The organism is Streptomyces sp. NBC_00667 (assembly GCF_036226825.1).
Lineage (GTDB): Bacteria > Actinomycetota > Actinomycetes > Streptomycetales > Streptomycetaceae > Streptomyces.
The window spans coordinates 284,307-399,649 of sequence record NZ_CP109023.1 but is presented as its reverse complement, the minus strand read 5'-3'; the positions used below and the strand labels follow the sequence as shown (position 1 = coordinate 399,649).

Here is a 115,343-nt window from a genome sequence, read left to right as displayed (position 1 = left end):
GTCCCAGCAGGGATTCGAGGACCTACGACCCGCACACGGCTTCGCCTTCGCCCGCATCTCTGCAGGCGGCGCCACCACGGCCGACCTGGCCGAGCACCTGGGGGTGACCAAGCAGGCCGCCGCCCAGCTGGTCGAGGAGCTGGTCCGAAAGGGGTACGTAGAGCGGCATCCACACCCGCACGATGCCCGCGCCCGCCTCCTGGGACTGACTGAGACCGGCTGGGCCGCTACGCGCGCCGCCGACCAGGCAGCCCGGACTGCCGTCGCACCGTGGCGAGAAGTACTGGGCCAGGCGCGCTTCAGCGAACTCGTCGCCGACCTGGCACTCCTTGCACCGCCGGGACCGATCCGCCCTGCCTGGTGAGCCGATGGCCCAGCGCCCTGAAGACCGCCGGCCGTGGACGAACCGTCCCCAAGGGCACCCGGCCAAGGGAAGACGACACGCGAGTTGCCGTGCCGAGCCCTCCGCGGACCGGTGAACCTCCCCGGTCAGAGCACTAGCGACCTCATGACGGCAGCCTGACCACCCCATGGCACCCAAGATCACACCTCACACCCAGGGGGAGACCAGGCGCAACCCACCCGAATCCCGCTGACGACCAACCAGCGCCACCAGAGCATCCATTCACACGATGGGCGCCAAGCCGAGGTCTTGATCAACGTAGAGAGGCGCGTCCTTGGAGCCTCCTCGCTCCGTCCTTGCGGTCTGGGACGCCGGGACGGACCCGGGACACCGGGAGGCGGGCGGACCGGGAAACGGGGAGACTGAAGGAGAGCGTGACGCCTGACCGTTGCGGCCCGGCCGGTCCACGGCGAACGGTCCGCGTGTCCGCGCAGTGGCCAGACCATCGACCTACGCCCGCGCGCGCCCCGAGGGGTGGCACGGCCCTGTCCAGGAGTCCCCATCGTGACTTTGACCCCACAGCGATCCGAGCGCCCTCGGCGCACAGCCCGACGGGCCGCGCTCCTGCTCGCCTCCGCGGCGCTGCCGGCGGCCCTCATGGTGCCCGCGGCGGCCGCCGCAGCGGCGCCCGTCACCAAGACCTTCACCGCCGGCGCCAACCAGCGGTTCGTCGTCCCGGCCGGCGTCACCCAACTGACCGTCACCGCCACCGGCGAGCCGGGACAGTCCGCAGTCGAAGGCGGAGCAGGCGGGACCGGCGCCACCGTCACCGCCACCCTCACCGTGATGCCGGGCACCACCTACTACGTCAACGTCGACACGGGCGGCGGAGCCGTCACCGGTCAGCGCCCCGGCGGCAGCGGCGGCGGTGCCAGTGACATCCGCACCTGCAACTCGGCGCGCGCAAGCTGTGCCCTGACCGGCGTTCCCCACACCGACCCCCGCCTCATCGTCGCCGCCGGCGGCGGGGGCGGCGGACGCGGTTCCAGCATCGCCGGCCCCGTCCGCGAGGCCACCGGCGGAGACGCCGGCGACACCGGGAAGCCCGGCGGCGAGCGACCTGACAGCGGCGGCGGGGGTGGCGGCGGAACCCAGACCCACGGCGGCAAAGGCGGAGCCGCCTGCCCCGAGGACTTCAAGGCCGGCACCGACGGCACGCCCGGCACCGGCGGCACAGGCGGCGGCGGATTCGGCGGAGGCGGTGGCGGCGGCGGCTGGCACGGCGGCGGCGGAGGCGGAGGCTGCTCCCTGGTCACCCCCGGCGCCGCCGGGCCCGGCGGCGGCGGAGGCGGGTCAAACCTCGTCCCGGCCGGCGGCACTTCCGGCCCCGCCACCGGATCACCGCACGTGACCATCACCCACGGTTCCTGAACCGTCGTCCCTGGAGTGCAAAGCAAGACATGCTGAAGGCTGCCCACCCAGTGGGTGAGGAACTAAGAGGCGAGTTCAGGGACCAGCTGCGAGGACCGACCATTGCTCTCTCGCGGGCCCTGCCGCGCGGCGTACGGAGGGGCTGGTGGTCGGAGGGGACTCCTGCCCCGATCACCCCCCGGTACCACCCCGAGCACCCCGACTGGCAGAGGGCCGAGGCGTACGTGATGACTCCCGAGAACGTGGCCGTCTTCCGGCAGGCCTTCGAGCAGCTCGGCAGCTGACCAACAGGACCCGCCACCACCCGGAGAACGGAAACCCTGTGTCGCACCCGCAGTTACTCACCCCCGAACAGCACCTCGTCTCCGCGAAGCGGGGTCTCGGCCTGCCGGTCATCGTCGCCATCTGCGGGTCCACCCGCTTCATGACGCAGATGGCCGAGGCGGACCTCCAGGAGACCGTCGCCGGCCGGATCGTTGTCCGCCCGGGCTGCAACTTGAAGGAGCCGCACGCGCCGTGGGCCGACCCGGCGGACGCGGAGGATATGAAGTACCGCCTCGACAAGCTGCACCGCGCGAAGATCCGCAATCGCCGACGAGGTGCTGATCGTCGGTGACTACATCGGGGACTCCACCCGCTCGGAGATCGACTACGCCCGGGCCCTGGGCAAGCCGATCCGGTACACCCATCCCGAGATCGACCCGCACGGCTCCGCCCTGCCGGAGAGCCATTGCGAGATGCGGTTCCCCGGATCCCTCGTCACCATCACCGTCTCGTCGGTGCAGCCGGTGCCCGGGCTGCACCTCTACGAGACGCCCACGGGCTTTCGGGAGGGGGCCGACGGAGCCCAACCCCTGGCGGCTCGGTCACGTCTCCGGCCGTGGCCTGGCGGCCTTACCGTCCCGGGAGGACGCCCTGCGCGGTGCCCGCGAGATCGGCGACATGACCGACTGGACCCGTACCCCCGAGGAGATCCGCGCCGACTCGTCTTTCGACAAGGAGGAGTACGTCGACCGCATCACCTCGCGGACGAACGGCCTGCTCTTCCCCAGCCACCGGAAGGGAGCGGAGCTGTGCCCCTCTTCCACGACCCCGTCGCCACCGCCGATGACCTGCGGCGCCGCTTCGTCGAGCACCAGCCCGCCGTCGCGGCCGCGCTCGCCGTGCGGCTGCGGGACCTGCCCGCCGACTGGTCGCTGCGCGAGCTCGGCGTCGCCCGTCCCGCGGCCTCGAACTCCCCCACTCCCAGACCGAGCACCGGGTGGAGATCGGAGCCGGCCCATGAACAGGCCGGTGGCGGACGCAGCGACCTGCTACCCATAGGCCAGTACACGATCTCCAGATCGGTCCGTGACCTCGCAGCCTTCGTCGACCGGCTGGACAAGGGCAAGGTCGACATCCTCGGATTCTCCTCAGGCGGTGCCGTGCTCACCCGAGCCCTGGCCGACCCGGGCGTTGCCGGCCGCCTGCACCGGGCGATCATCGCCGAGCCCGAACTCCACCGCGCGGATCATCACCCACGAGCCGTACATGCTGTCCGACCTCGTCCCCGGCCAGGACGTCACCATCACATGGGACCTCCAGGCCGCCGCCTACGACGTGCCGACGGGCCACCGCCTGGCATTGGTGGTGAACAGCAGGCACCAGCTCTACTCCCACGCGACCGTCGAGGGCAGCACGACCCTCATCGGATCGCCGCCCGGGGGCGAGTCCTGCCTGCACCTACCCCTGGGCTGAACCAGCCGCGACAGCCGGCCCGCTAGCCGGACGCCCTCGGGGCGGTGGGCTGCGGGCACGGGGCCGGTGAGCCGGGCGGCGGGGGTGCACGGCGGAGCCGGGTGATGTCGTCCCTCAGCCGACGACCCGGTGGTCGCGTCGCCACCACGGCCCGCCCGGTCCCGGATGGTAGCGTGCCGGACGTTGCGCCTCGGGGGCCGAGGTGTCTCGCCTTGCTTGCGGAGCGCGGCCGGGAGGAGCAAGCAGGGAGTCGGGGTGTCCCGCTCCCCGGCAGCACACTGTCATCCTGGGTGAGGCGCGATGATCGTATCGGTGGTGTCGGTGCCGGAGGGCGTCGTCACTCGCACAACGTTGTCCGAGGCCCGGGAACAGCTCGCAGGCCCCGATCTCCTGATCGTGGACATCGACCCAGGCGAAGACCCCCCGTCCGACGAGCAGCCGCTGTCCCGCCTGTTGGGACTGCCCCACAAGCGGTGGGAGTGGTTCGGCGGGCGGGACGAACCCGTGCGGGCCGAGTACTACGAGGGCACCGTCGGCTGCGTCGTGCCGGTGACCGACGGCGCGGACATCACCCACATGCACGTCCTCGCCGACGAGCAGCACCTCATCCTGGCCCATCACGGTCGAGTGGCCCTTATCGAGGCTTTCTTCGAGCAGTTGCCGCAGGACAGGCCCTCGGACGGGACGACGACGGTGTTCCTCCTCCTGCACGGTGTGGTGGAGGGCTTTCGCCGGACCGCCTCGCGAACGCTGCTGGAGGTGGAGGAACTCGAGGAGGAGATGTTCGAGCAACGGCGGCCGCAGCACGTACATCGCTTGGCCGAGCTGCGTCGGCGCTCGGCGCAGCTGCACCGGGCCTTCCTGCCCTATGCCGCCGTCGCCGAGGAGTTCCTGACGCACCGCAGGATGGCGCACCCCGAGCTCCCGGAGGAGCGGGCGGCGCTCAACCGTGCGCACGAGCGCACCGTGCGGTTCACGATGGTGGAGATCGAGTCCCTGCGGGACGAGACCCGGCGCGCCGCCGATACGTACGCCTCCCTCGTCGCTGACCAGCAGAACCTCGTCATCAACAAGCTCGCCATCGCCTCGGTGATCTTCCTGCCGCTGTCGTTCCTGACCGGCTTCTTCGGCATGAACTTCACCTACCTGACGAACGCCATGGCGAGCGAGCAGTCCTTCTTGGCGCTGGGCCTCGGGATGCAGGTGTTCGCCCTGGCCGTGGCGATCTACGCCGTGCTGTACCGCACGCACTGGCGCCAGCTTCGCGACGGCGGTACCCGCGGGGACGAGGACGACGAGCTGCCGGACCGGTCCCGACGACGCCGGACGTGGAAGAGGTCCGGACGATCGAACGGGGGATGAACCCGTCCCCGACCGCCGACGGCCCCCCTCGTCCGAAGTCCGGTGAGCCGGATGACGGCGTCAGGTCCGATGTGCAGAAGGGTGTCGAGGGGAGGGCTTCCAGGGGTTCTGCACCGTGGCCCCGGCGCGCGCGTCACCCTCGACTCCGATCCCGGGGATGAGGGAGACCGTCGGCCGGCTGTCCTCGTCGAGGGTGTCGTGCAAGGGCTGCTGCTGACGGCGATCACGCGGGGGGAGTCTGCTGGGCGCGTCGACGTGATTTCCCGAGGGTCTGTGCCGGTGGCCCCGATCACCAGTCGTCTCGGCCGGCATGGTCGGGAGCAAGTCATGGGCCCTATCGCCGATGGCAGGACCTTCGGCCGACACCTGTCCCGGCAACCGTGCTTCCCAGTGCCGTCGAGGCGGGTGCTTCACCAGCCGCGGGGCGAGCCGTACTGGGATGCCACGCACAGCCCAGCTGACCGGCGGTCAAAGTTCGCTGAGAATCCGGTCACGGAATCAGTGAGAGGGGACAGCACCAGACAGCACCCCAGAAGACTCCCCCCATTTTTCGCATACTCGAAGAAAAGCGACCCTCGGAATCGGCCTCTGGGCGGCCGTTCCGCCGAGTGCCCAAGGGATCTGACCCGGGATCACACGAGAGGCCGCCAGAGAGCCGTACGGGCTTTTCTCGATCTCAACCGACCCGATATGCCCGTTCCTCGGACCCTAGATGATGTTGAGACTGAGCGGCTGAGTTTGCCCCTTAGTGCTCGAGTCGGCCCCGCTGGGCGTTGCTGTTGGCACGCGGAGTAGCGGTTGGGGCGCTGACCTGCTGTCCGGCTGGCCGGGGCACCCGCTGACGTAGCACGCCCCCGGATCCGGTAGCTTGAACGCGTTCAAGTCACCAGGTCCGGGGGTTGGTCATGCAGGCCGCTGCGCGAGCGAGTATTCATCCATGGCAGTTCGGCCTCGTGCTGTGCGCCGTGGTCACCCCCCTACCGGTGCTGACCGTGTGGTCCGCAGGTTCCGGCATCCCCGTGCTCGCCTTCGCGACCGCCGCGGTGGTCTCCGTGCCGTTGTTCCTGTACGCCCGGCCGTCCGGCTTCGTCTACGTCGCGGGCACCGTCGCGGCGCCGCTGGTGCTGTGGTCGTTCATCGGCGCCATGGCCGGGATGTTCCTGTTCTTCCCCTCGGCGCTGCAGCTCATGCTGGCCACCGGGGCGGACCCGCGCGAGCGCCCGACGGCCGCCAGGGTGATGGCTGGTGCCGGACTCCTGCTGTCGGCGGCGGTCGTGGTGCAGTCGTTGAGGCGCTGAGCGCTCCCAGGGGTGTCCGGCAGCACGTGCTGCAGCTAGGCGGTCGGGCCCCTGGTAGAAGGGGATGGGTATGTCGTGCGCCTCAGTGCTTCCGTGGAGCGGGCCGGCAGCTCGTCAAGGTGGGATAGTCACTTGGCGGATGTGAGCAAGGGGCAACGCCATGGGACGGACGGTCTTCGCTGACGAACCGCCCGGCGGCAATGCCCGCCCGCTGCAAGGCCGCCGTCTACAGGCCAAGGGCCAGCAGGATCGTGACCGTCGGGGGGACGTCGCAACCCACCCTCAGCGCGGTCCTCGGATGCTGTCGATGATGCGGGTCCAGTTGTCGCTGCCGTGTCCGTTCTCGATCGCGCGCCGGTAGTGGGCCTGCACGGCCAGGGGGAGCGCGAGGTCGAGGCCGAGTGACGTGCTCGTCTCGACGATGTGGTCGGACGTCGCGCCCATCATGGTGACCGTGCTGAGGTCGCCGGGATGTTTTCCGGCATCCAGTGCGGTGCCGGGGGTCTCTTCACCAGCCCTCAGGATGTCGCCGATCGAGTCAGCGGAGGCGAGCAACTCCGGCAGCGCTTCCCTGGCCGTCATTCCTGCGGTACCCAGCATCGCGGTGGCGTGCATCAGTCCGGACAAGGTGGTGAGGAACACGGCGAGTTGGGCTTGATACATCATCTGGGCGAGGCCCGGGTCTTCGCCCAGATGCTTTGGTGTTCCCAGCAGTGTCAGCGCCGCCAGGTGGCTCTCCAGCACTTGGCCGCGGCCGCTGTAGTAGACATGGGCTGCCTCCGTGCCGACCATCGGCGCGGGGACCATGACACCTCCGGTGAGGAAGGCGGCGTGGTGACCCGCCGCCCAGGTCGCCGCCTGGCGTGAGCGGTCAGGAGTATCGGAGCTCAGGTTGACCAGCGTCCGGCCGGCGAGCGATGCGGTGGCGCTGTCGAGGATGTCGTACATCGCCTGGTAGTCGGTGAGGCTGAGGATCACGAGGTCGCTCGCTTCGACCGCTTCGCCGGGTGTCGCCGCGAGCGTTGCTCCGTCGGCGACGACGCCGTCGGCCCGGCTGGCGGTGCGGTTCCAGACGGTGACCGGGTGGCCGGCGGTGAGGAGGGTGCGGGTCATCGCCTGGCCCATCGGGCCGAGCCCGATCACGGTGACGGCGCTGTGTTGCCTGGTGGTGTGGTGCTGTCGTTCGTTCACCCCTCCATGCTCGGAGAGTGACGCCACTCTCGGAAGTACCTACTATTTTCTGCGGTACTTACCTTTTCGTAAGGGGGATCAGTGATGGCCAAGGCGCCGAGACGCGGGCCTTACATCTGCGGCATCGACGCTGCGCTCGACGTGGTGAGCGGCAAGTGGAAGGGACTGATCCTCTGGGAACTCGATGCCCATCGCGTACGCCGCTTCGCCGAGCTCCGTCGCGGTCTGCCGGGAGTGAGCGAGAAGATGCTGACGCAGCACCTGCGTGAGATGGAGGAGGACGGTCTCGTGCACCGAGAGGTTTACGCCGAGGTACCGCCACGGGTTGAGTACTCCCTGACCGAGCAAGGGCGCACACTCAATCATGCGCTTGGGACGCTCGGCGCCTGGGGGGCTGAGCGGATGCGTCGCGAAGGCTTCGAGGCGGTCGACGTAGCCGAGACCTCACACGGGTAAGCATCCCGGTCACCAACCCTGTGCGTGCGCGCCACTGCTGAGGGCTGAATGCTGCGGGGCACCGCAACACCTGCGTTCCGGCGGTCGTGCCTGGCGGGGGCTGGCCCGCGCAGGCGATGACGGCCGCGTGGGACGCCCCGCGCCGCAGGGGCCCGTCCGGATGCGTCCGCGGAGGGCGGCGCGGTCGATGCCGAACCGTGCCATGAGACCTGCCGCGGGATCCGGCTGCTCACAGTCGAGCAGGGCCAGCAGGGGGCGTTCTGGTGTGATGCGCCGACTGCCGGCTTCCGCGTCTCGGCCAGGGCTCGAGGGAGGACGGCACGGGCGCCAGAGGTGGAGGGGGTGCGTTTAGGTGCGGGAGCAAGGGCGAGCGGACGTGGAGGGTCGCCGTCGGATGCCCCGGCCCCCATGCCATGCCCTACGCGGAGGTGATTGCGGACGACGCATCGGATGAGGGGGACGTGTTCACCGAGGTCCTGTTGGAAGACGGCCTCGTCGTCGTTGCGGCCCGGGGAGTTCGTGTACTGGCCGGACTGGCAGCACGACGGCTATCGCTACGACCCCCGCCGCGTCGGTGTCCCCGGGCGCCCCCCGACCCCGGGCCACGGCACCTACCCCAACGGCGACTACTCCCTCCACCTCACCCATGACCTGCGCCCGGCTTCGGGCATCCCTGGGAGCAGACCCTGACCGTCTGGGGAGCCTCGCTGCTCGCAGCCGTCGAGGCGGAGCTGACCGAGCTGCTCGGGGAACCGGTCGGGCGCCGCGTCACACCCTGAACGCCGGCTCGAAAAACAGCCGCCGCCTGGATCATCCGAGACTGCAGGCGATACGTTCCATCAGACGGGGGTGAGCCTGCGTGGGTGGCGCGGGCCGGCACCCCGCTTCCCGGATCTGGTCGGGGTGCCGGCCTCTCGGACTGGCGTTTCACGGGCGCCAGTCAGCCTCCACGTCATGGGAGTCGGTCTTGGTGAGCTGGGTCAGTGCGGTGCCGTCTGCCCGTACCAGGTAGAGGTGTTCGGGGTCGGTGTCGTCGGTACCGCCCCTGGTGAAGACCAGTCTGCTGCCGTCGGGGGACCAGGAGGGGCTCTTGTCGTTGAAAAGCGCCCCGGTGATGCTGTGGAGTCCGGTGCCGTCCGGGCGGACGAGGTAGAGGTGGGCGAAGCCGGAGGAGTCCACGCGGCTGAAGGCGATCCGGTTGCCGTGCGACCAGTCGGGCGTCCAGTCGTGGGAGCCGGGCCCGGTGACTGCCGTCTGGGCCAGGGTGGACAGCCGGATCTTCATCACTCTGCTGTGTCCGCCCGCGTCTGCGCGGTTGAACGCGAGGTACTTGCCGTCCGGGGACCACGTCGGGTGGAGGTCGTCAGCGGCGGTGTGCGTGAGTCGGGTGGCGGGTGTGCCGTCGATGTCGGCCACATAGATCTCGCGCTGGGTGCCGACAGGCTTGGCGTAGGCGATCCGCTTGCCGTCCGGGGACCATGCCGGGTCGGAGGCGCCCTTGGTGCCGGGGACGGCCTTGAGGCCGCTGCCCGTGGTGTTCATCGTCCAGATGCCGTCGATGGCGCCACCGGATCCGTAGCGGACGAAGGCCACCCGCTTGCCGTCCGGAGACCAACTGGGCATCACGTCACTGACGGTGGAGGTGTGGGTGATTTTGACGGTCGTGCCGCCACTGGGGGAGATCGCGTAGAGGTCTTCCGTGGGCGCTGCCGCGGTGTAGCGGGCGAAGATGATCGAATGGTCACCCGCCGCCCCCGCCTCCCCCGCCGCCCCCGCCTCGCCTGCGGCGCCGAGGGTCACGGGCACGGCCATGGCCATCGCCGCAGCGGTCACCACCGCCCAGCGGCGGCGCGTCGTGCCGTTTACGCCGGTCCCGCCGATTCTCCCGGCCCTTCCGCCGGTTCTTCCGCCGGCTTTTCCGCTGCTGTTGCGGTGTCGCTGACGTGTCAAGGTGTCCACCCCGTCCCTCCCCGCGGCCCTGCTGCCGGCCGCTCCCGCCCGTAAACGTCCCACCGATGGGGCCAGGGGGGAAGCAACGGCACCTGGCGGTAGGAGCCGTGTGACACGTTCCGTACATCGCTGTCACATGCCGAGCGCGTTGCGGGCGCCCGCACTTGCTTCTTCCGCTGGGACTGCACCGGAACCGCGTGCGCCGTGCCGGCGTCTCTGGCGCCGCAAGTGGAGAGCACCGTCGGCACCGACCACCTGGGGAGTACCCGCGATGTCCTGGAGAACCTGGAGAGCACTGATCGCAAGTCTTGCCGTACTCATCGGCCTGACCGCCGCCGGAGCGTCGCCCGCCTTCGCCGGCCTGGACGGGCCGGTGGCGGCCACCCTGGACCAGCACTGCGGTACGGACACCGTCCGGAGCGGCACCACGACCACCACCGTACCCGTGGACCGGGTCACCCTATTCCTGGAACCCTTCGGGCACGATCCGGCCAACTCCAAGATCACCGCCGTCTACACCATTCCCGGCACCAGCAAATACGGCACCCTCTTCGGTCAGTTCGACCCGGTCAGGGGGAACGTCACCTTCAACTACACCGTGGACAACCCGCCCGCTGACTCGATGCTGAACCTCAGCTACGAGGTTGTCTGGACGGACGGCACCTACTACAACAACACACTGCCGCAACCCCTGCTCCACTGCACGCTTGCCGATACGAGCGCGGCCGTGGACTGGGGCAGCTACTCCTCCACCACCGTCTTCCAGCAGTGCACCACCATCGTCCGCACCATCGGCGGACGGCCGGCCTGGGTGCGCGCGGAGGACGTGACCGTGCACCTCTCGCACGACCCCTTTTACGCCCCCCGCTTCGCGGGCCAGCGGGTCTGGACCGACTACTGGATCCCCGGCCACAAGGGCTATACCTCGGGAGCGTCCGGCACCGCTGACTCCACCGGTGATATCTGGCTGACGTTCCGGCTGATCGCCCCGCCCACCGGCGCCGAACTCGACATCCTGTCGAGCGTCAGCGACGGCCCCAGCCACACCGACCCGGCGCACAAGTGGGTCACGATCAACTGCTGACCGGACGGAGTAGCCGGGAAGTTGTCCGGCGAGGCAGGCCGCCGATCTCGCCGGCTCCACACGGCGAGTGTCCCGTCTCGCTGAACCTTGACCGTTCTCACTGCACCTTGACTGAGTCCGCCGTTGGCCAGCGGACCTGGATCGGAGGGCGGCCGTGACGAAGGATGTGCCCCATGCACGAGACCTTCCGCTTCCGCTACCTCCACGCCGGTATGGGCCTGGCCGCCGACCTGCACGTCGACGCGTACGAGACGGTCGGGCCCCCGCCTCCGCCCACCCTCCTCATTCACCGCTCGCTGTACTTGCGCCTACCCGCAGACCAAACCCCGTACTGGCTGGAGGCGGCATGGCTTGCCTTCGGGGCCTCCTTGCACGCCGAGCAGCTGGTTGACGGCCGGACCCTCGTCCTCGATGTCGATGCGTTCACCTATCCCGGTGCAGACTTCCGCGCGGAGGTCGCTGCCCTCGCTCTCGACGGCTGGATCCACCGTCGCTTCGGGCTCGCCCCCTGCGGTGCCTCGGTGGCGTACAACAGGCTCTCCCACCGCTTCGCCTTCACCTGGCCGAGCCAGCTCACCCCCTTCGCCGATGAGTTCCCGGCATAGGCTCGCTTGAGTCGCCCGCAGCTGCCTGCCCATGGGTGGGATCTCGGCGGCCGGACTTCCTGACCTGTTGCGGAGCCGGTCAAAGTTCACAAGTACCCGATTTACCTCGGGGACTGGCCTCCACTTGACGGCTTAACTGCATTGAGGTGTCTTTCCCACGCAGTAGCCGTATGGAAGACCCCATGCGGCCCGCCGCGACGTATGCCTCGCGGGGCCACGGCTGAGACGGGTGCGCGGCCCCACGCGAGGTCGTCCGTCCGGCAGAACCTCTTCCAGCGCGTCGTCCCAGGTGCCCGGTTGGTGAACGCCTGAATGCCTTCAAGTGGTGCGCGTATCCCGGAAGGCGGTGGGCCTGGTGAGTCACCGGTGGACCACCAGGCCCACCTTCGTCGGTTCCTCCCCGCAGGAGGCAGTCGTTCTGGACGGTCGCTGCCGGGTCACCGTGACGGCTGCGCGCTGGGACATCGCATGGGCGGGGTCGGCACTTTGGTTGCTACCCGAGCGTCGCTCGCACGGCGCGGGATCACCGTGGGGTACCGGACCGGGGCCCAAACCACGGTGACGGTCCGGCAGCCCGGGAGCGCGGCGCCGTACGGCGCCGGCGGGCTCCTTGCGGATGCGGCGGAGGTGGCGGGTGGGGGCCGTGCCCGTACCGCGCGGTCAGTGGCCGGGCCAGGGAGTGGCGGGCCGGGGACGGGGCGACCGTCGCCGGCCCACCGTGGCGGGTGACTACTCGGTGGGGAGGTGGTCCAGGATCCACCGGCCGAGGCGCTCGGTCATGACGGTGTGTCCTTCGTTGCCGTCGGCGCACAGGAAGTCGTCGAGCTCGCTGTTGGTGGGGTCGATCTTGCTGTAGAGGGCGTCCCGGTTGTCGATGTCGCCGGCAGCCACGGCACTGATGGTGGGGACGAACGTGGAGGTGGGGTGGGCCAGCTGTGCCGGCTCGCCGTCGAGCAGCATGGCCAGCATGGCGGCAATGGCGAAGTTGCCGGGCAGGAGCTCGGCTTCGGGGAAGAGGCCGCCGGGGGCGCCGTCGATGTCCGGCAGGCCGTCGGTGCGGACGAGGACCGGCTCGCTGCCGGCCTTCTGCAGGCGGGCGACGGTCTGGGCCCCGGTGGCCTGGGTGTTGAGCGTGGTGCCGCCCAGTACCGGTCCGCTGCTGCTCATCGCAGGGGTGCCGGCGGGGATGCCGTTGCCGGCTCCGGTACCCGAGCCGTTGGCGACGCCGAACCGGCGCACCCCGGCCGGCCAGTAGCCGACTTCTTCCAGCGCGGTGATGAAGTCGGTGCGCGCCTGGTCCTGGCCCGCGGTGGCGCTGGGGGTGGCGATGTGCCAGCGCAGCAGCTGGCGCGCGGCCGGGCTGTTGACCAGGGTGGAGAAGTGGCGCATCAGCTCGTTGGCGCTGCCCCAGTGTTCCTTGACGAAGTGCGCGAAGCCTTGGACGGCGATGGGCAGCCACGCGCCCTGGTGGGGGGTGTCGTAGGAGATGTAGGTGGAGGTCTGGTGCTCGTTGCCCATCTTGGCCAGGGCGTAGCGGGTGACCAGTCCCCCCATGCTGAAGCCGCCGACCGTCAGGCTGGCGGAGCCTTCCCGGTTCGCGATCGTCTTCTTGATGCAGTCGATCGCGGTGTCGGCGTTGTCGATGACGGACGCCGACCGCTCGTCGAAGCCGAGGAGGACGAGGTCGTAGCCCTGCTCCCGCAGCTTGGTCACGAAGGGGAAACGGCCGTTCTCCAGGCCGTTCCACAGCACGTCCGGGTCGCTCGGGCCCATGGCGAAGCCGTCGGCGAGGATCACCGGCCGTCGAACCTTCGTCTGGCCGGGCCGGCTGTAGTAGACCCAGGCGGTCCCTCCGGCCAGCGACCAGCGGTCGTCCCACGAGGCAGCCTTCGGCAGGACCGCGCGCTCCGGAGAGAGGCGGTCCAGGATGTTGACAACAGGCGTGGACATAAGTCGATGACTCCCTGTGCGCAGTGATGTGTCAGCCAGCGAGAAGCCGGCACGAGACGCCCCGTCTTCCGCTGAGCGGCAGATACAGAGTGCGCATGCACAGTAACCCTGCGTGAGAGGACGTCGGAGTGAAAGAACGTTTTACATGGACATTCTGTCGCGAAGGTGACCCGCCGATCAGGTGAGCGCCCACAGATCGCCCCTTGAACGGGAAGGCGCACGTCGCGTGAAAACGGCGGAGCGCCCGGGCTCCGGTGCCTCGATAAGGGTGGCGTGGTTTGGCGTCCGTCTCAGTGCTCCCGCAATCCGCCAGTACCAAGACCAGGCCCACAGCCGCACCGATCGCTTGTAACCCCGTCCGAACCGGACACCCGTGCCTCCCGACCTGCCAGTGATCACGTCACCGTAAACACACGCAGCACGTCCCGGGCCCCCTGGATGCTCCGCCCGACACCTGCCGGCGCAGCACCACCTCCCCCTCTCCTATGTAAGTCCGGCTACTCACCAGCGGAAAAGGGCGGTCTGACCAGGCATAATGCATGGCTCTCGGAAATGCGGCTTCCCCCTAGGCTTCCCCCCAGGCGTACCCCTCCAGGGTTCCCCCTAGGTTTCCCCCCAGGCTTCCCCCTTTACGGTTCCCCCCAGTTGACCGAGACGGACCAGTCGCCGCGAAACTGGTCGCATGATCGAGCGCCGCCCGCTGGGCACCGGCCCCCGCCCCGCCACACCCGCTGCCGAACCCCACGGAGCGCGCCGGGCCCGACTCGCCGCCGAAGGCACCGACGCCGACCCGGCCGCCCAGGCCGCTACCGACGACCGCCAAGCCGTCCCCGGCCGGCGAACCCTCGGGCCCCGGCCCCACCCCAGACCGCGACTGACACCCGCGCGCCGTGCGCGGCGCACACCACGCCCCCGTCACCGGCAGCAGCCGGCACTCACCGAAAAACTCACCAACGGCTCCCGGTCAGTCACCAGAAAAGTCACCGGACACTCACCACCGCACTTACCAACGGAGTTGTTGGCTTGGAGGGCAAGCCGTGGACTGTGCCTCCGCTTGGTCGAGCAAACGGGCTTCCTTCAGCTACATGACCTGTCACAACGTTGGGTCGCCCCCCTCCGGGCCAGGGCGGAATCCTGCCGGCTTGAGACTGGGCCGCCTTGCCGCCCATGCAGTGACCGATGACCGAGAAGGTGTTCCACGTGGCTGCAGTGGTATCCGAACGCCGAGCTCAAGGTCTTCGATGACGTCGGCCACTTCGCCCCGGACGAGAGCCCGGAGGCCCTGGCGACCGTGGTCGAAGGCTTCCTCGGCCGCCACTGAAGTTGAATTGCGTGATGTCGGCCTGATCTTGGACAGCTGATCCCGATAAGGCCGACATCACGCGTTCAACTTCAGTAGCCGGCGCCGTCCGACGCGGGGCCGGGCCGGCTCCCCGGTGCGTTGACACTGAGGCCGACAGCGAGCCGCATCAGATGGGCGTTGTCACGTACCGGGGCGCCGTCGGCATCCACCAGCACATCCTCCAACCCCACGCGGGTCTCCAAACTCGCTGACAAGGCCTTCTCCAGCACGGGCCACGTACTGTCCCCCTCGCCATGCAGCAGCGCGGGAACGCTCAGGGCGGCTTCCTGCAGCACTGACAGGATCCGGTCGGCCTCATGTAGCGCCGTCTGTCGTGGCATGCCGATGACCTCCACCAGAATGCGGACACACGAGCCCGCCCAAGGACCGTCGAGGAGGAGGTGTGCGTCGGCCACCGACCAAACACCAGCCTCGATACCGATGCCCATGTCACTGAGCACGCAGGCCATCGCGTCGAAGCCCGGCTCGCTCACGTTGAGGGATACGAAATCCGGCGGATTTCCCACTTCCTGCCACCGCGCGACCTGCTCCAGCCGCCGAGTCACATCTCCGCCTGTGATCCACAATCCAGTCGAAACTCCCACGGGCAACCGGCATGCCGCGCGCACCGCGCCGACGGCTTCCGTGACATCGCTGCCTTCGAGGCTTTCGCGTCCTGCTCTGTTCCTGGGGTGCATGTGGATGCTGCTTGCACCTTCGGCCGACACCGCGGCCGCTTGCGCGGCCAGCTGCTGTGGGGTGAGAGGAACGCCGTCGTGCTCGCGACGGGTACGAGGGCCGTTGAGACATGCCTGGATCACCCTCTCGATCCTGTCACAGCCATCGGCTCAACAACACGGCCGGTCCGCTCCGGCGGCCACCGCCTCCTTGGCCCTTGGTCACCGACGGAGCAGGCCGGGTACTGCCGGTCCCCTGACCCCGCCCGGCCGTACGTGCGGCACACCGTGCGTACGGCCGGGGGCGCTCCCGGGCGGCCGGACCCGGCTCGCGGGGCCGGTACGGGTGCACGGGCTCGCGGGGCAGGTCACCTCCCGCGGAGCGGCCGGTGGTGATCATCTTCGAATGCGCGGATGACCAAAGGGCATGAGCGCGGTGTGATGACGAAGCTCAAGGTGATGGTGTTCGCAGTGCCGGGCGTCCTGGCGGGCGCCGCGGCCGTCGCGGCGGTGGCGCTCTCCGCCTGGTGGTGGGCGCTCGCCGTGCCGATGGCCGTTCTGGTGGCCCTGGCGGTACGGGACGTATGCCAGCGGCGGCACTCCGTCCTGCGCAACTATCCGGTCCTCGGCCATTTCCGGTTCGCGCTGGAGACGCTGCGGCCGGAGCTCCAGCAGTATTTCATCGAGCGCAATTTCGACGGTCGCCCCTTCGACCGCGACACCCGCAGCATCGTCTACGAGCGTGCCAAGGGCACCGACGCCGAGGAACCGTTCGGCACGGAGCGTGACCTGTACCAGCCGGGTAGCGAGTACCTCGTCCCCTCCATGGCCCCGCGGCCGGTCCAGGAGGACCCCCCGCGCGTCAGGATCGGCGGACCCCACTGCACCCGCCCCTACGAGATGGCCCTGCTGAACGTCTCGGCCATGAGCTTCGGCTCCCTGTCGGCCCAGGCCGTCACGGCGCTCAACACCGGTGCTCGGCAGGGCGGCTTCGCCCACGACACGGGCGAGGGCGGTCTGTCCGAGTACCACCTGGGGCCGGGCGGTGACCTGGTCTGGGAGATAGGCACCGGCTACTTCGGCTGCCGCACCGACGACGGCCACTTCGACGAGCGACAGTTCGCCGAGAAGGCCGCCAAGGAACAGGTGAAATGCGTTTCGCTGAAGCTGAGCCAGGGCGCCAAGCCCGGCATCGGCGGCGTGCTCCCGGGCGCGAAGGTCAACTCCGAGATCGCTTCGGTGCGCGGGGTGCCCGAGGGGGTCACCGTCGTCTCACCGCCCTACCACACCGCGTTCTCCACTCCTCGGGGACTGGTTCTGTTCCTCGCGCGTCTGCGTGAGCTGGCGGACGGCAAGCCGGTCGGCTTCAAACTGTGCGTGGGCTCGCGACGCGAGTTCCTCGCGGTGTGCAAGGCCATGCTGAGCGAGGACATCACTCCGGACTTCATCATCGTCGACGGCGCCGAAGGGGGCACCGGCGCCGCGCCCCTGGAATTCGCCGACAGCGTCGGACTTCCCCTCACCGACGGTCTGATCACCGTCCACAACGCCCTGGTCGGCACCGGCCTGCGCGACCGGATCAAGATCGGCGCCAGCGGCAAGGTCGCCACGGGGGGCGACCTGGTCAAGCGGCTGGCGCAGGGCGCGGACTACGCCAACGCCGCCCGGCCGATGATGTTCGCACTGGGCTGCATCCAGGCCCAGCGGTGCCACACCAACACCTGCCCCGTCGGCGTCGCCACCCAGGACCCGCACCGCGCGGCGGCCCTCGACGTGCCCGACAAGTCGCAGCGCGTCCGGCGCTACCAGGAAGCCACCGTCAAGAGCGCCCTGCAGATCATGGCGGCGATGGGGGTCGACCACCCGGGTCAACTGCATCCCGGCCTGCTGATGCACCGCGTCGATCCGCACACGGTGCGCTCCGGTGCGCAACTGTACGAGTGGCTCACGCCGGGGCAGCTCCTGGAGGACGCGCCGAGCTCCTGGGCCGAGGACTGGGCCGCCGCCGACCCCACCCGTTTCACCCGCTGACCCGCTGTCCCCCGACTTCCCATCCGGCCCGCCGGCAGCGCCGTTCGAGCACCGGCCCGCCCACGACCCCACAGGACTGCCTCATGACACGCACCGTTGCCCGCGCGATCGTCGACGCGTTGAAGGACCTGGACGTCCGCCAGGTCTTCGGCGTCGTCGGCGACGCCCTCAACCCGCTCACCGATGCCATCCGCACCACAGACGGCGTGGACTGGGTCGGCTGCCGCCACGAAGAGGCGGCAGCCTTCGCAGCCGGCGCTCAAGCCCAGCTGTCGGGCCGACTCGGGGTGTGCATGGGCACCGTGGGCCCCGGCTCGGTCCACCTCCTCAACGGGCTGTACGACGCCGCCAAGAGCCACGCTCCCGTCCTGGCCATCTGCGGGCAGGTCCCGCTCGCGGAGATGGGCACCGACTACTTCCAGGAAGTCGACAACGAGCAGCTCTTCCGTGACGTCGCCGTCTACCGGGCGACGGTCACCTCTCCACAGCAGATGCCCCGGATGCTGGAATCCGCCGTCCGTGCGGCGATCAGCCAGGGCGGCGTGGCCGTCCTGACCGTCCCGGGCGACCTCGGCGACCAAGAGATCGAGGACGACCGCCCTGTGCGCTTCGCCCTGGACCGCCCGGTGACCCGGCCCGACGATCCGGCCCTCGCCGAAGCCGCCGAGCTCGTCAACGCCGGGTCCAGGACCACGCTGCTGGTCGGCCGCGGCGCGCGGGAGGCTCGGGAGGAGGTGTTCCGCCTGGCCGAGCTGCTCAAGGCGCCCATGGTGCTCACCCTGAAGGCCAAGGAGGGGTTCGAGCACGAGAACCCGTACCAGGTGGGCCAGACCGGTCTCATCGGCAACCCCGCCGCCTCCCACGCGCTCGACCAGTGCGACACCCTGGTCATGTTGGGCACCGACTTCCCGTACCGCGACTGGTATCCCACCGACTGCAAGGTCGTCCAGATCGACACCCGGGGTGAACACCTGGGCCGGCGGGTCCCGGTGGACGCGGGGCTGGCCGGAGACGTCGGCGCCACCCTGCGCGCCCTCCTCCCGCGACTCGACGCGGCGTCCGACCGGTCCCACCTCGACGACTCCCGCTCCCGCTTCGACTCCTGGACCGAGGACCAGCACAAGCTCGCCGACCCCCGCCACGACCACCGCTGGACGGGCAAGCTGCGCGCCCTGGTGGACAACCGGGACCACGACATCCGCCCCGAGGCCCTGGCCGCGTGCGTGGACCGGCACGCCGCCGACGACGCGATCTTCACCTCCGACACGGGGATGGCCACCGTCTGGCTCTCCCGGTTCGTCACCATGCGCGGGACGCGGCGGCTGCTCGGTTCGTACAACCTCGGCTCGATGGCCAACGCGATGCCGCAGGCTCTCGGCGCCCAGCTGTGGGCGCCCGATCGCCAGGTGGTCGCGTTCTGCGGCGACGGCGGCCTGAGCATGCTCCTCGGTGACCTGATGACCATCAAGACGTACCGGTTGCCGGTCAAGCTCGTGGTCTTCGACAACCGGCGCCTGGGCATGGTCAAACTCGAACAGGAGCAGGCCGGTCTGCCCGAGTTCGGCACAGAACTCGACAACCCGGATTTCGCGGCGGTCGCCACCGCCCTCGGCCTGACCGGCATCCGCGTCACCGACCCGACGGCATTGGACGACGCGGTACGCCAGGCGTTCGACACCCCCGGCCCCGTCCTCCTCGACGTGCTGACCAATCCCCGGGAGATCGCCGTACCGGGCAAGCCCACCGTAAGCCAGGGCTGGGGTTTCGCCATCGCCAAGGTCAAGGAGACCCTCACGAGCGACGGCGGCTGACGACCGTACGACGCGCCTCCGCACGCGCCTCGGTACGCGGCACCTGCGCTTCCGGTCGGTTCGCCTCGGGCCCCTCCTGAGGGTGAACGGGGGCAGAGCGGCCGGGGCCGGACGCGGGGCGGTTGCGGACTGTCCGGCGGACACATCGGGAGCCTGTGCGCGAAGACTCAACACAGGACCGGCGGGAAGCTTGCGACGGCCAGCGTACCGAGGGGCTGGCCGTCGTCTTCTGCACTGGCGCGCGGCCGCTTCCGGAGCTGACTGACCCATCGGAAGGAGGCGATCCCTGCAGCCGTGATCGGACGCCGAAGTCGCGGGAACTCGCCGCGGCGCTGTGAAGCCGTACGCGCTGGGCCCGCCCACCCGCAAGCACCAGAGCCCCCCACCCCCGGCCTTGCGGCTTCGCCTTCAGGCCGAGAGGCCGCTGACGCGGGGTCAGCCGACTGGGTCAGAGGTGGCTGGTCTCGTCGTAGATCCTGAAATGCCACCACCGGCCCCTGCGCCACGCCTGCCGGTGGGCGTACGCGTCCGGGAGCGTCCTGCGCCACAGTTCTTCGTCGAGTCCGGTGAGCAGGAGCGTCAGTTCTCGGCGCGCCACCGGTGGCAGGCACACCACCACGGCTTCCAGGAGATCCCGGGCGACTGCCACGTCCTCTTGCAGCTCGCATCCCTCACAGGTACACCGCGATCTGCGCAGATACAGGTACCTACCCGAGGCGGAGAGAAACCTTCGACAAGAACGCAGGCCGGCCTCGGTGGCTCCGGGCCACAACCCGTTCTCGCCCCAGCGCCGGGTCTCCACTCGATGGATCGCAGACGTGGTCCGCGGGGAGAGAACATCGATGCGCGCCGGCCAGGGAATGGGCTGACGGGGAGCATCCGTCCACCAGGGACTCACCCAGCCGAACTGACACGGCGGTCTCCACTGCTGCATACGCAGCACACTCGGCCGTCTACGCGGCACGAGCCTTTCGGATTGTCAGCATGTCCTGATCATCACACGTGGAACAGTCGCCGTCGATCGGCTGACGGGTACGCACGATCCGGTGGCGCAGCAGTCGTTGCACGAGGCGTTGGATGAGAGGGCGCCCCGCACCTTCTCCCGTTCCTGAGGCGCCATGACCGACTACGTACAGGCCGTCATCGACGTGCTCGGCCACCCGCAGGCCGACGGCGCCACCCCCGCCGCCTGGCAGCGTCTGGAAGGCGAGCTCGGACGGTCGCTGCCTGGCGGCGAGGCGGAAGGGACAGCGGGCGGCGAACCGCGTGACCCTGGAATTGGCGCGAACGGGTGACGGGGTCGCCGTAGTCGGTTGGCGGTGCCGCAGGTAGGACACCGTGGAGGTGACCTGTAGTACCCACACCTTCGAAGGGCAGTTTCATGGACGTCATGACGGCCAGGGAGCACGTCTTCCGCACGCTCGACGCGGACGGCGACGGCGTCATCTCCCGCCAGGAGTACCTCGCCCGTCCGGACCGGGCTGCGGCCGAACTGGGCCGCAGCAGCAACGACCCGCTCGTCGCGTCCGCCCGCGCTCTGCACGAGCGCGTCTTCGCCTCCATGGACGCGAACGGCGACGGGCAGGTCACCTTCGACGAGTACGCGGCGTGGGCGGGTGCCAAGACCTTCGACGACGTCTGCCGAGAGGCACTCGGATCGCTCTTCGACCTCGCCGACGCAGACGGTGACGGCGCCCTGGAGCGGACCGAGTTCTCGCGGCTGCGCGAGGTCCTCGGCAACAACGCCGACAGCGCGGCCATGGCGTTCGACGCCCTGGACACCGACGGCGACGGGCGCATCGACCGGGACGAGTACCTCACCGCCATCCGCGCCTACGTCAGCAGCGGCACGTCCCCCATGTACGACGCCCTGGTCACAGTCGGCTGACGCCCACAGCTGCCCGGGCCTCGGGGGCGGTTGCGGAGGTGCGCCGGCGGGACGAGCCGGCTCGGCGACGGTGGGCGATGTCAGGCCCGTAGAAGGACGGGTTCGGGGTAGGCGGGGCGCATGTTCAGGCATCGGCGTTTTCGTACGGCAGTGGTACTCGTGGTCAGTTGGGTGGCTTTGACGGGAGTCGAACGTTGGGGTGAGCACACGCCGTGGCGGGTGGCTCTGCTCAGCGGGTTGGTGTGGGGGGCCGTGATCACTGGTGCCTGGTGGTTCGCCGAATGGACGCAGATTGGTCACCCACGGTCGACGCGGTCCGGAGGCGGCACGGGTACCGGGAGTCGCGCGCCCGAAGGCAGGGCGGATGACGACCGGGCATCTGCGGGCCGGTACCTGGAAACCTGACGGGGGCACTTGGGGGCGGCTGCCCGGCCGGTACGGGCACGCCGTCCGTGCTTCGGGTGCGGTGGTGCGGGCCGCGGCCCGGTGAGGGGCGGCCCGCAAGCCGGTTACTTGATCTTGTAGGAGCAGCCCTTCTGGTTCGTGACGCCGTCGCTCTCGGCTACCTTCTGGCCGTCGACCTTGATCACACAGGGGGCCTGCTGGAGCTTCCCGTCCGGGCCGGTGATCGTGCCGGGGACGACGTTGACCAGGTAGCCCACCTTCCGCTCCACGGCGCTGACTTCGACGGTGCCCGTCTTGGACCACGGCAGGGTCTGCTGCTCGAAACCGCTGTCGACGCCGCTGTACATGACCAGGGTCGAGCCCGTGCCCCCGACCTCCAGGGTCACCTCGTGCTTCGCGCCGCCGGCCTTGGCCGGCGGCGCGGACGGCTGGGCGGTCGGGGACGCGGCGGGCTTGCCCTCGTTGGCGGGGGCCTTCGGGGTCTTGGGTGCCTCAGAGGTGTCGCTGCCGCAGCCGGAAAGCAGCAGTACCGCCGCCGCGCACGCCGTCATCCCGGCCATCGTCCGTCGCATGTTCCGTGTACCTCATCCTTCGCCTTGCGTGCGTGCTCGTTCGCCGGTCGTCGTTCGTCGTTCGTCGTTCGTCCGGTCACGGGTGATCCCATCACACACCTGTCCGATGGACCTCGTCGGAGTACGCGCGTTGCTGCGTAACGGCGCCGTGGCGCCGCGCTGGTGCGGCCGGTGCCACTGCCTCTGGCGGGCGGCTGCGTGGTCTGCGAAAGTGCCCGGTCAGGACCGGTACGTGGCGGAGCGCGGACCGCGCTTATGGTCTTGATCTCGCCGAACAGTCCCCAAGGCCTCGTCCGGACGCCGTCCGCTCGTGCCGGTAGTCCGCCGTTGGAGAAAGCAGCACTCGATGACAGCGCTCCCTTCGTGCTCCGCCCGCGTGGTCGTCCTCGGTGGTGGTCTGGCCGGCACCCTCGCTGCCGCGGCCCTCGCGCCCCACGTGGGCGAAGTGCTCGTCCTGGAGCACGACCCGGTGCTTCCCGAGGCACCCGCGCCGCGGCCCAGACTCCCCCAGGCCGCCCACGCGCACATACTGTGGGCCGGCGGGGCCGACGCCATGGAGGAGCTGCTTCCGGGGGTGACGGACGAGTGGCTCGCCGCCGGCGCCCACCGGATCCCGATCCCCAAGGGCATGGTGTCCTTCTCGCCGGCGGGCTGGTACCGCCGCTCGTGGCCCGATACCCACTACCTGATCGGGGCCAGCCGGAACCTCATCGACTGGGCCGTACGCAGGCGCGTCCTGCGGTTGCCGAACGTCCGGGTGCGGACCGGCGTCAAGGTCTGCGGTCTGCAAGGGGACGCGGCCCGGGTGGTGGGCGTGGTGGTCCGTGACGCGCGGGACGAGCGGCAGGTCGTCGCGGCGGACCTCGTCGTCGACGCGACGGGCCGCGGTTCGAGGAGCACCCGATGGCTGCGGGAGATAGGCGGACCCGAGGTGCGGGAGACCGTCGTCGATGCGGGAGTCCGCTACGCGAGCCGCAAGTACCGGGCGCCCGAGGGGGCCGAGACCGGCTGGCCGGTGATCCACATCCCCGCCGATCCCCGCGAGGACCGGCCCGGGCTCTTCGCCACGATCATCTCCATCGAGGACGGCCAGTGGCACGTCAGTCTCTCGGGTACCCGCGGGGCCGAGCCCTCGGCGGGTGAGGACCTGTTCGAGGAGTTCGCCCGTCGCGTCCGTCATCCGCTGGTGGCCGAACTCCTCGCGCGCGCCGAACCGGTGAGCGAGGTCTCCGTGTTCACCCGTACCGCGAACAGGAGGCGCCATTTCGAGCAGGCGGCTCTGCCCGAGGGTTTCCTCGTCATGGGGGACGCGGCCACCAGCCTCAATCCCGTCTACGGTCACGGCATGTCCGCGGCGGCCCGCGGTGCGGTCGCGCTGCGGGACACGACGCGGCGCACGTCGGTGCTCTCGCCGGGATTCGCGTCGAAGGCCCAGCGCGCGATCGCCCGGCCGGCGGCGGCGGCCTGGATGCTGGCGGTCGCTCAGGACCGGTTCTACCCCGGCGCGGTGGGCAGGAAGCCGTCGCTGGTGGACCGTCTGGGAGCCCGCTACATCCACCGCCTCAGCCAGACGGCCGTCGGCAACGCCCTGGTCGTCAGGAGACTCACCGACGTCATGACGATGCGCAGACCGGCCCACATCCTGGGGCTCCCCGACGTCCTCCTGGCCGCCGCGCGCGGCTCTCGCATGCCCCCGCTCGACGGGCCGGAGCTGACGCGGAGGGAGCAGGACGTCCTGGACCGGCCGCCCCTGCGGTCGGCCGGGGCGGCCGCCGCCGATCCCGGTACGTAGGCCGTCCCTTCCGGCCGGCCGCGCGCCGACCAGCCGGCGCCCGCCCGCCCGCCCGCCCGCGCGCCCGCGCGCTCGTCCGTGAAACGATCGTTTCGTTGCCTCGACCACCGTTTCCGTGGTCTAGTGATCGGCAGGTCAGGAGCCCACCCTGACCATGTCCTTGTCCTCCCTCCGTGTCCTGATTGGAGGGTCAATGAGCGACGGGTACCAGGACCTCGCCACGACCATCGACACCCTTGTGCACAGAACGGGACTTGACCGGGGGAGCCTGTTCGACCTCAAGAGACTGTCCTTCCACACCTCGCTGCCGGAGGCCGACATCCGCAGGCTCCTGGACGGCGGGGAGCTGGAGGCCGCGGAGGTCGACCACCAGGAGGTGGCGCGCCGGATCCAGTTCCTGATGGACACGCGGCTGTGCCGGGAAGAAGGACCCGGGGGCGCCGTCCGGGAGCGCCCGTACACGGCGCCGGAGATCGCCGCCGGGATCGGCATGACGCCGCAGTGGCTCAACACCCTGCTCAGCCAGCGCAAGCAGAGTTCGCCGAACCTCAAGCACGCCGGGCGGATCGCGCGGTTCTTCAACGTGCCGGTCAACTTCTTCACCGACGAACCGGCGGAGGCGCTGAACCGGGTGCTGCAGAGCGAGGTCCTCCCCCAGCTGAGCGCCCTCATCGGGAACCCGCGCGCGGCCGTCAGGAACCGCTACGCCCTGGAGATCCAGCACCGGCTGGGTGACGTGGTCCTGGAGCCGCCCGTGGAGCGGGCGTTGATGCTCTTCGTCGACGGGATCGCGCGGGAGGAGAGCCCCGCCGGGCGGGCTTCCCACAGAAGAGCGGACTCCGGGAACCACTCCTGCGCAGACGACGCGGGGCGAGTCTCTGCGGGCGCGAAGCACTCCTAGGTCAAAACCGTATAAATGGGGACGTACCACATGGGCAAGAGGAAGATGATCAGGCTGCGGAACGAGATTCTCGCGAACCTCGGCCGCCCGATCCCGTCGGATCCCGACGAACTCTTCGAGGCACTCAGGCAATTCCTGGAGCGACGGTTCAACGAGGACCGCGGGGACGGAGCGTACCGGCCGGTGCAGCTCCTCTTCCGTGAGTTCCCCGAGGACACCGCCAGCGGGCTGACGCTGACCTTCGACGACCGGATGGTCATCGTCGTCGAGCGCCACACGACCACCCTTCACCAGCTGGTGATCTTCGCGCACGAGATGTGGCACGCCCTGATGGGCAAGTGCCTGACCCACGGCGCACAGCCCGACGCGGTGTCCGCGGCCGCCCGCTCCCTGGGGGGCGAACTGGAGCACGCCGACATCCTCGCCCTCGCCGCGCGCACCCATTTCCACACCAAGGAGGAGAACGACGCCGAGGCGTTCGGGCTGCTCCTGGGCAGCAGCTGCCGGGAGATCCTCGAACCGGGCGCCGCCTCCCTTCCGAACACAGGTCTGGCCGGGCGCATCCAGTCCAGCATGGGCCGGGGCTTTTGAGCATGGAGGGGTCGGACTACTACATACCCGCGTTCGCGCTGGCCGTCGCGCTCGTGGTGAAGCTTCCCTCGCTGTGGCACAGCAGACGTTCGCCGATGTCCCAGGCGATCTTCGTCATCATCGCCGCCTCAGCCGGGGGGTTCGCCTTCGCGGCTCCGCCGAGCGTCGAACGCGTCAACCGGCTGACGGGCGTCTCGAACGTCTCGGCCCTGATCGTCTACTGCTTCCTGTCGTGCCTGTCCTGCGCTTCGATGGTGCTGCTCCTGCACTGGCGCGGGGGGCCCGAGGCGAGCGTCCGCCGGCAGACCAGGATGTGGATCGCCGCCACCGCCTGCGTGATCTCGACCTTCTGCGTCCTGTTCGCGCTCAGCGACGTACCCGCGGAGCGGCCTCGCGACCTCGACACCTACTACGCGACCACCCCCTTCATCGGCCAGATGATCGTGTTGTACCTGACCGCTCACGCGGCCACCGCCACGGTCGTGATGACGAAGTGCTGGCGCTGGTCGGCCGAACTCCGGGCGGCGAAGGCAAGCTGGACCCGGTGGGGCCTGCTCACCCTGGTGACGGCCTTCGGCCTCGGCCTGTCCTTCGCCCTGCTCAAGTTCACGGCCGTGGGGGCCCGCTGGGCCGGTACCGACGCGTTGGACGTGCTCAGCACCGACATCGCCCCTCCGCTCGCCGGTTTGGGCGCCTTCATGACCACCGTCGGATTCCTGATCCCGGTCGTCGGGCCGCGACTGGAATCGATGTGGGACGCGTGGCGCGCCTACCGCCTCATGGAGCCGCTGTGGAGCGCTCTGGAACCCTGGGTCGGCGACGGCGCTCCCATGCGGATCGCCAGGACCTCGTCCCTGGAGATGAGGGCCACCCTCAGGGCCACGGAGATCGCGGACCGCCTGCTTAACCTGGCGCCCCACCTCGACGCCAGGCATCGTGCGGCTGCCGAGCGCTATGCGACGGCGCGGGGCCTCGAAGTGGAGGCTGCCCTGATCGTGGCAGAGGCCGCCACGATCAGGGCAGCTCTCGCGTGCACTCCGGCTGCCGGGGCGCCCGCCCCTGCACGGGTCGCCGGTACGCCCGCCCCTGCACGGGTCGCCGGGGCGCCCGCCCGTGCGCTTGCGCCCGCCTCTGCGCCTGCGCGCGCACCGGAGCCCCAGCGCCCCCCGGCGGACGACAACGGGAACGCCCCTGGGCCTGGCCCGCTCCCCATACGGATCTCCGGAACGAACGGGCTCGCGGAGCTCAGCCGCCACTTCTCCAGGATCCACCCGACGGACCTCCTGGTCGACGCCGCCCACTCGGAGAGCAACTGATCATGCACACTCCTCCCCCCGGTGCTCAGGTCAGGGAGATCCACACCCCCGCGCCACGCGTCCCCGCTTTCCGTCACTGCGTGCGCGGTGGCCGCCGGTGAGCGCGGGCACCGCGTTCCTCGGCTCGGCCGGCGTGCTCGTGGTCGTCACGATCATCAAGCTCTGGGCCTTGCGGAAGAACCCCAAGGACCCGATCCTCCGCGCCGTGTGCGGGACGCTGTTCATCGGGGCGCTCCTGTTCGTCACCGCGGCCCCGCCGCACCTGGCGAAGATCAACAGTTGGTTCGGCACACCCAACATCGCAGCGCCGATCGTGTACTGCATCCTCACGGCGTTCGACGCCATCAACATCGTCCTGCTGATCCACTGGCGGGGGAACGAGGACGAGGCGCGCACCCGGCGGCAGACCCGGCTGTGCCTGACCGCCTACCTGGCGGTGATGGCGGCGATCGTGCTCCTCTTCGCCCTGGGCGACGCACCCGTGGAGCGGCTGCGCGACCTGGACACGTACTACGCCAACACGCCCTTCATCCGCGAGATGATCGTGCTCTACCTCGCCGCGCACACGGTCGCGGCAGTCACCATGACGGTGCTGTGCTGGCGGTGGTCACGCCAAGTACCCGGCAGCCTGCGTCTCGGGCTGCTCACCATCGCCGCCGGTTCTTCCTCCGCGTTCCTCTACGACCTGCTGAAGTACACGGCCATCATGGCGCGGTGGGCGGGCGGCAACCTCGACTGGCTGAGCACCCATGCCGCGTTCTCCCTGGCCGGCGTCTCCGCCCTGCTGGTCGCCGCCGGATTCCTCATTCCTCCGATCGGACAGGGGGCCAGTTCCCGTTGGGGGACGTTCCAGCAGTTCCAGCGGCTCAAGCCGCTCTGGCTGGAGATCCGGACGGAGATCCCCCGCACGTGCCCGAAGCCGATGAGCTGGTGGCGGTCGCTGGACCTGCGCCTGATGCAGCGGGAGCGGGACATCCACGACGCCGTGCTGCGGCTCGGCCCCTACTTCGACGCGTCGACCGGCAAGAAGGTCTACGAGGAGGCCCTGGCCGAACACGCCGAACGCCGCAGGGCGCGCGGCGAGGCCGACGCCTCGGTGATCGCCGGAGCCGTCATCGCCAAGGCGACCGCGCGGCCGGCGGTCGACCCGGAGGACAGGTGGATGCTCACCTCCACCGAGGACCCCGAAGACCTCGTCAGGATGTCCGACGCACTGGCCCGCTCCCCGCGGGTCCAGGCGATCCGGCGCTGGGCCGCGCGCGTGGGGTGCCGTACGTGAAGCCCGCAGCGTCGCGAGCAGAAACCTTTCCTCCGTCGGCTTCCGGGAGGCCGGACCCAGTGGGGCCGTAGGGCCTCTGACGAACCGTTTCCCCGCTCACGTCTCCGCTGCTCACGTCTGCACTGTTCTCGTCTGCGCTGCTCACCGCACCACCGATGACATCGCCCCCGCACAGGCGACAGGACCACCGAAACCGACCGCGAGTCGTCAGGGACGAGATCCAGGAGGAACTCCCATGCACCTCTTCACACCTCTTGAACTGCCCAACGGATCCTGGCTGCCGAACCGGGTGGCGAAGGCCGCCATGGAAGAGAGCCTGGCGCACCAGCCCGGACAGCTGCCGGGGCGGAAGATCGAGGAGCTCTACCGCCGCTGGGCCCGCGGCGGGAGCGGCCTCATCATCACGGGCAACGTCATGGTCGACAGACGCGCCCTGACCTCACCGAGAACCATCGTGCTCGACGCCGGGACACCCCTCGAACCGTTCCGCCGCTGGGCCGCGGCCGCCGGATCGGCCGGCGGGCACGTCTGGATGCAGATCAACCACCCCGGGCGCCAGGTCCGCTCCGACCTGCCCGGCGTCGCCTGGGCGCCCTCCGACATAGGCGTCAGCCTGGGCAAGCACACCTCCGCCTTCGCCCGCCCCACGGCGATGGACGAGAGCGACATCGCGGCCACCGTCGCACGCTTCGCCACCACCGCCCGTCTCGCCGAGGAGGCCGGCTTCCACGGCGTCCAGATACACGCCGCCCACGGCTACCTCCTGAGCCAGTTCCTGTCCCCGCTGGCCAACCGGCGCAGCGACCGTTGGGGCGGCAGTCTGGAGAACCGGGCCAGACTCCTCATGGAGACCGTGAAGGCCGTCCGCGCCCAGGTGTCCGAGCACTTCGCCGTCGGCGTCAAGATCAACACGGCCGACTTCCAGCGCGGTGGCTTCGACACGGACGAAGTGGCGCGGGTCCTGGGGTTCATGGACGGCCTCGGCGTGGACCTCGTGGAACTCTCCGGCGGCACCGTCGAGAGCGCGGCGACCATGGGCCGTACCGCCGACGAGACCCTGCTCGACAGGGAGGCGTACTTCCTCTCGCTTGCCGAACGGCTCGTCGAAGCAGCCTCCGTTCCGCTGATGCTGACGGGAGGGATCTGCCGCCGTACGACTGCCGAGCGGGTCCTGGAGCGGGGGTTCGCCGTGGCCGGCGTGGCCACTGCCCTGGCCCTGTGCCCCGACCTGCCGGCCCGGTGGCAGGCGGGCGAGGACGCGCACGTCCCGCCGCCCCGGCTCGGCTGGAAGGACCAGGACCTCGCCAGCGCTGCGGTCCTGGCCATCGTGCGGGCCCACATGAGCCGCGTCGTGAGGGGCGGCGTGCCCCTGCCGAGGCTCCCCTCGTCGTTCGTCCTCGCCCTGGACACGCTGCGCAACCGGGGCAGTGTGCGGGCCTACGGAGCGTGGCTGGCCGCGAATCCGGCACCGGACGCGACACCGGCGGTGCAGGGCTGAGGGGTTGCGGGGTTGAAGGGCTGAGGGGGACGTGGGGTTCCGGGCTACTCAGGCGGAGGTGAGTACATGCGCTCTGCTCTGCTGCCGGGCGGCCGGGGACCCTTGCGCCATGCGCCCGAATCCGCTGAACCCCGCTCCCTTTCTGATGCTGTTCCTCGTCGCGGCCGCGTCGTGGGCCGCCTGGCTGGGCTGGGACCAGCACCGTGACGTGCATCCCGACGGTTCGGTCGCGGGTCCGTACGAGGCATGGCAGGTGGTCGGGCTGGTGCTGACCCTCCTGGTACCGGTGTACTGGGCTGCTTCCCGGCGACACGTCGTGGGCGCGGTGTTCGGCACCACGGCCGGTGTGACCACCGCCGCCTTCTACGACTGGTCGGACGACTCCAGCGGACTCTTCGTCATCGGCGTGGGCCTGGTCATGACCGCGTGCCTCCTGGCCACCTCCGCGCTCTCCGCCGTGGTCGTCGTCCGCAGGGGCGAGGGAGGCTTCCGCGGCGACCGGCCCGGGTCTCCCCGCCCATGACGTGCTCGGCCCGCGGCTGTTCACCAGCCCACCCTCGCGTGCGTCCGAGCCCCTCGGTGACGGCAAGATCGATTGTCAGTGGTGGGTGAGAAGGTAGGAGCATCCAGTCGGGAACGGGAATCGGGGGAGCCGTCATGTCCGGAAGTCAGAATTACATCAATCACGTTGCTCTTGTGTTGGATGCCAGTTCGTCCATGTCGCACCTGAGCCGCAAGGTCATCGATGTCGCGGACCAGCAGATCGCGTATCTGGCTCGCCGGTCGAAGGAACTGGACCAGGAAACCCGTGTCACGGTGTACGTCTTCGCGGACAAGGTGGAGTGCGTCATCTACGACAAGGACGTGCTGCGCATGCCGTCCCTCAAGCAGTTGTACCGTGTCGGCGGAATGACCGCTCTGCTGGCGGCCACACTGAAGTCGCAGCGGGAGCTGGCGCAGACGGCGCAGATCTACGGCGACCACAGCTTCCTGACGTTCGTCCTGACCGACGGCCAGGAGAACGCCAGTCATCGCTGCCCGCAGGCCCCTTCCCGGGATCCGCGTGAGCTCACGCGGGCGGTGGCGGAGTTGGTCGAGACGCAGCAGGACAACTGGACCCTGGCCGTCCTCGTGCCGGACCAGATGGGCAAGCGCGAGGCCATGCAGTGCGGTTTCCCCAAGAACAACATCGCCATTTGGGACGCCACCAGCACACAGGGCCTGGAAGAAGCCGGACAGGTGATCCAGCAGGCGACCGAGAAGTTCATGGTCGGCCGCACCCGGGGAATCCGCGGATCTCGGGCGGTATTCTCCACGGGCGCGGAAACCGTCAACAAGGACACCATCAAGGCAGCCGGTCTCACCCCGGTGGACCCGGCCGGATACCAGCTCGTTCCGGTGGCCCGCGAAGCGGTGATACGGGAATGGATCGTGGAAAGCGGCCACACTTACCGGACCGGTTGTGCTTTCTATCAGCTCAGCAAGTCGGAGAAAGTACAGGCACGAAAGCAGATCGCGGTGCTGGAGAAGAAGACGGACCGGGTGTACACGGGCCCCCAGGCCCGTGCCCTGCTCGGCCTGCCGGACGCGGAAGTGCGGGTCAAGCCCGACCACAACGACGACTTCACCATCTTCGTGCAGAGCACCAGCGTGAACCGGAAGCTGGTGCCGAACACGCGGCTGCTGCTGATGAGCTGACGCCGTGCGAAACCCACCGGCGCAAGTGGCGGGGTGACGGCCGGCCGTCCCTGTCCAGACCGGCCTGGTCGTCACTTCATCCGCCGATATCGACACTCTCAGAGCGAGCGTGCCGCCCCGAACGACGTTCGGGGCGGCACGCTCGCTTGCTTGTTCGTCGACCCCTGCGCCGAGCTGCCCCCGCGGCCTCCGGCCACGTCCGGCTGCACCAGAAGACCGGGGCGCGCTCGGACGCGACCTCCTGCCGGTGCGCTCGTTCCGGCGTCAGTGGACGGAACGGTCCGGGGCCGGTTCCGTCCAGCCGTGAGGCCTTCCACCCGGCTTGAGCTGCGACGAAGCTAGTGATCGCCGACGGGGAACACCCACCACGCCGGCATCCGCCGCGTCCGGCGGTACGACCGCTGCGCCTGCAGGGCAGCTGTCACTTCCGGTCGTTGAGATCAACCCGCCGATCAACCGGCCGCCGTCGTGCCCGCACCGTACCGAAGGACCCACCCTGTCATGTCCACGCCTAATCTCCGCCGTATCCTGCTGATCGCCGCGGTTCCCGTACTCGCCGGCGCTGCCCTGGCCACCGCCCAGTTCACCAGTGCGTTCGCCGCCGACGACCAGCAGGCGGCCTCCCCGCGTACCACCGCACCGGCTGTGGCCGCCCCGGCCGCCGGTACACCGACCGCCGGTACGCCGGCCGCAGGCACGCCGACCGCGTCTGCGACGGCTGCCGGGGCAGCGGCCGCCACCCCCGCCGCCCCCATGACGCCGCCCCCCGCAGCTGCGAAGCCCAAGGCGGCCCCGCCGGCGTCGGGCAAGGCGCCCGCGCCGCTCACCGTCCAGGAACTGCCCAACCAGGCCAAGGCAGCGTGGAAGCCGATCGGCGCACCGAAGAACCGCACGGTCGCCCCCAGCAGCAGCCTCAACGAATGCGCCGCCGTCCAGGGAGCGACCGGCTGGCAGCAGCAGGGCTGGGCGAGCACCGCGAAGACCCCCGCCATCCAGGACACCTTCACCTTCGCCACCCCGGCGGCCGCCGAGCATGCCCGCCAGGCGCTCGATTCCCAGCTCGACGGCTGCCAGGCCACCCTGCGGGATGCACAGACCAAGCAGGGTCTCGCCCCTGACGCCACGTCCGCCCGTACCGCGACCCGTCCGGCGGCCGGCGCCTGGCTGTACCAGTGGACCGCAGTGCCCGGCATGTCGGCGCCCGGCACCCAGGCCCACCACGTCTACCTGGCCCAGGACGGCGCGGTACTCACCGTCCTCCAGTACAGCGACCTCGCCTCGGCCGGACAGGGCAACTCCGCCACGCCCGCCTCCGACGCCGCCCTCCTGACCACGCTCGCCGGAAGCCTCGCCCTCACTCGCTGAGCCCCGACGCCCCCGTCCAGCGCCTCGACTTCCACGCCTCACCCTCGCAAGGAGAAATCACCATGCCCCGTTCCAAGCGCGCTCTCGCCTCCCTCGCGTCCCTGACCGTGCTCGCCGCCGCCGGCGCCGCCGTGACGCTCGCCGCTCCGGCCCAGGCCGCATCCTCCGTGGGTGGCACGATCACCCGGGGCGAGGTCATAGCCCGCGCCCAGAGCTGGGTCGATCAGGGTGTGCCGTACAACCAGGGCGCCTACCACTCGGACTCCAACGGCTCGTACCGGGAGGACTGCTCCGGGTACGTGTCCATGGCCTGGCACCTGAGCTCCAGTCTGACCACGTGGACCCTGCCCGACGTGTCCACCAAGATCAGCTTTTCGCAGCTCAAGCCGGGTGACGCGATGGACTACACCGACGCGCACACCTTCCTCTTCGCCGGCTGGACCAACCAGTCCACGGGTGCCTTCACCTACTACGCCGAGAGCAACCCGAACAACCCGACGCACGGCCCGACCTCGGCGAACATCAACAGCTCGTCGTTGGAGGGCTGGCCGACCAGCTACTACGACGCGCTGCGCTACGACAACATCGTCGACGACGCGGCTCCGGCGCCGGTCATGGCGCGCACCGTGGGCGGCGATTTCAACGGTGACGGCAAGCAGGACATCGCAGGCATCGACGCGGGCAGCAACATGAAGCTGTACACGGGTGACGGCGCGGGCACGGTCTCCGGCGGCAGCGACATGCTCGGCAGCAACGGCCTGTGGAAGGGCTTCAAGGCGATCGCGGCCGGTGACTTCAACGGCGACGGCAAGCAGGACATCGCCGGCATCGACGCCAACGACAACCTCAAGCTGTACACCGGCGACGGTGCCGGTCACCTCGGTGGCGGAAGCAACATGCTCGGCAGCACGGGCCTGTGGAAGGGCTTCAAGGCCATCACCGCCGCCGACTTCAACGGCGACGGCAAGCAGGACATCGCCGGCATCGACGCCAACGACAACCTCAAGCTCTACACCGGCGACGGCGCAGGCGCGGTCGGCGGCGGAAGCAACATGCTCGGCAGCACCGGCCTGTGGAAGGGCTTCAAGGCCATCACCGCCGCCGACTTCAACTCGGACGGCAAGCAGGACATCGCAGGCATCGACGCCAACGACAACCTCAAGCTCTACACCGGCGACGGCGCAGGCGCGGTCGGCGGCGGAAGCAACATGCTCGGCAGCACCGGCCTCTGGAAGGGCTTCCGGTCCCTGCTGGCCGCTGACTTCAACGCGGACGGCAAGCAGGACATCGCCGGCATCGACGCCAACAACAACATGAAGCTGTACGTCGGCAACGGCGCGGGCACCGTCAGCGGCGGCACCAACATGCTCGGCAGCAACGGCCTCTGGTCCGGCTTCTAAGAGCCGGTACCTCTCCCCGCAAGTGGTGCCCGGACCTCATCGAGGTCCGGGCACCGGCCCGGCCATGCCCTCCCCCTGCCCCGTCCTCGAACTGCCCCCGTCCCGAGTCCTTCCGTTTCAGAAACGAGCACATACGATGATCCGCAAGCGCATCCTGTCGGCCACCCTCGTCGGTCTGGTCTCCGCCTCCGCAGTCTGCCTGAACGTCACCACCGCCGGCGCCGCGTCGGTGAGCACCTGGGACAAGGTGGCGAACTGCGAGAGCAGCGGTAACTGGAGCATCAACACCGGGAACGGCTACTACGGCGGCTTGCAGTTCTCCGCTTCGACCTGGAGCGCGTTCGGCGGCGGGGCCTACGCTTCTCGGGCCGACCTGGCCACCAAGCAGCAGCAGATCCTCATAGGCGAGAAGGTCCTCGCGGCCCAGGGCCAGGGGGCCTGGCCCAGCTGCGGTCCGCAGGCGGGTCTGGGCAGCGACCACGCCGTCCCCTACCCGACCGACCCGACGCCCGCTCCGGCGCCGGCCATGGCGCGGGTGGTGGCCGGTGCCTTCAACGGCCCCACGATGGAGATCGCCGGCATCGACGCCAACAACAACATGAAGCTGTACATGACCGACGGACCGGCCATCGTGGGCGACAACGGCAGCGACATGCTGGGCAGCAATGGCCTGTGGAAGGGCTTCAAGGCGATCGCGGCCGGTGACTTCAACGGCGACGGCAAGCGGGACATCGCCGGCATCGATGCCTATGACAACCTCAAGCTGTACACGGGTGACGGTGCCGGTCACCTTGGTGGCGGCAGCGACATGCTCGGCAGCACGGGCCTGTGGAAGGGCTTCAAGGCCATCACCGCCGGTGACTTCAACTCGGACGGCAAGCAGGACATCGCGGGCATCGACGCCAACGACAACCTCAAGCTCTACACGGGCGACGGCGCCGGTCACCTCGGCGGCGGAAGCAACATGCTCGGCAGCACCGGCCTGTGGAAGGGCTTCAAGGCCATCACCGCCGGCGACTTCAACTCGGACGGCAAGCAGGACATCGCAGGCATCGACGCCAACGACAACCTCAAGCTCTACACCGGCGACGGCACGGGCGCCGTCGGCGGCGGCACCGACATGCTCGGCAGCACCGGCCTCTGGAAGGGCTTCCGGTCCCTGGTGGCGGGCAACTTCGGCCTGCACGGCAAGGTGGACATCGCCGGCATCGACGCCAACAACAACATGATGGTTTACGCCGGCGACGGTGCCGGCCATGTCAGCGGCGGCATCAACATGATGCAGACCAATGGCGCGTGGGCCGGTTTCTAGAGCCCGGCCGCGTCCCTCCTCCCGTCCCCTCCCCTCCCCTCAGCAAGGTGTCCGTCATGCGGAAGAAGCCCAGCGGCCGCGCACTGGCCCGAGGCACACTCGCGCTGTCCCTCGCCATCTCCGCCGCCCTCGCCTCCGGCGGGTTCGCCACAGCGGCGGCGATGCGGCCCTCGGACGGCTCAGCCGCGCAAGCCGACCTGGTCGGGAGCGGAGTCCAGCTCGCCAAAGCTCCCCGCGAGCACCAGCTCTTCCCTCGCGACCCGGCCACGAACAACGCCGTCGTCACCATCGCCGGCAGTGTCGTACAGGCCGGTGCCACCTCGATGCGGCTGGACATCGCCCGGGACGGGCAGGCCCTGTCGAGCAGCAGTGTCCCGGTGCAGGGGGCAGGATCGGGGTTCACCTTCGCGCCCCGGATCCAGGCGGGGCTGAACAGCTACTCCTTCCGTCTCTACTCCGTCTCCGGTTCCTCCGCCACGCTCCAGGGGACGTGGAGCGACATCGTGGCGGGCGACGTGTTCATCGTGAGCGGGCAATCGAATGCCGCCGCCCGCCAGCACTTCCCGTCGAATCCCGGCAACCCGTCCGACACGTCCAACTCCAGCGGCGCGGACCGGTCGCCCTGGGTGCGCACGTTCGGATCGTCCACGGCCGATCCCACGACCGCCGGCCAGGACGACACCTGGCAGGTCGCGGACGGCGACTCGTACCAGGTGTCGGGAGCGGTCGGTCAGTACGCGCTCCGCCTGGGCCGCCAGGAGGTGAACACGTACGGCATCCCCGTCGCCCTCTTGCAGGGCGGTCACGAAGGCCGACCCGTCACCTTCTTCCAGCGCAACGACGCGAGCCCCGCAGACCCCGGGACGAACTACGGACGCCTGCTCGGGCGGGCCCAGCGGGCGGGGGTACAGGGTCAGGTCCGCGGCATCTTCTGGTACCAGGGGGAGTCCGACAACAACGACGTCGCGAGCCAGACCTCGGGTTTCGCCTCCCTCCTGGACGACTGGAGGACCGACTACCCGGGCGTGGAGCACGTCTACGCCCACCAGATCCGCAACGGCTGTCTCGACGCCGCCGGCGCACCGCAGAACTCGTACGAGGAGCGCGAGGCGCAGCGGCGGTACGCCTCCCTCCCGGGCGTCACCGTCCTGTCCACCACCGGCATCGACGGGCAGGGTCCCGACAACTGCCACTACTACTACGCCGGCGGGTACCGCGATCTCGCCGACCGCGACTTCCTCTCCATGGCCCGCGACTACTACGGCGGCAGCGCCGCGGCGAGCACCGCTCCCGACCCGCAGCGGGCGTGGTTCTCCAAGGCCGACCACACCGAGATCACCATCGCCCTGCGCACTGCCGGTGACGCGCTGGTCGCCGGGTGCGGCCCCGTGAGCGACTTCGTCGTCAACGGAAGCCCGGTGTCGGTGGCGTCGATGTCCGTCAGGCCCGGGTTCATCCACCTGCGTCTGACGGGCCCGGCTACCGGGGCCACGGGCGTCGGCTACGTCGGCCACGACGGAGCCGGCCCCTGGATCACGAACAGCAACGGCATCGGCCTGTTGGCCTTCTACAACCTGCCGCTCTCCGCGGATCAGGCCGGGACCTTCCCGACGCCGCTCGCCAACTGCCCGCCTCCCGCTCCGGCGCCGGTCATGGCGCGGACCGTGGGCGGCGATTTCAACGGTGACGGCAAGCAGGACATCGCAGGCATCGACGCGAACAGCAACATGAAGCTGTACACGGGTGACGGCGCGGGCACGGTCTCCGGCGGCAGCGACATGCTCGGCAGCACCGGGCTGTGGAGGGGCTTCAAGGCGATCACCGCCGGTGACTTCAACGGCGACGGCAAGCAGGACATCGCCGGGATCGACGCCAACGACAACCTCAAGCTCTACACCGGCGACGGCGCCGGTCACCTCGGTGGCGGAAGCAACATGCTCGGCAGCACCGGCCTCTGGAAGAACTTCAAGGCCATCACCGCCGCCGACTTCAACGGCGACGGCAAGCAGGACATCGCCGGCATCGACGCGGGCAGCAACATGAAGCTCTACACGGGTGACGGCTCGGGCGCGGTGGGCGGCGGCAGCGACATGCTCGGCAGCACCGGCCTCTGGAGGGGCTTCAAGGCCATCACGTCGGGCGACTTCAACGGCGATGGCAAGAGCGACATCGCGGGAATCGACGCCAACGACAACCTCAAGCTGTACACCGGCGACGGCGCGGGCACCGTCGGCGGCGGCAGCGACATGCTCGGCAGCACCGGCCTGTGGAAGGGCTTCCGGTCCCTGCTGGCCGCCGACTTCAACGGCGACGGCAAGCGGGACATCGCCGGCATCGACGCCAACAACAACATGAAGCTGTACACCGGTGACGGGGCCGGTCGGGTCGGTGGGGGGAGCGACATGGTCGGGGGCGGCAGGGGGGTTTGGGGCGGGTTCTGATCGGGGTGGGCCGGGGATGTAAGGCGACGGCGGGGCATCTGGACTCTTGTGAGTATAAGATGTCGTATGGTCTGCCGCCGCCGGCGTGGGTGGGGCGTGGGCTGTCACACCGACGGAAGGGGAAGCTGTGCGCACGACCACTCTCGGACGTACCGGTATCACGGTCAGCCGGATCGCTCTGGGCACGATGATGCTCGGGGCTTGGGGGAACCGGGATCACGAGGACGGCGAACGGCTGGTCCGTACCGCCCTGGATGCCGGGGTCAACCTCGTCGACACCGCGGACATGTACTCGGCCGGCGAGTCGGAGCGCATCGTCGGCAAGGCCCTCAAGGGGCGGCGGGACGAGGTCGTTCTCGCGACCAAGGTGCACTTCCCGATGGGCGGGGGCGGGAACCGGCAGGGCAACTCGCGGCGCTGGATCCGGCAGGCCGTCGAGGGGAGCCTGCGGCGCCTGGACACGGACCGCATCGACTTGTACCAGGTCCACCGGCCGGATCCCTCGACGGACATCGACGAGACGCTCTCGGTCCTGTCCGACCTGGTGAGGGAGGGGAAGGTGCTGGCCATCGGGAGCTCGGACTTCCCGGCGGAGCAGATGGTGGAGGCCCGCTGGACGGCCGAGCGGCGCGGGCACGTGCCGTTCCACACCGAGCAGCCGCCGTACTCCGTCTTCATGCGGGGCGTGGAGCGTTCGGTGCTGCCGACGGCGCAGAAGTACGGCGTCGGCGTCCTCACGTGGAGTCCGCTGGCCAGCGGCTGGCTCACCGGCAAGTACCGTCGCGGTGGGCCGCTGGAGCTCAACGACTTCCGGCGTGATCTCATCCCGCACAAGTTCGACCAGAGCCTGCCCGGCAATGCCCGTAAGTACGAGGTGGTCGAGGATCTGCTGCGCCTCGCCTCGGACGCGGGACTGTCCCTCACGCACCTCGCGCTGGCCTTCGTCCTGAGCCATCCGGCCGTCGACAGCGCCCTCATCGGCCCGCGCACCACGGACCAGCTGGCGGATCTGCTGGCCGCCGCCGATGTGGAACTGGACGACGCGGTGCTGGACCGGATCGACGAGCTGGTCCCTCCGGGCACCGACCTCAATCCCGCGGACGCGGACTACACACCGCCGCAGCTGGCGGACGCGTCGCTGCGCAGGCGCTGACGTGTACGCCGAGAGTGCGCCGGCGACGCCGTACGGGGCGCGGGCCGCGGTGCTGGAGGGCTGCGTCGTGTGCGGGGTGTGCGGTGAGCCCTGCCTCTACGCGCCGGCCGGGTCCGGCGCCTACCGGTGCGGCTCGGGGTGTCAGCCCGCCGCCCCGGCCGCCGAGCTGGAGCAGCGGGTCGGGCGGGCGGTGATGGAGCGCCTGTACAGCCCCGGTGGGCTCGTGCGCATGGCCGCCGCGCAGGAACTGCTGCACGGGCTGGGGATCGAGCTGGCGTACCCGGTGCCGGTGTCGGCGCGGCACGCCGTGCACCAGTGGTCGTACGACTTCGACCAGGACACGCGCCGCTCGACGGTGAGTGACGCGCTGCTGGCCGTGGTTATGGGTCCCCCGCCGCAGGGGGACGGGGGTGAGGACGTACGGCTCTTCTTCGCCTGGCGCCACCCCCGCACCGCCCCGCACGGCCCCGGAGCCATCTGATGTCAGATCATGTGCAGGGGTCGTGCGGTGGTAAGAGATATGCGGGTAACCTTCACGTCATGGCGTCATCGGCGATGGAAGAGCGCATCGGGGAGCACATCAAGCGGGTGGAGCAGGAGCTCACGTCCGCCAAGCATGCTGCCCTGAGGCCGTTCAAGCTCAGTGTTCCGCAGTACAACGTGCTGCTGGCCCTGCAGCAGCAGCCGGGGCTGTCCGGCGCGGCGCTCGCGCGCCGCGGCATGGTCACACCGCAGACGATGTCGTCGGTGCTGGCCACCTTGGAGGGCCGGGGCCTGGTGGAGCGCCGCCCGCACCCGATCCACCAGCACATCCTGGAGGGCCGCCTCACCCGCACCGGGGGAGCCCTGATCCGGCGCGCCGACGAGGCCGTACGGGAGGTCGAAGCCGTCCTGAGCGCCTGCTTCGAGGCGGACGCGGCCAAGGAGTTCCTGGCGCGGCTGGAGACGTGCTCGAAGGCGCTGGCGGGCTACAAGCCGGCCGAGGGGAAGTAGCCGCCTCGACGCGAAGCCCCGGCGGGGCGGGCTCCGGGCCCGCCCCGCCGGGGCTTCGCGTCAGCATCTTGGGGAGCTGCCAGTCTTCGGGAGCTGCCGGCCTTCTTGAGCTACCAGGCGACGGGGCCCTCGTCGTCGAAGAAGCCGCCGGTGGGGCCGTTCTCGTCGAGGGTGGCCAGGCGGACGACGATGCGGGCTCCTTCCTCGACGGTGCGGGTGCCCTGGTGGCCGTTGAGGTCGGTGGCGACGTACCCCGGTGTGGCGGAATTGATCTTGAGGGGGGTGCCGGCGAACTCACGCGCGTAGTGCAGGGTGAGTGAGTTGAGCGCCGCCTTGGAGGAGTTGTAGGCGAGCAGCTGCCGGTGCGGTGACGACAGGTCCGCGGCCTTGGCCAGCGAGCCGAGGCGGCTGGAGAGGTTGACCACGCGGCCCGCGGGCGACCTGCGCAGCAGCGGCAGCATGGCGTGGGTGGTGGCGATGACGCCGAAGACGTTCGTCGCGTAGACGTCGCGGGCGAGGCTTGCCGTGGTGGCGCTGGGATCGACGTCGTCCTCGACGATCCCGGCGTTGTTGACCAGGACGTCCAGCCGTCCGAAGTCCTCCTCGACGGCGGTGGCGGCCGCCCGGACGGTGGCTTCGTCGGTGACGTCGAGGTGCACGGGGCGCGCGTCGATGCCGCCGCTGCGCAGTTCGTCGGCCGTTGCCCGGCCGCGGGCCGCGTCACGGGCGCCGACCAGCACGGTCATGCCCATCTGCCCCAGCTGGCGTGCGGTTTCCCGGCCCAGGCCCTTGTTGGCACCGGTGATCAGGGCGTACCGGCGGTCCGGCTTCGTCATGGGGGTCCTTCCTGTTCCTGTTCCTGTTCCTGTGGCATGGCGCAGGGGCGGGCGCGCCGTGTGGCGCGCCCGCCCGCTGTGTGGTCCGGTCAGTAGATGCCGAACACCCGGCAGGGGCCGGCGAAGCCCTTGCGGTGCTTGATGAGGCCGACGAGCACGGTGGCCCCGAAGTCGGGCACGGTGTCGAGGTGGGCGATGTTCTCGACGCCGTAGCGCATGTCGCCGAGGACGATGCGGTGTGCGCCGGGGTCTTCGATCTGCAGGTTCTTCGAGGCGTCGAGGCTCGGCGTGTCGGTGCCGGCGGCGACGATCGACCGCTCGCGCACGAGGAGTTCGGCCGCGTCGAAACCCAGACCCGGGAAGTGCGGAACGCCGTCGGCGTCCCGGTTGATGTAGGCCCCCGGTGTGTGGATGCGGTCGCACCAGCCCGAGTCCATGACGACGAGGGCGCCGTCGGGGATCCGGCCGTAGCGGCTCTCGTACGCCAGGATGTCGTCGGCGGTCAGGGTGGCATCGTGGTCCTTGGCGACGCGTTCGCCGATGCGGATGACGCACAGCGGTGCGATCAAGCGGTCGACGGGGATCTCGTCGGTGTAGATGGGCCCGTCCACGAGGTGCGCGGGTCCGTCCACGTGGGTGCCGGTGTGCTCGTCGATCTCGAGCTTGTTGGCGTTGAACCCTTCGTCCGCGATGTGGGCGAAGTGGTCGATGTTCGGCTTGAGGACGATCGGTTCCAGTACGGGAAAGTCGTTGCCGAAGGTGTGCGTGAGGTCGCTGACCCGGCTGCCGCGGATCAGCGGGGCCGGTGCGCGCCGGGGGCTCGGGGTGCCTTGGGCCGTGGCGGTCGTGCCGGCCTCCGCGTCCGCGGCCACGGGGCCGCCGCACTGGTGGCCCTCCTGTCCGTGGACGAGTTTCATGACGTCGGGACTGCACATGGAGTCCTCCTTCGTGGTCGGCGGGGCCGGTCGTGTCCGGCCGGGGGGCTCAGGCGCTGGTCGGGTCGATGACGCGGGTGCCGCGGATGAGCCAGGTGGGGCCCTCGGCGATGTGGCCGATCCGCTCGAAGAAGCGGGCGAAGTGGGGGCCGGCCATGTGCTTGTCGAAGGAGGCCGCGTCGTCGTAGACCTCGTCGAGGTAGAAGCGGTTGGGGTCGTTCTCGTCGACGACGAGTTCGAAGCGCTGGGTGAACGGTTCGTCCACGGCCGAGTCGCGGGCGTCGGCGTGGCTGGCCGCGATGAACTCCTCGTGGTGCTCGGGCTGGACGTCGAAGGCGACGGCGACGTGGTACACGGGATCTCCTGGTGGTGGGTTTCGGGGCACGCCTGTGGCCGCCTCGCCGCAGGGGCGGCGAGGCGAGGCGCCGGGGGGTGGGGTGGGGTGAGGGTGGGGGGTGGCCGCCGGGGAGCGGTCAGTCGACGAGCGCGGGGTCCGGGGCGGGGACGGCGGCGGCCGGCTGCCGCGCGGTCCGGCGCGCCCGCACGAAGCGGTTGCGGCTGGAGCACAGGCCGAACACGAGCTCGGGGAGGGTGAAGACGGCGAGCAGGGTCAGCGAGACGGTCCAGTTGTCGGTCGCGCCGTGCAGGAGGCCGAGCAGCAGCGGGCCCGCGATGCCGCCGACCAGGTAGCCGATGGTCTGCACCATGCCGGACAGCTGTGCGGCGGTCTGCGGGTTCTCGGCCCGCAGACCGATGAAGGTCAGGGCCATCGCGTGCCCGGCGCCCAGCGTCAGGCCGAGGATGGCGACCCACAGGACGGCAACGCCCGGGAGGAACAGCAGGCCGAGCAGGCTCACGGCGCCGGCGACCGCGATGACGGTCACGATGGGGGCGGTTCCGTTGCGCCCGACCAGCACCGGGGCGACCAGGGCGCCGGGCACGCTGATGAGCATGGCCAGGGAGAGCATGGCGCCGGCCGAGGAGTTGCTGTAGCCGAAGTCGACCAGGACGGTGGGGAGCCAGCCCAGGGCGGTGAAGTAGGCCAGGGCGCGCAGGGCGAGGTAGCCGGTGACCTGCCAGGCCATGGCGTCGCCGAGCAGCGATCCCTTGTCGCCGCCGGCGGCGGCCGCGGCGGGCGCGGGCCGGGAGGACCGCTTGGACAGGGGCAGCCAGACGAGCAGGCCGACGGCCGCGGGCAGGGCCCACAGGGCCAGGGAGTTGCTCCAGCCCCCGACGCTGTCGCGCAGGGGTACGGCGATGCCCGCGGACAGCGCGGCGCCGGCGCTGAGCGCGGCGGTGGCGATGCCGGTGTAGAGCCGGACCCGGTTCGGGAAGGCGCTCTTGATGACCGCCGGCATGAGGACGTTGCCGATGGCGAGACCGGCTCCCGCGAGGGCGGTGCCCAGGAACATGGCCCAGGCTGCGGTTTCGAGCCGGATCAGGATGCCGGCGATGAGGAGCACGAAGCCCAGCACCAGCGCGACGGGGGTGCCCAGCCGGCGGGAGAGGGCGGGCGAGACGGCGGCGAAGACGCCCAGGCACACCACGGGAAGGGTGGTGAGCAGGCTGACTGCCGAATCGGACAGGTTCAAGGACTGCTGGATGTCGCCCAGGACGGGGGATACGGCGCCGAGCGCGGGCCGTAAGTTCAGTGCCAGTAAGAACAGGCCCACGGTGATCGCCATGGTGCTGGGGCGGCCGCTTGAACTGTGGTCGGACACAGTTCTCCTCCTGCGTGAGAGTTGCGTGATTGCGCATGGTCGGATGACTTCAGCAGAGCATAAGACATCTTATGGCTATTCGCCACCGCTTAGCTGCTCGACAGTTGATAGCCGTGGTGATGGCGACGGTCCCGCGGGTACGGCAGGGCTTCGCCCAGCAGCCGCTCGGCGAGGGAGTGTTCGACGGCCTGGCGCAGACGCTCGCGCCTGCGCCGGGCGACGTACTGCTCGATCAGCCTCAGGAGCTCGGGGTCGTGCGCGACGGAAGCCGCCGCGGTGGAGTACGCGCTCACCGCTCAGACCACCGCCGTCAGTTCCTGCTCCCGGGGCCGCGCGAAGGCGGTGGGCGCCCACCGGGCCAGCACGGCGCCCACCGTCATCCCACCGCCGAAGCCCGCCATCAGTACGGTCTCCCCGTCGGCGAACTCGCCCCGCCGGTGCGCCACGTCGAGCGTGATGGGCACGGAAGCGGAGCCGGTGTTGCCGTACTCCTCCAGCGCGAGGTGCATGGTCGCCCGGGGCAGGCCCAGCTCCGGCCACACCTCGCCGAGCATGACGCCGTTGGCCTGGTGCGGTACGAAGTGCCGCACCAGCTCACGCTCCACACCGGCCCGCTCCAGCAGTTCGTGCAGCGCCGACGGCAGGTTGTCCTGCACGAACGAGCGCACCCCGCGGCCGTCCATGCGGAAGTAGTGGGCCCCCTCCCGCAGTGTGCGGTCGTTCGCCGGCATGCGGCTGCCGCCAGCCGGAACGCTGATCAGGCGGTACTGGTCGCCGCGGCTGAGCAGACTGGTCTCGGTGATGCCCCTCGCCTCGGGCACCGCGCCGAGCAGTACCGCGCCCGCGCCGTCCCCGAAGAGGATCGCGGTCTTGCAGTCCGAGTAGTCCAGGATCCGCGAGTAGATGTCCGCGCCGATGACCAGGGCGTAGCGGCCGTCCTGCGCGGCGCGCAGCAGCCGCTCCGCCACCGTCGTGGCGTAGACGAAACCGCTGCACACGGCGTTGATGTCGAAGGCGGCCGCGTTCACCGCACCGATGAGGTGCTGCACGATGCTCGCGGTGGCGGGCTGCGGGTGGTCGGGCGTGGAGGTCGCGAGCACGATGTACGCGACGTCCTGCGGCCGCACCCCCGCCTGCTCCAGCGCCGCGAGGGCGGCGCGGGCCGCGAGGTCGGAGGTGGCGTCGCGGTCGTCGGCGCGGCGCCTTTCGCGGATGCCGGTCTTGCGGACGATCCACTCGTCGCTCACCCCCGCTCCGCGCGCTATCTCCTCGTTGCCGACGACGGTGTCGGGCAGGTACGAGCCGGTGGACACGATTCCGATGCGGGTCATTGGGTCCCTCCCCCTGTTGCGGACGGACCGCCGGGTGCGGCCCGCTGGTGGCGCCGGGCCCGGCCGAGGGGCCCGGCCGTTGTCATCGCCGCGCCGGTCCGGGCAGCAGACGGCCCCATCCCGGCGCGGCCGCGTGCGCCGCGAGCTGCGGGTCGTCGCCGACGGCGACGGGGTGGCCGACCGCCGCCAGCATCGGCAGGTCGCTTTCGTGGTCGCCGTAGGCCCAGCTGCCCGCCAGGTCCAGCCCGGCGAGCGGCGCGGTGAGGCGGACGGCGCGCCCCTTGGTCTCGCCGATCATCGGGGCCAGCACCTCTCCGGTGAGCTCGCCGCGACGGATCACGGGCCGGGTGGCGAGGACGGCCGAAGCGCCGACGTCCGCCGCGATCGGGTCGAGCGGGGCGAAGAAGGACCCGGATACGAGGACCAGGTCCCGTCCGGCCTTGCGGTGGACGGCGAGGGCTTCTTCGACCTCGGGTACGTACAGGCCCTCGGCGAGTTCCTGCCATTCATGGGCGAACCACCGCTGCCCCTCGTCCGCCAGCCGTCTGGCGCTCTCGCCGCGCAGCAGGCGGTAGTAGCGGCGGTTGACGTCGGCGCGCGCGGCGCCCCGCAGCGCGGCCTGCCGCAGTTCACCCGTCAGCCGTTCGAAGGTGGCCGGCGGCTCGCCGCGCCCGCGCAGGTAGAACTCGAGGAAGCGGAACATGCTCTTGACGCGGATCAGCGTCTCGTCCACGTCGGAGAACGCCGCGGTCCGTGTGGTGCTGGTCATCGTGGCCCCTTCGTCGGCGTAGCGCGGGTCATGCCGGGATGCGCGTGAGCGTGAAGGCGAAGGTGCACAGCACCTCGCCCTTCTGCGTCGCCTCGACCGCGACCCGCAGGTCCTCGGGGCGCCGCTCGTCCTCGTCCTCGTCGACGGCGGCCAGGACGCCGCCGAGGGTGTAGTCGACGGGTGCCTCGGCGGGGCGGTGGCCGGAGGTGCCCACGGCGGCGCTCAGCACCGTGTCGTCCTCCAGCTCGCCGAAGCGGGTGAAGCGCACGTCGAGCGCGGTGAGCAGGGCCTTGGAGGCGGAGAGCCCGCAGACTTCGAGCGCGGCGAGCAGGGCGAGCTGCCGGGCCCCTTCGGCGATCACCATGCCGGGCAGGTGGTCCTGCGGGTGGTCGAAGAGGCTGGCGTGCCGGGCCGGGATGCGCAGCAGCGCCTGCGCGCTCTCGCCGATGACGACGCCGTCCAGCAGGACGACGTTGTCGGGGTTGGACCGGCCCACCAGGTGCGGGGCGATGGGTGCGCCGGGGGTGACGGCGGGGTACGAGGCGGAGGACGGCAGGGCCATTCCGTCGCGGTTGTTCAGGCGCAGCGTGAGGTAGCCGTTCGGATCCTTGAACCGCAGTCCGACGGAAGCGCTGCCGAACACGGCGCCGCCGACGGACAGGCTGATCTCGTAGTCCAGTCCGGTGACCCGGCCCTCGCGTTCCATGCGCTTGCCGATGCGCACGTGCATGGCGAGGCGGAACGGAGAGGTGCCTACGAACACCAGCTCGGGGCGTTCCAGGCGCAGGCTCAGGTGGGTGAGGATGAACTTGTTGTCGGCCGGGACCCCGAAGAAGCGGTGGGCGCCGGCGAGGGTGGCCTGGCGGCACGCTTCGAGTATCAGCAGGGGGTCGTGGTGCCCCGGGCGGAGCAGGTGGTCGCCGTAGTAGGCGTGCGAGCGGGGCAGCTGTGCGGCCGCCGCGTATCTCGTGTCGCCGATGGGCTGGAGGTCCGTCAGGAACACCTCTCCCAGGGCGTCCCGGTGGACGAGGAGGCGGTCGACGGTGCGGGCGTAGTCGAGTTCCGGGAGCGCCTCGGTGGCGACCTCGGTGGCAGTGGTCATGGTGGCCTGGCTTTCTGTTCGCGGTGAGGGTTCCTGCTCACTGTCGGTGCACGGACCGACGCGGGCGCGGGGCACAGCGGGTGGAGGGACGACACGACGGGTCGTCCCTCCACGGCTGCGCAGTTGTCGCCCGCGCAGCGCGCCAGGTGGTGGTGATCAGGCCGGGTAGACGTCGCCCGGCAGCTTGCGGTCGGCGCCGACGGTGCCGATGTGCCAGTACGGGTAGGGCGCGGCGGTCTCGCTGACCTTGTCGAGGCGGGCGAGTTCGTCCTCGCTCAGCGTCCACTCCATCGCCTGGAGGTTGTCGGCGAGCTGGTGCGGCTTGGTCGCGCCGATGACGGCCGAGGTGATGCCGGGCTTGGCCAGGACCCAGTTGATGGCGACCTGCGCGACGGTGGCGCCGCGCTCCTCGGCGACCTGCGCCATGGTGTCGACGATGTCGTAGGCCTGGTTCTCGTCGGTCAGCGGCGCCGACTCGGCGGGGGTGCGCTGGGACAGGCGGCTGCCCTCGGGGCGGCCCTCGCCGCGGCGGTACTTGCCCGTCAGGAACCCGCCGGCCAGCGGCGACCAGGCGGTGATGCCCACGTTCTGGTCGACGGCGAGCGGCACGATCTCCCGTTCCAGGTCTCGGGCGGCGATGTTGTAGTAGCCCTGGTAGCAGACGAAGCGGCTGAGGTTGCGGCGGTCGGAGACCGCCAGGGCCTTCATGAGCTGCCAGCCGGCGAAGTTGGAGACGCCGATGTAGCGGACCTTGCCCGAGCGGATCAGGTCGTCGAGCACGCGCAGCGTCTCGTCGAGCGAGGTGCGCGGGTCGAAGCCGTGGATGTGGTACAGGTCGATGTAGTCGGTGTTCAGGCGCCTGAGGCTGTCCTCGACGGCCGCGTAGAGGTGGTGGCGCGTCGCACCGATGTCGTTGGGGTCGTCCGTGATGCGCCAGCGGCCCTTGGTGCCGATGATGACGCGGTCGCGGACCTTGGCGAGCGTGCGGCCGAAGAACTCCTCGCCCATGCCGTTCTTGTAGACGTCGGCGGTGTCGAAGAAGTTGATGCCGGCGTCGAGGGCCTGGCTCATCATCTGCTCGACGTTCCCGTCCTGGACGGTTCCGAATTCCGACCAGTTGCGGTCGGCGGCGCCCAGGAACGAGGCCCCGCCGCCGAAGGTCATGGCGCCGAAGCACAGCTCCGAGACGGACAGTCCGGTGTCGCCCAGGTAGCGGTATCGCATCTTCATCCTGCTTTCGGTCGATGGGTGTTCGGGTGCGGAGGGGGTGCCGGGGGGGGGGGAGGAGGGAGCGCCTGGGCTGACGGGGGGCTTGCCAGGCGCTCCCGGTACGTGGGGGCGCGTCTCGGGTGGCGTCGGGGGGCTGCTCGCCTTCGATGGCCCGTTCCTCTCGCCAGGCCCCGAGCGGGGATGTAAGGTTTCGAAGAAACATAAGAGATTTGATGGTTGTCGTCAATGAGAGGCGGGACGGATATGCCGGGCACCTTGGAACAGGCGCGGACGGACGGGGCGCCCGAGCCCTACGACGTGCTCGTCGTGGGGGCGGGGCCGAGCGGGATGACGGCGGCCTGCGAACTGCTGCGCAGGGGCGTACGGGTGCGCGTCATCGACCGCGCGCCGGAGCCCTCGCCCTTCCCGAAGGCGCTGCTGGTGTGGCCGCGCAGCATCGACCTCTTCGAGGACCTCGGCGTCCTCGGCGAGCTGCGCGGGGCCGGGATCCAGATCAACGCGTTCAGCTACTTCTCCGAACGCCGGCGCCTGGCCGGGTTCGATTTCCCGCAGCACCTCAGCCCCGTGTGCCTGCCGCAGAACGAGACCGAGCGCATCCTGCGCGAGCGGCTGGCGAGCCTGGGCGGCAAGGTGGAGCGGGGGGTGCGGCTGCTCACCCTGGAGGGCGTCGACTTCTCCGGCCGCATCGAGGGGGCCGCCGAGGTGACCGCCGTGCTCGAACACGGCGACGGACGCATCGAGCGCACCCGGGCCCCCTTCGTCGTGGGCACCGACGGTGCGGGCAGCGCGGTACGGGCCCAGCTCGGCGGCGGGTTCACCGGCAGCACGTACGAGAGCGCCTTCGCCCTCGTCGACGCGCGCATCGAGGGTTTCCTGCCGCCGGACCAGGCCCTGTACTACCAGTCGTCGGCAGGCGCGCTGGTGATCGTGGCCCTGCCGGGCGGTGTCTTCCGGTTCTTCTCCAGCCTGCCCGCGGGCGAGAAGGTCAGCGTCGAGCGCATGCAGAAGATCGTGGACGAACGCGGACCGCGGGGCGTGCGGCTGACCGAGCCGGTGTGGGTCAGCGAATTCCGCATCCACGCCCGCCACGCCAGCGAGTTCCAGCTGGGACGGGTCTTCATCGCGGGGGACGCGGCGCACGTCCACAGCCCCGCGGGCGGGCAGGGCCTCAACACGGGCATCCAGGACGCCCACAACCTGGCGTGGAAGCTCGCGGCGGTGCTCCACGGCCAGGCGCCCTGCGACCTGCTGCGCACCTACGGGCCCGAACGGGCCGCCGTGGCCCGCCGGGTGGTGCGGGACACCGACATCCAGACCCGCGGGTGGATGGTGCAGAAGCCCGCCGCGGTCGCCGCCCGGGACATCGCCTTCCGCCTGGCCGAGCGCAGCGGGCTGTTCGGGCTCTACGCGCCGGTCATGGCGGGGCGCCGGCTGGCCTACCCCGCCACGCGCGCCACCCAGGTGCCCTCGGGGCGCGGGCCGTGCCGGCTGCGCTCGAAGCTGCCCGGCGGCCTGGTCGTCGGCGCGGTCTTCCCCCGGGAGCTGGCCCTGCCGCACCGGATCGCGGGACCGGGCGAACTTCCGGCCGGGTGGTCCCTGGTGGTGACCTGCGCGGGCGACGCGGCGGCCTGGCGCACCCAGACCCGCGCGCTCGCCGCGGGATGGCCCCAGGTGCGCACCGTCGACCTGTCGGCGGGTTCCGCCCGCACCTCGACGGGCTGCGGGCAGCAGGGCTACTACCTCGTGAGGCCCGACGGGCACATAGCCGCCCACGGCCACAGCGGCGACCTGGACCGTCTGCACACCGAACTGACCTGGTGGCTCGGCCCGGCGGCGGCCGCCGCCCGCTGACACCGGAACGCGAAAACGCCATGGGGGGTGCGGCCGGACGGCCGCACCCCCCATGGCGTGTGATCAGACCGCGGTCGGCTGCGCGACGGCCGCCGGGCCGAGCGACAGCTCGCCGGTGGTCATCAGGTCCAGCAGCTGGGCGAGGCCCCGGTCCTCCGGAGTCGCCGTGCGGAAGACGAAATGACGCAGGCCGGCCTGCTCGGGGCCGCCGAAGAACCGGAAGAAGCCGATGTCCACGGGCCGCGCGGCGAAGCTCTCGTAGAGGTAGACCGTCCCCCCGTCGGCCGTCAGACCGGCCCCGGCGGCCGCCGGCCCCGCCTCCGCCGCCTCGTAGACGATGTCGAAGGCGCCGGTGACCTCGGCCGGGTCCGCCGTCGCCCACGCGGCTCCGAGTTCCGCTGCCTCGGCGGCCTGCCCGGCGTCGGCCACCAGCGCCGTGACGTCGGCTCCCAGCGCCGCCAGCAGTTCCACCAGGAGCCGTCCGATGCCGGCCCCGGCGCCGGTCACCATGACGGCCCGGCCGCGGACGGTGCCCGCGCTGCGTACGAGGCGCAGTGCCGTCAGGACCGCCACGCGCAGCGCCGCCGCCTGCTCGAAGCTCACGTGGTCGGGCAGGACGGTGGCGTACTCGGTGGGCAGCGCCATGCAGGACGACCACTCGGTGCTCGTGGCCACGGCCACGACCCGGTCGCCCGGCTTGGGGCTGAATCCCTCGGGGGCCGCGCGCATCACGACTCCCGCGACGTCCCAGCCGCGCAGCCATCCCTCGGGCAGCGGCTCGGCTTTGATCATCTCGTCGATCTCGGGGGCCACCGCGCGCACCGCGACGAGGATTTCGTCGTCCGCCTGGGCCGTGACCGTGTCCTGCATGGAGGTGAGCTGATCGGGCATGACAATTCCTCTCATCGGTGTGACGGTTTCCTTGCCGGCGTTCTCCGGCACGTCAGCGCTCCTCGGTGACGAGGACGGACGTGCCGGTGAGCTCTTGGACGGCGACCACATCGAACGCGTCCGGCTGTTCGAGGGCGCACGCCGCGAGGGCGAGGTGGCCCTCCAGGACCCGGAACCGGATCCAGGCGTGGCTGTGGTGGTCGTCGGGTACGCCGGGGGCGAGGCGGATGCGCAGCTGGATCCGCTGTTCGGGGGTGAGCACGACCTGGGCGGCGGTGACCTCGTCGTGGGCGGTGGCCAGGTCGACGAGTTCGCGGGCGGACAGGGTGCGTCCGTGGAAACGGAAGAACGGCGGGCGGGTGCCGAGGACCCGCAGGGCCGGTCCCGGCCGGCCGCACGCGCAGTACGCGAACTCACCGCGCTCCTGGGTGTCGTAGCGGATGAGCGCCGGGATGCGAGAGGGGGCAAGGGTGGTGACCAGCAACCGCCCGTCCACCGCTTCCACGTGCTGGTGCGGCAGCGGGTGGTAGATGCCGGCCAGGCAGTGCGGGCCGCGCTGCCCGATCACCCAGGCCGCGGGGGTCCCGTACAGGCGCCACACGGCGGTGTAGGGGAAGTGCGCGGCGAGCAGGCCCTCGTCGGTGGTGTCGTGGGCGGCGCCTCCCAGCATCAGGGTGCGCAGCCAGGGCAGCGGCCGGCCCGCGGCGCTGGCCCGCAGCAGCCGGGTGACGGCGTGCGGGGGCGCCGCGATGGCGGTGACGTGGTTGCGGGCCAGGAAGCGCAGCCAGTCGTCGTCGGTGCCCTCGGGCAAGGGCCCCAGCGGCAGGACGGTGGCGCCGGACGCGGTGGCGAACCGGTTGAAGAAGTAGTGGTCGGGCTGCATCCGTCCTGCGGGGTGCAGGTTCGCGACGACGTCGGTGGTGCGCAGCGGGTTCCAGGCGCTGCGGATCTCGGAGGTGAACATCTGCTCCGGCAGCAGGGTCAGGTCCGGGGCGTCGAGCGTGCCGCCGTGCGCCCACAGCAGTCCCCCGCCCGCGTTGAGGGCGAGGGCCTCGGCGGTCGCCGTGGCAAGTTCGTCCGGGGTGAGTACGGGGAGGTCGGCGAGGGCGAAGGTGCGCCGCGCGAGCTCCCGTTCGTACTTCGCCGCGAGCGACGGGAGGCGGGCCGCCTGGTGGAGCACGCTCTCCAGCACGGAGACCGGCGCACCGCCTCCCGGCCCCCGTGGCCCGGCGGCGCCCTCGCCGACGCGCTCCGGCGCACTCGGCGAAGGCGCTGGTCGGGATACGTACGAAACCATCCGAGGTCCCCCTCCTCGATCCTGTGTGGCCGGCGGGTGCAGGGTGGCGCGCACCCCTGACAAGGGGTTGCCCTGCGGTCCATGTTACGACCGGCGTTCCTTCTTGGTCTGGAGTACGAGTTTTTACCATAGACCAGTTTTCGCGTGTTGCCCATGGGGGTTTCCGTTCGACGGCCGCACCGTGACGAGCCGCCACCTGGGGGACCGCACCATTCAAGCCAAAGGTGAGCTGGAAGCTCATCATTGTCCTGCGGTCCACATTTGAACTACGATCCCGCTGCGGAGCTGCCGGGGGGCAGCGCCCTGACGCGCCCTCAGCGCGTCACCGCTGACAGGGGGTTCTCATGAGTGGACGCAACGGGGCAACGGCGATCGCGGTGGTCGGCATGGGGTGCAGATTCCCCCAGGCCCGCGGCGTCGAGGAGTTCTGGGACAACCTCATCGCGAACAAGGACTGCATCACCGACGTCCCGGCCGAACGCTTCGACATCACGCCCTACGTCGCCGACCGGTCCGGCACCCCGGGCCGTACCGTCAGCCGTCACGGGGGCTTCCTGGACGACCCCTTCCTCTTCGACGCCGGCTTCTTCGGGATCTCGCCGGCGGAGGCCGCCAGCGTCGACCCGCAGCACCGCCTGCTGCTTCCGGTGGTCCGCGAAGCGCTCGAGGACGCCGGCATCCGGCCGTCGGCGCTCGCCGGCTCCGCCACCGGCGTGTACATAGGACAGGCCACCGCCGACTACGGCCGCCACAGCACCGCCGACGGCAACAGCCTGCGCGAGGCGGCCGGCAGCTACTTCCGGGCCATGGCCTCGGGGCGCCTGTCCTACGACCTGGATCTGCGCGGGCCCAGCATGATGGTCGACACGGCCTGCTCGTCGTCGCTGGTCGCCGTACACATGGCCCGTCAGAGCCTGCTGAGCGGCGAGACGGACCTGGCCATCGCGGGTGGCGCCAACATCATCCTCTCCCCGCTGGACGCGATCGCCTTCTCCCAGGCGGCCATGCTCTCGCCCGACGGCCGATGCAAGTTCGGGGACACGAGCGCGGACGGGTTCGTCCGCAGCGAGGGCATCGGTGTCGTCGTCCTCAGCCGGCTCGAGGACGCCGAGCGGGCCGGCTACCCCGTACTCGCCCTGCTGCCGGGCAGTGCCGTGACCAACGACGGACGCAGCAGCGGATCACTGATCAAGCCGGCGGTCGCGGGCCAGGACGACATGGTCCGAAGGGCGTGGCGGGACGCGGGGATCGAGCCGTCGGACCTCGACTACGTGGAGGCCCACGGCACCGGCACGCCCGTGGGTGACGCCGTGGAACTGCAGGTCCTGGCCGCGGCCGCGCGCGAACGCGGGCCGGCGCGGGGGCCGCTGAGGTGCGGTTCGGTGAAGTCGAACATCGGGCACGCCGAAGCGGCGGCCGGCATCGCCGGTCTCATCAAGGCCGTCCTCGTCGCCCGGCACGGCGTCATCCCCGCCTCCTTGCACCTGCGCGACCCCCAGCCCCTGCTCACGGACGGGGCGAACCGGCTGCGCCTGGTGACCGGGAACGAGCGCCTGGAGACGGACGGCCGCGCCGCCGTCGTCGGCGTCAGCTCCTTCGGCCTGTCCGGCACCAACGCACACGTCGTCGTCGCCGAGGCCGAGCGCTCCCCGCTGCTGCCCGCCCACGGTCCCACGGAACTGCCCGAAGGCAGGCCCGCCCACCTGCTCGTGCTCAGCGCGCGCTCCGAGCAGGCCCTGCGCCGGCTCGCCGCCCACTGGGCCGACCACCTCTCCCCCGGCGGGGCCGGCCGCGCGCTGCCGCTGTGGGACCTGTGCGCCACCGCGGCGCTGCACCGCGACGCCCATCCCTTCCGGCTGTGGGCGACCGGGGCCGACCACGCGGAACTGGCCGCCGCACTGCGGGACGTGGCCGCCGGCCGGGCCACGGAGCGGGCCGGAACCGGTGACGCCGACTTCGGTACGGACAAGCGCACGGTCTTCGTCTTCCCCGGGCAGGGTTCCCAGTGGCCGGGGATGGGCCTGTCGCTCATGGCCACCACTCCCGCCTTCGCCCGCGCGTTCCAGGAGTGCGACGAGGCCGTGCGCGGCGAGACGGGCCGGTCGGTACGCGAGGTCCTCGCCTCGGCGTCCCGGGACTTCCCCGACGAGGTCGGCGCGGTGCAGCCCGTGCTGTGGGCCATGGAAGTGGCCCTGGCCGCCGTCTGGCGCGACATGGGCGTCGACCCCGACGTGTGCATCGGGCACAGCATGGGCGAGAGCGCGGCCGCCGCCGTCACCGGCGCACTCACCCTCGCCGACGCCGCGGCCGTCATCTGCCGCCGCAGCGCGCTGATGCAGGGCACCGCGGGGCAGGGCGCGATGCTGTCCGTCGACCTCTCGCCCGAGCAGGCGGCGGACGTCGCCGCCCAGGAGGGCGGCGTCTGCGTCGCCGCCGAGAACTCCCCCACCTCGACCGTGCTCGCCGGGGACGCCGCCGCACTGGAGCGCATCGGGCGGCGGCTGGAGCGCGAGGGGGTCTTCCACCGTCCGGTACGGGTGAACGTCGCCTCCCACTCCCCCGTCATGGACCAGCTGCGCGACGAACTGCTCGTGCGACTGGCCGGCATCGCTCCCCGCGAGGGCCGGGTGCCCCTGCACTCCACCGTCCGCGACTGCTTACTGACGGGGGCGGAGCTCGACGCCGCGTACTGGATGGACAACATGAGACGTCCGGTCCGCTTCCTCGACGGCATCCGGCGACTGGTCAAGGAGGCCGCCGCCGTCTTCGTCGAGATGAGCCCGCACCCCTTGCTGCTCACGTCGATCGAGGACATCGCCATGGAGTCCGGCGGGGTGTCGGCCGTCGTCGCCTCCACGACGCGGCGCACCGCCGACGAGGCGCTGGCGCTGACCCGCTCGCTCGGCGCGTTCTTCGCCGCGGGAGGCCGGGTGGACTGGGAGCGCTGGTTCAGGGGACCGGCCCGGCAGGTGAAGCTTCCCGCCTACCCCTGGGACACGGAGGTGCTGCGCCGGACGCCGGCCGCCGGGCCCCTCCGGCCCGCGGACCGCGTCACCCGGATCAGCGCGGACCTGACCGGCGCGGTGGTCACCCTGCGCGGTCTCGCCCCCGTACCCCCGGTGCTGCACCTGGCCGCGCTGCACGAGGCGGTCGCCGCCACCGCGCCCGCCGGGACGGTCGTCCTGGAGGACGTCAGGGTCGGGGACCTGGTGGACGTGCCGCAGGACGGCGCCCTGACCCTGGAGGTGACGACGGGGACCGGAGCCGGTCCGCTGCGGGCGGAGGTCCGTACGGTGGGCGACGCGCCGCGGACCGGGCTGAGCGCGCGGGTGCGCCTGGACGGGGTGCCGGGCGGCCAGGGCCCGGGGGTGGACCCGGGTCCCGGCGTGGAGGGGCACCTCGCCGCCGCTCTGGGGCGCTGCGCGACGCACGTGACGCCGGACCGGTTCTTCGCCGCGCTCGCCCGCCGTGGTTACGTCCCCGGTCCCGGGCTGCGCACCGTGCGGCACCTGTGGCGCAGGGACGGTGAGGTGGTCGCCCAGCTGGGGCGGCCCGCGGCGTCCCCGCACGCGGCCTGGGAAGGGTGCCTGATGCTGCTGCTGGCCGCGGTCCCCGTGTCGCTGCCGGCCGACAGCACCTACGCCACCGCCTCGTTCGAGCAGGTGCGGTTCCACCACCCGCTCGGTGACGAGGTCTGGGTCCACGCGCGGTTCGCGCCGCGGCAGTCGGGCCGGGAGGCCCGGGCGGAGGTGGTGGTGAGGGACCTGGAGGGTACGGTCCTGGCCGAGTTCCGCGGCATCCGGCTGCACCGGCTCGGGGGCGGCTCCAGCCGCGCCAGAACACCGCTGGAGCGGGTGCAGCGCTCGGCGCAGCGGATCGGCGACACCGTGCGCATGCCGATGTCGGCGCTGACCCGCGTCGTGGACCGTCTTCCGGCCGGGTGCCAGCACGCCGTTCTGGTGCGTCAGCCGGCGCAGGCGGCCACGGCCGTCGGGCCGTTCGAGGCGAAGGCCGCCGCGCCGGCGCCCCGGCCGGCCGGGGTGGCGCGCGGGCCGGCCGGCGGGGGGCAGGACGCCGGCGAGGCGTTCCTGAACGCGGCGGCCCATGTCCTGGGCATGCCCCGGGACCGCCTCGACCTGCGGCGCACCCTCCAGGCGTACGGCATCGACTCGGTGACCGCGGCGCAACTGCGCGGCCGCGTACGGCGCGAGACGGGCCGGGACATCGCGCTGCTGCGGCTGCTCGGTGAGGACAGTCTGCGGAGCCTGGCGAGCGAGGTGGTCGCGGCGCGATCCGTGCGCGACTGAACCGGGGAAACCGGCCGGTGGGAGCGGTGCGGACCAGGCGCCCCCGCTCCCGCGGCCGGTTTTCCGTCACGGCATAAACATGCACTATTGTTCATTCATGGATCGTGGTACAAGTGGAGGGAACTGCCCGTGCAGGGTCCTGTCCAGCCCTCGGGCGACTGAACCCGTTCCCCCGTTCACACCACGGGCGGCGGCAGCCGGGACGGGCCACCCCCGCACACCGCGCGCGACAGGAGTACACATGGGAGACACACCGGCCACCACCGCGACGCAACCGCAGGGCCGCCGTGAACGCAACAAACTGCGTGTCAAGAACCGCATCTACGAAGCCGCGCTGGTCCTCTTCACCCAGCAGGGGTACGACCAGACCACGGTCGACGAGATCACCGAACGGGCCGATGTCGCGCGCGGCACCTTCTTCAACCACTTCCAGCGCAAGGAAGACCTCATCGCCGAATGGGGGCAGGAACGGCGCGAGTTGCTGCGCGAGGGCCTGGAAGCGGGCGGGCTCACCAACCCCGAGGACAAGGCCACCCGGCACGTCCTGTCCCGGTGCATGAGCATCCTGGCCGACATCAGCGTGCGCAACCCGGCGCAGACCAAGGCGATGCTGACGGCCTGGGTGCGCGCCGGGTTCCCGCTCCACGAGCACCCGTACGCCGCCCACATGTTCAGCGAGTTCATCAGGGCGGGGCGCGAACGGGGCGACGTGCCCCAGGACGTCGACGTGGAGCTCGCCGGCCACCTGCTGCGCGACATCTACCTCGGCACGCTCTACCAGTGGACGCGGGGCCCCGAGGAGGACACGGACCTGGAGGCCGCCTTGCAGGCCGCCTGTACCGCGGTCCTCGACGGTCTCGTGCCCCGCTGCGCCAGCGTGCGGTGACCCCTCCCGTCCGGCGCGCGGGAGCGTGACCAAGGCCCCGGTCTCCTCGAGGAGGCCGGGGCCCGGTCGTGCGGGACCCTGCGGTCAGCGGATCGTGCGGGCCCCTCCGGTCAGCGGACGAGGGCGAAGACCGGGGCCGCGGTGGCGGCGCCGAGGAGGGTGCCGACGAGGACCTGGGCCGGGGTGTGGTCGCGCAGGGCGACGCGGGACCAGCCGACGAGGGCGACCAGGGGGTAGGCGGCCAGCGCCCAGGGGCCGTAGGCGAGGGCGAGCATCGCGAGGGCGCCGGAGGAGACCGCGGTGTGCACGGAGACCTTCCAGACGGTGGTGATGGCCAAGATGGCGACCAGGGTGACCAGCATCGCGGCGATCAGGGCGATCATCTCGCCGGGCGCGTCCAGGGTGGCCATGAGGGCGATGCAGGCGGCGACGGACGCCATGATGCCGGGGATGACCAGGAGGCGGTCCTGGCGGCGGCGGACGTGCCGGTCGCCCCAGTGGCCGCGCCGTTCGCCCCACTTGATGAAGAGGATCGGGACGACGCCGCAGAACAGGGCGGCGAGCAGGCCCCATCCGACGCCGGTGAGGCGGTCGGCGTGCCAGCCCGTCAGGAGGGTGACGGCGATGATCCAGTTCTTGGGTTCGAGGCCGTCGGTGATCAGGCGGGCGGCGCGGGATTCGGCGGCCGGCTCCTGCGTCGGGGCGGGTGCGGTGCGGGTCATCGGGGCTCCGGGGCGGGCGCGGTGGGGAAGGCTGTCGCGGCGGGTGAGTGGTAGGCGGCACTGATCAGCAGGAGGCGGTGGACTTCGGCGGGGAAGTCGACGTCCTCCAGTGCGGAGCCGTGGCCCCGGGCGGGGTCGGCGACCGGGGCGGTGCCGCGCAGCTTCGCGGCGCGGGCGGCGCGCAGCCACAGTGCCTCGGCCATGGCTTCGCGTTCCTCGCCGTGCAGTCCGGCCTCCTCGGCGGCGCGGTCGGCGCGGTCCCGGACGGTGGCGGAGACGTACGGCATCAGGCTGAGGCTGGCGTCGCGTATCTCGATGACGGTGCGGTGCAAGTGGACGCGGATGCCGTGCCGGTGGGGGGTGGGGAGGGTGATGTCGGGGACGGCTTCGGTCAGCGAGCTCCACAGGGGGCGCAGTCGCCGGCCGGCCCGCCAGTCCGCGGCCGTGCGGGCGAGGACGCCCGCCGCGGGAAGGGAGTTCCCGATGATGATCAGTCCGATGGCGAGGTATTCGACGAGGTCGGCGGTGTGCTGGATCGTTTCCTCGTCGGCGAGGGGGCCGTCGCTGAACAGCCGCGCCAGCAGGGCCGCGATGCGGATGGCGGCGTAGACGACGCCGACCGCGGTGCCGGTGCCGAGGAGCCGCAGGCCGTTGCGCAGGGAGCGGGCGCCGGCGTGGCGGGCGTAGGAGAGGAAGAGCCAGGTGGACAGGCCCATGGCCAGGCCCAGGTAGGCGGTGAAGGTGAGCAGGTAGGCGGTGGCCGCGGGGGTTCCGGCGTAGGCCTCGTAGAAGTTCTCGACGCGGGTGGGCTGGTCGACCTGGGCGAAGAGGACGCCCATGAGGAGCATGACGGCCAGTGCGAGGACCAGGTGCGGCAGGCGGGTGCGCTGGACGAGCTGGGGGCGGGCCATGGAGAAGACGAAGTCGAGGATGGCGCCGCAGGCGACGATGCCGACCGCGTGTTTGGCGGGTACGGAGATGTTGTTGATGCCGGTCCAGGTGTCGAGGAAGCTGCTGACGGGCGGCATCGCGAGGGTGGTGGCCAGGGCCAGGCCGGTGAAGGCCAGCCACAGTGAGCGCTGGCGCGGGACGCGGATCGCGGAGGGCAGGCGCCACAACGCCACCGCCCACAGCATGACCATGATGGTGATCTTGAGGATGCTCATCGGTTCCGGTGGGTGCGGCGGGCGGGGTGGGCGAAGGCGTCGTGGAGGCGGTGGATGACGTCGGCGGCGCCGTCGGACGTGGAGCGGTCCTCGTCGCGGCTGATGCGTTCCAGGACGAGGGTGGCCAGGGTCTCGGCGTCCTTCTCCTGGTCGGAGTCGAACTTGGTGCGGCCCAGGAGGCTCAGGATGCGGCTGCCGGACAGTTCGAGTTCGTCGTCGCCGGGCCGGGGGGCGGCCGCGGTGGCCCTGAGCCGTTCGGCTTCGGCCCGCATGAGGCGGGCCACCATGGTGTGCTCGTCCAGACCTTCGACGGCGGGGGCGGTCATGTCCAGGAGGCGTTCGAAGTGGGCGGCCGCGGCGGCGAGTTCGTTGGCGGTGGCGTCCTGGGGGACGTCGAACTGCGGGGCGACGTGGCCGAGCAGCATGTGGGAGATCTCGTGCAGGATGATCTGAACGCGCAGCAGGTCCGAGGCGCTCTGGTCGTAGAAGACCAGGTCGGCGGTGTCGAGACCGATCCAGATGCCGCAGGGCAGGTCCGGCTGGGGCGGCCCTTCGAGGGGCAGGAGGAGGAGGGGGCGGCCGCGCTGTGAGGCGATGTGGGCGCAGAAGGCCGAGAGGTCGAAGGGCTGCGGTATGTGCAGTCGCTCCGCTATGCCGACACAGGGATCGGCCGGTCGCCTGCGCCATCTCATATCGCGTTCCATTCCGGCCCGGGTGGTGTGGTCGTCCGGGCTGACTTCGTGCGGCGTGCGCCACGGGAGTGGCATCCGGTCACAGCGGTCGTATGCATGGTCGAACTCCGCGTTGCCCACGGTACGGCCGGCGCTACGGGTGGGAGGGGTGGTCGGGACTCGTGGCCGGGCCGGCGGCGGTGCCGACCGCGGCGCCCGGGACGGAGCCGGCGCCCGGGCCGACCGCCGGGCCCGGGACGGGGGTCCGGTCGACGCGGGGCAGGCCCTCGGCCTGGCGGGCACCGTCGACGATGGACGTGATGCCGCGCAGGGCCGCGGCCGACAGCCCTCTCAGCCGGAACGCGACGGCCTTGACCTGTTTGTCCTCCAGGGCGTCGGCGAGTTCGCGGCCGGCTTCGGCCCGGTCGGCGCCTTCGCGCAGCTCCTTGATGCGGGCGTCGGTGCGGGCGGCGACCTCGTCGTCGAGGAAGTACTTGGCGCCCACGCCGAAGAACTTGCCGAGCGCGCGCAGGGTGTCGACGCTCGGGTTGGTGACCTTGCCCTTGTGGAGGCTGTGGATGGTGCCGTGGGAGACGGTCGGGTCGTCGGGGCCGGCCTGCTCCCGGATGGAATCGGCGATCTCCTGGTAGGTGTACGGGCCGCGGTCCCTGGGGTGCAGGGTGCGGATCAGGTGATCGAGCCGGTGGGCGATGGGGCCCCGGCCCTGCTCGCCCGCGCTGTTGTACTCACCCATCGCGGCACTCCTCGGTCCTCACCGATTCAGCGGTCACTGTTGCGGTGTCGTGTGGCATCTCTACTCGACTGGATGTCGGCTGGGGCCGGCCCGCCCGCCAACAATCTAACCGACTTGACAGGGGCGGTCGGCCGACGCGTATGTTTCAAGGCGGCCGTCATCTAGTCAACTGGAGACGGGCCGTCGCGAACGGTCATCTACTTGACTGGAAAACGCGCCGTCGGGCGGGCGGTCGCAATGGGGCACGGGGGTGTCCGTTGCGACCTGCTCCCGTCCGGGCGGTGCCGCGGCCCCACTCATCGCACGGGCGGGACGAGCGGATTCGGGCGGCGTGGGGTGAGGTGGCGCGTGAGGGCCGCTGATGCCAGGAGGGCGATCAGGGCGCAGACCGCGGGCCAGCCGAAGGCGGTGTAGGCGCGGACGCCGACCCAGGAGCCGGCGGTGCCGCCCAGGTAGGCGCAGGTTATGTAGGCGGTGTTGAGCCTGCTGCGGGCGTCGGGACGCAGGGCGTACACCCGGGAGACGTTGGCCAGCGTGCCGGACTGCATGGCGACGTCCAGCAGCAGGGTGCCCGCGGTGAGGGCGGTCAGGCCGGCCGGGCCGCCGAGGGAGCCCCCCGCGAGGACGGCGGCCGCGGCGAGGACCCCCAGCAGGGAGACCAGGTTGACGCGGCCGGGTCCGTGACGGTCCACCAGGCGCCCGGCGTACGGCGTGCACAGCATGGTGCCCGCCCCGACCAGGGCGAGCAGGCCGACGGCCTCTGCCCCGTAGCCGTAGACCGGGCCGGTCAGCAGCAGCGCCAGGCAGGTCCAGGCGGCGGAGAACCCGCCGAAGACGGTGGCCTGGTAGAAGCAGGAGCGGCGCAGTTGCGGCTCGGCCCGCAGCAGGCGCGGCGCTTCGGCCAGGAGCGCGACGTAGGAACCCCGGGTGGCGGACGCGGCGGGGGTGGTGGACGGCACCGCGTACGCCATGACGGCCGCGAGCACCAGGGCCGCTGCGGCGGCCGCCAGGTAGGGGGCCCGCCAGCCCAGCCACTCGCCGAGGGTGCCGCTGAACGTGCGGGCCAGCAGCATGCCGCCGGTCGAGCCGCTGAGCAGGGTTCCGAGCACCGCCCCCCGGTGGTCGGGCGCGACCAGGCCGGCCGCCAGGGGGCTGATGATCTGCGCGGCGACGGTGGTGAGCCCGACCAGGGCGCTCGCGGCGGCCAGCGGCGGCAGGCCGGGCGCGCAGCCGGCGGCCAGCAGGGCGAGTCCGCTGAGGGAGAGCAGGGCGACCAGGAGCGTGCGGTGGCGGATCCGGTCGCCGAGCGGCACCAGGAGCACCATCCCGGCGGTGTAGCCGAGTTGGGTGGCGGTGACCACCAGGGCGGCCCGGTCGGCCGGGATGTGCAGGGAGGTGGCGATCAGCGGGCCGATGGCCTGCGGGAAGTAGAGGTTGCCCACGGCCACGGCGCAGGTGAGGGCAAGCAGGAGGACCAGTCGGCGGCTCGGGCCGGCGGCGGCCGGCCCCGTCGGCGGAGCGATGGCGGGGGAGGTCATGGGGGAAGTCCACGATACGGGCGGCGGCCCGCCAACCGATGTAGCGTAGGGCTTAATGATCAGCTTCGAGCTCGGCGTCGAGGACCTCGCCGACACCCGGTTCGCCGTGTCACCGCTCAGTGAGACGGTGCTCAGCCTGCGGCTGCTGCAGGATCCGGGTCTGTCCGCCGTCCACCTGCCGTGGCGAAGGCCGGTACTCGGTGCGCTCGGCGGGCTGGACACGGGGCTGTTGATGTCCCTGGTGGCGGTGCAGCTCACTCTGCCCGACTTCCTGACGCCGCGTCCGACGGCCTTCGACCCGTCCTTCGAGGACGAACTCGCCCGTGCGCGCCGTACGCCGCCCGCGCTGGTCCGTCGCGATCTGCTGGCCGCGCACGCGCCGGGCCGGGTGCCGCAGCCGCTGGGCGCCGCACAGGACGGCGACGACGCGGCCGTGGCCGCCCTGCGCGACCGGATCTGCGCCCTCCTGCGGCGGTACTGGGAGATCGCCGTCGAGCCGCTGTGGCCGCAGATGCGGCTCGTGCTGGAGGCGGACATGACCTACCGCGCCCGGCGGCTGGCGATGGGCGGGGCGCGGCAGTTGTTCGCCGACATGCACCCGAGCCTGCGCTGGCACGAGGGTGTCCTGCACATCGACAAGATGCTCGGCAGGCACCGGGTCAAGGCGTCCGGGCGGGGGCTGCTCCTGGTGCCCTCGGTCTTCGCGCACAAGCCGGCGCCTCCGGTCAGTGCGCTGGAGGCGCCGTCGCTGATCTATCCGAGCCGCGGGGTGGCGACGCTGTGGGGGCCGGTGCCGGACGTGGGCGGGCCGGCTCTCGTAGCGCTGCTCGGCGCCCCGAGGGCGCGGCTGCTCGGTCTGCTGGCGGAGCCGCTGGCCACGGTGGAGCTGGCCCGCCGGCTGCGGGTCACCCCGAGCGCCGTGTCCCAGCACCTGCGGGTGCTGCACGCGGCGAGGCTGGTCACCCGGGCGCGGCAGGGCCGGCAGGTGCTGTACCGGCGCAGCCCGCTGGGGGACGCCCTCGCCGCGGGGTGAGCCGCGCGCCCCTCTCAGACGAGGGCGACGGTGAAGAGGGTGAAGGCGAGGACGATGACGGCGACGCGGACGTAGTGGAAGCGGTCCCAGCGGTTGACCTGCTGCTTCCAGTCGGCGGGTACGCCCTCGCGCGCCCACGTGGCGACACGGGAGTTGATCGGTACGAGCAGCAGGACCGACATCACCACGCTCACGACGAGGAGCGCGGCACCGGTGACGACGAGGACGGCGCCGGCGCCGCCCCAGGACACGGCGGCCCACACGGCGCCGAGGACGAGCGAGCCGATGTACCAGAAGGGCATGACGCGGCCGAGGACGCGGGCGCCGTCGCTGCGGGCGGCGAGGCCGCCGTTGTCGGGGAGCCGGTCGAGGATCGGGTTGACGAACACCGCCACCGCGAACTCCACGCCCACCATCAGTCCCACCACGACGACCGTGACGACGGCCAGTACGTCCTGCACGACTACGTCCCGCATGACCCCTCCAGGGTGACAGCCCATCATTTCTAGCGCTGCTAGCTTTCAATGCAATGCTAGGCATGCCGCCGCTCGCTTGTCTAGCAGCGCTAGGATGAGGGCATGTCGACACAGGGACGCAAGGAACGGGAGCGGGCCGACCGCCACCGGCTGATCGTCGCCACGGCGCGCGAACTCGCCGAGGCCCAGGGCTGGGACGCCGTCACCACGCGCCGGCTCGCGGAGCGGATCGAGTACAGCCAGCCGGTGCTCTACAGCCACTTCCGCGGCAAGCGGGAGATCGTGGGGGCGGTCGCACTGGAGGGAGCCGCCGAGCTGGCGGGCGCCCTGCGCGCGGCGGTACCGCCCGGGGCGGACGGCCGGGAGGCGGTGGCCGCGCTGGCGCGCGCCTACACCGACTTCGCGGCGCGCAACCCCGCCGTGTACGACGCGGTCTTCAGCCTGGACAACGGCCTGCCCTACGCCGACGAGGCCACGCCCGCCCCGCTGCGCGCGGCCTTCGGGGCCCTGCTGGAGCCGCTCGCCGCACATGTGCGCCCCGACGAGGAACCGGGGCTGTACGTCGAGACGTTCTGGGCGGCGCTGCACGGGCTGGTCACCCTCACCCGGGCCGGCCGCCTGCCCGCCGACCGGGTCGCCGACCGGCTCACGCTGCTGGTCGACCGCTTCGTGCCGCGGTAGGGCACACGCGTTACGCGACGGGCGGGGCCCCGGCGGTGTCCGGGCAGTGATGACGGACGATCAGCTCGGCCGTCGCGAGCGCCATCCGGGCCGGACCGCGCACCCCGAGGACCTCGCCGTTGGCGAGCAGGCCGCCGATGACGAGCATGAGGGCGTCCGCCATGCCGTCGGGGTCCACCGCACCCGCCAGCGCCCCCTTGTCGCGCAACCAGTCCCGCAACGCCTGGAGGTGCAACTTCGCCTCGCGGCGGCCCGGGTGCTCGGGGTCGCGGAACTCGCTGGAGGTGTTGTAGAAGATGCAGCCGTGGAAGTCCGGCTCCCGGACACTGGCGTGGAGGAACTCCATCAGTGCGAGGACCTGGCGGACCGGGTCGCCGCAGTGGGGCGCCGTGACCCGTTCGGCCTGCTCCCACCACTGGGCGTCGCTCTCGCGCAGCCAGGCCGCGACCAGTTCGTCCTTGCCGGCGAACTCGCGGTAGAGAAGGCTCTTGCCGACTCCGGTCGCGTCGCTCACCTGCTGCATGCCGACGGCCCTGACCCCCAGCTCGCCGAAGAGTCGGGCCGAGGTCTCCAGGATGCGTCGCCTCGTGCCTGGTGCCGGCGTGCGCGCCATGTCCGGGCTCCTTTTCCCTCTCGTCGGCGGTCATCCAGCATACGGTTGACAGGGGATTCCGCACCCGACGAAAATGGACCGATCAGTCCGGGACCGATCGGTCCATTATTTCGTGGGGAGCACCCGATGTCGGACGAGCGGACGCGCGAGGTCATCGAGCAGTTCAACCGGGCTTTCCGGCAGCACGACCCCGGCCTCCTCGAGGACGTCCTCGCGCCGGACTGCCTCCTGGAGAACTCGGGACCGGCCCCCGAGGGGACGAGGCACGTCGGATACGACGAGTGCCTGCGGTTCTGGAGCTCGATCGCCGCCGACGAAGGAACCACCTTCGACGTGGAGGAGCTCTGGACGGCCGGCGAACGGGCCGTGTGCCGGTGGCGGCTGCAATACGGGCCGGGCGAGGCCGACTTCGTCCGCGGCGTCAACGTGACCCGGCTGGAGAACGGTCTGATCGCCGAGAGCTTCGGGTACGTCAAGGGCTGACCGGCCCCCCCTGGCCGCACCGGGCCCCGGCGTCAGCGCGGCGGCCAGGGGCGGATGCGGAACGGGGGGACCTCGTGGGAGACGAAGGCGGTCATGGCCGAGGGGGCGGTGGGGTGGGTGGGGTGCAGGGAGGTGTGGCCGTGCCAGGGGTGGGGGCCGTGGCCGGTGATGCCGCGCAGGGTGACCGCGCCGTCCGGGGCGAAGTCCAGGTCGACCTCCTTCGCACCCCGGGCCAGGCCCCGGCCGGTGGCCTTGACCGCCGCTTCGAGCAGGGTCCAGGCGTGGAAGAAGGCGCGGGGCGTGGCCGTGGCGGGGGCCGCCGGGTAGACGAAGGACAGGACCTCCATGCTGGTGCCGGCCGGGCGGACGAGCTCCACGTCCACCCCGACCGGTCCGGTCTCGGTCGCGCCCAGCAGCAGCATGCCGTCGGAGCGGGACCAGCTGATGTGGGTGCCGGGCTGGTCGGGCAGGTAGGGCTTGCCCGCCGGGTCGTAGTGGATGCGCAGGTCGCGCGGGTCGAGTCCCAGGCGGTCGGCCAGCAGCCTGCGGACCGTCAGCCGGGCGCGGAAGAAGCGATGGGCGGCCCGGGCGTGGACGAACTCGGCTCCGCGCCGCAGCTCCTCTTCGGTCAGGGCGGCTTGTTCGTGGAAAGTGGGGACGACCTGGTCGAGGTCGACCAGCCATGCGTCCATCCTCCACATCCTTTCCGTCAGCGGGTGCTGTGCGTCAGAAGGTGAACGTCCGGGTCTCGCTCTGCGAGGGATCGCCCGGGCGCAGGTGCAGTTCGCCCGCGTGCGGGAAGAGGACCACCGCCGCGACGGTGCGTTCGGCGCGGATGTCCCCGCGGTCGGGGACGCAGACCGGCGGGCGCGCGAGGAGGGCGAAGTGGTCCTGCGCCGGGGCGGCCGGGGCGATGCGGGCCAGGCCCTCGGTGGCCGCGCGCAGGCGGCGCACCGAGGAGTTGCGGGCGAAGACGTTGAGTTCGTCCGCCGGGGCGAAGTCGGGGTGCAGGAAGTGGTTGGTGTGCACCGGGTCGCTCCCCTGCCCCACCCGCAGTTCCCCGTCCAGGTGCTCCACGTACACCGCGCGCTCGCGGTCGCACAGCATCAGCGAGCGCGAGCTGGCCAGCGGCAGGTCCGCGAGGAGTTCGAGGGCTTCCGCGACGCTCCCCGCGTGGTCCAGGAGGTGGCGGATCGCCAGGTACGGCGGCACCCCCGGGCCCCACGCGCCGCCGAGCACCAGGTTCAGCCCGACGGCGAGGCCCGCGCGGTTGAGCCCGAGGTAGCCGAGCAGTCCCGCGAAGCTGAGGACCAGTGAGCGCGGGGTCCGCAGGACGGTGATGTGGGTGTCGAGGTTGCCGCTGAGGTCCACCGTCTGGGCCAGGACGGGGGCGGGCCCGGTGCGGGCGTACGTGGTGCAGTCCCCGCCGGTCCGGATCTTGGAGTAGCCCATGATCTCGCGGCGCAGCTGGAGCAGCCAGGCTTCGTCCTCGGTGATGCGGGCTCCTTCCGCGAGCCCGGCCACCTCCTCGGCGAGGTCCGGCAGGGCGGCCGTGACCGCCGCCCGGTAGGCGGCGACCGTCGGCCGGAGCGCGGCGAGCGAGACGGGGGCGTCCGTGAGGTGGTCCAGGCGGGCGAGGCCGTCGTCGAGGAAGGCCCGCAGCGGCGCGGCGAGGGCCGCGCCGTGCGTGCGGCCGACTTCGCGCGCGGTGCCCCGGGCGGCGACGAAGGTGACGCTCATGCGGTGACGGCCGTCTTCGGTCCCCAGGCGAGGGCGGCGCCCACCTCGGGCCATTCGGCGCGCAGGACGCTGTAGAAGACGGCGTCGCGGCGCCGGCCTCCGGGCATGTAGTTGAAGCTGCGCAGGGTCCCTTCCTCGGTGGCGCCGATGTTGCGCAGTCCGCGCCTGGCCTGGACGTTGAGGACGTCGGTCTTGAACTCGACGCGCTCGGCCTCCAGGACGTCGAAGGCGTGCGTGAGGAGCAGCGCCTTCGCCCAGTGGTTGATGCCCTTGCCGCGGAAGTCGCGGCCGAGCCAGGACCAGCCGATCTCCAGGCGCCGGTCGGCTTCGGCCATGTTGCCGAAGCTCATGCTGCCGGCGATTCGGCCGGTCGCCTTGTCGGTGATGACGTAGATGGCCCGTCGGCCGGCGGCGTGGTCGGCGAGCATGGCGCCGAAGAAGGTCTCGAAGTCGGCGTCGTTCTCGACGGCGGAGACGAAGTAGCGCCAGATGTCGGGGTCCATCGCGACGGCGCGGACGCCCTCGCGGTCCGCTTCGGTGACCGGGGTCATCCGGACGCGGTCGTTCTCCAGGATGGCGGCGGCGTCCGCGGCCCAGTTGGTCGTCATGGTTCAGGCTCCGGGGGTCGCGTCGTGGTGGCGGGTGAGGGCGGCGGTGACGTCGCGCAGCGTACGCATGGCGGCGAGGTCGTGTTCGGTGAAGTGGGCGAGGTCGACGCCCGTGTCCTCGCACAGCTCGGTGAGGAAGAGGACCTTGTTGAGGGAGGTCAGGCCGTAGGCGGCGGCCAGGTCCGCGTCGGGGTCGAGCGACTCGGCGGCGACCTCGGGGATCAGGACGAGGGAGAGCTGTTCGCGGGCCGCGGACTCGATCGCGGTGAGGGTGTCAGGCATGGATTCCGGCCTCCTGGCTGTGCAGCTGGTGCGCGTAGGCGCTTCGGATCGCGGGGCGTTTGGGCTTGTACTGGGAAGTCAGCAGGCCGTTGGCGATGCTGAACGGCTCGTCGGCGACGATGACCCGGCTGATCCGCTCGTCGGGGGTGCCGGCGGCGTTCGCCGCGGCGAGGGCGGCGGTGACGGCGCCGGTGTCGGCGGGCAGGGCGGCCGGGGAGACGACGGCGACGAGGTCGGTCTGGGTGGGGCTGAACAGCACGCATTCGGCTATCGCCGGATCGGCCTTCATCAGCTCTTCGACGGGCCGCACCACGATCTTCTTGCCGTTGTCGAGGACGATGACGTCGTCGGCGCGGCCGTGGACGAAGAGGAAACCGTCCTCGTCGAGGTGGCCGATGTCGCCGGTGCGTACGGTGCCGTCCGGCATGAAGACCTTCTCGGAGTCGCCTGGGGCGGCGTACTCGTAGTGGTCGCCGACGGGGTGGGTGCTGCGGACGCTGATCACCCCGTCCTCCCCGATCAGCACCTGCTTGCCGCGTACCACTCGGCCGACGCTGCCCTCGCGGTGGGCCCCGGGGTGGTTCTTGGTGACGATGCACGTCTCGTTGAGGCCGTAGCCCTCGAAGAGCGGCAGCCCGGCCTCCTCGGTGAAGAAGCGGACCAGCGCGGGCGCGGCGGGTGCGGAGCCGGTCCACAGGTAGCGGATGCGGTCGCCGAACAGGGCCTCGGCGACCTGCCGGGTACCGCCCGCGCCGGGGCGCCTGCGCCGGGCCTCGATCTGGCGGCGGGCCGTCTCGTAGAAGGCGGGGACGCCCATGACCACGGTGGGGCGCACCCGGCGCAGGGTGGCGAAGGCCGCCTCGTAGGTGGTGAGGGTGACGTCGTGGCCGTGCAGCAGGGCCGAGTAGACCCAGTAGCGCTGCTGGAGCAGGGAGAGGGGGAGGAAGACGAACAGGTGGTCGTCGGGGGTGTGTCCGAAGATCTCCTGGACGGCTTCGAGGGAGCTCTCGATGCTGCCGGCGGTCGCGCCGAGGCCCTTGGGGACGCCGGTGCTGCCGGAGGTGAACTTGATGGTGGTGACGTCCTGCTCCGCCCAGGTGACCGGGGGCAGGGGTTCCGCAGGGCCGTCGCCGGGTTCGGTCAGGGCCCAGACGTCGTCCGTGCGCAGGGTGCCGGCGAGGGCGGTGGGCTGGTCGGTGCACAGGAGCGTGAGGCCGTAGCGGTCCATGAGCTCGCGCGACGGGGTGAACTTGCCGGGTTCCAGGCCGGCGGTCTGGGCGCCCAGGCGCAGCGCCGCCAGGTCGAGCAGTACCCACTCCAGGCCGTTGGCGGCGAGGATGCCGATCCGCGTGCCCGGGCCGATGCCGAGGGCGCGCAGGTGGTGGGCGAGGCGGCCGGAGCGCTCGTACAGCTCGCTCAGTGCGAGGGAGCGGGTGCCGTCCAGGCGGGCCGCGTGGATGCGGCCGCCGGCCGTCGGGGCGGCGGCGACGAGGCGGTTGAGCGGTGAGGGGGCGGCCGGGGCGGTGACGGGGACCGTGGGGGCGGCCGCCGGGGCGGTGACGGGGACCGTCGGGGCGGTCATCGGGTTTCCCTTTCGGCGAGTACGGCGGCCATGGCGCGGACGGTGTCGATCTCGGCGAACTGGTCGAGGGTGAGGGTGACCCCGAAGCGTTTGCGGGCCGCGGTGAGGATGCGGGCGGCGGCGATGGAGTCACCGCCGAGGGAGGCGAGGGTGTCCAGGGCGCCGATGTCGGCGCGGCGCAGGACGGTGGACCAGATGTCGGCCACCAGCTTCTCGGTGGCGCCGGTGGGTGCCGTGTCGCCCGGTGCCGCGGCCGGTGCGGCGCAGGCGGCCGGCTCCTCGGCGCCGAGCGCCGCCAGCTTCGTACGGTCGACCTTGGCGTTCTTGGTCAGGGGCAGGCTCTCGTGCCAGACCAGCGCCGCGGGCAGCATGTAGTCGGGCAGGTCGGCGCGCAGCGCCCGGCGGATCTCGGCGAGTTCGGGGCGGTGGTCGCCGTCGGCGACGAGGTGGGCGACGAGGGAGCCGCCGCGGGCGGCGACGACGGCCTGGGCGACGGCGTCCAGGGCGGCGAGGCGGGTCTCGACCTCGCCGGCTTCGATCCGGTAGCCGTTGACCTTGATCTGGAAGTCGGAGCGGCCGAGGATCTGGATGTCCCCGTCGGGCAGGTACCGGCCGAGGTCGCCGGTGCGGTAGAGGCGTTCGCCGCGCACCGGGTCCTCGTAGAACCGCTCGGCGGTGCGTTCCTCGTCGCCCCAGTAGCCGCGGGCCAGGCCGGTGCCGGCGGCGACGATCTCGCCGGTGACCCAGTCGGGTGCGTCGAGGCCGTCGCGGTCCAGCACGTAGGCGCGGTTGTTGGCGTTGGGGCGGCCGTACGGGATGGACTCGGTGCCGTCCTCGTCCTCGCGGACGGGGTGCAGGATGTTCCAGATGGTGGTCTCGGTGGGGCCGCCGAGGGAGACGACCTCCAGGCCGGGCTTGAGGGTGCGCAGCGCGGCGGGCAGGGCGGGCGGGAGCCGGTCGCCGCTCATCATGACCAGGCGCAGGGCGGGCGGTACGTCGCCGTCGGCGGCGGCCTGGTCGTGCAGGAGGCCGACGATGGCGGGGACGGAGTTCCACACGCTGATCCGGTGCGCGCGGCACAGGTCGAGCCAGTGGGCGGGGTCGACGGCCTTGTCCCGGTCGGGCATGACCAGGGCGGCGCCGGCCGACAGGGCGCCGAAGACGTCCCAGACGGAGAGGTCGAAGTTGAAGGCGCTGATGGCGAAGAAGCGGTCCTGGGGGCCGATCCGGAAGCGGGTGTGGCAGTCGGCGACGACGTTGGCCACGTTGCGGTGGGTCACCATGACGCCCTTGGGCGCGCCGGTGGTGCCGGAGGTGTAGAGGACGTACGCGAGGTCGTCGGGGTGCGAGCCGGGCAGCCGCGCGGGCACCTCGGCGGGCCCGTCCGGCAGGGCATCGGGGGCGGTCAGGTCGAGTACGGCGAACCCGCCCGCGGCGCAGGCCTCGGCGGGGCCGCCGTCGGTCAGCACGCACCGCACCCGGCCGTCCCGCAGCATGTACTCCTGGCGGGCGGTGGGCAGGGCGGCGTCGACGGGCAGGTAGGCGGCCCCGGCCAGCACGGTGGCGAGGATGCCGATGACCTGCTCGGGGCCGCGCCGCATGACGAGGGCGACGAGTTCGCCCCTGCCCACGCCGTGCCCGCGGAGCCAGGCCGCGGCGGCGGCGGCGCGGCGCAGCAGTTCGCCGTAGCCGACCTCCCGCTCGGTGGTGAGGATCGCGGGGGCGTCGGGGGTGCGGGCGGCCCGGGCCGCGATGGCGTCGCCGAGCATCTCCTCGGGCAGCGGGGCGGCGGTGTCGTTGGCGGCGCGGCGGCGTTCGCGCTGCGCGGGCGGCAGCAGGTCGAAGCTGTGGCGCTGCCAGGCCGCCTCGTCGGCGAGTTCGCCGAGCAGCGTCCCGTACCCGTGCGCGAGGTCGTCCAGCAGACCTTCGGGGAAGAGTTCGTCGAGTCCGTCGAGCTGGATGACGGCGGCCCCGTGCTGCTCCATCGCGAAGGCGTTCAGCCATACCTGGGGCGTCTGGCTGACCGAGTGGACCTCGGGGCCGAACAGTTCCAGCGCCGAGCCGTCGACCTCGCTGCTGACGTGTCCGATGGCGCTGTTGAAGGTGAACGGCATCCGCGCGCCGGCCACTCCGCCGCGGCGGCGGGCCAGTTCCTGCATGACCTCGATGCCGGAGAAGTGGCGGTGGTCGATGTCGGCGTGCAGCCGGCTCTGCAGGGCCCGCGCCCGCTCCACGAAGGGCAGGGAGCGGTCGACCTCCGCCTCGACCAGGAGGGTGTCGGAGAACTGGCCGATGGCTTCGAAGACCCGGGGGTGGACGGGCGGCCGGTTGGCGATGGTGGTGGTGAGGGTGAACCGCTCCCCCGCGCCCCAGGTGGCGAGGGCTTCCGCGTACGCGGCGAGCAGCAGCGCGGAGGGCGTCAGTCCGGCGGCGGCGGCCCGCTCCTTGACGGCCGTCCACCGCTCGCGTTCGACCCGCACCCGGCGCTGGGTGAAGCGGGAGCGGGTCAGCGCGGCCGGGCTGGTGCGCAGCGGCAGGTCGGGGTGGGGGGCGAGGTCGTCCACCCGGCGCATCCAGTACTCGCGGGAGCGGCGGGCGGGGGCCTTGCCGCGGGCGGCTTCGAGGGCGGCGAGGTAGTCGTCGTAGGCGAACTCGACGGGCGCGCCGGGGCCTTCGGCGGGGCTGCTCTGGTAGGCGCGCCACCAGGCGCGGAAGAACAGGAACATGCTGATCCCGTCCATGACGAGCCCGTCGTGGCCGACGTGGAGGACCATCTTGTCGTCGGCGAGGAGGGTGACGTCGACGCTGAGCAGCGGGGCCCGGTCGGCGGGCAGCACCTGGTGGGAGCGCTGCTCGCGCAGTTCGGCGCGGAGCACCTCCTGCTGCTGCGGGGTGCGGTCGCGCAGGTCGAGGCGGCCGATGGGCAGGTGGGCGTGGTGTCCGTACTCGGTGACCTGGCGGTCGTCGGCGAGGAAGCGGGAGCGCAGGGCGCTGTGCGCGCCGATGACGGTGTCGAGGGCGCTCTGCAGCCGGTCGATGTCCCAGACGCCTTCGATCTCGTGGAAGACGTGGCTGGCCACGTCGCCGATCTCGAAGACGCCGCTGCGGCCGATGTAGTAGCTGCGCTGGAGCGGGGTGAGGGGGAAGCCGGGGCCGTGCTGGGCCTCCCGGGCGAGGTGGGCGACGAGTTCGGCTTTGGCGGCCTTGACGCGGGTGATGAAGTCGGCGTCCATCCGGTCGCGGTTGCCCTGGAGGCGCAGGTCGCCGTCGGCGAGGGCGACGGACAGGCCGCGTTCGGCTATCTCGCGCAGGATCAGGCGGTGGTTCATCGGGGCTCTCCCTCTGTGAGGGCGGCGACGGCGGTGTCGTCGGCGCGCTCGGCGATGACGGCGGCGAGCTCGTCGAGGGTGCCGCCGTGCAGCAGTTCGTCCATGGACAGGTCCACGTCGAGGGCGTCGAGGATCTGGTACTGGACGGTGACGGCCTGGAGGGAGCCGGCGGCCAGCTGGGTGAGGGTGCGGCCGGCGATCTGCTCGTCGTCCTCCAGGCGCAGGGCGCTGCGGACGATGCCGGTCAGCCACGGGGTGAGGGCGCTCGGGGCGCGGGGTGCGCCGGCGGGCCGGAAGAACACGGCGTCGGCGAGGGTGACGGCGGTGCCGGGCGCGAGGAGTTCGACGGTACGGGGCCACGTGCGCGGGGCTTCGAGGCCGAGGGCGGCCGCCAGCTTGTCGGCGAAGCGGGGCATGACGGGGGCGGCGGCGTGCGCGAGGAGGCGGGCGGCGGCCAGTTCGAGGGCGATGGCGGTGCGGTTCTCGTCCGCCCAGGCCCCGGTGTCGGCGAGGAGGCCTTCGCCGCGGGCGAAGCGGACCGTGTCGCGGACGATGCCGTCGAGTTCGGCGGCGGCCTGGTTGAGGGAGAACGCGTCGTTGTCCAGCGCCCCGGTGACGGCGGTGAGGCGGGCGCCGAGCCGGGCGAGGAACGCGGAGTGCTCGGGCGTCCAGTTCCCGGCGTCGGGGGCGTGGCCGCCGTGGTGCTTGGCGACGCGGGCGCCGAGGTCGTTCAGCCACTGCTGCCAGGTGCCGATGAGGGTGTCGTCGAGGGTGGCCTCGTAGGCGGCGCGCCGGAAGTCGGTGCGCAGGCCTTCGGGGCGGGTGGAGGCGAGGAAGTAGCGGACGGAGTCGACGGTGTCGGGGCTGAGGATCTCCTTGCCCCAGATCGCGTGCCGGCGGCTGGTGGAGAACTTGCTCCCCTCCAGCAGGTAGAACTCGTTGACGTGGTAGTCGATGTCCGGGGTCCAGCCGGGGAAGGCCAGCTTGTAGAGCACGGGGTAGAGGACCGCGTGGTAGAAGCTGTTGTCGTAGCCGAAGAAGTGGACGATCTTCCAGTCCCGGGCGGGGTCGGCGGCCCTCCAGTCGCGGCCGAGGCGGGAGCCCAGTGACTGGATGCCGTGCAGGAAGCCGTAGCTCATCTCCGGCCACACCCAGATGACCTGGCCTTCGGTGGCGTTCTCCTGCGGTTCGACGCCCCAGGTGGAGGGGTGGGTGACGGGGACGTCCAGGGCGGGGCGCCGGAAGAGCCGGTCGGCGAGTTCGCGCAGCCGGGCGGGGACCCGGCCGAGCCGGTGGTGTGCGCGTACGTCGTCGGCGAAGGCGTGCAGCGGGAGGGTCCAGCGGGCGGCGGGGGCGCGGCGGGGCGCCGTGGTGGAGGCGGCGGAGACCGGGTCGGTGAGGTCGGCGACGGTGTTGGGTTCGCCGCACTCCTCGCAGATGTTGCCGGAGGTGGTGGCGCCGCAGCCGGGGCAGCCGCCCTTGACGTCGACTTCGTAGAGGTACTGGCCGCTTTCGGCGTCGTACAGGGCCTCGTGGGCGGTGACGGCGATCCGGCCGGAGTCCACGACGCGGCTGAAGAAGTCCTGGAGGCCCTCGCGGTAGGCGGGGTCCTGGTCGGTGACCGTGTACTGGTCGAGCGGGATGTCCATCAGCCGCAGGGTCTCGGCGATCTCGGCGCTGTAGTGCGCGGCGGTCTCGGCGGGGGTGCGGCCGTCCTTGCGGGCGGCGCCGACGACGTAGCTCTGGTAGTCGTCGCTGCCGGTGAGGTGGTAGGCCTCGGCGCCGGTCATCCGCTGGAAGCGGGTGAAGGCGTCGGCGCCGAGGTAGGGGCCCGAGAGGTGGCCCAGGTGCAGGTCGCCGTTGGGGGTGGGCGGGGTGGAGAAGACGAAGACGGGCCGCTCGCCGAAGCCCTTGCGGGCGGGGTTCGCGGCGGAGGCCAGGGCCCGGTCGCCGTCGCGCCAGTACTGGGTGAAGAAGACGAGGTCGCCTTCCCCGGTGTTGGCCAGGACGTGCGTTTCGAACGGTTCGAAGAGGACGACAGTGCCCGGTTCGGCGGGGTGGCGCTCGCCGCTGTCGAGGACGAACTCGCCGCTGCCGCGGACGATGACGAACAGCTCGGTCTCGTCGTGCTGGTGGCGGTCGGCGGCCCGGCCCGGCGCCACCCGGCCCCAGCCCGCGCCGGTGCCGAGGCCCTCGACGCCGCTCATGTCGATGCCGAAGGCCTGTTCCAGGACGTCGGCGTCATAGCTGGCGATGATCATGTCGTGGCCTTCCGGGGTGAGGCGGGCAGGGAGAGCAGGTCGGCGGTGCGGGCGGCGAGCGCGGGGGCGAGGCGGTACCCGGAGCCGCCGGCGGCGCCCGCGAAGACGGTCCGGCCGTCTTCGGTGAGCGGGGTGACCAGCGGGTGGCCCTGCGGGCCGTACGCGTCGCAGAAGACGCGGCCCGAGTGGCAGCGGTCGACGAGCTGCGGGGCGTAGCGGGTGAGCAGGGCGCGGGCCTCGTCGAGGTGGCCGGCGGTGGGGGCCGGGTCGATGTGGGCGGGGTCGACGTCCCATTCGCGGCAGGTGTAGCTGAACAGCCAGTGGCCGCGGTGGTGCAGGGGCAGCAGGAACGCGTCCTCGTCCTGGAAGACGATCGCCCCGTCGCCGGTCCGCGGGGGGACGTCGATGTGCAGGGCGACGATCTTCTTGACGCGGGCGCCGAGCGGGGCGACGAGCTCGCGCCAGGCGGGGTCGGCGAGCCAGGGCCCGGGGGCCAGGACGACGCGGCCGGCGGTGAGCGCCGCGCCGCCGGTCAGGGTGAGGCGGACGTGGTCCGGGCCGGCGTCGAGGGCGGTGACGGCGACGCCTTCGCGCAAGAGGAGGCGGGGACGCAGCTCGGCGCCGAGCTGCTGGGTGAGGGTGTGGACGTCCGCGTACTGGCAGCCGTCGCCCTGCCAGGCGCCGTATCCGGCGGGCAGCTGCGGGACCGAGGACGGCAGTTCGGTGGTCCGGCGCAGCTTCGCCTCGGGGAGGTAGACCTCGTGCAGCCGCTCCTCGGCGGCCTCGGGGGCGAGGACGGTCATGGGCAGCGGGTGGATGGGCAGGTCGGGGCGCAGGGTGTGGAGGTCGGCGTAGAAGCGTTCGCTCTCGGCGGCCAGGGTGCGCACGGTCTCGGTGGCGCCGCGCGGGAAGTGCAGTCCGGCGGAGCGGCGGCTGGCGCCGGAGCCGATCATGTCGCGGTCGAGGACGGTGACGGTGGCGGCCGGGTCGCGGGCGAGGATCTCGCGGGCGATGAGGACGCCGAGTATCCCCGCGCCGACGACGGCGACGTCGCTGCGGGCCCCGGCGGGGGCGGCGGTGTCCATCAGGCGCTCCACCGTTCCTGCGGTGCGGGCTTGGTGGACCACTCGATGAAGGAGGCGAGCTGCTCGTCGCCGCGTACGCCGCTGATCCGGTCGGCGATGCGCCGGCTGCGCCAGGCGTTGAGGCTGAGGTTGGGGTCGGCGAGGCCGCGCTGGCCGCGCACGCCGTTCTGGACGAAGATCCGCCGGTCCTCGGGGCCGTCCCAGCGGACGGCGTAGTCCTCGTCGACGCGCAGTTCGTCGCCCTCGCGCTCCAGGCGGTCGGCCAGGGGGGAGAGGAAGTCCATGGCGGCGGGCCGGTAGCCGGTGGCCCAGACGACGACGTCGGCGTCGAACTTCTCCACCGATTCGGGTTCGCCGGTGTGGCGGGCGCTGACTTCCCAGCCGGCTACGGGGGCGGGGCTGACGTCGAACACCTCGCGGCCCGGGTGCAGGGCGACCAGGTCCTCGTTGCCCTCCACGAAGCGGTGGACGTAGATGCCCTGGTAGATCTCGCGCAGGGTGGATTCCGAGATGCCGTCGCTGGTCAGGATGTTGCGGGCGTTCAGCGACTGGCGGCGCTCGCGGGGCAGTGCGTAGAAGTAGTCGGCGTGGCTGGGCATGTAGTAGTCGTTGGTGAACGGCGAGTCGTCGATCGGGAAGTAGTTCTGCCGGCGGGAGATCCAGGAGACCCGGCGGGGCAGTTGCCGGCCGGAGCGGGAGATCAGGTCGAGGAAGGCCTCGGCGCCGGACTGGCCCCCGCCGATGACGACGACGCGTTTGCCGCCGAGGTCGTGGGAGGCGTTCAGGTAGTCGGCGACGTGGAACTGGGTGGGACCGAGCCGGCCGGCGCCCTGCGGCGGGACCCAGGGGCGGCTGCCGACGCCGACCACGACGTTGTCGGCGGTGACGGTGCGGCGGTCGGTGTGGACGGTGTAGGTGCCGCGCCGGTCGTCGAAGCCGACTTCCCGGACGTCCTCGCCGAAGGTGATGTTCTCGTTGCGGCGGCTGGCCCACGCCAGGTAGTTGCGGAATTCCAGCCGGGGCACGTCGTCGAACTGGGCGTTGAGGAAGTGGTAGACCCGGCCCTTCTCGTGGAGGTAGGCGAGGAAGGAGAAGGGGCTGGCGGGGTCGGCGAGGCTCACCAGGTCCTTGAACTGGGAGACCTGGAGGGTGGTTCCGGGTATCTGCTGGCCGTCGTGCCAGCTGAAGGATTCCTTGCGGTCGAGGAAGAGATTGGGCATGTCCGGCCTGCAGTGCAGCAGTGACGCCAGACTGAGGTTGGCCGGGCCCACGCCCACTCCCACGCAGCGGAAGTGCGTGGCACCGGGCGGGAAGCTCTCGTGCGCCATGGTCGGAACCTCTCGTTCGAAAGCGTGCGGAAGCGCTGGGAGGCTTCGGAAAGCCTCGGGAAGCGCTGGGAAGCCTTGGGAAAACGGAAACGGTCAGGCGGTCCGGGTCCGGCGGTCGTGTACGGCGATGAGGCCGCAGGCGGTGGCGAGCAGGGAGCAGGCGCCGACCAGTGGCCACACGAGGGAGCCGAACTGGAGGAACAGCCAGGTGCCGGCCATCGGCCCGAGCGCGGAGCCCAGGCCGAACATGAACTGGAAGCTGCCGATGTAGCGCGAGCGCAGGGGCTCGGGTCCCGCGCTCGCCGGGTAGGCGAAGACGGCGGGGCCGCCGAGGATCTCGCCCAGCGACCAGACGAGCGTGCCGATGACGACGGCGGCCGGGCCGATGGGCAGTCCGTAGCAGGCGACTCCGGCGCCGACGAGGGCGAAGCCGAGACCGACGGTGATCTTGAGCGGCCAGCGCTGGGAGACCTTGGTGACCAGCAGCTCGAAGGCGATGACGATGAGGCCGTTGAGCGCGACGGCGAAGGTGTACCAGAAGAGCGCCATGCCGGCGTCCTTCATGTACAGCGGGAGGGTGGAGAGGTACTGGGTGTAGACGGCGGCGTGGCAGAAGGCGGCGGTCAGGTAGAGCAGGTAGCGGCGGTCGCGCAGGACGGCCGCGTAGCCGCCGCGGGCGCCGGTGGGGACGGGAGCGGCCGCGGGGTGCCGGGCGGCCTTGGCGGGGAGGGTGGCACGGGCGACGAGGGCGTAGGCGAGCGCGATGACGGCCTCGCCCCAGAAGAGGAGGGTGTACGAGTGCCCGCCCGCGTTGTAGAGCGCGTAGCCCAGCAGCGGGGCGGCGGTCGCGCCGACGTTGAGGCCGAAGCGGTACATCGCGAAGATCATGATCTGCCGGTCGCCGTCGGTCTGGTCGGCCAGCAAGGTGGCGGAGGCCGGCCGGAACAGCTGGGCGCCCATGCTGACCAGGGCGATCGCGCCGAGCAGCAGGGTGAAGTCGGGCAGGTAGAGCAGGGCGGCGGTCAGCACGGCCGTGCTGCTCATGGACACGACGGTGGCGTGACGGATGCCGAGCCGGTCGGCGAGGGTGCCGCCGACGAGGGAGCCGGCGACGGCGCCCGCCCCGTAGACGCCGAGGGCGATGACGGTGCGGGCCTCGGAGTGGCCGGCGTCGGTGAGGAAGAGGACGAGGAAGAGCTGCAGGAAACCGCTGAGACGGTTGACGAGCACCCCGGCCAGTACGGTTTTGACGGCGGGCGTGGACTCCTTGAAGGTGTCCCATACGGCGGCGCGTCCGGCGCTCGTCGCGGCGCCCGGCCGGGTCTGCGGTTCGGCCACCGCGTCGGCCGCCGGGTCAGCCGTTGCTGCTGGTCTGATGTCAGTGCTCACCGTCGGCCTCCGGGTCGGTGGTGACCGTGACGGCGCCGCGGACGCGCCGCTCCAGCTCGTCCAGTCCCTGCGGGGTGGGCGCGTCGATCAGGAAGGTCACCGCCCGGTCGTCGGAGCTGGCGAGCGGCCCCAGCCGCGCCCCGGCCTCCTTGAGGACGAACAGGGCGCGCAGCGTGGCCGGGTCGTCCTTCGCGCCGGGCGCGAGTTCGGGCCACATGCCGGACTCGCCGACCCACAGCGGCCGCACCCCCGGCCAGTCGAGGGTGACGCCGGCGAGCGGGCCCGTGCCGTGCTCCAGGTACACCTGGCGGGCGAAGCGGGTCGGGGCCGGGTAGGAGGCCGGTTCACCGAGCGCGATCCGGATGATCTCCGGTTCCATCGGCTGCCCGGTGGCGAGGTGGTAGAGGGCGAGCAGACCGTCGCCGGGGGTGCGGGCGGCGACCTCCATCAGGTACGGGCGGCCGTCGTCGCCGGTGCGCCACTCGGCGTGGGCGATGCCGTCGCGGAAGCCCAGCGCTTCGAGCATCCGGCGGTTGGCGTCGAGCAGGGCCGCGTCGGCCTCCGCACGGGCATTGGGGACGGAGTGGGCGAGTTCCACGAAGGTCTGCGCCCCGGACTCGGTGGTCTCCTTGCGGGTCACCGAGGTGAAGACGGGCCGGCCGTGCTGGACCAGGGACTCCACGGAGTACTCCTGGCCGGTGACCTTCTGCTCGATCAGTACCGTCTCGTGGTCCGGGTAGGACGTCAGCAGCTCGCGCAGGGCCGCCTCGTCGCCGACCGCCACGACCCCGGAACTGGAGTGGCGGGTGGCCGGTTTGACGACGACCGGGTACCCGAGGGCGGTCAGGTCGGCGTCCTCGCGGCCGCCGGGCGGCACCACCAGGGAGGCCGGGCTGTACTCCTCCAGGTACCAGCGCTGGAGGTACTTGCTGCGGCAGACCCGGGTGGCGCGCAGTCCGGGGCCCGGCAGGCCCAGCGCGTCGCACAGCAGCCCGGTCTGCTCGACGAGGGTCTCGCCGACCGCGTAGGCGCCGCGCACGGTGTAGCGGCCGCGCCAGTGGCGTGCCCGGGCGACGAACCCGGGGGTGTACGAGCCCTCCTGGTCCAGGGAGCCGTCGACGTAGGCGATGTCGTCGATGAGGTGGGCCGGGTGCTCGGGGTCCTTGCGGGCCGTCTCGGCGGCGTCCCGGTGGCGCTCGTCCGTGACGAGCAGGATCCGGAGGTTGCGGGCGGCGAGTTCCTCCAGGTAGCGGGGGTTGCGGCAGACGACCCGGAAGGCGCCGGTGAGGACGAAGGCTTCGGGCGGGCTGGCGTGGGTCATGCCGTGGCTCCTGACGGGTTGCTGGAGGGGTACGCGTCGGCGGCCGGGGCGGGGCTCTCCTCGTACGTTCCGGCCAGGCCCCGGGCGGCGAGGAAGGAGAGCCAGCGGGCGGTCTCGCCGGGCGTTTCGGCGGCCCGGGCCAGACCGGCCGGCAGGGCGCCGGCCAGGATGCGGGTCACTCCGTAGGCGACGGGCAGGGAGACGCAGCGGGCCATCGCGGACTCGGCCGCGTCGCCGGTGACGTCGAGGAGGTGGGAGCCGCGCCAGTGGGCGCCGTCGGCGGTGCGCAGTTCCAGGGCGACGGAGAGGACGACGCGGTCGCGGTCATCGGCGGTGGTGGGGTGGCGGGCGGCGAGTTCGGCGGCCAGGGCGCGTACGGCGGCCAGGTCCCCGCCGGCGACGGTTTCGAAGACCTCCTTCCAGGCGGTGCGCCAGCCCGCGTTGCGCAGGGTGCCGCGGACGAAGGTGTCGAGCTTCCAGTGGGCGGGGATGCCGTACTGGGTGACGAAGGGGAGGCTGTCGCGGTTGGGGTAGACCTCGAAGTCCTCCCCTGCGAGGGTCCGGGTGCGGGTGGCCTCCCAGGGGCGGGGGACGGTCACCTCGGCGCCGGCCTCGATGTGCCGGGCCGGGGAGCCGAGGGCGGCGAGCACCCCGTACGGGGCCCAGCTGAAGCGGTAGCGGAAGGCGTTGGGGACCGCCGGGACACCGCCGCAGTAGGAGGTGAACCGGGCGGTCGCGGGTATCTCGCCGAGCGCCTCGCGGGCCCGGGCGACCAGGTCGTGGGCCATCAGGTGGTCGATGCCGGGGTCGAGTCCGGCCTCGGTGAGGACGACCGTACGGGCCTCCTCGCCGGCTTCGGCGGCGAGTTCGGCGAGCTCCGGCGAGACGTAGCTGGTGCAGGCGAAGTGGGCGCCGCGTTCGATGGCCAGCCGCAGCAGCGGGGCGTGCTCGGCGGCCGGGAGCATGGAGACGATGACGTCGCCCGGGCCCGCCTCGGCCGCGAGGGCGGCCGGGGCGGAGGGGGCGAGGGCGCGGACTTCGGCGCGGCCGGTGAGGCCGAGCGCGGCCAGTCGGGCGGCGGCGCGCTCGGCGGTGCGGTCCCACAGGACGACGCGGGGGGCGCTCTCGCAGACGAGGGCGAGTCCGGAGCGTCCGGTGGACAGGCCGGTGCCTATCCAGTGGACGGTGCCGGAGGCGGGTATGGCGGGCCGGTCAGCGGACATGGTGGGTCTCCTGGGCCTGGACGGCCGTCTCGAAGGTGTGCAGGGCGCGGGGCCAGACGCCGTCCCACTCGGTCAGGCGCAGCAGGTGCGGGGCGAGTTCGGCGGAGAAGGCGGTGCTGGCCTCGACGGGGAGGAGGGAGGGCAGGTTGTCGATGGCGATCAGGTCGAAGCGGGGGGTGTCGGGGCGCAGGGTCCGGACGGGCTCGTCCCAGGTGGTGGTCTCGTCGTAGACGGGCAGCACGTTGTGTGCGGAGGTGACGTCGCAGGTGACGTCGGAGACGAGGGTCAGGCGCCGGGTGGTGTCGTCGAGGTCGGTCTTGGTGAGGAACGGCGGGACCGGGTCGGTGGTGAGGACGGTGTTGACGAGGAGGTCGTGACCGAGGAGCGCGGCGCGGTCGAGCCGGCGGGTCTCGGCGAGGTCCCAGCGGGTGGGGGTGAGGCCGGCCGTGGTCAGGGCGTCGCAGGCGCCCCGGCCGCTGCGGCCGAGGGCGCCGATGACCAGGGCGGTGCTCGCGTCCTCGGCCTCGGTGGCTTCGAGGAGGGCGTCCAGGGTGGCCCGGTCCGTGGGGCGCAGGGGGGTGGTCAGCTGCCCGCGCCGGTGCAGGACGGCGAGGGCCGCCCCGACGTACCCGGCCCAGTAGCCGAAGGCGGCGACGCGGCGGCCGCGGTCGTCGGTGAGGTACTCCATGTCGAGGAGGGCGCCGCCGCCGGCGGTGAAGCGGGAGAGCAGTGCGCCCGCGCCGGCCTGGCCCTTGTAGGCGTGGCCGAAGTAGACGTGCCGGTGGCGCAGCGGGGTGCGGTCGTCGGGGAGTTCCTTGAGCCCGAGGACGTAGGCGTCGTCGGGGGCCAGTTCGTGCCAGGAGTCGGTGGGGGCGCTCTCACAGCCGGCGGCGATGTAGTCGGCGAGGGGGAACACGCGCTGGTCGCAGGCTTCGACGGTGATGCGCAGGCCTTGGGCGACGAGGTGGGCGGCGTCGTCCGGGGTGAGCGGCGCGCGGCGTTCGGTGGGGCGGGACTCGTGCCGCATCCAGAGGTGAATACTGTCCGACATCTTACGATTTGTCCTATCGGGAGGCATGGGGGTGGGAGGCCCCCGGCCATCGCTCTGTGACGGGGGTGCGCGGTGACGGGGGTCGCGGTCCGGTGCGTGGGGTGGCGGCGGGCTCAGATCAGCGGGATGCGGGCGTTCGCCAGGGGGCGGTAGGCCGGGTTCGAGGGGAAGGTGGACGGGGCAAAGCCTGCCGCGAGGAGTTCGGTGACGACGGCCGTGGCGAGGGCCACGGCGAGCGTTTCGCCCGGGCAGCGGTGGGCCGATGCGCCGAAGGTGAAGACCGCCGGATTCACCCGGCCGGGGTGCAGCGCGTGGGGGTCCGGGTTGACGGCGGGGTCCCGGTTGGCGGCGGCGAGGACGACCAGCACCTGCTGGCCCGGCTCGACCTTGGAGTCGGCGTGGACGAAGGGCTCGGCGGCGAAGCGGCGGGTGTTCTGGATCGGGGCGTCGTAGCGGACCACTTCGCGCACCAGCGCCTCGATGCCGCCGTCGCCCGCGGGGGCCGCCGGGGCCGCTCCCCGGGCGAGGGCGACCAGGGTGTTGCCGATCAGGCCCGCGGTGGCGTCGTAGGTCTGTGACAGGAACCCGACCGCGTTGGAGAGCAGCGGCGCCGAGTGCGGCCATGACGCCCGGTCGGCGGCGCGGACCAGCTCGGCGAGGAGCCCGTCGCCCCGCGCCGTCAGACCCGGTGCCAGCAGCTCGCGCAGCCGGGCCGCCGCGGTCGCCGCGGCCTGCTGCTGCGCAGGGGTCGCGGTGGCGGGGATGCACTGGACGAAGTCGCCGATGGCCCGGGCCGCCTCCTGCCCGGCGCCGTCCGTCAGGCCGCTGAGCGCGGCGACGACGCGGGCGGGGACGGAGAACATCAGTTCCTCGTGGGGGACGTCGCCGCCCGCCGCGAGAACCTCCCGGGTGAACTCGGCGGCCAGGCGGGCCGCGTGGCCGGTGTCGGCACGGGCCAGGGCGTCGGCCACCACCGTCTTGAGCCGGGCCTGCGTGGGGCCGTCGGTCATGCGCACCAGGTCGCCGAAGACCTCGCCCGCCGCCGTCCCGCCGATCCCGGCCGGGACCGGCTCGGCCGGCGGCCGCACCCGCAGCGCGTCGCTGCCCAGCACCGCGCGCACGGCGGCCGCGTCGGCGGCGACCCAGACCCCGAGCGCCTCGTCGTAGGCGAAGGGGCGCTCGGCCACCAGGCGCGCGTAGAAGGGGTAGGGGTCCGGGAGGCGGACCGCCTCGATCGGTGTGGTGGTGGTGCTGGTCACGTCCTGCTCCTTGCCGGGGTGAACACGTACGGGTCAGGCTGCCGCTCGGGCCGCGCGGCGCATGTCGAGCGAGCCCGCGATGGCCATCCGCAGCACCTCCGAGGTGCCCTCGTAGATGCGCAGCGACCGGATCTGCCGGTACAGCCGCTCGGTGACGCCGCCCTGGACGATGCCGGCCGCGCCGAGCAGCTGCACGGCGGAGTCCACCACGCCCTGCGCGGTCTCGGTGGCGTGGACCTTGGCGATGTTGGAGTGCCGGGCGAAGCGGCGGCTGCCCCGGTCCGTCTCCCATGCGGCCCGCGCCACCAGCAGGGACGCCGCGGCCAGTTGCACCTCCATGTCGGCCAGGGAGGCCTTGACGAGCTGGAGGTCGAACAGGGTCTGCCCGTAGGCCTCCCGCTGCCGGGTGTGCGCGAGGGCCGTGTCGAAGGCGCGGCGGGCGAAGCCGAGGGCGGCCGCGCCGACGGTGGTGCGGAAGCGTTCCAGCAGGTCCACGGCGATCACGAACCCCCGTCCGGGCCGGCCCAGTACCGCGTCGGCGGGCACCCGGCAGTCCTCGAAAGACAGGTGGGCGAAGGAGCGCGGGGCGATCGCGTCGATCCGTTCGGCCCGCAGCCCCGGGGTGGCGGCCGGGACGAGGAAGGCGGTGAGCCCGAGCGCTCCGGGTCCCGGGCCGGTGCGGGCGATGACGACGAACAGGTCGGCGATGGTGCCGTTGGCGATCCAGGCCTTGCGCCCGTTCAGCACGTACGAGCCGTCCGCCGCGTCCCGCACTGCCTCCAGGCCCACGGAGGCGACGTCCGAACCGGCTTCCCGCTCGGAGACGGCGAAGGCGCCGATGGTCGTCCCGGCGGCCATCCCCGGCAGGTGGCGACGCTGTTGTGCCTCGCTGCCGAAGCGCAGCAGGGGCGTCGCGGACAGGGCCTGGATGGAGTACGCGAAGTCGGCCAGGTCCTCGGCGTAGGCGAGGGCCTCGCGGCGCAGGCACAGGGCGCGCAGGTCCTCGGCCGCGCCCGCGGCGGGGTCGAGCGCGGCCAGCCAGCCCGCGTCGCCGAGGGTGCGCACCAGCCTGCGGCCGGCGGTGTCGGGGTCCAGGGCGCCCACCTCCTCCCACAGGACCCGGTTGCTGTCGCACCAGGTCCCCGCGGTCCCGGCGAGCCGGCGGTGGCCGTCGTCGTAGAAGGGGAGGTCGAGGACCTCGGGGTCGAAACTCGTCGTCAGTTCCACGGCGGGGCTCCTCAGATGACCAGGTCGGCGGCGGCCGGGGCGGTGGTGACGGGACCGGCCTGCGCCGAGCGCACCCGCTTGACCAGGGCGTGTTCGACGAAGTAGGCGAAGGAGGCATAGCCGCGCCAGATGCGGCGCCATTCGCGCTGGACGGCTTCCTCGCCGGAGGCCCGGCGTACGTCGTCCAGGTAGGCGACGACGATCTCCGCCGACTGGCGGGCGTGGCCCGCCGAGAAGTTGTCGATCGACAGGTGCGCTTCCTCGTAGGAGATGTCGAAGCCGTGGCTGCGCAGCTTCTGGATCTCGTGCAGGCGCATCGCGCCGAGGCCGAACATCTCGATGCCCAGGTTGTAGCCGAGGATCTCGTTGTAGAGGGTGTCGGGGAAGAGCGACAGGCAGACCTGGTGGACGGAGAAGCCGTACAGGTGGTCGGGGAGGTCCCCCTGGTCCAGGAAGGCGTCCTGGCGGATGTGCGGCAGGTCCATGTCCATGCTGGCGAGGACCTTGTGGATGATCGTGATGTGGTTCTTCGCCATGTCGCCGCGGCCCATCTCGTCGGCGTAGATGGAGAAGAGCATGTCGTCGCTGCGCCGGGCCCGGCGGCCGAGGTTGGCGATGCGGTGGGCCCAGGTGCCGTCGATGAGGCTGCCGAGGGCGTACGTCGACTGCTCGAAGACGACCTGGTCGCGGTCCGGGATCTCGGTGAGCGGCTCGTACGGGTCCACGAGCTTGTCCCAGTAGATCCGCTCGACGCGTTCCAGCAGGGCTTCGGGCGTGTAGTCGAAGTACTCGGCGTCGGTCAGCAGGCCGCCGGCGCCGTGGGTGAAGAGCAGTTCGGCTTCGGTGAGGCCGGCCTCGGCGCGGGCCCGGGCCAGGGGCAGGACGTGGGGGTAGCGCTCGAAATTGACGATCCGGTGGAAGAAGGTGCGCTCGTCCGGGGCCGGGCCGGGCTCGCGCGGTACCAGGTCCGCGGGGCGGGCCGCGGCGAGGCGGACGGTCCAGGCGCGGGCGGCGGCGTCGCCGGCGGTGGCGGGGCCGCTGGGCGGCCCGGCGGGCTCCCCGGCAGCGATGGAACGGGTCCAGGCGGTGAAGACGGCTGCTTCGCGCTCGTCGAAGATGCCGAACATGGGGCCGCCGAACTTGATGGACTTGAGGAAGCGGCAGGGGCCGCCGTCGCGGGCGGGCCGGACCTGGCGGGAGGTGCGGAACTCGGCGACGAAGGCGGCCGCGTCGAGGTGTTCGTCGTCCAGCCAGTCGGTGAGCTTGCGGGTGCCCAGGCGCACGGCGCGGTGCTGGCGGCCGGCGTGCGGGGCGTGCCGGGCGACGATCGCGGCGACCTGGTCGTCCAGGGACAGGCCCTCCTGCCAGCGGGCCAGTTCGGTCAGGGCGGCGGTGTGTTCGCGCTCCAGGCGCACCATGAGGCGTACGGCCGCCAGTGCGCGGCGGCGGTCCTCGGGCCCGGTCGGGGACTGCGCGGTGAAGGCGAGGTACTCGGCCAGCAGGGGCCGTACGTCGCTCTCCGCGAGCACCGGCTCGCCGCCGAGCAGGAGTTCGTCGACGCCGAGGGCGTGGGCGGCGTAGTGGACGCCGACCACCTCGGGGAGGAAGGCGGCGGGCAGGCGGGACAGGGCCACGCGGAAGGCGGCGTGCAGGGCGGTGACCGGGCGGGCCCCGGCGTCGCGCAGGAAGCCTGCGGCCTCCACCTCGGGGAGGTACACGCCCTGCCCGGCCAGGGCGCGGCGCCGGCGGGCGGGCTGGCCGGCCTCGGCGGTGCCCTCGCCTTGGAGCAGCCAGTGCTGGCCGAAGAGGCGGCCGACGATTTCGGCGGGCTGGGTGGCGGCCTGGGAGACGGTGTCCAGCCAGCAGGCGCCGGTGAGGGCGAGGGGGGCGCGCTGGCGCAGGACGGCGGCCCGGATCCCGGGGTCGTCGTGCTCGCGCAGGGGGACGAGGGCGGCGGCGAGTTCGGCGCGGGCGGCCAGTACGTGGACGGCGACGGCGTCGGCGTCGGCGTCGGCGTCACCGGGCCCGCCTTCGCCCTCCTCCGTCGCCAGGAACGCGGTGAGGACCCGGCGGGCGGCGATGAGAGCGCTCTCGCTCTCCTGGTCGGCGAGCAGGCGCGCGAAGAGCTCCGCGGGCGGGGCGGCGGTGATCCGTTCGGCCTCGGCGAGGGCGGCGGGACTCGCCTCGACGGGCCCGGCGGGCAGCGAGGTCGTGAGGTCGGGCAGCGGGAACGCCGGGGCGGGGCGGGTGCGGGCGCTGTCGTAGGAGGGCGCGGTGGTCATCTTCAGTTCTCCCCCCGGTCCGGGGTGGCGGGCGCGGACTTGCGCAGCAGGACGGCGACGCGGGAGCCGGGGACGCTGGAGGCCAGCAGGTAGTGGCCGCCGGGGCGCAGCGCTCCGGCGGCGGCGCGGTCCACGAGGTTGATCAGCGGGTCGGCGGCGAAGCAGTGGCCGAAGCGGGTGATGTTGTCGAGGTGGAGCTGCTGCCGGGTGAAGCCGGCCTGGCGTTCCTTGAGGGCGATCAGCGGCTTGAAGAGGTTGGGGTGCAGCAGGCCGTCGATCTCGTCGAGCTTCATCCCGGCGGCGTCGAGGATGCGCCGGTTGACGGTGCGGGCCAGCTCGGAGCTGATCTCGTGGGACCAGTCGAGGGAGGCGGGGTCCTGGGCGGTGGCGCCGGCGATGATCTCGTAGGCGTCGGCGCCGAGGGGTTCGGCGGAGATGAGGCAGGCGGCGGAACCGTCGCTGAACAGGGCGAAGTTCTCCATGCGGACGGACTCGTCGGTGACCCGGTCGGTGGTGACGACCAGGACCCGGCGGTGGGTTCCGGCGGCGACGAGGGCGTGGGCGGTGCGGATGCCCGTCAGGAGGTTGGTGCAGCGGTTCAGGGTGAGGCCGGTGACGGCGGCGTCGACCAGGCCGATGCCGCTCATCACCTTCTCCACGAAGCCGCCGTGGGTGCGCGGGCCGCCGGGGAAGCGGGTGGAGCACAGGATCAGGCAGTCGATGCCGGCCGGGTCGGCGCCCGCGGCCCCTACGGTCGCGCGGGCGCTCTCGACGGCGAGGGCCTCCAGGCTCTTGGCGGTCCTGCGGATGCTGCCCCAGCCCCACAGTTCGGCCCGTGGCGCCATCTTGAACTGGCGGGCCCGTTCGGTCAGGTTGCCGATGCTCGTGTGGTCGGCCACCTGTTCGCCGAGCACGTAGCGCGGCGCGGACAGGTGGACCGCGGGCAGGTGCGCGGGCGGGAGGACCGCGGGTATGGCTGCGGAAGGAAGGCTCACGGTGCCGGATCGCTCTCTCGGTCGTCGGACGGGGCGGTCGGGGCGGGGGCGGCCAGCAGGGCGTTGGCCTCGGCGTACGGGAGTGCGTCGGCGCCGAAGCCGAAGGTGCCGTGCTCGCTGATCTCGCGGGCGGCGCGGGTCAGGGCGCCGAGCGCGGCGCGGGACAGGGCGGAGCCGGTGCTGATCCGGCGTACGCCGAGGGCCGCGAGGTCGGCGACGGACAGCGGCAGCGCCCCGCCCATCAGGACGTTGACGGGGCGGGAGACGGAGGAGCAGACGGCGCGGATGGCGGCGGCGTCGGGCAGGGCGGGGGCGTAGAGCACGTCGGCGCCGGCGGCCTCGTAGGCCTGGAGGCGGCGGATGGTGTCTTCGAGGTCGGGCCGGCCCTGGAAGAAGTTCTCGGCGCGGGCGGTGACGGTGAAGGGGAAGTCGAGCCGCTTCGCCGCTTCGACGGCCGCTTCGACGCGCTCCACCGCTTCGCCGAGGGGGCGTACGGGGTCCTCGTCCCGGCCGGTGGAGTCCTCGATGGAGCCGCCGACCAGGCCGGCGGCGGCGGCCAGGGCGATGGTCTCGGCGATGTCCTCGGGGCGCTCGCCGAAACCGCTCTCCAGGTCGGCGGTGACGGGCAGGCCCGTGGCGTCGACGATCGCGGCGGCGTTGGCGAGGAGTTCGGCGCGGGTGACCTGGTTGGCCCCGTCGGGGCGGCCGAGGCTGTGGGCGAGTCCGGCGCCGGTGGTGGCGAGGGCGGCGAAGCCGAAGGAGGCGAGGATGCGGGCGGTTCCGGCGTCCCAGGGGTTGGGGACGACGAAGGGGCCGGGTCCGGCGTGCAGGTCGCGGAAGGCGACGGCGCGGCCGTACTGGGACCGGGCGTGCGGGGCGGTGGGCTGCTGGGCGGCGGGCTGCTGGGCGGCGGTGCTGTGGTTCACGGTGTCCTCGCTGGTGCGTGCGTCGGCCGGCGGTCAGATCAGCTCAACGTACTCATCGCGGGCGGGCGCCACGGCCTCGTGGCGGGCGGCGCGGGCCAGCGGGCGCAGTACGTCGGTGACGGTGTGGGGCCGGTCCTCGAAGTAGAAGTGGCCCCCGTCGGCCCAGTGGCGGGCCGGCTCCCCCGGGCATTCGCGGGCCCAGGGCGCGAGGGAGGCGGTGGTGACGTGCGGGTCGTCGATGCCGTTGAGCAGGGTCAGCGGCACGCGCAGCGGCGCGGCGGGGCGGTACTCGTACGCGGCGACCATCGTGAAGTCGGCCTTGAGGTGGGGCAGGAGGAGTTCCTGCACGGCTTCGTCCTGGAGCACCTCGGGCGGCAGCCCTCCGAAGAAGCCGACGGCCTCGGTGAACCGGCGGCCCTCCAGCCGTGCCGCCTCGACCACGCGGGGGGTGGGCAGCAGGGAGGGGGCGGAGCAGCCGGAGGCGACGAGGGCGGCGAGGCCGGGCACTCCGTCGAGGCGGCGGGCGACCTCGAAGGCGAGGGCCGCGCCGAAGCTGTGGCCGAAGAGGACGAAGGGCCGGCCGGGGGCCGTGTCGAGGGCGATGGCGTGGGCGGCGCCGTCGGCGAGTTCCGCGACGGTGGCGGGGGCGGGCTCGCGGAAGCGGTGGCCCCTGCCCGGCGGGCACACGGCGAGGACGCGGGCGTCGTCGCCCATGCCGTCCTGCCAGTCCAGGAAGGTGCGGGGGTTGCCGCCGGCGTGCGGGAAGCAGTAGACGCGGGTGCGGTCGTCGGTACCGGTATCGCTGGGGTCGGCGCCGGGGGCGGTCTCGGAGGTCAGGAACCAGGGGGACGCAGCCACGAAGATCAGCCATTCCTTTGCCGGTCGGGCGGGGGCGGGAGGGGAAGAAGTGCAGGACGGGTGGTGGCGGTCGGTCAGTTCCAGCCAACGTCGGCCGGGTTGAGCGGCTGGGGGGCGGGGGTGGTACCGGGCTGCGGGTTGTTCCAGCCGACGTCACCGGCGCCGTCCGCGAGGACGTGGGGGTCCGTGTGGTTCCAGCCGACATCGCCGAGGCGCAGGTGGGTGCCGGATCCGTCGGACAGGGCGCCCTGGGCGATGCCGGTGACCGCGGTACCCAGCGCGAAGGCGAGTCCGGCGGCGGCCAGAACCACTCGTCCGCGGATTCCGGAAACGCGGACGTCCCCACGAGCAACCCTCTGGTTCTTCGTCATTTTCCCCAGTCCCCTCGGTCGTTTTCGCCTTGGCCATTCGAGAAACGGAAGTCCGAATCCGGTGTGCGGCTGCGGTGCTCCGCCGTTCGCCTTCTCGGTGTTCGTTCCTGCGGTGAGACCAAATCTCCTCTGCCGGGAGATCCCGAGGTAGACCTACGATGGCTCCTGTTTCCGCATTGCGGGAACCTACGGGGTCTCAATCACCCCAGACACCCGCACATCGGACAGACAGGGGTGGCCTGTGGACGTGGTGAAATACGTCGAATCAGGACAGAACGGAGCATCGGAGGAGCCTCGTGCGCCCGCGGGGGAGGAACCGCAGGCATTCTTGCGAGAACTCGCAACGCACCTCGGCCTGCTGGCGGAGGAAGCCGCACAGCAGGCCACGCGCGCGGAGGCACTGCCGGAGATCGAGGCCGGCCCGGAGGAGCAGGTCGTGGGCCCCGGAGTGCGCTACCTGCACGGTCTGGGCAGCATCTCCACCGCGATCAACGAGGCGCTCGGCGCGGTGCGCAGGGAAATCCTGACCGCCCAGCCGGACGGGGCCCGGCCGAGCGCGGTATTGAAGGAAGCACTGGAATCCGTACGCCGGCACATCGCGGCCGGCATATCCATGCGGACGCTGTACCAGCACACCACGCGTTTTGACGAGGCGACGAAGGACTACGTGCGCACGGTCACCGAATACGGGGCCCAAGTGCGGACCCTGGAGGAATTCTTCGACCGGCTCATCATCGTGGACGACGTCGCCTTCATCTCGGCGAACGAGGAACGCACGACCGCGATATCCATCACCGAACCCACCATCATCCGTTTCCTGCGCGACACTTTCGACAAGGCCTGGGACCGGGCCAAGCCCTTTCCGTTCGTTCCGCTGCACGCGGCGAAGGCGGCCGACGAGGTGGTCCCGGCCATCCGGGAGTCCATCAGCAGACTGCTCGTGGAAGGTTATTCGGACAAGGCGATCGCCCGCCGGATCGGCATCAGCGAACGCTCCCTCCAGGCACACATCGCGGCCATCAAGCAGGAACTGGGAGCGCTCAACCGATTACAGCTCGGCTATCTGCTGGGGCGCAACGAGACCACTTACGTTCTGTAACGCGGGCGGGGCGGCACGCGCGGCACCGGGACGGCCGGACAGGGTCCTGGCCAGAGGAAACCGAGGGAACGGTTTTGCCCACGGCGTTTTACGGCAGTACCGGCAAGGGACGGGAAAGTCCGGATGACGACCACGGCCCGAGAGTGCGGGAGACCGGCTCAAGCGGTACTACGGCGGCATTCGAGCGGTTCTCCAGTGCAATACGAAGTGCTGCGGCGCAACGCGAAGAAGGGGCTGCCGCGATCCGGGAAGGGAATCGGATCGCGGCAGCCCCTTCGGGTTCGCCGGGCGGTGTGCCGGGCGGTGTCCCGGGCTGCTCTCAGCCGGACTTGCGGCGGAAGCTGCGGTTCTGACCGTTGGGTCCGTTGTACCCCTTGAGCTTCAGCCGGCCCTCGTGCTGGGCCTGCTGCGACATGGCGGTGCGTGCCTTGCGCTCCAGAGCCTCGCGGAACTTGCGCTTGCCGTCGTTCTCGGCGGCGTTGTTTTCCGGCGTATCAGTCATGCGTTACCTCCTGAGCAATTCCAGAGCTGCTTTAGTCTGACACCCGAGCGGATGTGCGGCGAACCTCTTTTCCCGCTGGGGGAAAGAATTGCGCCACCCGCCCGGGTCTTGCTCCGGCCCTTTCGGCCGGCGCCCCGTCCGCCTCCGGGGAAACCGGCCTCCGGGCCGATTTCCCCGGCGAATACGGGGAGTCATCGGGGCGCTCAGGCCACGTAGTCCGCGAGCTCCGCGGCCAGGGCGGCGTCCACGTTGGCGCGCAGGTGGGTGCCGGTCTCGCCGTGGCTCTCGGCGAGGATCTCGCCGTCCGCGTGGATCCGTGCGACCAGGTGGCCCTCGGTGTACGGGATGACCACCTCCACCTGCGTCTCGGGGCGGGGCAGTTCCGCCTCGATGCGGGCCAGCAGCGCGGGGATGCCCTCCCCGGTGCGGGCGGAGACGGCCACCGCCCCCGGCTCGGCCGCCAGCAGCCGCTCCAGGGCCTCGGGGCTCGCGGCGTCGGTCTTGTTGACCACGATGACCTCGGGCACGCCCGCGCCGCCGACCTCGCCGACGACGGCGCGCACGGCCTCGATCTGGGACTCGGGATCCGGGTGGGAGCCGTCCACGACGTGCAGGATGAGGTCCGCCTCGGCGACCTCCTCCAGGGTGGAGCGGAACGCGTCGACGAGCTGGTGCGGCAGGTGCCGCACGAAGCCGACCGTGTCGGCGAGGGTGTAGGCCCGTCCGGCCGGGGTCTCGCAGCGGCGCACCGTGGGGTCCAGCGTGGCGAACAGGGCGTTCTGTACGTGTACTTCGGCCCCGGTGAGGCGGTTGAGCAGCGAGGACTTGCCCGCGTTGGTGTAGCCGGCGATGGCCACCGACGGGACCTTGTTGCGGCGGCGCTCCTGGCGCTTGAGGTCGCGGGCGGTCTTCATCTCGTCGATCTCGCGCCGCATCCTGGCCATCTTGTCGCGCAGCCGGCGCCGGTCCGTCTCGATCTTGGTCTCGCCGGGGCCGCGGGTGGCCATGCCGCCACCGCCCGCTCCGCCGCCGCCCATCTGCCGGGACAGCGAGGCGCCCCAGCCGCGCAGCCGCGGCAGCATGTACTGCATCTGCGCGAGCGCGACCTGGGCCTTGCCCTCGCGGGAGGTGGCGCGCTGGGCGAAGATGTCGAGGATCAGGGCGGTCCGGTCCACGACCTTGACCTTGACGAACTCCTCCAGCCGCACGAGCTGGGCCGGGCTCAGCTCGCCGTCGCACACGACCGTGTCGGCGCCGCTCTCGGCGACGATGTCGCGCAGCTCCTTCGCCTTGCCCGAGCCGATGTACGTCGCCGGGTCGGGCTTGTCGCGGCGCTGGATCACACCGTCGAGCACCAGGGCCCCGGCGGTCTCGGCGAGTGCGGCGAGCTCGGCCAGCGAGCTCTCGGCCTCCGCGACCGTGCCGGAGGTCCACACGCCGACCAGCACCACCCGCTCCAGGCGGACCTGGCGCTGCTCGACCTCGACGACGTCCCGCAGTTCCGTGGACAGGGCGGCGACGTGGCGCAGCCCGGTGTCCTCACCGGCGTTGATCGCGGCGGCGGTCCCGATCGGGTTCCCGGTGGTCCTGGGCTGCTCTGTTGCGGTCATGCGCTTCCTCTCAGAGGGGGGTGGGTGGTGGGTCACTGGGTGAGGCGGCCGGTGAGGCGGATGTCCGCCGAGGAGGAGCCGACGGAGACCGCGCGGGGGCCGGGCGCGTTCTGCCAGGCGTGCCGCTGGGTGTTCCAGTACTGGAGCTGGCGCGCGTCGACGGGGACGGTGACGCGCTTCTCCTCGCCGGGTTCCAGGGCGACCTTCGTGTAGCCGGCCAGTTTCTTGACGGCCTGTGGGGCGGTGACGAGGCCGCTGGGGCCGAGGTAGACCTGGACGGCTTCCTTGCCGGCGACGGGGCCGCTGTTGCGCACGCTCACGCGGACGGCGGCGCCGGTGGCGGTGCGTTCCACGGCGAGGTCGCGGTAGTCGAAGGTGGTGTAGGACAGGCCGTGGCCGAAGGGGAACAGCGGGGTGACGCCCTGCTGGTCGTACCAGCGGTAGCCGACGTGGATGCCTTCGCTGTACTCCTGCTTGCCGTCGACTCCGGGGAAGCGCTTGGGGTTCCCGGCCATCGGCTGGGCGTCCTCGGCGGCCGGGAAGGTCTGGGTGAGCTTGCCGCTGGGGTTGGCGTCCCCGTACAGCAGGGCGGCGGTGGCCCGGGCGCCTTCCTGGCCGGGGTACCACATGTCGAGGACGGCGGCGGTGGAGGAGAGCCACGGCATCAGCACCGAGGAGCCGGTGTTGAGGACGACGACGGTGTTCGGGTTGGCCTTGGCGACGGCGGAGATCAGCGCGTCCTGCCCGTCGGGCAGCGAGAGGGAGGGCCGGTCGTAGCCCTCGGAGCCCTCGTCCTGGGCGAAGACGACGGCGGTCTTCGCGTGGGAGGCGGCGGTGACGGCGCGCTGGATGTCGCGGGCGGCCTGCTCGGGGGTGACCCAGGTGAGGTCGACGGACAGCGGGCGGTCGGGCCAGGCCCAGCCGCTCATGGAGAGCTTGTGCGTGCCCCGGGTGAGCCGCAGGACGACGCTGGTGGTCTCGCTGAACGAGTCGGCGGCGTAGACGGGGTCCTGGCCTTCGATCTGCAGGACGGCCAGGCCGCCGTCGACGCGCAGGCCCAGGCGGTAGTCGCCGTCGGCGGGGACGGTCAGGGTGCCGTCGTAGAAGGCGCGGTCGCCTCCGGCCGCGAGCTGCTGTCCGTTGGTGAAGGCGGGGCTGAGGTTCTCGGCGGGCAGCGGGGTGCCGAGCCGGTCGATGCCCGGTTCGTACCGTACGGAGGCCCCGGAGCCGGCGCGTTCGCGCAGGGCGTCCAGCGGGACCTGGGCCGCGTCGGGCACGACGTGGGCGCTGCCGAGGCCGGAGACCTTGGGGCGCAGGGCGCTGTCGCCGATGACGGCGACGTCGGCCCCGGCGGCCCCGGTCAGCGGCAGGGCGGGGCGGCCCGCAGTGGTGGTGTTGCGCAGCAGCACGGCGCCGTTCTCGGCGATGCGGCGGGCGGTGTCCCGGCCGGCCTGGGCGTCGCGTACGGGACGCTGGGGGGCGGGAGTGTCGAGGAGGCCGAAGCGTTCCATCTGGGTGACGATGCGGGTGACGGAGCGGTCGAGGGTGGCTTCGGGGACGGCGCCCTCGCGCAGCGCGGTGCGCAGGGAGGCACCGAAGTACTTGGAGTCGGGGACGGGGTCGGTGGGCTTGCCCATCTCCAGGCCGAGTTCCTGGTCGAGGCCCTTGGTGATGTCGGCGGTGGCGTGGGTGGCGAGCCAGTCGGACATCACCCAGCCGCGGAAGCCCCACTGTTCGCGCAGGACCTTCTGGAGCAGCTGGTCGTTGCCGCAGGAGTGGGTTCCGTTGACGCCGTTGTAGGAGCACATGACGGCGGCGGCGCCGGCGTCGACGGCGCTGTGGAAGCCGGGGAGTTCGATCTCCTGGAGGGTCTGCTCGTCGATGGAGGCGTCGACGGTGAAGCGGTCGCTCTCCTGGTTGTTGCCCGCGAAGTGTTTGACCGTGGCCATCAGGCCCTGGCTCTGGGTGCCCTTGATCTGGGCGGCGGCGGTGCGGGCGGTGACGAGCGGGTCCTCGCTGAACGTCTCGAAGTTGCGGCCGCCGTGCGGCACCCGGATGGTGTTGACCATCGGGCCGAGCACGACGTCCTGGCCGAGCGCCCGGCCCTCGTGGCCCAGGACCTTGCCGTAGGCGGTGGCGAGGGAGTCGTCGAAGGTGGCGGCGAGCGCCGTGGGGGTGGGCAGGGCGGTGGAGCGGGCGCCGTTGATGCGCACTCCGGTCGGGCCGTCGGAGACCTGGAGCGGGGGGACGCCCAGGCGCGGCACTCCGGGGAGGTAGCCGACGCCCTTGGCGAGGGAGCCGCCGGCGGGGCCGGCCGTCCAGTGGACGAAGGACAGCTTCTCGTCCAGGGTCATCTGCGCGACCAGGGCCCGGACCCGGGCGGTGCCTTCGGGTGCGGGGGCCGTCGCGGCCTCGGAGGTCCCGGCGGTGAGCAGGCCGCCGGTGCACAGCAGTACGCAGCCGACGGCGAGCAGGCGCGCGGCGCGGCCGGGGCGCCCGCCGGTCCGGAATCTGGTGCGGAGGCGGGGTATTCGCCCCTGTGGCCTGCGGGACAGCATGCGTCTCTCCTGGAGGTCGTGCCGGGTCGGTGCGGGTCGTGCCGGGTCGTGCTGAGTTCGTGCCGGGTCGTGCGGGGTTCGTGCCGGGTTCACGCGAGGGTCGAGCGACAAAACGGGCGCCACGTACGCGCCTCTCCACGCTTCCCGAGATCCGTCCCGCGGACGAGGTCGGCCCGCCACACTCTTCTCGGCGCGACCGGGCGGGGGCCCTCTGCCCTGCGGGGAAGGGGGATCCGCGGGTTCCGGTGGCAGCCGGGCAGGCCCTCGCAGCACCCGGAACGGGCCCGGAACGCCCCGGCGGGGGCGGGAGGTGGTGGCCCGGCCACCACCCCGGGGCGGTGCGGCGGCGGCCCCGGGCCCGGCCGGGGCGGTGGCGGCCGGTGGGCGGGAAGTGTGTTTCCGGCCGACCTGGCCGGTGCCGGCCGGTGCGGGGACGGTGGAGGGGATCCAGTGAACCGCCCCCGGCCAGCGCGTTTCGGGGCGCCGACCCCGAGGAGCGTCATGAGGGCCATCCGCCCGGCGGAGGAAGCCGAAGCCCTGCCGCGTGATCCTGCCGCCGAGGCCCGGGCGCTGCGCGCGTCCGTACTGGGTTCGCTGCGCCGCCGGGACCAGCGGCACAAGGGCGAGCTGTACGTGGACGGGCTGCTGACCGCGCCCGGCCGCAAGACGATGCGCAACCTGGCCGCGAGCACCGACGAGCGGGCCGCGGAGCAGAGCCTGCACCACTTCATCAGCTGCTCGACCTGGGACTGGTCGCCGCTGCGCGCCCGCCTGGCCTGCGCCCTGGACCGGCTGCTGGCGCCCCGGGCATGGGTGGTGCGGCCGCTGGTGATCCCGAAGACGGGCCGGCATTCGGTGGGCGTGGGCCGCAGGTTCGTGCCGCAGCTGGGGCAGGTCGTCAACAGCCAGCACGGGTACGGGCTGTGGCTGGCCTCGGGCGCGGCGGCGGTGCCGGTGAACTGGCGGCTGTCGCTGAGCGGCGACTGGCTCGACGACGCGGAGAGGCGTCAGCGGGCGGCGATACCCGACTCCGTGGACGAGGGTGCGGCGCGGGCGCCGGCCGTGGACATGGTCCTGGAGACGGCCGCGTGGGGTGCGTCGGCGGTGCCCGTGGTGGCCGACGCCCGGGAGGAGGCGCTGCCCGCGCAGGTGGAGGCCTTCTCGGGGGCCGGGCTGTCCTTCCTGCTGCGGATCGGCGGCGGTACGGGACTGCTCGCCCCGAACCTGTCGGCGGGACGGAGCCGGGTCGCGGCCGGGTCGGCGACCCTGCTCGCGGAGCTGGCCCGCTCCCAGCGGCGGCCCGTGGAGTGGTTCGACCCGGCCGGCCCCGGGCTGCCGCGGACGTCGATGGTGGCGCTGCTCCCGGTGCGGCTGCCGGGCGGGCCGGGGACGTCGGCGCCGCTCACGCTCGTCGGGGTGTGGTCGCCGGACAGCCGCGAGGTGTCGGAGCTGTGGCTGACGAACATGACGGGGGCGGGCCGCGGGACGCTGCTGGGGCTGGGCAGGCTGATCGGGCGCGCCGACGCCGACTTCCGCCGCACCGGGCTGGCCGTGGGCGCGCTGGACTTCGAGGGACGCTCGTACCACGGCTGGCACCGGCACGCCACGCTCGTGTCGCTGGCCCACGCCGAGCGGATGCTGGCCTCGGGCGCCCACCGGGGCGCCGCCGCGGTGACCGCGGTCCCTATGGTGACGGGGGGCCGGCGGGCTCGGGGTCGAGGGAGGTTCGGGCCCGTCGCAGTCGCAGGGCGAGCTGAAGTTCCAGTGCCCGGTCGGGGTGTTGCCAGTCCCGGCCGAGCAGCTGGGTGATGCGCTCCAGGCGGCGCGAGACCGTGTTGGGGTGTACGTAGAGCAGCTCGGCGGCGCGGGTGGGGCTGCCGGCGGCCATGAACCAGCCCTGCAGGGTCTCCACGAGGTTCCCGAACCGTTCCGCGTCGTGGTCGAGCAGCGGCCCCAGGGTCCGCTCGACGAAGCCCGTGACATCGTTTTCCTCGGCGAGCAGCATGCCGAGGAAGCCGAGTTCGGCGGCGGCGGCGGAGCGGCCGGCTCCGCCGAGGGCGGTGAGGGCCTCCAGGCAGCGCACGGCTTCCCGGTAGGCGGGATGGACGCCGTCGGCGCCCCGGGTGGGCCCGCAGGAACCGGCGGTGACCTGGGCGCCGGTCGCGCCGGCCAGTTCGGCGCGGACCTCGCGGGCGCGGGCGACGGCGTCCTCGCCGGGCAGCAGCAGGACGAGCCGGTCGCCCTGGACGGTCTTCATCCCGCGGTGGCGGCGTGCGTAGGCGGTGGCCCAGCTCTCGACGAGTTCGGCGGCCCCGGTACGGGCGTGGGCGACGACGACCACGTACGGGCGGTGCAGTTCGGCGGCGAACCGGCCGGCCCGTTCCACGACGCGGTCCGGGGGGCCGTCCCAGGTGGTCAGGTCGGCCAGCAGTTCGTCGCGCACCTGCCCTTCGACGGCGGTGGAGCGCTGCATGACCAGGAGCAGGCAGACCGTGCGGGCGTAGGCCAGCAGGATCTGTTCGCCGGGCGCGGCGGTGGCGTCCTCGGGGTGGAACAGGAGGCAGCCGACGTCTTCGGAGCGCACGGACAGCGGCAGCACCCAGGTGCCGTTGGACAGGGGGCAGGCGATGCCGGTGGCGGCGGCGTCGAGGCGTACCCGGGCCAGTTCCCCGGGGTCGGGGCGGGGCGTGCGGCCGCGTTCGGCGAGACGCTCGCCGCCCTGCCCCTGTACGGCGAGGCTGCCGCCGAGCTCGGTGGCGGCGCGGGCGAGGAGTTCGTCCAGGCCGGCGCCGTCCAGGACGAGCCGGACCAGCTCGTCCTGGACGGTGTTGGCGCGCAGGGCGTCACTGAGCGAGGCGCGCACGCGGGCCCCCGACTCCTCCAGTTCGGTGTTGGCGGTGTGGACGTCCTCCAGGTGCCGGGCAGTCCCGATGGCGACGGCGGCGAGGTCCGCGAGCGAGCACATCAGCGCGACCTCCTCGGGCGTGAAGTGCCGGATCCCGCGGGCGGCCACGTACAGGTGTCCCAGGTGGCGGTCGTCGGCGCGCAGCGGCACGCCGAGCACGGCGTGCAGGGACTCCGCTTGCAGGACCTCGTCGAGCGCGGCGGCCGGGGTGGGCGGGTCGTCGCCGAGGTGGTCGGCGGTCCAGAAGGGGGCGGGCTGTTCCCCGGGGGCCCCGGCGGGCAGGGCGGCGCCGCGCACGCGGTAGCCGACGGTGAGGGCGCTGACCGCGCCGTCGGCGGTGCTGACGACGGCGTCGCCGGTGTCCTCGTCCAGCAGGACGGTGCAGGCGAGGTCCGTGTTCATCATGAGCCGGGCGCGGCGGGTGATCAGGCGCAGGGTCGCGTCGAGGCCGCCGGGCCGGGTGAGGTCGCGGGCGGCGTCCACGAGGGAGGCCAGGTCGGCCTCGCGGCGGCTGCGGCGTTCGAAGAGCCCGCTGACTTCCAGGGCCAGGCTCCTGGCGCGCTCCAGCCGTTCGGCCCGGGGGGTGTCGCCGGATCTGCGGGCCCGGGCGACGAGTTCGTCGTAGGAGCGGGCGGGTGCCTCGCTCGCGAGGAGTTCCAGGACGCGCAGTACGTCCTCTTCTGTGTGGCTCAGGAGGGTCGCCGACTCCCCCGTCATCGCTGCCCCCAACGGTCAAATAGGACGGAACCTCAGATGCCGGGAACGTAACTTCCGTCTTGAACGAGCGTCAACCGGACCGGGGGGCGTCCCGGCGGGGTGGGCAAGGGGTGGTGGCCCGGTCACCACGGGCGGGGCGGGCCGGGGGGCCGGGCAGTGGCCGCACCACCTTGGACCGGACCTGTCCCGGGTTCCGGGCGGGCCGGTGTGGCTGCCGGGGCGCCGGTGCGGGACCGCGCCCCACGGGGCACCGGCTCCCGTGGGACGCTCGCGGCGGCCCGGATCCTCCGGCGGGACCCGAGCGGTCCTCGACCGGGGCCCGGGCGTTCGTGGCCCGGGTTCCCGCCGGATCGCGACCCGGGACGCCGGGCCGCCCCGGCCGGCCGCGGGCCGCGCAGGGCGGGCGCGGGCCGCGCAGGGCAGGGCGGGCCGTGTACGGGGCAAGCCGTGGCGGGGGCGCGGGCCTTGTCAGGTGCGCAGGCCGACGAAGAGGCCCCGGCCGGACGGGCCGCCCTCCTGGAACTCCACGGCCAGACCGGCCCGCTCGAAGGCCCGCTCGTAGGCGGTGCGCTCGAAGAGGGTGATCAGGTGGCTTTCGGACAGGTGCGTGATGTCCCGGCCCGGCTCGGCGACGAGGTAGTGGACGTCGATGTGCGTGGCGTCGCCCTCCAGCCGGGAGTGCGAGACCCGGGAGATGGTCTTGCCCTCCGCCTCGACGATGGACGCGCCCACGAATCCGGGGGTGAAGGTCTGCGGGAACCACCACGGTTCGACCACGACGACCCCGCCGGCGGGGTCGAGGTGCGCGGCGAAGCGGGCGAGCGCCGCGTCGAGTTCGTCCTCGTCGCGCATGTGGCCGATGGAGCTGAACATGCAGGTGACGGCGGAGTACGTGCGGTCCAGCGCGAAGTCGCGCATGTCGCCGCCGTGGACGGTCGCGGCCGGGTTGCGGCGCTGTGCGATCTCCCGCATGTCGGGCGAGAGTTCCAGGCCTTCGACGGTGTCGAAGGCGGCGCTCAGGTGCTCCAGGTGGAGGCCGGTGCCGCAGGCCACGTCGAGGAGGCTGCGGGCGCCGGGCACCTTGGCGGTGACCAGGGCCGCGAGGTCGGCGGCCTCGCGGGCGTAGTCCTTGCCCTTGCCCTGGTGGACGAGGTCGTAGAGACGGGCGATGCCGCCCGTGTAGCCCTGGTCCGGGCGCAGGTCGGTGGTGGTCACTTCGGGTCTCCTTGGCTGGGGTGGGGGGTGTGGCCGTGGCGCGCCGCCAGGCGTTCCAGGGCGGGGACGAGGACTGCGGGGGACGGGGCGGCGAGCGTCTCCTCGCGCAGGCGGCGGGCTCCCTCGGCGAGCGAGGGGTCGGTGAGGGCGCGTACGACCGCCTCCCGCAGCGAGGCCGCGTCCAGCTTCTCGGGCGGCAGGTCGATGCCGGCGCCCTGCTCGGCGTGGAGTTCGGCCTTGAGCGGGGCGTCCCACAGCGAGCCGACGATGATCTGCGGCACGCCGTGCAGGGTCGCGGTGTAGCCGGTGCCCGCGCCGCCGTGGTGGACGATCGCGTCGCAGGTCGGCAGGAGCACGTCCATGGGCACGAAGTCGACGGCCCGGATGTTGGCGGGCAGGCCCTCGCGGTCCCGCAGCTGGCTCGCGTCGAGGGTGGCGACGATCTCGGCGTCCACGTCGCCCAGCGCGTGCAGCAGTTCCTCGAACGGGACGGCGTCGCGGCCGTACGTCTCGCGCGCGGAGACGCCGAGGGTGATGCACACGCGGCGCCGGGCGGGCGGCGCGTGCAGCCAGTCGGGGACCACGGAGGGGCCGTTGTACGGGACGAAACGCATCGGCAGCACTTCGCCCGGTACCGGCACGCGCAGGCTCGCGGGGGCCGGGTCGATGGTCGCGTGGCCGCCGATGACCTCCTCGATCGCGGCGGCGTCGGGGGTGACTCCGTGCCGCTCCAGGGTCCAGGTCAGCCATTCGGCCATCGGGTCCTCGCGCCGTTCCCCGGGCTGGAGGGCGAGCAGTTCGAGGAACTGGCGCCGGGCGGAGAGGATGACGTCGGGGCCCCACAGGAGCCGGGCGTGGGCGGCGCCGACGACGTGCGCGGCGATGGGTCCGGCGTAGGTGAACGGCTCCCACAGCACCAGGTCGGGCCGCCAGGCGCGGGCGAAGGCCACCAGGTCGTCGATGGTCGTGTCGCCGTTGAGCGGCGCGAACGACATGGCCGTCATCATGGTCTGCCGCCCAAGGGCGTGTTCCCAGCCGAGCGGGCCGCGGCGGGTCTGCGCGAAGTCCAGACCCTGCTGGTAGGGGGTGGGGTCGCCGCCGATCCGGGTCATCAGCTCGACGATGGAGTCCAGATCGCCGACGGGTACGGCGGTCAGCCCGGAGCCGTTGATCACCTCGGTGAGCGCGGGCTGGCTGGCGACCCGGACCTCGTGGCCCGCGGCGCGCAGCGCCCAGGCGAGCGGCACCAGGTTGTAGTAGTGGGTGTTGTGCGCGAAGCACGTGATCAGGACGCGCATGACGTCGTCTCCCCCTCGGGGCCCTCGTGACGGTGGGCGGGCGGTCGGGCCGGTTCAGCCGGCCGTGGCGACCGGGAAGCGGGCGGGGGCCCGCAGCACCGGTGAGCGCGGGCGGGTCACCGGCTCTCCGGCGGTGCGCAGGTCCGGCAGGGTCTCGGCGAGGACGCGCAGCGCGGCGCGGGCGTTCGCCGCGACGAGGTGGGCGGACAGCCCGAAGTGCAGGTCGCCGGGCAGGCCGAGGGGCCCGGCGTCCTCGGGTGCCCGCGGGTCGCGGTCCGCGGCGGCGACGAGGACGGTCACCCGCGCCCCGGCCGGGAGCGGGGTGCCGGCGAGGGTGACGCCGGTGCGGGCCACGCGGGTCTCCAGCCGTACGGGCGGCGCGTCGCGCAGCGTGCGTGCGACGGCCGCCCGGGCCGCTGCGGGACCGGCCGCGAGCCGCTGCCAGGCGCCCGGCTCCCCGAGCAGTGCGCGGACGGCGTTGACGATGAGGACCGCGGTGGCCTCGGCGGCGCTGACGGCCACCACCAGACGGGCCCGCACCGCATCGGTGCCGGCCCCGTCGAAGGCGCGCGCGAGCAGGGCGCCCATCGCCTGCTCGGCGGCTTCGGCGGCCCGCGCGGTGGCGTGGGTCTGGGGGCAGAGCAGGCCGTCCAGGGCGTGGCGGCAGCCGGGCAGGAGGCGGGCGAACTCCGCGTGCGCGTGGTCGGGCAGGCCGAGCTGTCCGGCGAGCACGGGGCCCATGAGGGGGCGGGCGAAGTCCTCGGCGAGGTCGAAGCGCGGGCCGAGCCCGGCCAGGAGCGTACGGGCGTGCGCCGCGGCCTGCTCCTCGGCGCACGCCTCGTCCGGGACGTGCAGCAGCGGGCCGCCGAAGGCGGTGAGCGCGGCCAGCCGGGCGGCGGCCGCCCGGTCGAGGGCCAAGGCGGTGCTGCGGTACGGGAGCAGGTCGCCGGCCGGGTCGTCGCCGTCGGCCGGGGCCCCGTCGAAGGCGGGACCCTCCAGGACCTGCCGGGCGACGGCGTGGTCGGCCGTCACCCAGGTGTCGAGCAGCTCGCTGTGGTACAGCGGGCCGAGGGCCCGGACCCGCTCTTCGAAGGCCTCCGGACCGTCGGTCCCGGCGCGCAGGACCAGCCCGTACGGGTCTCCCGCGATCCCGGCGAACCACTGTGCGGCCCGGGTGAGTTGGGCGCCGCGGGCCCGGCGGGCGGTGTCCCGGGCGGATGCGGCGGCCACCTGCGGGGCGGGCGGGGCCGGAGTTCTTGAGGTCATGGGGCTCCTCGTCATCGGTCGCCGCCGGGCAGCGCGTCCAGCCAGGCGTCGACGGCGCGGGCGGTGGCCGGGGCGTGCTCGGTCATCATCGTGAAGTGGTTGCCGGGGACGTCCAGGGTGGTGTGGGCGAAGTCCCAGGCGGACCGCCAGTCCTGGTGCGGGTCGCTCCAGTCGGCCATGGGGTCGGTGGCGCGCAGGTGCAGGACCGGGGCGCGGGTGGGCTGCGGCGTCCAGCCGAGCAGGAGCCGGTGGTAGGCGCCCATGGCGGTCAGCCGGGTGTCGTCGAGCGGTACGGGCGTACGGTCCATCGCCCAGCGGAGCATGACGTCCCGCCAGACGCCCATGGCTCCCGGCTGGCTCGGGGTGTAGACGTCGGCGAGGACGAGGGCGGCGGGCCCGGGGCCGGTGCGCTCCAGGTGGCGGGCGAGCGCGTGGGCGGCATTGGCGCCGGCCGAGTGGCCGATCAGCGCGTACGGGCGGCCCGCGGCGAGCCGGGTGACGGTGGCGGCGTGCGCCGCGCACAAGGCTTCGAGGGAGTCGGGCAGCGGCTCCCCGGGCCGGTACCCGGGCTGGGGGAGGGCGAGGACGGGGCGCCGTCCGGCCAGGGCGGTGGCGAAGGCGGCGAACTCCATGGGGCCGGAGACGGCGGCGGTGCCGCTGACCGCGATGAGCAGCGGCCGGCCCGGGGCTTCGGCGTCGGGTGCGGGTGCGAGCGGGACGGGCGGGAGGGGGTGGGGGCGTTCGCGGGTGAAGACGGGGCGCAGGGCGGCGACGGCGGCGAGCGCGTCGACGGCCTCGGCCACCCTGCCGGTGGCGACGGCGTCGCGGTAGAGCGGGACGAGGGTGCCGGCTGCGGCTGCGTCCCGTTCGCCGCGTTCCGAGCCGAGGAGTCCGCCCAGGTGGGCGGCGAGCTTGGCCGGGGTGTCGTGCGTGAACAGCGCCTCGGCTTCCAGGTCGAGTCCGGTGGCGGAGTTCAGGGCGCGCCGGAAGTGGGTGACGGCCAGGGAGTCGAAGCCGAGCAGCAGGAACGGCGTGTCGGTCTCGACCTCGTCGGCGGTGTCGTGGCCGAGTACGGCGGCGGCCTCGGCGCGCACGAGGGCGAGGACCGCGCCGGGGCGCTCCGCCGGGGGCAGGGCGGCCAGGTCGCGGGCGGGGGCCGGGGCGGCGGTGGCGGCCGGCGCGGTGGCAGGGGTCCGGTCCTCGTCGGGGGTGGTCGGCGTGAGGTCCGCGATCAGGGGGCTGGGGCGGTAGGCGGTGAAGCCGTCCGCGAAGGGCCCCCAGTCGGTGTCGGTGACGGTCACGTTGGCCTCGCCCGCAGCGACGGCGCGCAGCAGCTCGGTCAGCGCGTCCTGCGGGTCCATCGGCCGTACGCCCCTGCGCCGCAGGTACGCGCCGCCTTCGCCGTCGCCCATCCCGCCGCCGCCCCACAGGCCCCAGGCGACGGAGGTCGCGGGCAGGCCGTCGGCGCGCCGGCGCAGGGCGAGCGCGTCGAGGTCGGCGTTGGCCGCGGCGTACGCGCACTGTCCGGCGCTGCCCCAGACGCCCGCGCCCGAGGAGTACAGGACGAACGCGTCCAGGGCGAGGGGCCGGGTCAGTTCGTCGAGGTGGCGGGCGCCGGCCACCTTGCCCGCGTAGACGTCCGCGAAGACCTCGGCGCCGGCTTCCGTGAGGGGGCTGACCTGCGGGACGCCCGCGGCGTGGAAGACTGCCGTCAGCGGGGCGTCGGCGGGGACCTGGGCCAGCAGGGCGGCGAGTGCGTCGCGGTCCGCGAGGTCGGCGGCCGCGAAGGTCACCTTGGCGCCCCGCGCGAGGAGTTCGGCCTCGAGTTCCGCGGCGCCCGGGGCCTGGCGGCCGCGCCGGCCGACCAGGAGCAGGTGCGCTGCGCCCTCGGCGGCGAGCCGGCGGGCCAGGTGCCCGCCGAGGGCGCCGGTGCCGCCGGTCACCAGGACGGTGCCGTGCGGACGGTACGGGGGCCGCCCGGCGCGGGGTGCGGGCGCGGCGGTGAGCCGACGGCCGTAGGCGCGTCCGGCGCGGACGGCCACCTGGTCCTCGGGGCCACCGAGCGCGCCGGCCAGCAGCCGCCAGGCATCGTCGTCGGCCGGGTCCGTCCCGGGCAGGTCGACCAGGCCGCCCCACAGGGCGGGGAGTTCGAGGGCCGCCACCCGGCCGAGGCCCCACAGCTGGGCGCCCGCGGCCCCGGGCCGTTCGCCGTCGGTCACGGCCACCGCGCCCCGCGTCGCGCACCACAGGCGCGCGGAGGGGGCCTTCTGCGCCATGGCCCGGGCGAGGTGCAGCGTGGCCCGGACCGCGGCCGGGACCAGCTCGGACCCGGTGTCCTCGGCGGTGCCCAGCAGGGACAGGACGCCCGCCGGGGCGTCGCCGGACGCGTCGAACAGGGCGGCGGCGGTGGCCCGGTCGGCCGCCGCGGCGTCCAGGGACAGCCGGTGGACGGTCGCGCCGCGCGCGGTCAGGGCCCGCTCGGCGGCCTCGGCGAGCGGAGCGGCGGCTCCGGCGGCTCCGGCGGGCTCCACGACCAGCCAGGTCCCGTCGAGACGGACGGCCGGGCCCGGCGGGGTGGACAGGGGCCGCCAGGTGACCTCGTAGCGGCGGGCGCCGGAACGGGCGCCGCCGCGTTCGGCGGGGGCGATCCAGTACCGGCGGTGCTGCCAGGCGTACACCGGCAGCGGGGCCGGGCGGGCGCCGGTTCCCTCGAAGAGGCGGGCGCGGTCGAGGGCGGCGCCCCGGGCGGAGGTGGCGGCCACGGCGCGCAGCAGCGTCTCGCCCTCGGGGCGGCCGCGCCGCAGTACGGGCACCAGCAGGGGCGCCTCGTCGGCGGGGGCCGCGCCGGGGGCGTCCGGCGCGGCGAGGACGTCCTCGGCCATGGCGCACAGCACGCCGTCGGGCCCGAGTTCGACGAAGGTGGCGGCGCCCATGCCGCGGGCGGTGCGCACCCCGTCGGCGAAGCGGACGGCCGAACGGATGTGCCGGGCCCAGTAGTCGCCGGTGCGCAGGTCCTGTCCGGCGGCGCGGCGGCCGGTGACGTTGGAGATGACGGGGATCCGGGCGACCTGGTAGTCCAGTCGGTCCGCGACCTCGCGGAACTCGGCCAGTACGGGGTCCATGAGCGGCGAGTGGAAGGCGTGGCTGACGGTGAGCCGCTTGGTCTTCGTCCCCCGCTCCTCCAGGCGGGCCCGGACGGCCTCCACGGCCTGTTCGGTGCCCGAGACGACCACCGACCGGGGGCCGTTGACGGCGGCGACGTCCACCGCGCCGGGGTGTGCGGCCAGCAGCTCCCGTACCTCTTCCTCGGCGGCGCGGACGGAGAGCATGGCGCCGCCCGGCGGCAGCGCGTCCATCAGCCGGCCGCGGGCGAGGACGAGGGTGCAGGCGTCGTCGAGCCCGAGTACGCCGGCCACGTGTGCGGCGGCGATCTCGCCGACGGAGTGCCCGAGGAGGACGTCGGGCCGCATGCCCCAGTGCTCCAGCAGCCGGAACAGGGCCACCTCCGCCGCGAACAGGGCGGCCTGCGCGTACCGGGTGCGGTGCAGGAGCTCCGCGTCGGGAGTGCCGGGCGGGGCGTCGAGCACGGCGGCCAGCGGGCGTTCGAGGTGGGCGTCCAGGCGCTCGGCGACGGCATCCCACGCCTTGGCGAACACCGGTTGCGCGCCGTGCAGTTCGCGGGTCATGCCGGGGCGCTGGCTGCCCTGCCCGGTGAAGAGGAAGGCGGTCTTCGCCTCGCGCCGGCGCACCCCGTGGACGACGGCCGGGGAGGGGGTGCCGTCGGCGAGGGCGTCCAGGCCGCGGGCGAGGTCGGCGTGGGAGGCGCCGAGGACGACGGCGCGGTGGTCGAAGGCGGTACGGGTGGCGGCGAGGGACAGGCCGGTGTCGAGGGGGCAGGGCCGGGCGTCGGCGAGGTGCTCGCGCAGCCGGGCCGCCTGGGCGCGCAGCGCGGGCCCGGTGCGGCCGGAGACGAACCACGGCACGAGGGGCAGCGCCACGCGCGGCGCCTCTTCCGGGGCGGGGCCCGGGGCGGGGGGTGCCTCCTCCAGGATGACGTGCGCGTTGGTGCCGCCCACGCCGAAGGCCGAGACGCCCGCCCGGCGGGTACGGGCGCCGGCCGGCCACGGGACGGGCTCGGTCAGCAGCCGGACGCCCCCCGCCGTCCAGTCGACGTGCGGGGTGGGCTCCTCGGCGTGCAGGGTCCGGGGCAGCAGCCCGTGCCGCATGGCCTGGACGGTCTTGATGACGCCGCCCACCCCGGCGGCGGCCTGCGCGTGCCCGATGTTGGACTTGAGCGAGCCCAGCCGCAGCGGCGCGTCCCCGGGCCGGCCCTGTCCGTACACGGCGAGCAGGGCCTGCGCCTCGATGGGGTCGCCGAGGCGGGTGCCGGTGCCGTGGGCCTCCACGGCGTCCACGTCCTGGGGTTCGAGGCCCGCGTCGGCGAGGGCCTGGCGGATGACGCGCTGCTGGGAGGGGCCGTTGGGGGCGGTGAGGCCGTTGCTGGCGCCGTCCTGGTTGACGGCGGTGCCACGGATGACGGCGAGGACGGTGCGGCCGGCCGCGCGGGCGTCGGAGAGCCGCTCCAGGACGAGGACGCCGACGCCCTCCGCCCATCCCGTGCCGTCGGCATCGGCCGAGAAGGCCTTGCACCGGCCGTCGGGGGCCAGGCCCTTCTGCCGGGAGAACTCCACGAACGCGGCGGCGTCCGGCATGACCGCGACGCCCCCGGCCAGTGCCAGGCCGCATTCACCGCGCCGCAGCGCAGCCACCGCGAGGTGCAGGGCGACCAGCGAGGACGAACAGGCGGTCTCCACCGTCATGGAGGGGCCTTCGAGGCCCAGTGCGTACGAGATCCGGCCGGACAGCACGGCGTCCGCACTGCCCGTCAGGAGGTAGCCGTGCGACCCCTCCGGGACCCGGTCCGGGTCGCTCGCATAGGTGGCGTGGGCGGCGCCCACGTACACGCCCGTGCCGGTACCGGCCAGGGTCCGCGGATCCAGGCCGGTGCGCTCCAGCGCCTCCCACGAGGTCTCCAGCAGCAGCCGCTGCTGGGGGTCCATGACGACGGCCTCGCGGGGCGGGATCCCGAAGAACGCGGCGTCGAAGTCGGTGGCGCCGGAGAGGAACCCGCCCTGGTCGCAGTAAGTGGTGCCGGGCGATTCGGGGTCCGGGTCGTAGAGCCCCTCCAGGTCCCAGCCGCGGTCCTGCGGGAACGGCGCGACGGCGTCCCGCCCGGCGGCGACCAGGTCCCAGAGCCCTTCCGGCGAGTCCACCCCGCCGGGGTAGCGGCAGGCCATCCCGACGACGGCGATGGGCTCGTGCGCGGCCGCGGCCAGCTCCCGGTTGCGCCTGCGCAGGCGTTCGGTCTCCTTCAACGAGGTGCGCAGCGCCTCCATGAGCTTCTCGGAGGACATGGCCATCGGTGGGGTCCCTCTCTGGACGGGGGCGGCGGGGCGGCGGACGGGGGGGACGGGGGGGGGACGGGGGGGACGGGGGGCTCGTGCGTCAGGCGGCCGCGTCGCGCAGGGCCAGCTCGATGAGCGCGTCGCCGTCGAGGTCGTCGATGTGCGCGACCTCGTCGGCTGCGGTGGCGGCGTCGGAACCGGCCGTGCCGTCGGCCTCGGTGCCGGCCTTGATGCCGGCCCTCAGGTCATCGAACGCGCCGCCACCGGAGCGCTGCTGGAGCGCGGACGCTGGCGCGCCGTACGCCGGTTCGCCCCCCGGGGCGAGCGCGAGCAGGGCCGGGAGCAGGCCGGACTCGCGGAGCGCGGACAGCGGCAGGGCCGCCAGCGCTGTGCGGATCCGGATCTCCTCGGGGTCGCCCGCCACCTGCGGCGCGGGGCCTTCGGGGGTGAGGAGTGCGACCAGGTGGGCGGTGACGGCGGCGGCCGTCGGGTAGTCGAAAACGAGGGTCGGGGGCAGCTTGCGCCCGGTGGCGGCGCTGAGCCGTCCGGCGAACTCGCCCGCGGTGAGGGAACTGAACCCGATGTCCTTGAAGGCCCCTTCCGGGTCGACGTCCTCGGGCCCGGCGTGGCCGAGCACGGTCGCGACGGCGCGGCGCACCGCGTCGAGCACGATCTCGTACCCCTCGGCCGGTCCGGCGGCCGCGAGGCGGGCGGTCAGGCCGTCGTCCGCGGGACCGTCCGGCTCGTCGGCGCCCGTCGCCTCGCGCACGCCCGGCAGTTCGGCGATGAGGGGGCTGGGCCGGAAGGCGGTGAAGCCCTTGGCGAAGAGCGGCCAGTCCATGTCGGCGAGGGCCACGCACACGTCCTCGCGGTCGAGTGCCCGGCCGAGTGCCCGGACGGCGAGGACCGGGTCCATGGCGCGCAGGCCCCGGCTGCTGAGGAACTCCTCGCCGGCGCCTTCGCCCATGCCGCCCCCGCCCCACAGGCCCCAGGCCACGGAGGTCGCGGCGAGGCCCTGGGCGCGGCGCCGCTCGGCGAGCGCGTCGAGGGCGGCGTTGGCGGCGCCGTAGGCGCTCTGGCCGCCGCTGCCCCAGACGCCGGCGCCGGAGGAGTACAGCACGAACGCGTCGAGTACGAGCCCTCGCGCGCGGGTCAGCTCGTCCAGGTGGCGGGCGCCCGCGACCTTGCCCGCGTACACCTCGGCGAACGACTCGGCCCCGGTGTCCAGGAAGGCCGCGGAGTGCGGGACGCCGGCGGTGTGGAAGACGGCGGTCGGCGGGTGGGCCTCCAGGAGCGCATCGAGCGCGGTGCGGTCGGAGACGTCGCAGGCCGCGAGGGTGACCTCGGCGCCCAGGGCGCGCAGTTCGGCGGCCAGTTCGCCGGCTCCCGGCGCGTCGGGACCGCGCCGCCCGGTGAGGACCAGGTGGGCGGCGCCGGCTCCGGCGAGCCAGCGCGCGACGTGGGCGCCGAGCGCGCCGGTACCGCCGGTGACCAGGACGGTGCCGCGCGGCGCGTACGCCCGGCGGGCGGGGGCGGTACCCGCGGAGACGAGCCTGCGCCCGTACGTCCCGGAGGGGCGTACGGCCATCTGGTCCTCGGCGTCGGTACGGGCGAGGGCCGCGACGAGCCGGTCCCAGTCCCGGGGGCCGGGGTCCTCCGGCAGGTCCACGAGGCCGCCCCACAGACGGGGCTGCTCCAGCGCGATGCCCCGTCCCAGGCCCCACACCTGGGCGCCGGCGGACCGGGGCAGTTCGCCGGGCGCCACGGCGACCGCGCCCCGGGTGACGGCCCACAAACGGACGGCGGTTCCCGCATCGGCCGCCGCCTGGGCGAGCAGGGTGGTGCCGACGGCGGCGAGGGGCAGGTCGGCGTGGGCGGGGTGCGCGCGCTCGTCGGCGCCGAGGAGGGAGAGGATGCCGGTGGGGGCGTCGTCGCCGTGGGTGGTGAGGGCGGTGAGTTGCGCGGCCAGTGCGGTACGGGTGGCGGTGGCCGGGTCGACGGCCAGCCGCTCGGCGCGGGCACCGTGACGGGCCAGCGCCGCCTCCGCCGCCTCGACCAGCTCGGCGTCCAGACCGTGCGGGACGACGAGCAGCCACCGGCCGTCGAGCCGGGACGCCGAACCACCGGCCAGGCCCTTCCACGTGGCACGGTAACGCCACGCATCGACCCCATCGGCGGCAGAAGAAGCAGGCGCGTGGGCCGGGGCGGAAGGCTCCAGCCAGTAATGCGCACGCTGGAACGGATACGTCGGCAGATCCACCCGACGGGCACCCGTCCCCTCGAACACAGCCGCCCAGTCGACCTCCACACCACGCACGAACAGCTCGGCGACAGAAACGAGGAACCGCTCCAGGCCGCCCTCGTCACGGCGCAGCGAACCACCCGCCACGACATCGGCGGTCTCCTGGATCCCCATCGTCAGCACCGGGTGGGCACTCGACTCGATGAACGTCCCGAAACCCTTCGCCACCAACGAACGGATCGTTTCCTCAAAACGCACGGGGTTGCGCAGATTCCGGTACCAGTACCCGGCATCCAGCACCGGCTCGGACAGCAGTCCGCCCGTCACCGTCGAGTAGAACGGCACCTCGGGCCGCTGCGGCCGGACCGGCCCCAGAACCTCCAGCAACTCGGCTTCGATCCGCTCCACGTGCGCGGAGTGCGAGGCGTAGTCGACCGGTACCTGACGGGCCCGGATGTCCTCCGCCTGCGCAGCGGCCACGAACTCCACGATGGCATCCGCATCACCCGCCACGACCGTGCTGGAGGGACCGTTGACGGCCGCGATACCCAGCCGCCCCGCCCATCCCGCAAGCCGGGCCTCCACCTCAACCAGAGGCAGAGGAATCGACGCCATCCCGCCCAGCCCGGCCAGCTCCCGCCCGATCACCGCCGCACGGAGGGCCACCACCCGGGCCGCATCCTCCAACGACAACGCGCCGGAGACGGCGGCAGCGGCGATCTCGCCCTGCGAATGCCCCACCACCGCATCCGGGACGACACCCAGCGACCGCCACAGCGCGGCCAGGGACACCATCACCGCCCACGTCACCGGCTGGACCACATCCACCCGGTCCAGCGAACGGCCCTCCCGCACCACCTCGACCACATCGAAGTCCACGAACGGCGCCAACGCCTCCGCACACTCCCGCAACCGCGCCGCGAACACCGGCGAGGACTCCAGCAGCCCCGCACCCATCCCCACCCACTGCGTCCCCTGCCCGGGGAACACCAACACCCGACGCCCCGTAGAACCTGCGACGCCCTCCACGACCGTCGGTCCGACGGTGACCTCGCGGTGCTCGAACACGGCACGCGCGGAGGCCAGGGTGTAGCCGATGTCGAGCGGTCGCAGCGCGGGGTCGCGGTCCGGTAGGGCCGTCAGCCCGTCCTGCCGGGCGCGCAGTGCCGCCTTGGAGCGGGCGGTCACGACGCGCGGTACGACCGGCAGTTCGCGCACCGCCGTTTCCGCGACCGGTTCGGCGGCCGGGGCCTGCTCCAGGATCACGTGCGCGTTCGTCCCGCTCACCCCGAACGACGACACACCCGCCCGACGCGGACGCCCCACCTCCGGCCATGCCCGCTCCTCCGTCAGGAGGGAGACGGATCCGGAGTCCCAGAGGATCTGTGAGGACGGTGCGTCGATGTGCAGGGTCCGGGGCAGGGTCCCGTGTCGCAGCGCCATCACCATCTTGATGACGCCGGCGACCCCGGCGGCGGCCTGGGTGTGGCCGATGTTCGACTTGAGCGACCCGAGCCACAGCGGCCGTTCGGGGCCGTGTGCGCTGCCGTAGGTGTCCATGAGGGCGTGGACCTCGATCGGATCACCCAGTTTGGTGCCGGTGCCGTGTGCCTCGACGGCGTCGATGTCGGCGGCGGTGACCTGTGCGTCGGCGAGTGCCTGACGGATGACGCGCTGCTGTGCCGCGCTGCTGGGGGCGGTGAGGCCGTTGCTGGCGCCGTCCTGGTTCACCGCCGAGCCGCGCAGGACGGCGAGCACCTGGTGCCCCTTGCGCACGGCGTCGGAGAGGCGTTCCACGAGGACGATCCCGGCGCCTTCGCCGGGGCCGAAGCCGTCGGCGGCGTCGGCGAAGGCCTTGCACCGTCCGTCGGCGGACACGCCGCGCTGGCGGGAGAACTGCACGAAGACGGCGGGGGTGGACATGACGGTGACTCCGCCGGCCAGGGCGAGGTCGCATTCGCCGCGGCGCAGCGACTGGGCGGCCTGGTGGAGGGCGACGAGGGAGGAGGAGCAGGCCGTGTCGACGGTGACCGCCGGGCCTTCCAGGCCGAGGGTGTAGGCGATGCGGCCGGAGGTGAAGCTGACGACGCTGCCGGTGAGCAGGTCTCCTTCGAGCTGCGCGGACGGCTCGTGGACGTGGGCGGTGTAGCCGCCGTCCCAGGCGCCGACGAAGACGCCGGTTCGGCTGCCGTGCAGGGAGCGGGGGTCGATGCCGGCGCGTTCCAGGGCTTCCCAGGAGGTTTCCAGCAGCAGCCGCTGCTGGGGGTCCATCGCGACCGCCTCGCGGGGCGAGATGCCGAAGAAGGCGGGGTCGAAGGCTCCGGCGGCGTTCAGGAAGCCGCCTTCTCGGCAGTAGGTGCGGCCGGCCGCGTCGGGGTCGGGGTCGTAGAGGCCGTCCACGTCCCAGCCGCGGTCACCGGGGAAGGGGCCCACGGCGTCGGTGCCGGAGGACACGAGTTCCCAGAGGGCTTCCGGGGTGTCGACGCCGCCGGGGAACCGGCAGGCCATGCCGACGATCGCGAGGGGCTCGTGGGCGCGCGCCTGTAGTTCCTTGAGGCGTTCGCTGGTGCGGTGCAGTTCGGTCGTCGTCCGCTTGAGGTACTCGCGGAGCTTGTCTTCGTTCGCCATGTCTCGTCACCCCGTACGTGCTGTGCGGTTCAGAACCGCTCGTCGATGAATGCGAAGATCTCGTCGTCGTCGGCGTCCTCGATGGAGTCGGCGACGGAGGACGCCGCGGTGTCCGCCGGGCCGCCCGTGCCGCTGCCGGTGGCGGTGCCGGTCGTGGAGCCGAGTCCGTGCCACAGGCCGGTGAGGGCCGCCAGCCGGTTGGCGATCTCCCGGTGCGCCGTCTCGTCGGGGCCGGCCGCGCCGTCGGTCCGGCCGGACAGGGTCCCGAACAGGGCTTCCAGCCGGTCGAGTTCGGCCATGACGATGTCGGGCCGCGCCGCGGAGGCGGGCTCGCCGGCGGCCGGGGTCCCGTCCGGGGCGAGCGCGCGGCGCAGGTGGCCGGCGAGCGCGGCCGGTGTCGGGTGGTCGAAGACGAGGGTGGCGGCGAGGCGCAGTCCGGTGGCGGCGGCGAGCCGGTTGCGCATCTCGACGGCCGTGAGGGAGTCGAAGCCGAGTTCCTTGAAGGCGCGGTCGATGACGATCCCCTCGGGGCCGCCGTGGCCGAGTACGGCCGCGGCGTGGGTGCGTACGGCGTCGAGGACCAGTTCCTCCTGCTCGTCGGCGGGCAGGCCGGTGATCCGGTCCGCGAGCGTCTCGGCGGGGGCGGCCGCCCGGTGGGTTCCGCCGCGGGCCCGGGTGTCGTCGCCGACCAGGTCCCGCAGGAAGGCGGGTACGGGCGCTGCGGCGCGCAGGGCCGCGTGGTTGAGCCTGATGGGCACTTGGAGGGGCGCGCCGGCCGCTTGGGCGGCGTCGAACAGCGCGAGGCCTTCGGCGTCGGTGAGGGGCATGACGCCGCCGCGGGCGAGGCGGCGGTGCATGCCGCTCTGGTCGAGGTGTCCTGCCATCCGGCTGTTGCTCGACCACAGGCCCCAGGCGAGGGAGACGCCGGGCAGGCCCAGCGAGCGCCGGTAGCCGGCGAACGCGTCGAGGAAGGCGTTGGCGGCCGCGTACCCGCCCTGACCGGGGCTGCCGAAGAGTGCGGAGGAGGACGAGTAGAGGACGAAGGCCGACAGGTCCAGGTCGCGGGTCAGCTCGTGCAGGTTGAGGACGGCGTCGACCTTGGGGTGCAGGACGGTGTCCAGGGCGCCCGGGGTGAGGGTGGGAAGGGTGCCGTCCGAGAGGACGCCCGCGGTGTGGACGACGCCGGTCAGCGGGTGGGCGTCGGGTATGTCGGCGAGCAGTGCGGCGAGCTGCTCGCGGTCGCCGGCGTCGCAGGCCCGTACGGTGACCTCGGCGCCGAGGGCGGTGAGTTCGGCGATGAGGGCGCTCGCGCCGTCCGCGTCGGGGCCCTGGCGGCCGGCGAGCACGAGGTGGCGTACGCCGTGTCCGGTGACGAGGTGGCGGGCGACGGCGCTGCCGAGGGTGCCGGTGCCGCCGGTGACGAGGACCGTGCCGTGCGGCCCGAAGGAGGGCGGCATGGTCAGGACGAGCTTTCCGGTGTGGCGGGCCTGGCTGAGGGTGCGGAAGGCCTCGCGGGCGTGCCGGACCTCGTGGACGGTCAGCGGCAGGGGGGTGAGGACGCCCGCGTCGAAGAGGGCGAGGAGTTCGCGGAGCATGGCGCCGACGGTGTCGGGGCC

90 protein-coding genes and 3 pseudogenes (2 of these 93 cut by a window edge) are annotated in these 115,343 nt (G+C 72.5%); 38 read left to right on the top strand and 55 right to left on the bottom strand.

Features of this window, described 5'->3' with window-relative positions:
- The 4 genes and pseudogenes from OHA81_RS34260 to OHA81_RS34245 form a co-directional block, all read left to right on the top strand.
- Positions 1-364, top strand: partial view of a MarR family winged helix-turn-helix transcriptional regulator gene (locus OHA81_RS34260; RefSeq protein ID WP_329203290.1) — the 3' portion only. Its footprint begins 77 nt before the window's first position; only the last 364 of its 441 coding nucleotides appear in the window; the start codon falls outside the window, past its left edge; its stop codon occupies positions 362-364.
- Between the two features lie 543 nt (positions 365-907).
- Positions 908-1,774: a hypothetical protein gene (locus tag OHA81_RS34255; protein ID WP_329203287.1), complete on the top strand. Its 867-nt coding sequence runs from the start codon at positions 908-910 to the stop codon at positions 1,772-1,774.
- A 29-nt stretch (positions 1,775-1,803) separates the two neighbouring features.
- Entirely contained in the window at positions 1,804-2,058 is a 255-nt protein-coding gene (locus OHA81_RS34250) for a hypothetical protein (RefSeq protein ID WP_329203285.1), read from the top strand.
- A gap of 38 nt (positions 2,059-2,096) precedes the next feature.
- A pseudogene (locus OHA81_RS34245) lies at positions 2,097-2,478 on the top strand (hypothetical protein); the annotation flags it as partial.
- Positions 2,479-2,640: 162 nt separating this feature from the next.
- Here OHA81_RS34245 and OHA81_RS34240 read toward each other — a convergent pair.
- Positions 2,641-2,910 (bottom strand): hypothetical protein, encoded by a 270-nt coding sequence (locus tag OHA81_RS34240; RefSeq protein ID WP_329203399.1) that lies wholly within the window; start codon positions 2,908-2,910, stop codon positions 2,641-2,643.
- 214 nt (positions 2,911-3,124) lie between these two features.
- On the opposite strand from OHA81_RS34240, the gene OHA81_RS34235 reads away from it, so the two are divergent.
- The 3 genes from OHA81_RS34235 (at position 3,125) to OHA81_RS34225 (ending at position 6,171) form a co-directional block, all read left to right on the top strand.
- On the top strand, positions 3,125-3,511 hold the full coding sequence (locus OHA81_RS34235) for a CocE/NonD family hydrolase C-terminal non-catalytic domain-containing protein (RefSeq protein WP_329203396.1): 387 nt from the start codon (positions 3,125-3,127) through the stop codon (positions 3,509-3,511).
- Positions 3,512-3,811: 300 nt separating this feature from the next.
- On the top strand, positions 3,812-4,873 hold the full coding sequence (locus tag OHA81_RS34230; protein WP_329203283.1) for a magnesium transporter CorA family protein: 1,062 nt from the start codon (positions 3,812-3,814) through the stop codon (positions 4,871-4,873).
- A gap of 905 nt (positions 4,874-5,778) precedes the next feature.
- Positions 5,779-6,171, top strand: a complete 393-nt coding sequence (locus OHA81_RS34225; RefSeq protein WP_329203281.1) for a hypothetical protein — start codon at positions 5,779-5,781, stop codon at positions 6,169-6,171.
- A 282-nt stretch (positions 6,172-6,453) separates the two neighbouring features.
- Here the strand turns inward: OHA81_RS34225 and OHA81_RS34220 are convergent, their stop codons facing one another.
- A complete protein-coding gene (locus OHA81_RS34220; protein ID WP_329203394.1) occupies positions 6,454-7,362 on the bottom strand; it encodes an NAD(P)-dependent oxidoreductase in 909 nt (302 codons plus the stop codon).
- An 84-nt stretch (positions 7,363-7,446) separates the two neighbouring features.
- Here OHA81_RS34220 and OHA81_RS34215 point away from each other — a divergent pair, with 84 nt between their 5' ends.
- Positions 7,447-7,818, top strand: a complete 372-nt coding sequence (locus OHA81_RS34215) for a winged helix-turn-helix transcriptional regulator (protein ID WP_329203279.1) — start codon at positions 7,447-7,449, stop codon at positions 7,816-7,818.
- Between the two features lie 450 nt (positions 7,819-8,268).
- Complete coding sequence (locus OHA81_RS34760; protein WP_443056821.1) at positions 8,269-8,508, top strand: DUF2716 domain-containing protein; 240 nt, start codon at positions 8,269-8,271, stop codon at positions 8,506-8,508.
- A 237-nt stretch (positions 8,509-8,745) separates the two neighbouring features.
- Here the strand turns inward: OHA81_RS34760 and OHA81_RS34210 are convergent, their stop codons facing one another.
- The gene (locus tag OHA81_RS34210; protein ID WP_329203278.1) at positions 8,746-9,630 is read right to left on the bottom strand and encodes a hypothetical protein; all 885 of its coding nucleotides are present in this window, start codon (positions 9,628-9,630) and stop codon (positions 8,746-8,748) included.
- Positions 9,631-10,039: 409 nt separating this feature from the next.
- Between OHA81_RS34210 and OHA81_RS34205 the strand changes: the two genes are divergently transcribed.
- Both OHA81_RS34205 and OHA81_RS34200 read left to right on the top strand, forming a co-directional pair.
- Complete coding sequence (locus OHA81_RS34205) at positions 10,040-10,852, top strand: hypothetical protein (protein ID WP_329203276.1); 813 nt, start codon at positions 10,040-10,042, stop codon at positions 10,850-10,852.
- A 173-nt stretch (positions 10,853-11,025) separates the two neighbouring features.
- The gene (locus OHA81_RS34200; protein WP_329203274.1) at positions 11,026-11,457 is read left to right on the top strand and encodes a hypothetical protein; all 432 of its coding nucleotides are present in this window, start codon (positions 11,026-11,028) and stop codon (positions 11,455-11,457) included.
- Positions 11,458-12,186: 729 nt separating this feature from the next.
- Here the strand turns inward: OHA81_RS34200 and OHA81_RS34195 are convergent.
- Positions 12,187-13,407 carry an esterase/lipase family protein gene (locus tag OHA81_RS34195; RefSeq protein WP_329203272.1) on the bottom strand — a complete coding sequence of 407 codons (1,221 nt, stop codon included), beginning with the start codon at positions 13,405-13,407 and terminating at the stop codon, positions 12,187-12,189.
- A gap of 1,392 nt (positions 13,408-14,799) precedes the next feature.
- The gene (locus tag OHA81_RS34190; RefSeq protein WP_329203270.1) at positions 14,800-15,570 is read right to left on the bottom strand and encodes a 3-keto-5-aminohexanoate cleavage protein; all 771 of its coding nucleotides are present in this window, start codon (positions 15,568-15,570) and stop codon (positions 14,800-14,802) included.
- A gap of 315 nt (positions 15,571-15,885) precedes the next feature.
- On the opposite strand from OHA81_RS34190, the gene OHA81_RS34185 reads away from it, so the two are divergent.
- Positions 15,886-17,457, top strand: a complete 1,572-nt coding sequence (locus OHA81_RS34185; RefSeq protein WP_443056830.1) for an FMN-binding glutamate synthase family protein — start codon at positions 15,886-15,888, stop codon at positions 17,455-17,457.
- A gap of 83 nt (positions 17,458-17,540) precedes the next feature.
- The gene (locus OHA81_RS34180; protein ID WP_136211835.1) at positions 17,541-19,268 is read left to right on the top strand and encodes a thiamine pyrophosphate-dependent enzyme; all 1,728 of its coding nucleotides are present in this window, start codon (positions 17,541-17,543) and stop codon (positions 19,266-19,268) included.
- A 448-nt stretch (positions 19,269-19,716) separates the two neighbouring features.
- On the opposite strand, the gene OHA81_RS34175 is transcribed toward OHA81_RS34180, so the two are convergent.
- On the bottom strand, positions 19,717-19,917 hold the full coding sequence (locus tag OHA81_RS34175; RefSeq protein ID WP_329203267.1) for a hypothetical protein: 201 nt from the start codon (positions 19,915-19,917) through the stop codon (positions 19,717-19,719).
- A 469-nt stretch (positions 19,918-20,386) separates the two neighbouring features.
- Here OHA81_RS34175 and OHA81_RS34170 point away from each other — a divergent pair, with 469 nt between their 5' ends.
- Both OHA81_RS34170 and OHA81_RS34165 read left to right on the top strand, forming a co-directional pair.
- Positions 20,387-20,563 (top strand): hypothetical protein, encoded by a 177-nt coding sequence (locus OHA81_RS34170; RefSeq protein WP_329203265.1) that lies wholly within the window; start codon positions 20,387-20,389, stop codon positions 20,561-20,563.
- Positions 20,564-20,658: 95 nt separating this feature from the next.
- Positions 20,659-21,156, top strand: coding sequence for an EF-hand domain-containing protein (locus OHA81_RS34165; protein ID WP_329203263.1), 498 nt, complete (start codon positions 20,659-20,661; stop codon positions 21,154-21,156).
- 509 nt (positions 21,157-21,665) lie between these two features.
- Here OHA81_RS34165 and OHA81_RS34160 read toward each other — a convergent pair.
- Complete coding sequence (locus OHA81_RS34160; protein WP_329203261.1) at positions 21,666-22,133, bottom strand: hypothetical protein; 468 nt, start codon at positions 22,131-22,133, stop codon at positions 21,666-21,668.
- A 346-nt stretch (positions 22,134-22,479) separates the two neighbouring features.
- On the opposite strand from OHA81_RS34160, the gene OHA81_RS34155 reads away from it, so the two are divergent.
- From OHA81_RS34155 to OHA81_RS34085, 15 genes are all read left to right on the top strand, one after another.
- Positions 22,480-23,925, top strand: a complete 1,446-nt coding sequence (locus OHA81_RS34155; protein ID WP_329203259.1) for an FAD-dependent oxidoreductase — start codon at positions 22,480-22,482, stop codon at positions 23,923-23,925.
- Positions 23,926-24,118: 193 nt separating this feature from the next.
- On the top strand, positions 24,119-24,826 hold the full coding sequence (locus OHA81_RS34150) for a hypothetical protein (RefSeq protein ID WP_329203257.1): 708 nt from the start codon (positions 24,119-24,121) through the stop codon (positions 24,824-24,826).
- Positions 24,827-24,841: 15 nt separating this feature from the next.
- A complete protein-coding gene (locus OHA81_RS34145) occupies positions 24,842-25,417 on the top strand; it encodes a toxin-antitoxin system, toxin component (RefSeq protein WP_329203255.1) in 576 nt (191 codons plus the stop codon).
- Positions 25,418-25,419: 2 nt separating this feature from the next.
- Positions 25,420-26,733 carry an MAB_1171c family putative transporter gene (locus OHA81_RS34140; protein ID WP_329203253.1) on the top strand — a complete coding sequence of 438 codons (1,314 nt, stop codon included), beginning with the start codon at positions 25,420-25,422 and terminating at the stop codon, positions 26,731-26,733.
- Positions 26,734-26,830: 97 nt separating this feature from the next.
- Positions 26,831-28,012, top strand: coding sequence for an MAB_1171c family putative transporter (locus OHA81_RS34135; protein ID WP_329203251.1), 1,182 nt, complete (start codon positions 26,831-26,833; stop codon positions 28,010-28,012).
- A gap of 235 nt (positions 28,013-28,247) precedes the next feature.
- Entirely contained in the window at positions 28,248-29,510 is a 1,263-nt protein-coding gene (locus OHA81_RS34130; RefSeq protein ID WP_329203248.1) for an NADH:flavin oxidoreductase/NADH oxidase family protein, read from the top strand.
- 109 nt (positions 29,511-29,619) lie between these two features.
- Positions 29,620-30,033, top strand: coding sequence for a hypothetical protein (locus OHA81_RS34125; protein WP_329203246.1), 414 nt, complete (start codon positions 29,620-29,622; stop codon positions 30,031-30,033).
- Positions 30,034-30,167: 134 nt separating this feature from the next.
- Entirely contained in the window at positions 30,168-31,208 is a 1,041-nt protein-coding gene (locus tag OHA81_RS34120) for a vWA domain-containing protein (protein WP_329203244.1), read from the top strand.
- Between the two features lie 501 nt (positions 31,209-31,709).
- Positions 31,710-32,573 (top strand): hypothetical protein, encoded by an 864-nt coding sequence (locus tag OHA81_RS34115; RefSeq protein WP_329203242.1) that lies wholly within the window; start codon positions 31,710-31,712, stop codon positions 32,571-32,573.
- Between the two features lie 62 nt (positions 32,574-32,635).
- Positions 32,636-33,973 carry an FG-GAP repeat domain-containing protein gene (locus tag OHA81_RS34110; RefSeq protein WP_329203240.1) on the top strand — a complete coding sequence of 446 codons (1,338 nt, stop codon included), beginning with the start codon at positions 32,636-32,638 and terminating at the stop codon, positions 33,971-33,973.
- A gap of 136 nt (positions 33,974-34,109) precedes the next feature.
- Positions 34,110-35,285, top strand: coding sequence for a transglycosylase family protein (locus OHA81_RS34105; RefSeq protein ID WP_329203238.1), 1,176 nt, complete (start codon positions 34,110-34,112; stop codon positions 35,283-35,285).
- Between the two features lie 56 nt (positions 35,286-35,341).
- On the top strand, positions 35,342-37,726 hold the full coding sequence (locus OHA81_RS34100) for an FG-GAP-like repeat-containing protein (RefSeq protein ID WP_329203236.1): 2,385 nt from the start codon (positions 35,342-35,344) through the stop codon (positions 37,724-37,726).
- 127 nt (positions 37,727-37,853) lie between these two features.
- Complete coding sequence (locus OHA81_RS34095; protein WP_329203234.1) at positions 37,854-38,879, top strand: aldo/keto reductase; 1,026 nt, start codon at positions 37,854-37,856, stop codon at positions 38,877-38,879.
- Between the two features lies 1 nt (position 38,880).
- Positions 38,881-39,360: a hypothetical protein gene (locus OHA81_RS34090; RefSeq protein WP_329203232.1), complete on the top strand. Its 480-nt coding sequence runs from the start codon at positions 38,881-38,883 to the stop codon at positions 39,358-39,360.
- Between the two features lie 59 nt (positions 39,361-39,419).
- Entirely contained in the window at positions 39,420-39,872 is a 453-nt protein-coding gene (locus OHA81_RS34085) for a MarR family winged helix-turn-helix transcriptional regulator (RefSeq protein ID WP_329203230.1), read from the top strand.
- A 110-nt stretch (positions 39,873-39,982) separates the two neighbouring features.
- On the opposite strand, the gene OHA81_RS34080 is transcribed toward OHA81_RS34085, so the two are convergent.
- The 9 genes from OHA81_RS34080 to OHA81_RS34040 all read right to left on the bottom strand — a co-directional run bounded on the left by OHA81_RS34080 (position 39,983) and on the right by OHA81_RS34040 (position 47,790).
- Positions 39,983-40,708: an SDR family oxidoreductase gene (locus OHA81_RS34080; protein WP_329203228.1), complete on the bottom strand. Its 726-nt coding sequence runs from the start codon at positions 40,706-40,708 to the stop codon at positions 39,983-39,985.
- Between the two features lie 89 nt (positions 40,709-40,797).
- A complete protein-coding gene (locus OHA81_RS34075) occupies positions 40,798-41,643 on the bottom strand; it encodes a cyclase family protein (RefSeq protein ID WP_329203226.1) in 846 nt (281 codons plus the stop codon).
- Between the two features lie 49 nt (positions 41,644-41,692).
- Positions 41,693-41,998 carry a putative quinol monooxygenase gene (locus tag OHA81_RS34070; RefSeq protein WP_329203224.1) on the bottom strand — a complete coding sequence of 102 codons (306 nt, stop codon included), beginning with the start codon at positions 41,996-41,998 and terminating at the stop codon, positions 41,693-41,695.
- 118 nt (positions 41,999-42,116) lie between these two features.
- Entirely contained in the window at positions 42,117-43,364 is a 1,248-nt protein-coding gene (locus OHA81_RS34065) for an MFS transporter (protein ID WP_329203222.1), read from the bottom strand.
- 89 nt (positions 43,365-43,453) lie between these two features.
- Positions 43,454-43,657: a hypothetical protein gene (locus OHA81_RS34060; RefSeq protein ID WP_329203220.1), complete on the bottom strand. Its 204-nt coding sequence runs from the start codon at positions 43,655-43,657 to the stop codon at positions 43,454-43,456.
- A 3-nt stretch (positions 43,658-43,660) separates the two neighbouring features.
- On the bottom strand, positions 43,661-44,695 hold the full coding sequence (locus OHA81_RS34055) for a 3-oxoacyl-ACP synthase III family protein (RefSeq protein WP_329203218.1): 1,035 nt from the start codon (positions 44,693-44,695) through the stop codon (positions 43,661-43,663).
- A gap of 82 nt (positions 44,696-44,777) precedes the next feature.
- Entirely contained in the window at positions 44,778-45,464 is a 687-nt protein-coding gene (locus OHA81_RS34050; protein WP_329203216.1) for an HAD family hydrolase, read from the bottom strand.
- A gap of 28 nt (positions 45,465-45,492) precedes the next feature.
- Positions 45,493-46,566 (bottom strand): ScbA/BarX family gamma-butyrolactone biosynthesis protein, encoded by a 1,074-nt coding sequence (locus OHA81_RS34045; protein WP_329203213.1) that lies wholly within the window; start codon positions 46,564-46,566, stop codon positions 45,493-45,495.
- 156 nt (positions 46,567-46,722) lie between these two features.
- Entirely contained in the window at positions 46,723-47,790 is a 1,068-nt protein-coding gene (locus OHA81_RS34040; RefSeq protein WP_329203390.1) for an aldo/keto reductase, read from the bottom strand.
- Positions 47,791-48,039: 249 nt separating this feature from the next.
- Between OHA81_RS34040 and OHA81_RS34035 the strand changes: the two genes are divergently transcribed.
- Positions 48,040-49,647 carry an FAD-dependent monooxygenase gene (locus OHA81_RS34035; RefSeq protein WP_329203211.1) on the top strand — a complete coding sequence of 536 codons (1,608 nt, stop codon included), beginning with the start codon at positions 48,040-48,042 and terminating at the stop codon, positions 49,645-49,647.
- 63 nt (positions 49,648-49,710) lie between these two features.
- On the opposite strand, the gene OHA81_RS34030 is transcribed toward OHA81_RS34035, so the two are convergent.
- Together OHA81_RS34030 and OHA81_RS34025 are read right to left on the bottom strand one after the other, a co-directional pair.
- Entirely contained in the window at positions 49,711-50,538 is an 828-nt protein-coding gene (locus OHA81_RS34030; protein WP_329203209.1) for an alcohol dehydrogenase, read from the bottom strand.
- Between the two features lie 52 nt (positions 50,539-50,590).
- Positions 50,591-51,730 carry a hypothetical protein gene (locus OHA81_RS34025; protein ID WP_329203208.1) on the bottom strand — a complete coding sequence of 380 codons (1,140 nt, stop codon included), beginning with the start codon at positions 51,728-51,730 and terminating at the stop codon, positions 50,591-50,593.
- A gap of 449 nt (positions 51,731-52,179) precedes the next feature.
- On the opposite strand from OHA81_RS34025, the gene OHA81_RS34020 reads away from it, so the two are divergent.
- Together OHA81_RS34020 and OHA81_RS34015 are read left to right on the top strand one after the other, a co-directional pair.
- Positions 52,180-56,142 carry a type I polyketide synthase gene (locus tag OHA81_RS34020; RefSeq protein ID WP_329203205.1) on the top strand — a complete coding sequence of 1,321 codons (3,963 nt, stop codon included), beginning with the start codon at positions 52,180-52,182 and terminating at the stop codon, positions 56,140-56,142.
- Between the two features lie 241 nt (positions 56,143-56,383).
- Entirely contained in the window at positions 56,384-57,028 is a 645-nt protein-coding gene (locus OHA81_RS34015) for a TetR/AcrR family transcriptional regulator (protein ID WP_329203203.1), read from the top strand.
- Between the two features lie 110 nt (positions 57,029-57,138).
- Here the strand turns inward: OHA81_RS34015 and OHA81_RS34010 are convergent, their stop codons facing one another.
- The 5 genes from OHA81_RS34010 to OHA81_RS33990 form a co-directional block, all read right to left on the bottom strand.
- Positions 57,139-57,750: a phosphatase PAP2 family protein gene (locus tag OHA81_RS34010; protein ID WP_329203202.1), complete on the bottom strand. Its 612-nt coding sequence runs from the start codon at positions 57,748-57,750 to the stop codon at positions 57,139-57,141.
- Positions 57,747-58,916: an MAB_1171c family putative transporter gene (locus tag OHA81_RS34005; RefSeq protein WP_329203200.1), complete on the bottom strand. Its 1,170-nt coding sequence runs from the start codon at positions 58,914-58,916 to the stop codon at positions 57,747-57,749. The genes OHA81_RS34010 and OHA81_RS34005 overlap by 4 nt, the downstream gene beginning before the upstream one ends.
- On the bottom strand, positions 58,913-59,608 hold the full coding sequence (locus tag OHA81_RS34000) for a hypothetical protein (RefSeq protein ID WP_329203198.1): 696 nt from the start codon (positions 59,606-59,608) through the stop codon (positions 58,913-58,915). The genes OHA81_RS34005 and OHA81_RS34000 overlap by 4 nt, the downstream gene beginning before the upstream one ends.
- 133 nt (positions 59,609-59,741) lie before the next feature.
- A complete protein-coding gene (locus OHA81_RS33995; RefSeq protein ID WP_329203196.1) occupies positions 59,742-60,341 on the bottom strand; it encodes a helix-turn-helix domain-containing protein in 600 nt (199 codons plus the stop codon).
- Between the two features lie 296 nt (positions 60,342-60,637).
- Complete coding sequence (locus OHA81_RS33990) at positions 60,638-61,879, bottom strand: MFS transporter (RefSeq protein WP_329203194.1); 1,242 nt, start codon at positions 61,877-61,879, stop codon at positions 60,638-60,640.
- A gap of 55 nt (positions 61,880-61,934) precedes the next feature.
- Here OHA81_RS33990 and OHA81_RS33985 point away from each other — a divergent pair, with 55 nt between their 5' ends.
- Entirely contained in the window at positions 61,935-62,912 is a 978-nt protein-coding gene (locus tag OHA81_RS33985; RefSeq protein WP_329203192.1) for an ArsR/SmtB family transcription factor, read from the top strand.
- 14 nt (positions 62,913-62,926) lie between these two features.
- Here the strand turns inward: OHA81_RS33985 and OHA81_RS33980 are convergent, their stop codons facing one another.
- Complete coding sequence (locus OHA81_RS33980; protein WP_329203388.1) at positions 62,927-63,373, bottom strand: DUF1772 domain-containing protein; 447 nt, start codon at positions 63,371-63,373, stop codon at positions 62,927-62,929.
- A gap of 117 nt (positions 63,374-63,490) precedes the next feature.
- On the opposite strand from OHA81_RS33980, the gene OHA81_RS33975 reads away from it, so the two are divergent.
- Positions 63,491-64,069 (top strand): TetR/AcrR family transcriptional regulator, encoded by a 579-nt coding sequence (locus OHA81_RS33975; protein WP_329203189.1) that lies wholly within the window; start codon positions 63,491-63,493, stop codon positions 64,067-64,069.
- 10 nt (positions 64,070-64,079) lie between these two features.
- Here the strand turns inward: OHA81_RS33975 and OHA81_RS33970 are convergent, their stop codons facing one another.
- Positions 64,080-64,682, bottom strand: coding sequence for a TetR/AcrR family transcriptional regulator (locus OHA81_RS33970; RefSeq protein ID WP_329203187.1), 603 nt, complete (start codon positions 64,680-64,682; stop codon positions 64,080-64,082).
- 126 nt (positions 64,683-64,808) lie between these two features.
- Here OHA81_RS33970 and OHA81_RS33965 point away from each other — a divergent pair, with 126 nt between their 5' ends.
- On the top strand, positions 64,809-65,165 hold the full coding sequence (locus OHA81_RS33965) for a nuclear transport factor 2 family protein (RefSeq protein WP_329203185.1): 357 nt from the start codon (positions 64,809-64,811) through the stop codon (positions 65,163-65,165).
- Positions 65,166-65,197: 32 nt separating this feature from the next.
- Here the strand turns inward: OHA81_RS33965 and OHA81_RS33960 are convergent, their stop codons facing one another.
- From OHA81_RS33960 to OHA81_RS33865, 20 genes are all read right to left on the bottom strand, one after another.
- Positions 65,198-65,857 carry a 4'-phosphopantetheinyl transferase family protein gene (locus OHA81_RS33960; protein ID WP_329203183.1) on the bottom strand — a complete coding sequence of 220 codons (660 nt, stop codon included), beginning with the start codon at positions 65,855-65,857 and terminating at the stop codon, positions 65,198-65,200.
- A 34-nt stretch (positions 65,858-65,891) separates the two neighbouring features.
- Positions 65,892-66,905: a C45 family peptidase gene (locus OHA81_RS33955; RefSeq protein ID WP_329203181.1), complete on the bottom strand. Its 1,014-nt coding sequence runs from the start codon at positions 66,903-66,905 to the stop codon at positions 65,892-65,894.
- Positions 66,902-67,513, bottom strand: coding sequence for a GNAT family N-acetyltransferase (locus OHA81_RS33950; RefSeq protein WP_329203179.1), 612 nt, complete (start codon positions 67,511-67,513; stop codon positions 66,902-66,904). The genes OHA81_RS33955 and OHA81_RS33950 overlap by 4 nt, the downstream gene beginning before the upstream one ends.
- Before the next feature lie 3 nt (positions 67,514-67,516).
- Positions 67,517-67,795: a phosphopantetheine-binding protein gene (locus OHA81_RS33945; RefSeq protein ID WP_329203176.1), complete on the bottom strand. Its 279-nt coding sequence runs from the start codon at positions 67,793-67,795 to the stop codon at positions 67,517-67,519.
- Entirely contained in the window at positions 67,788-69,377 is a 1,590-nt protein-coding gene (locus tag OHA81_RS33940; protein ID WP_329203174.1) for an AMP-binding protein, read from the bottom strand. Before OHA81_RS33940 ends, OHA81_RS33945 begins: the two co-directional genes overlap by 8 nt.
- Entirely contained in the window at positions 69,374-72,706 is a 3,333-nt protein-coding gene (locus OHA81_RS33935; RefSeq protein WP_329203172.1) for a non-ribosomal peptide synthetase, read from the bottom strand. Before OHA81_RS33935 ends, OHA81_RS33940 begins: the two co-directional genes overlap by 4 nt.
- Positions 72,703-74,967 (bottom strand): class I tRNA ligase family protein, encoded by a 2,265-nt coding sequence (locus tag OHA81_RS33930; protein ID WP_329203170.1) that lies wholly within the window; start codon positions 74,965-74,967, stop codon positions 72,703-72,705. Before OHA81_RS33930 ends, OHA81_RS33935 begins: the two co-directional genes overlap by 4 nt.
- Positions 74,964-76,052 carry an NAD(P)/FAD-dependent oxidoreductase gene (locus OHA81_RS33925; protein ID WP_329203168.1) on the bottom strand — a complete coding sequence of 363 codons (1,089 nt, stop codon included), beginning with the start codon at positions 76,050-76,052 and terminating at the stop codon, positions 74,964-74,966. The genes OHA81_RS33930 and OHA81_RS33925 overlap by 4 nt, the downstream gene beginning before the upstream one ends.
- On the bottom strand, positions 76,052-77,380 hold the full coding sequence (locus OHA81_RS33920) for a lysine N(6)-hydroxylase/L-ornithine N(5)-oxygenase family protein (RefSeq protein WP_329203166.1): 1,329 nt from the start codon (positions 77,378-77,380) through the stop codon (positions 76,052-76,054). The genes OHA81_RS33925 and OHA81_RS33920 overlap by 1 nt, the downstream gene beginning before the upstream one ends.
- 93 nt (positions 77,381-77,473) lie before the next feature.
- On the bottom strand, positions 77,474-78,769 hold the full coding sequence (locus tag OHA81_RS33915) for an MFS transporter (RefSeq protein ID WP_329203164.1): 1,296 nt from the start codon (positions 78,767-78,769) through the stop codon (positions 77,474-77,476).
- Entirely contained in the window at positions 78,759-80,090 is a 1,332-nt protein-coding gene (locus OHA81_RS33910) for an ATP-grasp domain-containing protein (protein WP_329203162.1), read from the bottom strand. Before OHA81_RS33910 ends, OHA81_RS33915 begins: the two co-directional genes overlap by 11 nt.
- Positions 80,087-81,313, bottom strand: a complete 1,227-nt coding sequence (locus OHA81_RS33905) for a saccharopine dehydrogenase C-terminal domain-containing protein (RefSeq protein ID WP_329203160.1) — start codon at positions 81,311-81,313, stop codon at positions 80,087-80,089. Before OHA81_RS33905 ends, OHA81_RS33910 begins: the two co-directional genes overlap by 4 nt.
- On the bottom strand, positions 81,303-82,364 hold the full coding sequence (locus OHA81_RS33900; RefSeq protein WP_329203158.1) for a saccharopine dehydrogenase: 1,062 nt from the start codon (positions 82,362-82,364) through the stop codon (positions 81,303-81,305). The genes OHA81_RS33905 and OHA81_RS33900 overlap by 11 nt, the downstream gene beginning before the upstream one ends.
- A gap of 113 nt (positions 82,365-82,477) precedes the next feature.
- A complete protein-coding gene (locus OHA81_RS33895; RefSeq protein ID WP_329203156.1) occupies positions 82,478-83,623 on the bottom strand; it encodes a cytochrome P450 in 1,146 nt (381 codons plus the stop codon).
- Between the two features lie 33 nt (positions 83,624-83,656).
- Positions 83,657-84,739 (bottom strand): acyl-CoA dehydrogenase family protein, encoded by a 1,083-nt coding sequence (locus OHA81_RS33890; RefSeq protein ID WP_443056828.1) that lies wholly within the window; start codon positions 84,737-84,739, stop codon positions 83,657-83,659.
- A gap of 122 nt (positions 84,740-84,861) precedes the next feature.
- The gene (locus tag OHA81_RS33885; protein WP_329203152.1) at positions 84,862-87,132 is read right to left on the bottom strand and encodes an iron-containing redox enzyme family protein; all 2,271 of its coding nucleotides are present in this window, start codon (positions 87,130-87,132) and stop codon (positions 84,862-84,864) included.
- Between the two features lie 2 nt (positions 87,133-87,134).
- Positions 87,135-88,127, bottom strand: a complete 993-nt coding sequence (locus tag OHA81_RS33880; RefSeq protein ID WP_329203150.1) for a 3-oxoacyl-ACP synthase — start codon at positions 88,125-88,127, stop codon at positions 87,135-87,137.
- Positions 88,124-88,957, bottom strand: coding sequence for an isocitrate lyase/PEP mutase family protein (locus OHA81_RS33875; protein WP_329203386.1), 834 nt, complete (start codon positions 88,955-88,957; stop codon positions 88,124-88,126). The genes OHA81_RS33880 and OHA81_RS33875 overlap by 4 nt, the downstream gene beginning before the upstream one ends.
- A gap of 129 nt (positions 88,958-89,086) precedes the next feature.
- Positions 89,087-89,911: a thioesterase II family protein gene (locus OHA81_RS33870; RefSeq protein WP_329203148.1), complete on the bottom strand. Its 825-nt coding sequence runs from the start codon at positions 89,909-89,911 to the stop codon at positions 89,087-89,089.
- Positions 89,912-89,985: 74 nt separating this feature from the next.
- A complete protein-coding gene (locus OHA81_RS33865; protein WP_329203146.1) occupies positions 89,986-90,222 on the bottom strand; it encodes a hypothetical protein in 237 nt (78 codons plus the stop codon).
- Between the two features lie 388 nt (positions 90,223-90,610).
- Between OHA81_RS33865 and OHA81_RS33860 the strand changes: the two genes are divergently transcribed.
- Positions 90,611-91,381, top strand: a complete 771-nt coding sequence (locus tag OHA81_RS33860) for a helix-turn-helix transcriptional regulator (protein WP_329203143.1) — start codon at positions 90,611-90,613, stop codon at positions 91,379-91,381.
- A gap of 319 nt (positions 91,382-91,700) precedes the next feature.
- On the opposite strand, the gene OHA81_RS33855 is transcribed toward OHA81_RS33860, so the two are convergent.
- From OHA81_RS33855 to OHA81_RS33845, 3 genes are all read right to left on the bottom strand, one after another.
- On the bottom strand, positions 91,701-91,883 hold the full coding sequence (locus tag OHA81_RS33855; protein ID WP_190186761.1) for a DUF5302 domain-containing protein: 183 nt from the start codon (positions 91,881-91,883) through the stop codon (positions 91,701-91,703).
- Positions 91,884-92,086: 203 nt separating this feature from the next.
- On the bottom strand, positions 92,087-93,493 hold the full coding sequence (hflX, locus tag OHA81_RS33850) for a GTPase HflX (protein ID WP_329203139.1): 1,407 nt from the start codon (positions 93,491-93,493) through the stop codon (positions 92,087-92,089).
- Between the two features lie 32 nt (positions 93,494-93,525).
- Complete coding sequence (locus OHA81_RS33845) at positions 93,526-96,051, bottom strand: beta-glucosidase family protein (RefSeq protein ID WP_329203136.1); 2,526 nt, start codon at positions 96,049-96,051, stop codon at positions 93,526-93,528.
- A gap of 501 nt (positions 96,052-96,552) precedes the next feature.
- Here OHA81_RS33845 and OHA81_RS34755 point away from each other — a divergent pair.
- Positions 96,553-97,860 (top strand): IS701 family transposase, encoded by a 1,308-nt coding sequence (locus OHA81_RS34755; RefSeq protein ID WP_443056819.1) that lies wholly within the window; start codon positions 96,553-96,555, stop codon positions 97,858-97,860.
- Here the strand turns inward: OHA81_RS34755 and OHA81_RS33835 are convergent.
- The 7 genes and pseudogenes from OHA81_RS33835 to OHA81_RS33805 all read right to left on the bottom strand — a co-directional run.
- Positions 97,850-99,673, bottom strand: a pseudogene (locus OHA81_RS33835) (GAF domain-containing protein); the annotation flags it as partial. The gene OHA81_RS34755 and the pseudogene OHA81_RS33835 sit on opposite strands and share 11 nt — an antisense overlap.
- Before the next feature lie 468 nt (positions 99,674-100,141).
- Complete coding sequence (locus OHA81_RS33830; RefSeq protein ID WP_329203132.1) at positions 100,142-100,888, bottom strand: class I SAM-dependent methyltransferase; 747 nt, start codon at positions 100,886-100,888, stop codon at positions 100,142-100,144.
- Positions 100,885-102,186: an activator-dependent family glycosyltransferase gene (locus OHA81_RS33825; protein ID WP_329203130.1), complete on the bottom strand. Its 1,302-nt coding sequence runs from the start codon at positions 102,184-102,186 to the stop codon at positions 100,885-100,887. Before OHA81_RS33825 ends, OHA81_RS33830 begins: the two co-directional genes overlap by 4 nt.
- Positions 102,187-102,240: 54 nt before the next feature.
- Positions 102,241-103,452, bottom strand: a complete 1,212-nt coding sequence (locus OHA81_RS33820; protein WP_329203128.1) for a cytochrome P450 family protein — start codon at positions 103,450-103,452, stop codon at positions 102,241-102,243.
- A gap of 11 nt (positions 103,453-103,463) precedes the next feature.
- Positions 103,464-108,872, bottom strand: a pseudogene (locus OHA81_RS33815) (type I polyketide synthase); the annotation flags it as partial.
- 85 nt (positions 108,873-108,957) lie between these two features.
- Positions 108,958-113,727: a type I polyketide synthase gene (locus tag OHA81_RS33810; RefSeq protein ID WP_329203125.1), complete on the bottom strand. Its 4,770-nt coding sequence runs from the start codon at positions 113,725-113,727 to the stop codon at positions 108,958-108,960.
- 29 nt (positions 113,728-113,756) lie between these two features.
- A protein-coding gene (locus OHA81_RS33805; RefSeq protein ID WP_329203122.1) for an SDR family NAD(P)-dependent oxidoreductase crosses the window boundary here: on the bottom strand, positions 113,757-115,343 show its final stretch. 9,519 nt of this gene lie beyond the right edge of the window; the window shows 1,587 of its 11,106 coding nt (coding positions 9,520-11,106); its start codon lies beyond the right edge, outside the window; the stop codon is at positions 113,757-113,759.

What these genes read in the sequence shown, in the direction of transcription:
- OHA81_RS34755 (WP_443056819.1), top strand. Translation starts at nt 96,553, where the DNA reads ATGAGGGCCATCCGCCCGGCGGAGGAAGCCGAAGCCCTGCCGCGTGAT.
- OHA81_RS34760 (WP_443056821.1), top strand. Translation starts at nt 8,269, where the DNA reads ATGAGGGGGACGTGTTCACCGAGGTCCTGTTGGAAGACGGCCTCGTCG.
- OHA81_RS34055 (WP_329203218.1), bottom strand. Translation starts at nt 44,695, where the DNA reads ATGACCCGCATCGGAATCGTGTCCACCGGCTCGTACCTGCCCGACACC.
- OHA81_RS34160 (WP_329203261.1), bottom strand. Translation starts at nt 22,133, where the DNA reads ATGCGACGGACGATGGCCGGGATGACGGCGTGCGCGGCGGCGGTACTG.
- OHA81_RS33810 (WP_329203125.1), bottom strand. Translation starts at nt 113,727, where the DNA reads ATGGCGAACGAAGACAAGCTCCGCGAGTACCTCAAGCGGACGACGACC.
- OHA81_RS34140 (WP_329203253.1), top strand. Translation starts at nt 25,420, where the DNA reads ATGGAGGGGTCGGACTACTACATACCCGCGTTCGCGCTGGCCGTCGCG.
- OHA81_RS34035 (WP_329203211.1), top strand. Translation starts at nt 48,040, where the DNA reads ATGCCGGGCACCTTGGAACAGGCGCGGACGGACGGGGCGCCCGAGCCC.
- OHA81_RS34195 (WP_329203272.1), bottom strand. Translation starts at nt 13,407, where the DNA reads ATGTCCACGCCTGTTGTCAACATCCTGGACCGCCTCTCTCCGGAGCGC.
- OHA81_RS33990 (WP_329203194.1), bottom strand. Translation starts at nt 61,879, where the DNA reads ATGACCTCCCCCGCCATCGCTCCGCCGACGGGGCCGGCCGCCGCCGGC.
- OHA81_RS34030 (WP_329203209.1), bottom strand. Translation starts at nt 50,538, where the DNA reads ATGCCCGATCAGCTCACCTCCATGCAGGACACGGTCACGGCCCAGGCG.
- OHA81_RS33845 (WP_329203136.1), bottom strand. Translation starts at nt 96,051, where the DNA reads ATGCTGTCCCGCAGGCCACAGGGGCGAATACCCCGCCTCCGCACCAGA.
- OHA81_RS34150 (WP_329203257.1), top strand. Translation starts at nt 24,119, where the DNA reads ATGAGCGACGGGTACCAGGACCTCGCCACGACCATCGACACCCTTGTG.
- OHA81_RS33925 (WP_329203168.1), bottom strand. Translation starts at nt 76,052, where the DNA reads ATGGACACCGCCGCCCCCGCCGGGGCCCGCAGCGACGTCGCCGTCGTC.
- OHA81_RS34050 (WP_329203216.1), bottom strand. Translation starts at nt 45,464, where the DNA reads ATGACCAGCACCACACGGACCGCGGCGTTCTCCGACGTGGACGAGACG.
- OHA81_RS34215 (WP_329203279.1), top strand. Translation starts at nt 7,447, where the DNA reads ATGGCCAAGGCGCCGAGACGCGGGCCTTACATCTGCGGCATCGACGCT.
- OHA81_RS34080 (WP_329203228.1), bottom strand. Translation starts at nt 40,708, where the DNA reads ATGACGAAGCCGGACCGCCGGTACGCCCTGATCACCGGTGCCAACAAG.
- OHA81_RS33975 (WP_329203189.1), top strand. Translation starts at nt 63,491, where the DNA reads ATGTCGACACAGGGACGCAAGGAACGGGAGCGGGCCGACCGCCACCGG.
- OHA81_RS34020 (WP_329203205.1), top strand. Translation starts at nt 52,180, where the DNA reads ATGAGTGGACGCAACGGGGCAACGGCGATCGCGGTGGTCGGCATGGGG.
- OHA81_RS34085 (WP_329203230.1), top strand. Translation starts at nt 39,420, where the DNA reads ATGGCGTCATCGGCGATGGAAGAGCGCATCGGGGAGCACATCAAGCGG.
- OHA81_RS34125 (WP_329203246.1), top strand. Translation starts at nt 29,620, where the DNA reads ATGCGCCCGAATCCGCTGAACCCCGCTCCCTTTCTGATGCTGTTCCTC.
- OHA81_RS34015 (WP_329203203.1), top strand. Translation starts at nt 56,384, where the DNA reads ATGGGAGACACACCGGCCACCACCGCGACGCAACCGCAGGGCCGCCGT.
- OHA81_RS33965 (WP_329203185.1), top strand. Translation starts at nt 64,809, where the DNA reads ATGTCGGACGAGCGGACGCGCGAGGTCATCGAGCAGTTCAACCGGGCT.
- OHA81_RS34010 (WP_329203202.1), bottom strand. Translation starts at nt 57,750, where the DNA reads ATGACCCGCACCGCACCCGCCCCGACGCAGGAGCCGGCCGCCGAATCC.
- OHA81_RS33955 (WP_329203181.1), bottom strand. Translation starts at nt 66,905, where the DNA reads ATGAGCGTCACCTTCGTCGCCGCCCGGGGCACCGCGCGCGAAGTCGGC.
- OHA81_RS33900 (WP_329203158.1), bottom strand. Translation starts at nt 82,364, where the DNA reads ATGTCGGACAGTATTCACCTCTGGATGCGGCACGAGTCCCGCCCCACC.
- OHA81_RS34250 (WP_329203285.1), top strand. Translation starts at nt 1,804, where the DNA reads ATGCTGAAGGCTGCCCACCCAGTGGGTGAGGAACTAAGAGGCGAGTTC.
- OHA81_RS34000 (WP_329203198.1), bottom strand. Translation starts at nt 59,608, where the DNA reads ATGAGATGGCGCAGGCGACCGGCCGATCCCTGTGTCGGCATAGCGGAG.
- OHA81_RS34040 (WP_329203390.1), bottom strand. Translation starts at nt 47,790, where the DNA reads ATGCGATACCGCTACCTGGGCGACACCGGACTGTCCGTCTCGGAGCTG.
- OHA81_RS34205 (WP_329203276.1), top strand. Translation starts at nt 10,040, where the DNA reads ATGTCCTGGAGAACCTGGAGAGCACTGATCGCAAGTCTTGCCGTACTC.
- OHA81_RS33970 (WP_329203187.1), bottom strand. Translation starts at nt 64,682, where the DNA reads ATGGCGCGCACGCCGGCACCAGGCACGAGGCGACGCATCCTGGAGACC.
- OHA81_RS34115 (WP_329203242.1), top strand. Translation starts at nt 31,710, where the DNA reads ATGTCCACGCCTAATCTCCGCCGTATCCTGCTGATCGCCGCGGTTCCC.
- OHA81_RS33945 (WP_329203176.1), bottom strand. Translation starts at nt 67,795, where the DNA reads ATGCCTGACACCCTCACCGCGATCGAGTCCGCGGCCCGCGAACAGCTC.
- OHA81_RS34005 (WP_329203200.1), bottom strand. Translation starts at nt 58,916, where the DNA reads ATGAGCATCCTCAAGATCACCATCATGGTCATGCTGTGGGCGGTGGCG.
- OHA81_RS33920 (WP_329203166.1), bottom strand. Translation starts at nt 77,380, where the DNA reads ATGGCGCACGAGAGCTTCCCGCCCGGTGCCACGCACTTCCGCTGCGTG.
- OHA81_RS33935 (WP_329203172.1), bottom strand. Translation starts at nt 72,706, where the DNA reads ATGAACCACCGCCTGATCCTGCGCGAGATAGCCGAACGCGGCCTGTCC.
- OHA81_RS34120 (WP_329203244.1), top strand. Translation starts at nt 30,168, where the DNA reads ATGTCCGGAAGTCAGAATTACATCAATCACGTTGCTCTTGTGTTGGAT.
- OHA81_RS33885 (WP_329203152.1), bottom strand. Translation starts at nt 87,132, where the DNA reads ATGACCACCGCGCCCTCCTACGACAGCGCCCGCACCCGCCCCGCCCCG.
- OHA81_RS34045 (WP_329203213.1), bottom strand. Translation starts at nt 46,566, where the DNA reads ATGACCACTGCCACCGAGGTCGCCACCGAGGCGCTCCCGGAACTCGAC.
- OHA81_RS34225 (WP_329203281.1), top strand. Translation starts at nt 5,779, where the DNA reads ATGCAGGCCGCTGCGCGAGCGAGTATTCATCCATGGCAGTTCGGCCTC.
- OHA81_RS34170 (WP_329203265.1), top strand. Translation starts at nt 20,387, where the DNA reads ATGACCGACTACGTACAGGCCGTCATCGACGTGCTCGGCCACCCGCAG.
- OHA81_RS34145 (WP_329203255.1), top strand. Translation starts at nt 24,842, where the DNA reads ATGGGGACGTACCACATGGGCAAGAGGAAGATGATCAGGCTGCGGAAC.
- OHA81_RS34200 (WP_329203274.1), top strand. Translation starts at nt 11,026, where the DNA reads ATGCACGAGACCTTCCGCTTCCGCTACCTCCACGCCGGTATGGGCCTG.
- OHA81_RS34165 (WP_329203263.1), top strand. Translation starts at nt 20,659, where the DNA reads ATGACGGCCAGGGAGCACGTCTTCCGCACGCTCGACGCGGACGGCGAC.
- OHA81_RS34185 (WP_443056830.1), top strand. Translation starts at nt 15,886, where the DNA reads ATGGTGTTCGCAGTGCCGGGCGTCCTGGCGGGCGCCGCGGCCGTCGCG.
- OHA81_RS33905 (WP_329203160.1), bottom strand. Translation starts at nt 81,313, where the DNA reads ATGTCCGCTGACCGGCCCGCCATACCCGCCTCCGGCACCGTCCACTGG.
- OHA81_RS33825 (WP_329203130.1), bottom strand. Translation starts at nt 102,186, where the DNA reads ATGCGCGTCCTGATCACGTGCTTCGCGCACAACACCCACTACTACAAC.
- OHA81_RS33820 (WP_329203128.1), bottom strand. Translation starts at nt 103,452, where the DNA reads ATGACCTCAAGAACTCCGGCCCCGCCCGCCCCGCAGGTGGCCGCCGCA.
- OHA81_RS33995 (WP_329203196.1), bottom strand. Translation starts at nt 60,341, where the DNA reads ATGGGTGAGTACAACAGCGCGGGCGAGCAGGGCCGGGGCCCCATCGCC.
- OHA81_RS33950 (WP_329203179.1), bottom strand. Translation starts at nt 67,513, where the DNA reads ATGACGACCAACTGGGCCGCGGACGCCGCCGCCATCCTGGAGAACGAC.
- OHA81_RS34210 (WP_329203278.1), bottom strand. Translation starts at nt 9,630, where the DNA reads ATGGCCGTGCCCGTGACCCTCGGCGCCGCAGGCGAGGCGGGGGCGGCG.
- OHA81_RS33940 (WP_329203174.1), bottom strand. Translation starts at nt 69,377, where the DNA reads ATGACCGCCCCGACGGTCCCCGTCACCGCCCCGGCGGCCGCCCCCACG.
- OHA81_RS34105 (WP_329203238.1), top strand. Translation starts at nt 34,110, where the DNA reads ATGATCCGCAAGCGCATCCTGTCGGCCACCCTCGTCGGTCTGGTCTCC.
- OHA81_RS34075 (WP_329203226.1), bottom strand. Translation starts at nt 41,643, where the DNA reads ATGTGCAGTCCCGACGTCATGAAACTCGTCCACGGACAGGAGGGCCAC.
- OHA81_RS33855 (WP_190186761.1), bottom strand. Translation starts at nt 91,883, where the DNA reads ATGACTGATACGCCGGAAAACAACGCCGCCGAGAACGACGGCAAGCGC.
- OHA81_RS34180 (WP_136211835.1), top strand. Translation starts at nt 17,541, where the DNA reads ATGACACGCACCGTTGCCCGCGCGATCGTCGACGCGTTGAAGGACCTG.
- OHA81_RS33910 (WP_329203162.1), bottom strand. Translation starts at nt 80,090, where the DNA reads ATGACCCACGCCAGCCCGCCCGAAGCCTTCGTCCTCACCGGCGCCTTC.
- OHA81_RS34155 (WP_329203259.1), top strand. Translation starts at nt 22,480, where the DNA reads ATGACAGCGCTCCCTTCGTGCTCCGCCCGCGTGGTCGTCCTCGGTGGT.
- OHA81_RS34110 (WP_329203240.1), top strand. Translation starts at nt 32,636, where the DNA reads ATGCCCCGTTCCAAGCGCGCTCTCGCCTCCCTCGCGTCCCTGACCGTG.
- OHA81_RS33985 (WP_329203192.1), top strand. Translation starts at nt 61,935, where the DNA reads ATGATCAGCTTCGAGCTCGGCGTCGAGGACCTCGCCGACACCCGGTTC.
- hflX (WP_329203139.1), bottom strand. Translation starts at nt 93,493, where the DNA reads ATGACCGCAACAGAGCAGCCCAGGACCACCGGGAACCCGATCGGGACC.
- OHA81_RS33960 (WP_329203183.1), bottom strand. Translation starts at nt 65,857, where the DNA reads ATGGACGCATGGCTGGTCGACCTCGACCAGGTCGTCCCCACTTTCCAC.
- OHA81_RS34230 (WP_329203283.1), top strand. Translation starts at nt 3,812, where the DNA reads ATGATCGTATCGGTGGTGTCGGTGCCGGAGGGCGTCGTCACTCGCACA.
- OHA81_RS33930 (WP_329203170.1), bottom strand. Translation starts at nt 74,967, where the DNA reads ATGATCATCGCCAGCTATGACGCCGACGTCCTGGAACAGGCCTTCGGC.
- OHA81_RS34130 (WP_329203248.1), top strand. Translation starts at nt 28,248, where the DNA reads ATGCACCTCTTCACACCTCTTGAACTGCCCAACGGATCCTGGCTGCCG.
- OHA81_RS34100 (WP_329203236.1), top strand. Translation starts at nt 35,342, where the DNA reads ATGCGGAAGAAGCCCAGCGGCCGCGCACTGGCCCGAGGCACACTCGCG.